A 112,108-nucleotide genomic window follows, 5' to 3' on the forward strand; every position below is an offset into this window, starting at 1 on the left:
CTGCAGGGCGAAGTCCAGGGCGATCTCCAGGCCCTCCTTCCGGGCCCGGTCCACGAACGCGTCGAAGTCCTCCAGGGTGCCCAGCTGCGGGTGGACGCTGTCGTGGCCGCCCTCGGGGGAGCCGATCGCCCAGGGCACGCCGACGTCGTCCGGTGCGGGGTCCAGGGTGTTGTTGCGGCCCTTGCGGAAGGTGGTGCCGATGGGGTGGATCGGGGGCAGGTAGACGACGTCGAAGCCCATGGCGGCGATCGCGGGCAGCCGGCGGGCGGCGGTGCGGAAGGTGCCGTGCGGCTGCTCAGCGGTACCCTCCGAGCGCGGGAAGAACTCGTACCAGGAGCCGTACAGGGCCCGCTCCCGCTCCACCAGCAGCTCAAGCGGCTGTGAGACGGTGACGAACTCCCGCAGCGGATACCGGGCCAGCACCGCGTCCACCTCCGGCGTCAACGCCGCCGCGAGGCGTGTCATGACCGGCAGCGAGTCGTCCTCCATGACCTCGACGGCGGCGAGCACCGTCTCGCGCTCCGGTCCCTCGGGAACGCCGGCCGCCGCCCGGGTGTGGAGGTCGGTGCCCTCCTCCAGCACCAGCCCGGTGTCGATGCCGGCCGGGACCTTGATGTGAGCGGTGTGGCGCCAGGTGGTGACCGGGTCGCTCCAGGCCTCCACGTGGTAGGTCCAGCGCCCGGTCGTCCCCGGTGCGACCTCGGCCCCCCAGCGGTCGGTGCCGGGGGCCAGCTCGCGCATCGGGGTCCAGGGGCCCGGGCGGCCCTCCGGATCCGTCAGGACGACGTTGGCGGCCACCGCGTCGTGGCCTTCTCGGAACACCGTGGCGGTGACCTGGAAGGACTCGCCCACGACCGCCTTGGCCGGGCGTCGGCCGCACTCCACGGCCGGGCGGACGTCCCGCACCGGGATACGGCCGATGACCGGGGTCGAGCTCATCGGTGTCACCTCCACCCTGCTCGAGGCCGGGCTCGCGCCCGGCCGGGGATGCGGACTGTGCCGGGAGGGGCTACCTCCCGGCGCGGGAACGTTTCTTCGCCGTCTTCGCCGTCTTCGCCGTCTTCGCCGTCTTCGGCAGGCGCCGTCGGGCGACGACGCTCACGCGCGGGCGGCTCCTCTGCTCGCGCAGGTAGGTGACGAGCGGGGTGCGCAGATAGCGCTCCGCCGCGTCCGCCGCCTCCCGCGCGCAGCGCTTGCCCATGAGCACGCACAGCGTGTAGCCGGAGTCCTCGAAGGTGGCCCGCAGGGTGCGGTCGTCCGGCGACGCGAGCATCGCGCGTTCCCACGCCCGGTAACGCCGCAGATGCCGGGCGACTTCGGCTTTGGCGGGTAGCAGCATGGCGCCGTTCACCTTTCGGAAACGCTCGACGGCACGTCTCCCCACGGTCGGGGCGGTGGCCGCGCACGCAGGGACACGGTCCCGTCACGGCGCTCGATCGAGACTTTCACTCATGGTGCACGTTCAACGACACTCCGTCCTGTTGGATCTTCAACCAGCCCTCCGACCTGCTCGGGAGCTGCTCGTGTTGCACGAATGGCGTAGTGCGCTCAGTGTGGATCTGACTCAGAGGCAACACGTGCTCACGCTCCGCGATCGGGGCCACGCCCGCAGGGGGCGGCAGGGGAGCGCGAGCCGCGCCGGTGAGGAGCCAACGACGATGAAGACCGCAGTGCCCTGCTACTACCACCTCGACGTGGAAGTCAGCCCGGAACGGGTCGGACAGGTCAGGCGCATTCTGGCCGCGCACCTCCGGTTCTGGGACCTGGAGGACCTCGTCGAACCCGTCTGCGGCGGCGCCGAGATGCTGCTCAAGGCCATCGACCAGCACGCCACCGACAAGTACACGTCCATCGAGATGTGGTGGAACGGCCAGCACCTCATCACCGCCGTCGGGGGCAACGACCACAACCTGCGTCCCGACCTGGACCTGCGCGGCTGCCTGACCCGCATCGCGGCCATGAGCGACGGCTGGGGCTGCTGCGCCTCCGACACCGGCAGCAAGATCATCTGGTTCTCGCGGCGGGCCCGCACCGGTCAGCGTGAACCGCTGGTCCCGAAGGCGCCCTCGCCCAACCTGCGGGAGGGCCTGCAGACGCCCCGCGAGGTGCCCGTCACCGCAGTCGCCTCCCCGGCGAGCGGGGTGCAGGCCGTGCTGGAGGCGGTCCGGTGACCCGGCGCCGGCCACGCCGGAAAGGGGTACCCGTGTGGAGCGGTTACCCCTATCCGCTGGGCGCCGCGTACGACGGGGAAGGCACCAACTTCGCGCTGTTCAGCGAGGTCGCCGAAGGTGTCGACCTCGTCCTCGTGGACGACGACGGCAGGCATCGCGATGTCCGGCTGACCGAGGCCGACGGCTTCGTGTGGCACGGATATCTGCCCGGCATCGGACCGGGCCGGCGCTATGGCTACCGGGTGCACGGCCCCTGGCACCCGGCAGCCGGTCAGCGGTGCAACCCGAAGAAACTGCTGCTGGACCCCTACGCCAGAGCCGTGGACGGGCAGATCGACAACCATCCCTCGCTCTACGAGCGAGCGCCGGGCGGCCCGGATCCGGCCGACAGCGCCGGGCACACGATGCTCGGCGTGGTCACCGACCCGGCCTTCGACTGGGGCGACGACCGCCCGCCCCGGCGGCCGTACGCGGACTCCGTGATCTACGAGGCACACGTACGCGGACTGACCCGTAAGCATCCCGACGTCCCGACCGAACTGCGCGGCACCTATGCCGGTTTGGCCCACCCGGCGGTCATCGAGCACCTGACCTCGCTGGGCGTGACCGCCATCGAGCTCATGCCGGTGCACCAGTTCGTGCAGGACGGTGTGCTGCAGAGCCGCGGCCTCACCAACTACTGGGGCTACAACACCATCGGGTTCTTCGCCCCGCACAACGCCTACGCCGCCCACGGCACCCGGGGGCAGCAGGTGACCGAGTTCAAGTCGATGGTCAAAGCGCTGCACGCGGCCGGGCTCGAAGTGATCCTCGACGTGGTGTACAACCACACCGCCGAGGGCAACGAGAAGGGTCCGACACTGTCCTTCCGGGGAATCGACAACGCCTCGTACTACCGCCTCGTCGACGGCGACTGGGGGCACTACTACGACACCACCGGCACCGGCAACAGCCTGCTGATGCGGCACCCCTACGTGCTGCAGCTGATCATGGACTCGCTGCGGTACTGGGTGACCGAGATGCACGTCGACGGCTTCCGCTTCGACCTTGCGGCCACGCTGGCCCGGCAGTTCCACGAGGTGGACCGGCTGTCGGCGTTCTTCGACCTGATCCAGCAGGATCCGGTGATCAGCCGGGTGAAGCTCATCGCCGAGCCGTGGGACGTCGGCGAGGGCGGATACCAGGTGGGCAACTTCCCGCCGCTGTGGTCGGAATGGAACGGCCTGTACCGGGACGCCGTACGCGACTTCTGGCGCGGCGAGGACCACACGCTCGGCGAGTTCGCCTCGCGGCTGACCGGCTCGCCGGACCTGTACGCCCACCACCGGCGCCGGCCGCGCGCCAGCGTCAACTTCGTCACCGCGCACGACGGATTCACGCTGCGCGACCTCGTCTCGTACAACGACAAGCACAACGAGGCCAACGGCGAGGGCAACCGGGACGGCGAGAGCGCCAACCGTTCCTGGAACTGCGGGGCGGAGGGCGAGACCGACGATCCGGCGGTCCTGCGGCTGCGGGGCCGTCAGCAGCGCAACTTCCTGGCCACGCTGCTGCTCTCGCAGGGCATCCCGATGCTCTGCCACGGCGACGAACTCGGCCGTACCCAGCGCGGCAACAACAACGCCTACTGCCAGGACAACGACGTCTCCTGGGTCGACTGGCGGGCGACCGACGCCCAGCGCGCCCTGACGGACTTCACCCGCCACCTCATCGGCCTGCGCGCCGCGCACCCCGTACTGCGCCGCCGCCGCTTCTTCCAGGGGCAGACGGCGACCCGCGACAACCAGCCGCTGCCCGACCTGGTCTGGCTGCTGCCGGACGGTCGCGAGATGACCGAGAAGGACTGGCAGCGCTCCGACGCGCACTCGGTGACGGCCTTCCTCAACGGCGACGCCATCGCCGAACCCGACCCGCAGGGCAGACCCGTCGTGGACGACTCCTTCCTGCTGCTGCTCAACGGTTACTGGGAACCGGTCGACTTCCACCTGCCCGGCGCCGCCTACGGTGAGCGCTGGACGACGCTCGTCGACACCGCCGAACCGGAGGGTTCGCCGGACGAGACGGAGCACAAGCACGGCGGGACGCTCCGGGTGGAGGCGCGCAGTCTCGTGCTGCTGTCACGGCCGCCGAGGACCGATCGCTGACCGGGAGCGGGTCGGCGATGGGACCGTCCCCCGAAGGGCGCCCTGCCGCAGCCGGAGCGACCGGCAGAGGCCGGCTCAGGCGTCGCAGCACGACGGCAGAGGCCGGCTCAGACGTCGCAGCACGACCGGCGCGACCGGCTCAGGCCTCGCGGCGCGAGGTGACCGTGAACTGGGCGCCGTCGGGGTCGCGGAGCACAGCCTCGTCGGCGCCCTCCCGCAGCACGCTGCCACCGTGCATCTCCGCGGCCCGGGCGCAGGCGGCCACGTCGGCCACCCGGAAGTGGACCTGCCAGTGCGGCCGGATCGTGGGATCGGGGGCCGCCTCCAGCGCTCCCGACTCGATGCGGGCCACGATCTCCCCGTGGCTGCGCAGCACGACCTCGTTGGCCTCGTAGCGGACCTCGCAGCAGCCGGGGCGCTCCGAGGCCCAGTCCAGCACCTCGCCGTAGAAGATCGCGGCGTCGAACGCGTCGCGGGTGTGCAGCCGGATGAAGGCCGGCGCGGCCTTGCGCCAGGTCTCCCAGTCGGTGAAGAGGTCGCCCTCCCAGATGCCGAAGGTCGCGCCGTCCCGGTCGGCCAGCAGGGCGGCCCGCCCGGGTGGGAAGGAGATCGGGCCGACCGCGGCCGTCCCCCCGCGTTCCTGCGCCCGGGACACGGCCTCGTCGGCGCTCGGCACGGCGAAGTACGGCGTCCAGGCGACCGCCATCTGCCACATGGAGGCCACCGCGGCGATCCCCGCGACGGGCGATCCGTCGGCCAGCGCGATCCGGAAGCGGTCGCCCAGCTTGGCCGAGCGCCACTGCCAGCCCAGCAGGGCCGTGTAGAACTCCTCCGTGGCCTCCAGATCGCGACTGGTCAGGCTCACCCAGCAGGGAGCGCCGCACACCGAGTGGGTGGAGACGACGTCCGTGGCAGGGCCGGAGAATGTCGTGTCGTCGTTCATGGCACGTCCTGGTCTCGTAGACTGGTGGCCACCGGTCTACGACCAGTGTCCAACCAGAACCCCGCAGGGCGCCTGCCGAGTGCCCGTCGAGCGTCGGTGAAACGGGGGGCGGGCCCCGGTCGTCGTCGGCACTGGTAAAGGCGCGTTCCAGTGACGAGGATGGATCCGTGGGACGAACACCGGGCGATCCCAGTGACGAGGCCGACCGGCTACTGGAGCTCCAGGCGGAGATCGAGCAGCTGAAGGAGGCTGTGACCTCGCACGCCGTCGTGGACCAGGCGATCGGCATGGTGGTCGCGCTCGGCCGGGTCACCCCGGACCTGGGCTGGCTGATATTGAAGGACGTCTCCCAGCACACGAACATCAAGCTGCGCAACGTTGCGGAGCTGGTCGTGATCTGGGGCCGTACCGGAGAAATGCCCGGGGAAATCCGGACGGAGCTGCAGGACGCGCTCGAGCGCTACGGCCCGACGCAGATTCCGGGGGCGCCGCCGGAGTGAGCCCTCTCCGGCGGCGCCGGCACCGGCCCGCGGGGTCGGACGGGCGGGCGCCGTTGCGGGGCTCAGCCGGTCTCGGCGAGCAGCTCCTCGCTCTCGGCGAGCAGCTCCTCGCGCAGTTGCGCGAAGCAGCCACTGAGCAACCGCGAGACGTGCATCTGCGAGATGCCGAGCTGCTGTGCGATCCGGCTTTGCGTCATGCCCCGGAAGAAGCGCAGGTACAGGATGGTGCGTTCGCGCTCGGGAAGTGCCTCCAGACAGGGCCTGACCGCCACCCGGTCCACCACGAGGTCGTAGTGCGGGTCGGTCTCGCCGAGCCCGTCGCCGAGCGCGTAGCCCTCGGTGCCCGGTACCTCGGCCTCCAGCGACAGCGCGGCGAAGCAGTCCAGGGCCTCCATCCCGGTGCGCACCTCGCCCACGCTCAGATGGGCGTACTCGGCGATCTCGGCGACCGTCGGGGCCCGCCCCGACGTGGTCTGCGCCAGCTCCTTGGCGGCGCGCCGGACGCGGTTGCGCAGGTCCTGGACCCGGCGGGGTACGTGCAGCGTCCACATGTGGTCGCGGAAGTGCCGCTTGATCTCCCCGGTGACCGTCGGCACGGCGTACGCCTCGAAGGCGTAGCCGCGGGCGGGGTCGTAGTGGTCGACGGCCTTGACCAGGCCGAGAGCCGCCACCTGGTACAGGTCCTCCAGCGCCTCGCCGCGGCCGCGGAAGCGGACGGCGATCCGTTCGGCCATGGGCAGCCACACCTGGACCAGTTCGTCCCTGAGTGCCTTGCGTTCGGGGCCGTCGGGCAGTCGCGCGAGTCGCTCGAACGCCACTGCCGTGTCGGGGGCGTCGTCGTGCGGATGGGCCTTCGTTCTGCCGGTGGTACGCATAGGATGCGCCTCCCTCAGCAGGTGCTCGATGGACGGACCTGGGAGGCGCGCGGCTCGGACCAAGCGGAGGAACGGCGGGGCCCGGCGCGCCGGCTCCCACGGACGTGCCTCCTGTCCGAAGCACTGGGATTTCCTATTACCTAATTAATCGAGTTCCAAGCGATTCCGCAAATTGTGTGACGGTGAGCGACCCGGTGATTTCGAATTGTCGACCGCTTGCGCCGAATGGCACCGAAAGACTGCGCATTTCAATTACCGCAAGAATGGTCGTTCAGTGCCTCCGTGGCTCTGCGCCTCCGCGTCTCTGCGTCTCTGCGGCTCCGTGCTGCCGTGCCTCCGCGCCCTCCCGGTCCGGTGCCGTCGGCTCCGCCCCGCACCGTCCTCGTACCTTGACCCGGCCTTGGGTGGATTGCCTCTGCTGCAGAAGTAATCTCTTGCCCGTGGACTCGGAGACCTTTCCCGAGGAACTGGCCGACGCGCTCGTCGGGGTCCAGCGACTGATCCGGCGCCGGCTCCGCGCCGGGCTGACCGTGCCGCGGCTGCGCGGTGCCGAAGTCGAACTGCTGCGCCTGGTCGAGACCCGCCCCGGCATCGGTGTCTCGGAGGCCGCCAAGGAACTGCATCTGGCGGGCAACTCCGTGTCGACGCTGGTCAACCAACTCGTCCGGGACGGCTACCTGCTGCGCGAGACGGACCCGGCCGACCGGCGGGCCGCCCGGCTGCTGCTGACCAGGGCGGCCGAGACCCGGATGCGCGACTGGCACGAACGGCGCACCGCGCTCGTACGCGGCCAGCTGGACCGGCTCGACGAGGCGGACCGGCAGGCGCTGTGCGCGGCGATCCCGGCCCTGCTCCGACTCGCCGACAACCTGCACGAGGAGGCCGACCGACCATGACGCGGGACACCGCCGCCCCGAAACCGGCCGACACCGCCGCCCGACCGGCCGACGCCGTCGCCTGCACCAGGCTCGCCTACGCCTTCGGCGCGACCAACGCCGTCGACGGCCTGGACCTGTCCGTACGGCCGGGCGAGGTGTTCGGGCTGCTCGGCCCCAACGGCGCCGGGAAGACCACGGCCATCCGCTGCATCACGACCCTCCTGCCGGTCCCGCCCGGCCGGGTGCACGTCTTCGGCCACGACGCCGCCGACGACCGCATGGCGGTTCGCCGCCTGCTGGGCTACGTGCCCCAGCAACTGTCCGCCGACGCCTCCCTCACCGGCCGGGAGAACGTCGCTCTGTTCGCCCGCGTCTTCGACGTCCCCCGCCGCGAGCGCGCCGCACGGGTCGCCCAGGCCCTGGCGGCGGTCGACCTCACGGACGCCGCCGACCGGCTGGCGAAAACCTACTCGGGCGGTATGGTCCGCCGTCTCGAACTCGCCCAGGCCCTGGTCAGCGCGCCACGCCTGCTGATCCTCGACGAACCGACGATCGGCCTGGACCCGATCGCCCGCACCGGCGTGTGGCGGCACATCAACGCCGTCCGCGCCGCCACCGGCATGACCGTGCTGGTGACCACGCACTACATGGACGAGGCCGACCAGTACTGCGACCGGGTCGGCCTGATGCACCGCGGCCGCATCCGGGCCCTGGGCACCCCCGCGGAGCTCCGGGCGGGACTCGGTGAGCGGCGTCGTACCGAGGGGGAGTCCACGGACGCGCCGCCCACGCTGGAGGACGTCTTCCGTGACGTGGCCGGCAGCGGCCTCGACGACAGTTCAGGAGATTTCCGCGATGTCCGAAGCACCCGCCGCACCGCCAACCGTGTCGGCTGAGCCGGCTCACGAGACGGGCATCGGCCTCCTGGTGCAGCCGCCGCGGCCCCGCGCGGGCTGGCGGCTGCTGCCCGCCCGGATCGCCGCCATGTGCGCCGTCGAACTGCAGAAGCTGCGCCACGACCGCACCGAGCTGTACACCCGGGCGGTGCAGCCCGCCCTGTGGCTGCTGATCTTCGGTCAGACCTTCACCCGGATCCGCGCGATACCCACCGGTGGCATCCCCTACATCGACTACATGGCGCCCGGCATCATCGCCCAGTCCGCGATGTTCATCGCCATCTTCTACGGCATCCAGATCATCTGGGAGCGGGATGCCGGGGTCCTCGACAAGCTGCTGGTCACGCCGACCCCGCGCTCGGCCCTCATCACCGGCAAGGCGTTCGCGGCCGGTGTGAAGTCGCTGATCCAGGCGGTCGTCGTGATCGTCATCGCCGCCGTCCTGGGCGTGGCGCTGACCTGGAACCCACTGCGGCTGCTCGCCGTGGCCGCGGCCGTGATCCTCGGCTCGGCGTTCTTCTCCTGCCTGTCGATGAGCATCGCCGGCATCGTCCTCAGCCGCGACCGGCTGATGGGCATCGGGCAGGCGATCACGATGCCGCTGTTCTTCGGCTCCAACGCCCTGTACCCGGTGGCCGTGATGCCCGGCTGGCTCCAGGCCGTCAGCAGGGCCAACCCGCTGAGCTACCAGGTCGACGCGCTGCGCGGGCTGCTGCTCGGCACGCACGCGCACCTGGCCGCCGACTTCGGGGTGCTGGTCGTGGCCGCCGCCCTCGGCGTCACGGCGGCCTCGGCCCTGCTGGGGCGACTGGCGCGCTGACGGAGTCCCGGCCCGCTGCCGGAACCGGCCGACCGGTTCGTGGCGGGCGTCCCCGGACGTGATGTGCGGCACGCCGGCGGCAAGGGCGGTGACGGCCCGGCGGCCGATTCCTGCTGCGCACGGCTTGATCAGCGATCAAAGAAGGGGAATTCCCTGGCCACGGCCCATTCCGCTCATTTGACAGTGTGCAGAGGCCACAGATAGGAAGCACATCTTGGAAGTCGAGAGGTGCATTGTGTACGAGCCGAACGTGGTCGGGGACTGGCAGGAGTACGACGAGCATGCCGGTCTGCGGGTCCGCGTCCACCGTCTGGAGGCGGCCGAGCCGCCGCGCGGACGTGACGACGCCGCCGAGGGGCTGACGTACTTCCGGGTCCGTGTCACAGTCGAGAACCGCGGCGGCCGGCACTTCGGCATCCATCTCGAGGACGGTCAGATCGACGTGCGGATCGGGCCCGACGGGGAGAGCGCGTTCGTCGACTGGCGCAACTCGCAGTTCATCGAGGGCTACGACGTCTACCCGCTGCGCCGGGCCACCGCGGTCCTGTACGCGGCCGCCCCCGAGGCCTCCCTGTCCCAGGTGGACGTCCAGGTCCAGCTCCGGGTGGACGACGAGTGGACCGACCGCCGGCTGTGGACGGGCGGCATCGGCGTGCACGAGGAGTCCGTGGCGGCGGGCACCCACTGCCCCGGCGGGCCGGGCGGACTGGCGCACCAGGTGAGCAACTTCCTGCGCGACCAGGCCGAGCCCGGCGCCACCGGCTGACGTCCGTCGGCGACCGGCGACCGCGACCGCCCTCCCGCCTCAGTGCGGGATGCCGTCGATGATCTCTCGGGCGCCCTGACGCAGCAGGGCCACGGCGACCGAGGTGCCGAGCGTGGCCTCGTCCAGGCGGCCCGCCCATTCGTGGGCGTTCAGCCGGGTCTTGCCGTCGGGGGTGAACACACAGGCCCGCAGGGACAGTTCCCCGCCGCGGTCGGCCTGCGCGTAGCCGGCGATCGGGCTGTTGCAGTGCCCCTGCAGTACGTGCAGGAACATCCGCTCGGCGGTGGCCGCGCGATAGGTGTCCCGGTCCGCGAGCCCGCCGACGGCGTCGATGAGCGCGGTGTCGCCCTCCCGGCACTGCAGGACCAGGATCCCGGCACCGATCGGCGGCATCATCGTCTCGGGGGACAGCACCTCACTGACCACGTCCTGTCGTCCGATGCGCTCCAGCCCGGCCGCGGCCAGCAGCAGGGCGTCCGCCTCACCGGCCGCGAGCTTCTCCAGCCGCCGGTTGGCGTTGCCGCGCATCGGCACGCACTCCAGGTGCGGGTGGGTGGCCGCCAACTGGGCGATCCGGCGCACCGAGGACGTGCCGATCCGGGTTCCCGCCGGCAGTTCGTCGAGCGTCAGGCCACCGGGGTGGACCAGGGCGTCACGGATGTCGTCCCGCTTCAGGAACGCGGCGAACGTCGTACCCGCCGGCAGCGGCCGGTCGGCGGGTACGTCCTTCAGACAGTGCACCGCCAGGTCCGCCTCGCCCGCCAGCAGCGCGGCGTCGACCTCCTTGGTGAAGGCTCCCTTGCCCTCGACCTTCGACAGGTCGCCCAGCCACTTGTCGCCGGTGGTCTTCACCGGCACCACCTCGGTACGCACACCGGGGTACAGGGCGGCCAACTGGGCGCGGACACGCTCCACTTGGGCGAGCGCCATGGGCGAGTCGCGGGAGACGACGCGGATCAGTTCGGGGACGGACATGCGGGACACGATAGACCGTCGGCACGGCACTCGGACGCCGTACGCCCACACATGCCCGGCAGGCCGCGCGGGAGTTCGAACGGCGGGCCGGCCGGGGCGGTGGCCCCGGGTGCTGCCCAACGGCCGGTCTCCGACCGGCGTCACCCGCCCGTGTCGTCCGGCAGGTCGGCCGCCGCGTCCTCGGGTGCGAGGTCCGGGCGCAGCCGCAGCCAGGACGGCTGACGGAGCATTCCGGCCCGGGTGCGGACGCTGTAGCGGACCTCGCCGACCAGCCGGGGCAGCACCCAGTGCGCCCCGGGCGCGGACGGTACGGGGTCGAAGGGACACACGTCGGTGGCCAGGGCACCGAGCAGCGCGGCCAGTTCGCGCCGTTCGGCCTCGCTCCAGCCGGTGCCCACACTTCCCACGTAGCGCAGCCGCCCACCCCCGCGCTGGCCGACCAGCACCGCGCCCGGCAGACCCGTCAGCCGCCCCTTGCCCGGCAGCCAGCCGCCCACGACGACGTCCTCGCTGCGCATGTTGCGGATCTTGATCCAGGCCCGGGAGCGCACGCCCGGCTCGTACACCGAGTCGAGTCGCTTGCAGACCAGGCCCTCCAGACCGTGCTCCCGGGTGGCGGCCAGGGCCTGGGCGCCGTGGCCGACGACGGCCGCCGGTGTCGACCAGTACGGCCCCGCCGGACCCAGTGCCTCCAGCCGCTCCCGGCGCCGGGCGTAGGGGAGTGTCAGCAGGGAGCGGCCGCCCAGGTGCATGACGTCGAACAGCACGAGGTGGACGGGGATTTGAGCCGCCCGGCGCGCTGCCCGTGCCGGGGCGTGGGCCAGGCCCATCCGGCTCTGCAGCAGCTGGAAGCTCGCCCGGCCCTCCTCGTCCAGGGCCAGGACCTCCCCGTCCAGGATCGCGGGCACGGCGCCCAGGGCATGGCCGAGGGGCCGCAGTTCGGGATACGCCGCGGTGATGTCCTCGCCGGAGCGGGCGCGCAGCACCAGGCTGCCGTCGCCCTCCAGATAGACCACCGCGCGCTGGCCGTCCTGCTTGGTCTCGTACGCCCAGCGCGCGTCCTGCGCGGCGGGCGGCAGGGTGCCCGACGTGGCGAGCATGGGAGGGATCAACGGCAAGGTCACGCCTGAGTTGTCGACGCACCGGGCAGGCCGCCAAGCCGCCCTCCGGGGACTTTCGCCTGAACGGGCTCCCGGGTCGCGCACGCCTGTCGAGGCCCGTCCGACGGGGGCACGGAGCCGGGCCGGCGGGCGATGACGACGACGGCCCGCAACCGCCCGCTCCGGAAACGCGGAGCCCCTCTTCGCCTGCGTCTTACTGTCCGGTAATAACTGTCCGGTAATATCGCGCGGCAGGTCACCAGAGGAGGAACCGTGCCCCGGTCCGAACGCTCGCCCCTGCTGCTCGCCGGCCTGCTGGCCACGGTGGGTGCCGCCCACTTCGCCACCCCCCGGCAGTTCGACGCGATCGTGCCGCGCGCCCTGCCGGGCAGCGCCCGCAAGTGGACCTACGCCAGCGGAGCCGCCGAACTCGCACTGGCCGCCGGTCTGGCGCTGCCCCGGACCCGACGGACGGCCGCGCTGGCCACGGCCGCCTTCTTCGTCGGCGTCTTCCCGGCCAACGTGAAGATGGCCGTCGACTGGCGGCACCGGCCGGCCCCGCAGAAGGCGGCCGCCCTCGGGCGACTGCCCCTCCAGGTGCCCCTCGTGCTGTGGGCCCGCGGTGTCGCCAGGGGTGCGGAGACCAGGTCGTGACGGGGACCGTGAAAGTCGGCGACCGGGTCGGGGACTTCGCGCTGCCCGACGAGACGGGCACGACCCGGACGCTGTCCGGACTGCTCGAGGAGGGGCCGGTGGTGCTGTTCTTCTACCCCGCGGCCCTGACCGCCGGCTGCACCGCCGAGGCCTGCCACTTCCGTGACCTGGCAGCCGAGTTCGCCGCCGTGGGCGCGCGGCCCGTCGGGATCAGCGGTGACTCGGTGGACCGCCAGCAGGAGTTCGCGGGGCGGCACGGGCTCGGGATGCCGTTGCTGTCCGACGCCGACGGCACGGTGCGCGAGCGCTTCGGCGTGCGGCGCGGCCTCTCACTGGCGCCCACCAAGCGGGTCACCATCGTCATCGGCCAGGACCGCACGGTGCTGGAGGTCGTCCACAGCGAACTGCGCATGAACACCCACGCCGACCGGGCACTGGCGGCCCTGCGCGCCCGACGGGACTGACCGTCGTCGTGGTCGCCGTCATGGCACCGCCGGGATCATTGCCACGACGCGCGGCGAGAGCGGTCGAAGCGGCCTCGCCCGGCGGCGGCCGGCTCAGCGGCCCGCGGATCCGGAGGGGCGCTCCCGCACCACCTCCCGCGGGCTCTTGGCGTCCCGCAGCCCCGGGAAGCGCGGATGGCGCAGCATGCCGTCGCGGGTCCACTCGGTGAAGGCCACCTGTGCGACCGGCTCCGGCCGAACCCAGCGGGCGCGCGCCTCGCGCACGGGGCCGTCGAACGGCCGCTCGGGCACACGCAGGGCGTCCAGGCGCTCGCGCGGACTCAGCAACGTACGCCGGTCGAAGCCGGTGCCGACCTTGCCCGCGTACCGCAGCCGGCCGTCCGCGTAGTACCCCAGGAGCAGCGCGTCGAGCCCCACCCGGCTGCCGGCCGGTTCGGTGAAGGCACCGACGACGAACTCCTGACCCTGCTCGCACTTGAGCTTGAGCCAGTCGCCGGACCGCCCCGGCCGGTAGGAGCTGTCGGCGCGCTTGGCGATCAGGCCCTCCCCACCGTGAGCACGGGAGGCGGCCAGCAGATCGGCGCCGCCCTCGTTGCGGTGCGGGGTCAGCCGGAGCGGTGACCGGTAGGTGAGCGCGCGCCGCAGCAGGGACTTGCGGGTGCGCAGCGGCAGCCGGGTGGTGTCGGTGCCCTCCACCCGCAGCAGGTCGAAGAGGTAGTACGTCACCGCCACCCCGCTGGCCTCGATGTCGCGTCGGCGGGTCAGACCCATGCGCCGGTGGAGCCGGGCGAAGTCCGTGCGGCCGCCGGAGAAGGCCACCACCTCGCCGTCGACGGTGAAGTCCGCGCACTCCTGCTCGGTGAGCGCCGCGACGGTCTCCGGCCAGGTGGCGTCCAGGTGCTGCCCGGTGCGCGACAGCAGCCGCACCCGGCCGCCCTCGCGGACCGCCAGCACCCGGACCCCGTCCAGTTTCCGCTCGAAGATCCATCCACCGGCGAAGTCCCGCCGGTCACTGAGCGTGGCGAGCATCGGCCGGGCCGCCAGGTCCGCGCCCGGCGGCGCCGTGCGCAGCAGCCGGCGCCGCTCGGCCGGGACGCCGGCGAACAGGCCCGCCACGTCCGCCGAGTCCGCCACGCCGCTCACTCCTCGCCGCCCTCCGCGGCGACCTGGGCGAGGGTGCGGCCGGTGCGGACCGAACGGGCCCGGCGGGGATCGGGCGTGCCGTGCCCGTTCGCCCGTCCGCCGCCCTTCTTCACCAGCAGCCAGGCCTCCTCCTCGCCGTCGCCCCGGCCGCCGCGGAAGCGGGTGAGCGCGTACTCCCCGTGCAGCTTCGAGCCGTGCAGCCGGAAGGTGGCGTGCCCTCGCTCCAGCGACTCGGCGAAGTCGACGGGCCGCCCCCTGCGGTCGTGGCTCAGCGGCTCGTAGGTGCCGTGGTCCCAGACGATCACCGTGCCGCCGCCGTACTCGCCCTCGGGGATCACGCCCTCGAAGTCCTCGTACTCCAGCGGATGGTCCTCCGTGGGTACGGCGAGCCGCTTGTCGTGCGGGTCGCCGGAGGGACCCTTCGGGATCGACCAGGACTTCAGCACGTCGCCGACCTGCAGCCGGAAGTCGAAGTGCATCCTGCGCGCGTCGTGGATCTGCACCACGAAGCGGTGCTCGCGACCGGCGGCCGCCTGCTGCCCCGACGGCTCACGGGTCCGCGCGAAGTCACGCTTGCCGCGGTACTCGCCCAGCCGCTCCTCGCCCACCTCGGCTCCCTTCCGCACGACCGACCCGTGGGCACCGAGTACCCCTCGCCGACCCGGTCCAACGCCGGTCCCGCCGGTCGGAACTCCTCTTCGCGGCCCGGTGCCCTGTCGCCGCCCGGCGCGAAGACTGTCACGATCTCCGTGGAGCGGTACGACGACCACCGGAGCGCGCATGACGACGGACACGGGTGCGGCGGGGACCGAGCGGATCGCCGGTGTCGAGGTGACGCCGGTCGCGGGGCACCTCGGAGCGGAGATCACCGGTGTCGACCTGGCCGGTGACCTCGACGACGCCCAGGTCAGGGCGATCCGCGCGGCGGTGCTGCGCTGGAAGGTGGTGTTCTTCCGCGGGCAGCGGCTGGACCACGCGCGGCACGTGGCGTTCGCGCGGCGGTTCGGCGAGCCCGTCGTGCTCCGGCGCCGCGGCGGCGCCTCGCCCGCGGACGTTCCCGAGGTGGAGACGACCGCCGACCGGCTGGAGCTGGGCGGACGGTTCGGCATGGACCACGACGAGTGGCTGCGGCGCCGCCGGCACTCGCTGCTGCGCGGCTGGCACTGCGACCACGGTGCCCGCATCGACCCGCCCGCCGCGACGATCCTGCGCGCCGAGAGTGTCCCGCCCTACGGCGGTGACACGACCTGGTCCAACCTGGCGGCCGCCTACGCCGGCCTGTCCGCGCCGGTGCGTGCCTTCCTCGACGGCCTGCGCGCCGAGCACCGGCTCGGGGTCGGCTACCAGCCCCGGGCCGGCGACGACGCGTATGTGCGGCATCTGCTGGACCATCAGACAGCCACCGTGCACCCGCTGGTGCGGGTCCACCCGGAGACGGGGGAGCGGGTGCTGTTCGTCAACGGCTACTACGTCGAGCAGATCGAGGGACTGTCCCGGGCCGAGAGCGCGGCCATCCTCCAGATGCTCCTGGAGCAGGCGGTCAGGCCCGAGTACACCGTCCGGTTCCGCTGGGAGCCGGGCAGCGTGGCCTTCTGGGACAACCGGGCCACCATCCACCTCGCACCGAGTGACAACGCCCATCTCGGCTTCCCGCGGATCATGCACCGGGTGATGCTCGCGGGCGACGTGCCGGTCGGTGTGGCGGGCAGGCCGTCGGAGCCGCTGGTGGGGAGTGAGCCCGGCCGCTGGTGACGCCGCCGGCCGCTGGTGAGGCCGCCGGCCGCTGGTGCGCCGCGGGACGCTGCTGTGCCGTCGGCGCCGTTGTACCGTCGGCCGCCCGGTCAGACCAGGGGGATGGTCACCTCGTCCTCGACCGGCGGGTCGACTTCCTGGGCGCGGTTGCCGGTCGCCGCGAAGCAGCGCAGCCGGATCGCCTCCGGGGTGACGTCCAGGCGCAGGAAGGACTTGAAGAACGGCGGGCTGTAGGTGGCCGAGCCCGGGGAGAACAACTGCGTGTAGATCTTGCGCACCGGCAGACGGAGGCGGGAGGGGCGGTCGGGGCGCCGGCCGGCGCCCAGCAGACTCGCCACCAGGCGGACGCGCCGGGTGAGCCGGACGGGCGAGCCCGGGGCGCGGGTGGGCGGCACGCCGAGCCGCTCGGCGACGACGGCCGTCGCCTCGGCCTCGGTGAGCGTGAAGAAGCGGCGCAGCCGCAGCCGACGGCCGTACAGCCGGCTGTAGAAGGCCAGCGAGTCCCCGCGCAGCGGATAGCAGCGGAAGTCCGACTCCGTGACGTTCGCGACCGACACCCGCGGGATGGTGTGGGTGGCGTGCATGAACGCGCCGCCGCCACCCGAGACGACGTACTGCAGGGTGCGGCCGTCCACGTTCACCGGGTAGCGCTGGTAGTTGTGGATGTCGCCGCCTATCGCCGCCACATAGCGGTGGGCCGGGTCGCGGACGATGTCGTCGACGGTGCCGCCGCCCTCGATGGCGCAGGGATGGTGCTCGCCGTCCACGTAGAGGGGCGAGCCGGTGATGAGGATCTTCGGGCGGGGTCCCTGAGACACCTCGCGCAGCCAGGCACCCTGCTCGGCGTCGATGGTCCCGAGCAGGCCCGTGTCGATACCTATGATCCGCACGGGACCGGTGTCGATGGCCCAGTACGGCCCGGGCTGGACGGCCCGCTGGGCCGGGGCCGACCGCAAGCTCCGCGCCTGGGCGAGGCGTTGCTCGTCGGCCGGGCGAGGCCGGTGCCACAGCAGCGCCCGCCACCAGGCGCGGCTCAGCGCGTGGGGCGCCGGCTCGGGCGGCAGGGGCGGGGCGTCGCCGCAGAAGACCCGCATGAAGCCGCCGAGGTCCTCGTACCAGTCATGGTTGCCGGGGACCGCGTAGATCGGCGCCGGGTAGTCCCGGTACGGCTGGAAGAACTTGGTGCCGTAGTCGTCGGTGCTGCCCACCGGGTAGATCACATCGCTGGCGATCACGGCGAACGAGGTGCCCTGAGCGACCTTCAGGAAGCCAGGGACCACCGCGTACTGCGGGTCGTCGCCCTCACCGGTGTCCCCGACGACCATGAAGGAGAAGCGGTCCGGGTCCGCGCGCCGGATCACCTTGTCGGCGGGGGCACCGGCGGCAACCCGCTCGGCCACCCAGCGGCTGCGGGTACGGCCGGTGGGGTCCCCGAACCAGGACGCGACGACACCGTTGCGCGCCGCCCACAGTGTTCTGGGGTTCAGCCAGGACAGCTTCTCCACCTTGCCGGGCATGAGCTGCCGGTATGTGCCGCGCTCGGCGGCTGCCCATCCGGCGCCTTCGACGGTATCGCGTGAGGACTCAGACACGCGGTGCACCGTAACAACGACGCCCTCGCACGGTCCGAGGGGGTCCCCCCGAGATCAACTCCCGTACGCGAACGCGTGGTCCGGGCGCGCGGACGGAGTTGCGGGGGCGGCGCGCACCCGTCGCGATGGTGGGGGAGGCCGACACATCGGCCGCCGCGCGGCGCGACGGCCTTGCGGGGCGGCCGCCCCCCGGCTCGGTGGCCTTGCGGGTCGAGCGCCCGCCCGGCTCGGTGGGTTCGCTGGTCGACCGCCTCCGGCTCGGCTGTTGCGGGTCCGCCGCCCGCCCGGCCCGACGTCCTCGCAGGCCGAGGGTCCCCGGGCCGAGCGCCCCCGGCTCGGCCGCGTCGCCGCCGCCGTGCCGCGTCGGCCTCACCGAGGTCCGCTTCGATGAACTCCCCCCTCTCGCCCCTGCGGTCGCGGACCGCGACGACCGCCGGCTCTCCGCGGGCCCCGGCCCGCGACCCGTACGTGCGCGTGCCGCATCCCGGCGGGCCCCCCGGTTCGGCTCAGCTGAAGGGGTCGAGGGTGAGGTAGGCCTGCCGGGGGTCGGAGTCGTGCACCAGGGACTCCTGGTTGCCGACGTCGTCGAAGGGGAACGTGTACGCCTTCCCGTCGGCCATCTGTGCGTGGATGATCCGCGCGTAGTGGTTGGTCACCGCGTCACGGTAGAAGTTCGCGGTCGTGGGGTCCGGCTGGTCGGGGTTCGCCAGGAGCGTCGAGCGGTTGAAGCCCGCGCACAGGGTGCGGGAGATCGGGCCGCGCACCGCGTCGTTGGGCGCGTCCAGCAGCTTGTGGCAGCCGAAGACGCTGTCGGCGTCCGGCTTCTGGAAGCTGGTGACCACCGTGCCGGAGCCGTTGGTGAAGTTCATGACGCCGCCCGAGACACGGCCGTAGTACTTCGTGTTCGGCTGGTCGGCGAACGGGGTGACGGTGAGCGTCGTCGAGGCGTACTTCTGCCAGACCCGGCTGACGTAGTCGTCCAGCACGCCGCTCGGCAGGCCCCCGGTCTCCAGGCCGTGCCCGGGCGAGAGCGCTCGCAGCACGGTGCCGTCGGCCCGCGACTGGATCAGGCCGGCCCATCCTCCCGGCTGCGTGCGCAGCGCGTTGAACACGCCGTTGTAGCCACCCGGTCGGAGGTGGCCGGTGCTGGTCGTGCTCCCGTCGGAGCGCTGGACGCCGACCGCGTAGGGCGCGGAGAACATGTCGACCTGGGTGCTGTTGAGCCACAGCCCGGAGTCGTTCAGCGTGTACTCGGACCAGTTGAAGAGGATGTTCCGGTTGGGGTCGCTCGGGTTCTGCACGGCCGGCTGCACCAACCCGCCCGTGGTCAGCTTGAACACGAGCTTCTCGCCGTACGAGAAGTAGATCCGGCCGGAGAACCTGGGGATGCGGATGGTCGCCGACTGCCCGGCGGCCGGCCCCGGGATCGACGCGTCGGGCGCGGGCGTGGGCGGGTTGCCGCCGGCCGGCCACGGGTGGAAGGTGCCGCTCACGTCCGCCCAGCCCTGCTGACCGGTGGTCAGGGACGTGCCGAGGTCGTAGATGTAGAGCCGGTCGTCGCGGCCGGAGTTGTTGGTGATCTTCAGCGGAAGGGTCGCGGGCACCGCGGCCTCGGCAGCGGACGTGACCTCGCCGGCGGACGTGGCCTCGGCGGGGGCCGGTGTGCCCAGCCCGAGCAGTCCGGCGACGAGGGCGGCCGCCCCGGTCGTCGCCAGAGTCCGGAGTCTTGCGAACACGCTCCACCTCCGTGGGGGTTGAGGCACGGAATTGGTCCGTACCTGAAGTGAGAGCGCTCTCAGAGTCGCGCCGGGGCGCGTGCATGTCAATCACTGCGGCAGCGGCGCATGCGGGCGTCCGCGGCGCCGGGACGGCCGCGAACGCCCCTGCGGGTTCAGAGGTTCCGGCGCAGCAGATCGAGCAGCGCTGCCCAGTGCCGTTCGTCGGCCTCCCGGTCGTAGGCGTCGGTGTCGGCCTGGGTGTAACCGTGGCGCGCGCCCGCGTAGACCTCGCACCGATGGCGCACGCCCGCCGCGGTCAGCGTCTCCTCCAGCAGCTTGGCCTGCTCCGGGCGCATCGAGGAATCCCCGTCCGCATGCCCGAAGTACAGCTCGGCGGTGACGTGTTCGGCGACCAGATGAGGGCTGTCCGGCGCGTCGACAGCCAGCCATCCGCCGTGGAATCCCGCCGCGGCCGCGACCCGGTCGGGATGGGCACCCGCGGTCAGCAGGGACAGGCGGGCCCCCATGCAGTAGCCGGTCAGGGCGACCGGGCCTTCGGCGACCAGGGGATGGTCGGCCAGCCAGTGCAGATAGGCGCCGGCGTCCCGCCGCACCAGTTCGGGCGTCAGGGACTGGATGAGCGGTGAGATCGAGTCGAAGAGCCGGGGACGCACGGACAGGTCGATGAACTCGGGCAGGTCCACCACCGGCGCCCGCCCGTGACGGTAGAACACGTTGGGCACGAGCACCGTGTAGCCGGCCGCGGCCAGCCGGTCGGCCATCGACCTCAGATGGGGCCGCAGCCCGAAGCCGTCCTGGTAGAGCAGTACGGCCGGCCGGGGGCGTTCGTCGCCGGGATGGACCAGATGGGCGTCGGCAATGCCGTCCTCGGTCGGGATCTCGACGGCCTGTCCCTGTACGGCGGTCATGCGCGGCTGCCTCTCTGCGTGGTCGCCGAGGGGTCATTCACCGGCGATGAGGGGCCCGTGCTCAGGCGGAGCCGAGAGCCCGGGGAGAGCGGATCACGGTCATGGTGGCACGCGACCCCCGAAGTCCGGAGCCCGTCCGGCCGGGCGCGTCACTCGAACCGCGAGGTGTCGCCCGCCCCACGCCGCACGATCTCCGCCTCGCCGCCGGAGAAGTCGATGACCGTGGTCGGCTCGGTGCCGCAGTCGCCGGAGTCGACCACCGCGTCCAGCGCGTGGTCGAGCCGGTCCTTGATCTCCCAGCCCTGGGTCATCGGCTCCTCCTCGTCGGGCAGCAGCAGCGTGCTGGACAGCAACGGCTCGCCGAGCTCGGAGAGCAGGGCCTGGGCGACCCTGTGGTCGGGGATGCGCACCCCGACGGTCTTCTTCTTCGGGTGCAGCATTTTGCGCGGCACCTCCCGCGTCGCCGGGAGGATGAAGGTGTAACTGCCGGGCGTGGAGGCCTTGATGGCGCGGAACACGTCGTTGTCCAGCCGGACGAACTGGCCCAGCTGCGCAAAGTCCTGGCACACCAGCGTGAAATGGTGCCGGTCGTCGAGGCGGCGGATCGCCCGGATCCGCTCGATGCCGTCCCGGCTGCCCAGTCGGCAGCCCAGGGCGTAGCAGGAGTCGGTCGGATACGCGATCAGCGCCCCCTCGCGCACGCTGTCGGCGACCTGGCCGATGGCCCGCGGCTGGGGGTTGTCGGGGTGCACGTCGAAGTACTTTGCCACCCGCCGAGCTTATGCCGTCCCTGTGCGGTTGCCACGCAGGGCGGGCCCCGCACGACGCACCGCGCCGCCCCGAGCCCGCCATCGCCCTGCCCGCACGCCTCGTCGGGCACCCCTCATCCGGCACCCCTCATCCCGCGCGCCCTGCGACATCGGGGACGTGTTTCGCGGCATCCCGTGGGCGTACCGCGCGCAGACCGGGGAAGCAGAACCGTGTACCGCTCGGGGACTGTCCCCCCGGCCCCGGGCGCGTGGCTTCGCCGGCGGTCACCTCCCCCCGTGAACCGCCGGCGAAGCCGCCTTCTTCCACTGCTTCAGCCGCGCGCGCCGCCCCCGCCCCCCCGCACGGAGCGCCCGGCCGCGGGGACCCCCGCGCCGCCCCCTGGTGGCGTCCGCTCGAATATCCGAGGTCAAGGGTACGGACGAGATGAGGGCCGACATGGCCGGCCGGGAGGACGGAGCCGTCACGGCACGGGGGCGGAGCAGCACCGCGCGACATGGGCCGAGGAACTGCTCGACCACCTGCGGCCCACCGCGCGGGACGTGGGCAAGGTCGTGGCCTGACTCGCCGACGCCGGGACGGGACGGCCTGCCCACATGGTGGCGGGGGACCTCCGGCCGCCCGCCCTCGGCACCGAGTGAACACGGGCATTCCGGACGCACTTGTGCACGGGTGAGCCCTCCCGATGCCCGAAAGGGCATCGGCGCGGTACCCAACCGGTCGGGGCGGCACGTAGGTTCGACCCGCCGCGGCAGCCCGCGGCCGCCCGGGGAGGCGGGACCGGAACGGGGGACCGGTCGCGCCTCCGCCCGGCGGGCCTGCCGCCCGTCACGGCACCGCCCTCCCGGCGCCGCAGCCCCAGCCCCGTGAGGCGCACCGGCGCGTCGTGGCTGTGAGCGGCACCACGGCACGGCGGTTCGCGTGAGCAACGCCACCGCACGGCCGACTCCGAGACGCGGGGCGGCAGTTGGAGCGTACGGAAGTCACCGGGGCCCGTCGGGTCCCTCGCCCGGCCCGAGGCGTCTGTGATGATGGGCAGTCGCTGTGCCCGACCACGTCTCACCGTCGAGCCGCCCCCGGCGGCACAGCACGGTAAGTCGTCCGGTCTCTTACGCAAAGCGTCCTTCCGTGCCCTCACTCATCCCCGCTCCCTCGCCCCGGCCCGCGACCGCTCCCCGCCGGGTGATCCTGCCCCCGCCCCGACGCCTCGGCGGCTCCGCACCACCGCGCGAGGACCGTTCCCCATGGCGGGCGCTGCGCCACCGCGGCATGCGCTGGTGGTCGGCGGCGAACCTGGTGTCCAACGCGGGCACCTGGATGCAGCTGACCGCCCAGAACCTGCTGGTGCTCCACCTGACCGGGTCCGCCGCGGCCACCGGCCTGTCGCTGTCCGCACAGGCCGCCCCCGGGCTGCTGCTGGGGCTGGCCGGCGGTGCCGCGGTCGACGCGTGGCCGCGGCGGCTCACCGCCACGGTGAGCCAGGCCCTCCTCGCCCTGGTCGGCTTCGTCACCGCGGGCCTGGTCGTCACCGACCGGCTGACGGTGCCGGTCCTCATGGTCCTCGCGGCCGTCACCGGGCTGGTCGCCACGGTCGACGGGCCCGCCTGTGCCCTGCTCGGCAACGATCTGGTGCCGCGCCAGGACGTGCCCTCGTCGATCGCACTCGGCTCGGTGGTGAGCGGGGCCGGACGCGTGGGCGGAACCGCCCTGGCCGGCATCGTGGTGAGCTGGTGGGGCCCGGCGGCGGCGTACGCCGCGAACGGTCTGTCGTTCCTCGCCGTCGCCGCGGTGATCCCGTTCCTGCGGCCACACCCGGCGGCCGCGCGGGAACCGCGGGCCGCCGCGCCCCGGCCGCGGACGGCCGCTCCGGCACGGCGGGGCACCGGAGCCCGTGACGGCCTGGGCTTCTTCCTCAGCCGCCCGAGGCTCGTCGCCCTGGCCGGCATCACCGCGATCAGCAGTGTCTTCGGCCGCAACTACGGTCTCACGCTCGCGGTGCTGGTCACCGGACCGCTGGCCGCCGGAGCGGGTGCCTTCGGCACGGTGTCCACCGTCCTGGCCGTGGGCGGCGTGGCCGGCGCGGTGCTGGCCGGACGCCTGCGCACACCCTCGGTACGGCTCGTCGGCGCCCTGGCCACGGCCGGCGCGCTGCTGCAGATCGGCGCCGGACTCTCCCCGAGCCTGTGGATCCTGCTGCTGCTCGTGGCGCCCATGGCGGTGGTGGAGTCGGTCTCCGACACCGCCGGCACGACGGTCCTGCAGACGGACCCGCCGCCGCACATGCGTGGCCGCGTCCTTGGCGTGTGGCGCAGCGCCGGCACGGCCTGGAGCCTGGTCGGGCCCCCGCTGCTGGGTCTGCTCATGCAGACGGCGGGAGCCCGGGGCGCCCTGGTCATCGGCGGCGTGCTCGTCGCCGGCGCCATCGGCGGCGGCACCCTGCTGCGAGACCGCCGTACGCACCGGATGCGGGCGCGCGCGCAGACGGCGGACACGCGGACGACGGCGACGCCGACGGCGGCCGGACGGACGGCGGCGGGACAGTCGTACGGCCGTCCCTTCGCGCCCGTGGTGCTTCCCGGCCGCCGCACCGGCGATCGGGCGCAGGACACGATCCGCGAGACGGTGCCGCTCGGGCGCCGCGCCGCCGTCCGCCTGCGTGGCAGGGTCGGCGAGGCCGTGCTGCCCGGCCGGCGCGCTGCGGCTCGCGCCCACAGCGGGGTCACCGGGGCCCTGCGGCCCGCCCGGCGAGCCGTCTGTGCGGCGGCGCCCGGACACCGCACCGCGCCGCACGACGAGCCCTGTATCGGCTGCGCACCGGCAGGCTGACCGGAGCCGGCCCACCCAGCCGTACCGGTCGGTTCCAACCCGGCGCCAATCCGGAGCTCTACTCGCGGGGCGGCGCCGTCAGCACGGAGAGTGTGCCGTTGGCCCGACGGAGCGCCGTCTCAAGGGCCGGCGGCTGGTGCAGGGCGCCACTGCCGTCGGGCGGGATCAGCCATTCCAGGAACCGGGCGGGCCGGTACGGCGGGGGTACGGCGACCCATGACCCCTTGCTCGCATGACGCACTCCGGACCCGACCCACTGGCCGCCCGGGTCCGGCGGCAGGAGGAAGCCGACCCGGTGGGCGGCCGTGTCCACGAGCGTCGGCCCCGGCGTGCGGAGGTCGCAGCGCCAGAGGACGTCCAGGGTCAGCAGCCCCAACTGATCGGGCACGCTGAGTACGTCCCAGTAGCGGCCGGCCTCCAGCAGTGCGATGCCGCTTCCCTGATCCCACGCCCGTTTGCACGCCCGGGGATTCGGCGCGGCCGCGGCCAGCCACTCCACGCCGTCCGTCCACATCGCACTGGTCATTTCCGCTCCGTATGTCGTCCGTATGTCGTCCGTCGGCTCGTCGACGGGGGCAGGCAGGAACCAGCCGGGCCGACCGTCGGCGGCACACCGACCGGGCATATGCATGCTGGTGGACACCTCCGTGCTCCGGAAGGGGTGGTGCGGCCTGGCGCTTTTGTCCCGGACGTTCGAGTCCCGGCGCCCCGTTCGGGGACCCTCACGCGGGAGGCAGCACGACCTCGACGGCTTCGGCCGGAGTGGCCACCCGGATCGGTCCGTGACCCGCGGCGGTGGCGGACGGGGCGTCCGGGAGCGCCCAACCGTCCAGCAGCGCGACGGTCTTGCCCGCCCGCAGTGCCAGCGCCACCTCGCTGAGCGTGCCCCAGCCGCCCCCGACCGCGATCAGCGCGTCGCAGGTGTTCACCAGGATCCCGTTGCGCAGCTCGCCCAGCCCCGTCGCGACCGCGACGCTCAGGTGGCGGTTCCCGGCGCCCCGGTCGCGGCCCGGGAGCAGACCGACCACCATGCCGTCGGCGTCCCTGGCGCCCTGCGCGCACGCCTCCATGACCCCGCCGAGGCCCCCGCACACCACGACGGCTCCCCGCCGGGCGAGCAGCCCGCCCACCTGCCGGGCCAGCTCCGCCTCCCGAGCGGACGCCTGTCCGGGGCCGGCCACGGCGATGCAGGGACGCATACGCCCCATGGAACGGCGCAGGGCGAGCTCCCGACAAGGGAAGCGCCGGTTTCGCGAAGAAGCCGGGACGGACCATGGACGCATGAATCTGTCGTGACAACCGCTGATTCTGAAGTCAAACCTTGTCTCGAGAGCAGTTTTCCTCCTACGCTCCTGCTAATCCGTCGTCGTCGATCACCGGGACAGCCCATGGACCGCACCCGTCTGCAGCACCTGCTCGTCCGGGAGACCGCCGAGGCCGAGCGGCGCAACCCGCGCTCGAAGGCCGCCTACGACCGCGCCGAGCACCTCTTCGGCCGGGTGCCGATGACCTGGATGAACAAGACCGCCGGTGCCTTTCCCCGCTACCTGGCCTCCGCCCGGGGCGCCCGGATCACCGACGTCGACGGGCACGAGTACATCGACTTCTGCCTGGGTGACACCGGCGCGATGGCGGGGCACTCGCCCACGGCCGTGTCCGAAGCGGTCAGCCGCCGGTACACCGAGCTCGGCGGCGCGACCGCGATGCTGCCCACGGAGGACGCCGAGTGGGTCGGCGCCGAGCTCACCCGGCGCTTCGGCCTCGCCCGCTGGAGCTTCTCGCTCACCGCGACGGACGCCAACCGCTGGGCGATACGGCTCGCCCGCGCCGTCACCGGCCGCCCCAAGATCCTGGTGAACAGCTACTGCTATCACGGCAGCGTCGACGAGTCACTCATCGTGACCGGCCCGGACGGCCACGGCACAGCCCGCCCCGGCAACGTCGGAGCCCCCTGCGACGTCACCGTGACCAGCCGGGTCGCGGAGTTCAACGACCTGGCGCAACTGGAGCGGGAGCTCTCCCACGGCGATGTGGCCGCCGTGCTCATGGAGCCGGCGCTGACCAACATCGGCATCGTGCTGCCCGACCCCCGCTACCTGGCCGGCGTCCGCGCCCTGACCAGGCAGTACGGTGCACTCCTGATCAACGACGAGACGCACACCTTCTCGGCCGGCCCGGGCGGCTGCACCGCGGCCTGGGACCTGGAGCCGGACCTGCTCACCATCGGCAAGGCGATCGGCGGAGGCATCCCGGCCGGTGCCTACGGCCTGTCCGCGGCACTGGCGGACCGGCTCCTGGACCGGGAGGACCTGGATCTGGTGGACATGGGCGGAGTCGGCGGCACCCTCGCGGGCAACGTCCTGTCGGTCGCCGCGATGCGCGCCACGCTGGAACACGTACTCACCGACGAGGCGTTCGCCCGGATGGCCAAGCTGTCCGAACGCTTCGAGGCCGGAGTGCGCGCCGGCATCGACGCCCACGAGCTGCCGTGGTCGGTCAGCCGCCTCGGCGCCCGCACCGAATACCGCTTCGTGTCCCCGGCCCCGCGCACCGGCACCGAGTCCGCGGCGGCAGCGGATGCCGAGCTGGAGGACTTCCTCCACCTCTACCTGGCCAACCGGGGCATCCTCCTCACCCCCTTCCACAACATGGCCCTGATGTGCCCCGACACGACCGAGGCCGATGTCGACGCGCACACCGAGGTCTTCAACACCGCCCTGGCGGAACTGACCGGCTGACCGGTGCCGTTGGACCGACGAGCCGGCAATGACCGGCAACAACCGGCAACGACCGGCAACGACCGGCAACGACCGGCAACGACCGGCAACGACCGGCAACAAGGAGAACGACGCACGTGGACGAGATCGACCGGGCCATCCTGCGCGAACTGCAGACCGACGGGCGTATCGCGTACGCGGACCTCGGCCCCAGGGTCGGACTGTCCGCCTCCGCGGCCCGGCAACGGCTCCAGCGGCTGCTGGACTCCAGGGCCGTCCAGGTGGTGGGGGTGACCGACCCGATGGCCATGGGCGGGCAGGCGATGGCACTGCTCGGCATCGCCGTGGACGGCGATCCGCGGGCGGTCGCCGACGAACTGGCCGGGCGCGCCGAAGTGGTCTACTCGGTCCTCACCTCCGGCGGCTTCGACCTGTTCGCCGAGGTGGTCACGCCGGGGCCGAGGGACCTGCTGGACTTCGTCAACGACGTGGTCCGCCCGATCGAGGGCGTCCGGCAGGTGCAGTCGTTCCCGTACTTCGGCATCCACACGCACCGCTTCCTGTGGGACGTGGGCTGACCCACGGCGCGCGCACCGCGAACGCCGCGTGCGACCGGGACCGCCGCGTGCGCCGGGCGCGCCGTCGACCGCGTCGGCGGTCATGAGACTGCCGTAGGTCCCCCTCGGTCACCGTCCGGACCGCCCGGTGTGAGCACGAGCATGGTGACGTCGTCGCGCACGGTGCCGCAGTGCTCGAGGAGATCGATCAGCACATGCTCGGCGAGGGCCGACGGGTCGACGTCGCTGAGCTGCGGCAGCCGGTCCAGCAGGGGGTAGAACGCGCCCTGCGCGTTGCGCGCCTCGGTGACGCCGTCCGAGGCGAGGAACAGCACGTCGCCGGGCTGCAGCAGCACGGTGTGCCCGTCCTGCACCGGGGCGCCCCCGGGCAGGCCGAGCCCGAGCGGCGTCCACGGCGCGACCTCGATCTCGCTGGCCTTCCCGTCCCGCAGCAGCACGGGAGGCGGGTGTCCGCAGATCACCACCCGCGCCACCCGCGCATCGCGGGAGAACTCCAGGAGTACGGCGGTCGCGAACAGCTCCGCGTGCCGCACCTCCTGCGAGTCCACCACCAGGCGGCGATCGAGGGCCGCCGCGACCGCCGACAGGTCCCGCCGGTCCAGTACCGCCTCGCGGAAGGTCCCCAGCAACGAGGCGACGGTGGACACCGCGGCCAGGCCGTGGCCCTGCACATCCCCCATGATCGCCCGCACGCCGTGCGGACCCCGGCGAACGTCGAAGAAGTCCCCGCCGACCAGCGTCCCGCGCTGCGCGGCCCGGTACAGGCCCGCGCAGCGCAGCGGGCCGACCTGCTCGGGGAGCGGCGGCACCACGGCCCGCTGCGCGGCCGCGGCCACCGTGCGCTCCAGGTCCAGCTGCGCGTCGCGGCGGCTGCGCACGTAGGACACGAACACGCTCAGTACGGCGACGAAGGACACGGTGAGCAGGTCGGTGTTGCCGGGATGGTTCAGCCGGAAGGCCGGCACGTTCAGCATCGTGATCACGACGACGCCGAGTCCCGCGGTCGCCAGCGGTCCGTACGAAAGCACGGCCAGCGGCGGGATGGCGCCCAGCAGGAACCCGATGTCGAGCGGATCCGGGCTGATCAGCGTGGCCACGCACACCGCCAGCACCAGTAGGAGCGGCAGCACCCGTATCCAGCGGGGCGGCGGGGCGCCCCGCAGCCAGCCCCGCCGGTCGGGGTCCCGGTGCGAAACCGGGGCTGCCTCTTTTCGCACACCACCACGCTGCTACGGCGGACCGTGTCCCGCACGCCGAGCACCCACGGCCACAACGGCGTGAGCGTGAGCCGGATCCGTGGGCGCCGCGGGGTCGAGCGATTGCATCCGGCGCCGACCACCGCGGCGACCGGACCGGTCTCCTCGGCAGGTGGCCGGGAAGCCGTCGACCGCGCCCTTGCCTGTTTCGCCGACGCGGCCTCGCTCAGCCGGCCTCGCTGGCCGGCGTCGCCGGACAGCAGGTCATCGGCCGCCGCGCGGATCTCGGTGATCCACAGACGGAACGCGGCGTCGCACGGGTGCGGCCGCCCGGTGCGGGTGGCGCCGGACGACTTCGTCCTCCCGGGCGGCGTCGACCACGGCGGGCCCCTGGGGGCACGGTCGGCGCAAGCGGATTGTCGAGCAGCGGACGACACCGCTGCCGCGCGGCGCGCACCGCCAGGCCGGCCCGGACGTGCCGGTCGTCACCGAGCGTGTGACAGGACCCGGGTGCTTGGGCAGCCCGCCATCGAAGGGCGCGCCGGACGGCTCAGGCGGCCCGGCGCGGCTCTTCCGCGGTGCCTTCGCCCGTCTCGGCCACGACCGGGACCTTCTCGATGCCGGTGCTTCGGCGGCCGCCGGCGATGAGGCGCAGGTGCCTGCGGTGCCTCACGTGACGGCGGCGCGGCGGGGCGGGATCGAGCACGCGATCCTCAATCCGGTCCATGACCAGCAGCAGGATGGACAGGAGGGGCAGCAACAGAACAGCGACAAAGACCACGACGTCCCCTTTGGCCGGAACAGAATGCGAGTGCTCCGAACGACCCCGTTAATGAGTTCGAACGGGTGAAGAATCGGTGACGATCGCGGTGAAGACGTGGTGACTGTGGCGGGGCTCCGGGGCCGTCGGCGGGCAGCCGTCCCTGGCCGAACTGCCTGTTGTTCATGGACTGGTTCGGGCGGACGAGAGTTCCCTACGATGTACTCTCTGTCATGCCAGCCCAGTTGGCGCGGTCGAGTCGGCGAATTCCGGGGGATCGATGCGCATGGAGAACAAGCTGTCCACGAAGATAGACGAAAATGTGCCGACGGCCGCGCGGATGTACGACTACTACCTGGGTGGCAGGGACAACTACGCGGCCGACCGGGCGGCGTGCGAGGAGCTCGACAAGGTCGTCCCGAGCACCCGGCGACTGGCACTGAACAACCGGCGCTTCCTGCAGCGGGCCGTGCGTACGCTCGCGCAGGAGTACGGCATCCGGCAGTTCCTGGACCACGGTTCGGGGCTGCCCACCCAGGACAACGTCCACCAGGTCGCCCAGCGCATCGACCCCAAGACGCACGTGGTCTACGTCGACAACGACCCCATGGTGCTGGTGCACGGCCGGGCGCTGCTGCAGCAGGACGAGCGCACCGCCGTCATCCACGCCGACATGCGGCAGAGCGACGAGATCTTCTCGCACCCGGAGACCCAGCGCCTGATCGACTTCTCGCAGCCGGTGGCCGTACTGTTCAACTCGGTCTTCCACTGCATCCCGGACAGCGACACCGACGGCCCCCTCGCGGTGGTCCGCCGCGTCCGGGAACGTCTCGCGCCGGGCAGCTTCATGCTCATGTGCCAACTGGTCAGCGAGGATCCCGAGGTGCGTGACTTCGTCACCGACTTCATGGACCGGGCCACGCAGGGCCACTGGGGCCGGGTGCGTCAGGAGAAGGACGTCGCCGACTGGTTCGAGGACCTGGAGACTCTCGAGCCGGGTCTTGTGGAGGTGTCCACCTGGCGACCGGACTCGGAGGTGGCTCCCCGTCAACTCACCCACGAATGGGTCGAGTTCGGCGGTGTGGGCCGGATCCGCTAGCCGATCGGCGGGCACCGGCCCCGCCGATCCGGCGGACGGAACACGCCACGGTGCGTCAGGGCGTGGAGTACCGGTCCTCGATCGTCTTGCGCAGCAGCGCCAGGGACTCCAGGGGCGTCAGGGCCTCGTCGGCCAGCCTGTCCAGGGCGACTCGGTACTCCTCCGTCTCGTCCCGGTCCTCCAGGAAGTTGGCGCTCCTGATGTGCTCCAGGTAGACGACGTCGGGAAGGTCGAGCCCGCCGAAACGGAGATAGGTGATCGGGATGCCGGGCGCGGAGGCGTTCGTGACGTCGAGCGGGATGATCTGCACGGTCACGTTGGGGCGCTGGGCCATCTCGACGAGGTGTTCGAGCTGCCCGCGCATGACCTCACGGCTGCCCAGGACCCGCAGCAGGACCGACTCGTCGACGACCGCCCACAGTTGCGGGGCGTCGGAACGCAGCAGCAACTGCGCCCGGCGCATGCGCAGTTCCACACGCCGCTGTACCTCGCCGGCGGACGCCGTGGGCAGTCCGCGTTCCACCACTGCCCGGGTGTAGGCGGCGGTCTGCAGCAGACCGGGAACGTACTGGATCTCGAACGTGCGGATCGCGGCGGCTGCCTCCTGCAGGCCGACCAGCCGGTCGAACCACTCCGGCATCAACCGCTTGTCGTAGCGCTGCCACCATCCGGGCTCACCCGCGCGGCGCAGCAACTTCAGCAGGACCGAGGACTCGTAGTCGTCGGTGCCGTACAACTTGAGCAGTGCGTGGACGTCGCCCTCCGCCGGAGGCCGACGGCCCTTGCCCGACTCCATGCGCGACAGCTTCGCGGCACTGAACCCGAGTTCGCGTGCCGCCTGTTCCTGGGACAGACCCGCGTCCTCGCGGAACCCCGCCAGCTGAACTCCGACGAGCATCTTCAGCAGGGTCGGGGCGGGCTCGGACCGATCCAGATAGGGTTCGAGACGGGAGAGACGATGCGGCTCGGCGGACATCCTGACTCCCAGTGGACCGGCAGACTTGGGGCCTTACACTATCGCACCGCTCCGCTGCGGAGCGCATCCGTTCGTACAAGTCGGCGAGTTGCTTCCGTTTCCGGTGCGGGCGAGCGTTCACAGCAGATGGTCGAACTCGCCGTCCTTCGCGCCCGCCACGAACGCGGCCACCTCCGCCGGGGTGTACACCAGGGCGGGGCCGTCGGGGTCACGGGAGTTGCGCAGCGCTATGGCGCCGTCGACCAGAGTGGCGACCTCCACGCAGTTGCCCTCGGCGTTGCTGTGCCGGCTCTTGATCCAGCGGGCGTCCAACGAGCTGGCCCGCACTCCGTTCTGCACTGGTGGCACCACGTTCCCCTTGCCCTTGACGTTCCGTCGTGCGCTGTGCGCGGTGATCTCGGGGGCCGGACCGCTTCGCTTCGGACCGTGCCCCGCGCTGCGCACTTTCACAAGAAATTTCGCGTGCAATTGCACACGAGCGCTGTCTGCGTGGATAATAGCCGTGGCGTCAACCCCTTGGCTGGCGTCGTTCGGTGACGTCGCATCAGGGAGATGCCCGTGCCCTCACCTGCGAGCCGAGTACTCGGATCGTCGAGCGCGACCGCGTCCGTGGCGGGCGACTCCGCCCGGCCCGACGAGGTGGCGCGAGGAGTACGAGCGGCCATCCCGAGAGCGATGTCCTGGGGGGAGTCGAACGGCGTCCCGGCCGCACTCGCATCCGCCGCGCTGCGGATCGAGTGCGGCCCCGAGGGGTTCGCGCGGGCCCGGGCCTTCACGCGTGCCACGCTGTGCCGTTGGTCGCTCGACCACTGCGGTGACGACGCCGTCGTGGTCGTCACCGAGCTCGCCGCGAATGCCGCGACGCACGCGGTGCCGTGTGCCGCGGCACTCGCGGCGAGCGACACGGACGTGTGGCTCGCACTCACCCTGGACACCGCTCATGTGACGCTCGCCGTCACCGATCCCTGCGACAGCCCACCCGCCCCCGCGCCCGCCGCCGGTCCCCACCTGGCGGAGAGCGGCCGGGGCCTGGGCATCGTCGAAGCTCTGGCGGACGTATGGGGCTGGTCCCCGAGGCCGCCGGCGGGCAAGACGGTGTGGGCGAGGCTGTCGACCCGCCCTCCCCGCTGATCCCCCCCATCGACCGCCGCGGAAAGGTCCGACGCCATGCGCACCGCACCGACGGAGCAGCCGAGTATCCAGTGCACCGACCAGGAGACGCCCTCGACCGGCGTGGCCGGGAGCACGCCGCTCTCGGCGCTGGGGCAGGTGCCCTGGCGCGACATCAGGGATTCCACCGGCCCCGCGACGGCCGTCCCCCTGCTGCTCCATCGCGTGGCGAGCGGTGACGCCGAGACCGCCGGTGCGGCGCTGGAGGACCTGCGGCAGCGGATCTGCCAGTACGGCTTCGTGGTGGAGCAGGCGACCGCGGCCACGGTGCCGTTCCTGTGGGAGCTCGCTCAGCTGCCCCGCGTGACGTGTCGGCCGCAGATCATTCGGTTGCTCAGGAACATCGCCGACGCCCGGCAGTGGGAGAGCGTGGCCGCCGTCTACCCGAAGCTCCTCAATCACCGTGAGAACCCCGTGGTGTGGGAACGACGGGCGCGGCAGGCGGTACGTGCCCGGCGCGGCGCGCTGAGGACCCTGCTGACCGACCAGGACAGGGAGGTCGCGGTGTCCGCGTCGGAACTGGCCGACGTCCTCGCCGTCTGAGTCCCGCAGCGCGCGGACGGCGAGCGCCGTCCGTTCCCGCGGCGCCGCCCCGCGGGCTGTGCGCCCTGGGGCGACGGTGCGGTCATTTCGTCGCCGGGCCCTTGGCACTCCTCGCGATCACCGGCCCTGCAGCGCCGGTCCCGGCTGCCCCGACGGCCGCGAGGGTGCCAGTGCCTGGCGGATTTCGCAGGTCACGCCGGTGCCGAGCGGTCGTACGCACAGGCACTCGGGCGACGGCCGGCATCCGGGTGCATGCTGCCCGGTCCCATGGACGCCGTGTCCTCCCCTGCTCGGATACGTGCTGCTTACCCCAATTTTTGGCTCATCGCCCGAAAAGCACCTATATTGCGGATACCTCTGCCGGGTCGTGCGGCGCCCCCTGCCGCAGACGGGAGCTGCCCGGATATGTGCGGGCCGAGTATTCAGCGGAGGACCCGGTGAGCGTTACTCGACGGACCGAGCGCGGCGGCAGGCTCCGCGGTGCGGTGATCCACGCGTGCGATGCGGTCGGGATCCGGCCATGAACTGGCGGGACCGTGGCGCCTGCCGTTCCGAGGATCCCGAGCTGTTCTTCCCACTGGGGGAGCACGGCCCGTCGTCGCGTCAGATAGAACAGGCCCGCGCGGTGTGCCACCGGTGCCCCGTGTTGCCCGAGTGCAGGGCGTGGGCCCTGCGCCACGGCGAGTACGACGGCGTCTGGGGAGGCATGACCGCGGGGGAGCGCCGTGCCGTCGTGCGGCGGCGAGCCGAGGACCGCGGTCGGTGAGAACCGGCGGGCCCCTGTTGTCGAGCAGTGGCTGACCCACCAGAAATCGACTGAATTTGGTCAATCGTGTGCCACGAGGCGCCCACCATGCATGGCACGGCGTGCCTGGGGCATACGGAGCAAAAATCGAGAGAGGGGCGCTCCGTGCTGGTTCCGGACCCGAAGGTCGTCAGGACGTTGCTGACTCGGTACGCATCACTGAAGATCGCGCAGGCTGAGAGGGAGCGGGCCGAGACGGCTCGGGAGCTGGACGACGTCAGTTACACCTTGTGCGTGATGATGGGGACCACCAGCGTCAACGACGCGATCGCGCGGGCGGACGCCCTGCTCGTGGCCCCCGGGCCGACGGCGGACGTCGCGAAGGACCCGGACGGGGACAACGGCCTGTCGCTGGCCGTGTGACCCCGTCGCGACGCGGGTGGGCAGCGTCCGTGGCACGGCGTGCCGAGCCGACGACGGTCGTCGGTCACGAACCGGCCACGGACGTCCCCGAGCGGATCAAGGAGCGGATCCGCGGACCAGCCGGTCGCCTCCTGGACCGGCAGGTCAACGAGCCACGGTGCGACCGCCGTTGAGTCGCTCGGGCTCCGCGGGTGCGGGGCGGGCCAGCCAGTGGGCGATGGCACGAGCGATCGGCTGGCCGGTCTCCACCTCGACGAAGCCGAACTGACCCGACTGGTTGCACTCCAGGAACCACCAGGTTCCGTCGGCGTCCTCGGCGAAGTCGAAGGCACCGTAGGCCAGTTCGGCCTCCTGGACGTAGGTGAGCACCGCTGCGGCGACTCGGGGCGGGACCTCGGCCGGACGCCACGGCGTGGGCGACGAGGCGAAGCGGACGTCCACCTCGTCGGGATCCGCGTCCGCCGCAGTCTCCTTGCGGGCGGCCAGCAGCGTGTCGCCGACGACCGTCAGGCGGATGTCGGCGCGCTTGGCGATCCGGCGTTGCAGCAGAGTCGGGCCGTAGGCGACGGCGCCGAAGTCGGTGTCCGGCGCCACCCGGCTGGTCGGCACCGCCCGGGGCGGCTCCTGCGGGTGCGCTCCCGAGACCGGCTTGACCACGAGGTCCGGGAAGCGCTCGGCGAACGCGCGGGCGGCCTGCGGAAACGTCGTGATGAGGGTGGCCGGCACCGGTAGCCCGCTGCGCTGGGCCAGCCGCAGCTGCCAGGGTTTGTGACGTGCCCGCTGGGCCGCTTCGGGATGATTCATCCAGCGTGCCGCGGAGCCGCGCAGCATGCCGTAGAGCGCCTGCGAGGACTCCTCGGTGAGCCAGGCCGAGGGCTGGGCCGCGCGGGCCGCCGGCACGCCGGGTCTGCGGACCCAGACGGACCGCAGGCCGCTCACGCTCACGAGCCGGCCCCCGGCCGACAGATGGCCGCGGAAGGCGCCGTGCACGTACTCTCCCGAGAGCGCGACGCCCGCGGTCAGATCGGCCGGATCGAGGCGGACCACCGGAACTCCGGAGGCGTTCAGGTGCACCACCACCATGTCCGCCGTCACGTCCTCCTCGCCGGTGAGAATCAGTACCGTCATTTCGTTGCCGGCCGTGTTCAGTCGTCGAAGTGCGTCTTGGAGCCCGCCGTGGAGGTCGTGGTGCCCAGTTCCCTCAGCAGGGCGTGGTCGGATGCGGCGATCCGCCCGTCGAGGAGCACGTTCAACTGCAGTCCGGAGTCGTAGGCGTACGGAGTGGCTGCCTCCCATTCCACTGCCGGACGCGCGTAGTTGAGCGCAAACGGTTGCATCGTCTCTCCCCTATCGGTGCAGCCGCGATCAAGCGTTGGTCATGCTTGCGGAGTCGCTTGTCCCGCTGACTTTGCTTCGGTTTCCCGAGACTTATACGAATCGAACGAGTGATTGGTTTCCTTACGGAGCGTAATCATTGGCCCGATGGTGTCCGCGACGCCCCAAACGTCCCGGTCGCTCGGTGAGGGAGGGCATGCGATCGCCGACGGCACTGTGCAGCGTGCGCAGGGCGAGGAGCAGGACACCTATGTCGTCCAGGTATACGGGGTCGGGCAGCAGGTCGACGGGCAGCAAGAAGTAGAGGACCGCGCCCCAGAACACCCAGCGCGGCCCGGTCGGAAGACCGGCGCGGCGCAGCTCCCGCCGGGCCCGGACCAGCCGCACCAGCACGGCCACGGCCACGGCGAGAACGCCCGCGAGGACCGCGGCGACGAGGAGAAGCAGTGTGGTGAAGTCCACAGTGCGTTCCGCCCCTCTTTTTCCGTCTTGTTCGGTCTTTTCCGGTGCTGCGGGACGGCACCGTCTGCGGCGGACGCAGCCACCGTGGGTCGGATTCCCGCTCGTCGCCCGTCCATGGCCCTCCGGCGGTGGGGCGGCCCGCGACGGTGCGCCGTCCGGACCACGGCAGGGCGATGTCACCCCAGCGCCTCACCCGAGTGGCGCGGCGCCGGAGGGGGCTTTAGTAATGGTCAGGGTAGATCGCGTGTCGCGCTTCGGATGCGCAGGAGCGGCCGCACCCCTCCCCTGGAGTCAAGGATGACCACCCGCTCTTCACCTCAGTCGAACCAGTCCGTCATCGCCTTCACCGACGAAGTCCACTGCGCGGAAGCACCGTCGGGGCTCGCGGGCGGAGGCGAGTCGGAGTGCGCGGACGGCGACCCGGTGCAACGCCTGGCGCGGGCCGCCGTCCGCGCCCGGCCTCTGGAGGAGGTCGTCCGGCTCGTCACCCTCCTGGAGGAGTCGCCCGAGCATGCGGATGCCGTCGTCCATGTGCTGCGAGCGGTCGGAAGGACGCGTCCGGTGGAGGACGTGGCGCGTCTGGTGGCCGCACTGACCCGGCCACCGCGCCCGGCCGACAGCGCCGACGTCACCATCCGCGCGGCGGTCGAGAGCCGCTGCGTCGAGGACGTGACGCGGCTGGTCGCGCTGCTGCACCGGGCGCCGCTGCAAGCGCACTGCGGCGTGGAGGCGGTCCGGGTGGCCGCCACCGGCCGGCCCGTCGAGGAACTCGTCGATCTGATCGGGCGGTTGGCCCGGGAGCGCGACGCCGGGCGATACGCGGCGGGATGCGAACCCATAGCCGCCGCGGTCGTGACGCGGAACGCGGACGCCGGTCTCCCGGACGACTCCGGAGCCGTCCCGGCCTCCGCAGGTGACGAGTTGCCGGGACACAGTGAAGAAACGTCGGCCACAGGCAGGGACGAGCGACCCGCGCGGACCGTCTTCTGGCCCAGCTGGCTGGCCGCGGCTGCCCTCGTGGTGTGCGGGGCGGCCTATTTCCCGCTGCGGCGGGACGGCGCCCCGCTCCTCGTCTACGGGCTCACCCTCGCCGCGTCCGGGCTGTGCGGGGTGCTGGCCCTCGTGCTGGCCCTGCGGGCCGGCGTGGCGGCGCTGGTCGCGGGGGCGGGGCTGACGGCGGTGCTGGCGGGGGCCGGGTTCATGGAAGTCAGGTTCGCCTCGGCCGAGTTGTCGCGGGCCGTGGCCATCACGGTGGCGCCACCGGGGAGCGCCGGCCTCACCGCGGTGTGCGCCTCCCTGGCCTCGCTGGCCGCTCTGGCGCTGTTGCTGATGGTGCAGATCTCGGAGCGGCATCCCCCGCCCCGGGCGACGGAGTGACCACTGCCGGCCGCGCGGCACCAAGTGCCGCGCGGCCGCTTTGCGTCGAGTGCCGCGCGGGTACCCGGCGGCAGCCCGGCGTCGAGTGTCGTACACATGCCCGGTGGCGAGCGGCAGCCCGAGGTCGGGGGCGAGCCGCGTATCCGGGCAGGGGCATCGGACACGTGCGGACGCCGGGGGCGCGGGCGGGGGCGGGGCGGCAGGGGCCGGGGCCCCGCACCGGGTCGGCGGCGCGCGCCCCGTCAGCCCGGAGCGTGTCGATCGGTGGAATCCGCGGGCCGGGTGGGGACACCGCCGGGGGAGGCGGCACCGGTCGGAGAGGCGGCACCGGTCGGGGCGGGGCCGGTGGGGGAGGCAGCGCCGGCGGGGTCACCGGTCGGGGCGGGACCGTCGGGAGAGGCCCCGTCGGTCTTCGGGTTCGCGGTGGTCGCGGGGCGCAGGGACAGGGCGGTGTCCTTGAGCCGCTCGAGTCCGCGGGCCAGCTGCTGGAAGGGCGACCCGGCCGACGCGCGGGTCTCCTTCTTCGCCGGCAGCAGACCCGCGGCCTCGGACTCCCGGTACGCGGCGAGGGCCTCGTGCGCCTGCTCGGCGGCCTCCCGGTACAGGTCCCGGGACCTGGTCATGGCCTCCAGTGCCTCCGCGTACCTGGTCACCAGCTCCCGCGCCTGCGCGAGCTCCTCCTCGACGGTCGTCAGGTGCCACTGCTCCCGCAGCGCGGTGAGCGCCTCGAGCGCACCGTCCGGCAGCGGCCTCGGCAGCGCGGCGAACCGCGTCACCGCGTCGATGAGTTCCGCCGGCTCCGTGCCGTCCAGGAAGACGCTGCGCACGGAGAACTCCCGCGCCTCGTAGTCCTGCGGTGCCGGGCCGCCGGGCAGGACGACGGCGCCGCCACGGGGCACCTCGGCGCCGAACTCCTCCAGCACCCAGTTGACGGCCCTGAGCCGGTGCGGCGCGGCACGGTGCTCCACGACCCGATCGCGCAGGCCCGGCGGGAGCAGCCGGACCAATGCCGGACGGCCGTGCTCGTCGGGGGTCATGGCCTCGTGGACGACGACGTGGATGGTCCAGCTGTCCCTTGCCGCATGTCGCAGGACGCGCCGGAGCGCCTTGTCGTCGTCCGGGAGCGGGGTGACGTCTGCGAGGCGCAGCCCCGGGGCGGCCTCGTGGTCCCAGCCGGTGCTGGCCTGACGCGGCCAGAACATGGCCACGGGGGAGGGCCACCGAGGGTCCCAGGGCCGCTCCGCCTCCGCCACCAGGACCCAATCCCGCCCCTGGGCGGAGTCACGGTGCGGTGCGAGCGCCAGCCGGGCCCGCACCGTCACGCCCGGCGGCACCTGCCAGCGGGCCTCGAAGACCCGTTCCGCGGACGCCTCGCCGTCGTCCGGTTGCAGACGGTCCTGAAGGACGCCGTCCTCCAGGAGCTTGTCCAAGTGGCGCCGTACGGCGTCCTCGGCGGTCGGTCCGGTGTGGCGGCCCCGGGCCGCCCACACCGTGTGCGGGATCACGGGACGGGGTGAGGAGGAGTTCGACATGAGCCAATCTGCGAGCAGGGGCCGACGTGCGCGTTCCAGTATCGCCAAGCCGGATCACGACCGACCGGGCGGGGGCCCTGTCGCAGGTGAACCCGCGTGTCCTCGTCGGTCCTGGCCGGTTCAGCCGGGCTGTGCGGACCGGCCGGCCCCGACCAGTTGGCCGGTGATGTCCGCGGTGTCCGCCGCGGGCGGCGGCGTGACGTCGACACGCGTCCCGAAGTCCTTGAACTTCAGCACCGTCGTACTCGTCACCTGCGCGTTCTGCTTCCCCGGCGTCCGTTGCCCCAGCGGGTGGAGGGTCAGGCGCACGCGCTCCTGCCGCAGACGGCCCCGGCCGTCCAGCCACAGATCCACCGGTGGCGACGACGTGCCCAGTTCGTGCCTCAGTTCCTCCGACTGCGCGGAGTTGCCCCCCGCCAGGGCCGACACCGGCACGGCCACCCGGTAGTGCGTGGTGCTCGTGCCGTCGACGGTGCCGGTGCCGACGCGGGTCACGTCGCGGGCGCGCACCCCCTTGAGACAGCGGAGCGGCCCGATGGAGTCGCTCACCTGCGACTGCCCGGCGGAGCCCGACCTGGTGAGCCGGGCCAGGTCGATCTTCATCCATGTCTTGCCACCCGGCAGGTCCGCCCGTTGCGGGCCCGAGGGCTTCTGGTACGCGACGCCGTCGACGACGCGCTGCTCGATCCGCGCGCCCCGCGAGGTCAGGGTCATCCGGCTGGCGCCGTCCTTCAGGGCCACCACGCCACTGCCGTGCGCGGCGACCTGCTGCCCCTCGGTGACCGCCGTGCCGACGACGGTCAGCTTCGCGGTGCCGGCGGCCACGGTCCGCCGGTAGGCGTCCTGGACGGCCTGCGCCTGCGACGTGGCGCCCTGCCCGGCAGCTGCGTCCCCGGCCGCGGACCCGGAGCCCTCGGAACCGCCGCAGCCGGCTGACCCGCTGATCAGTACCAGCGTGGCCACAGCACTTCCGATGTGCGCTCGCGACACGATGCACTCCTCCCAAGTCGGGCGGCTCTCCGTTTGGTTGACCCGCCCCGGTTTCCCCACCCGGCCCGTGTCACGCACGAAGAGGGCGGCAGGACGACCGGGTTCGGCCGCCGACCGATACCGCCCTCGGCCGGTGGCACCACTTGGCCGCGGGTGCGCTCGGCGCGCGCGGGCTCAGCAGCCCTCCTCCATGCGCCGCTGGTCCTCCTCGTCCCAGGCGCGGGTGTCGCGCGGCTCCACATAGGGCTCGCCGTCCGCCGGGTGCCCTCCGTCGATCACACGCTGACGCGCCATCTCCGCGTCGAACTCCAGGCCGAGCAGAATGGCCAGATTGGTGACCCACAGCCAGACGAGGAAGACGATGACGCCGGCCAGCGTGCCGTAGGTCTTGTTGTACGAGCCGAAGTTGCCCACGTAGAAGGCGAAGCCCGCCGACGCCACCAGCCAGATGAGCAGGGCGACCAGGCTGCCCGGCGTGACCCACTTGAAACCGCGGATCTTCGCGTTGGGAGTGGCCCAGTACAGCATCGCGATCATGATGGTGACCAGGAGGACCAGGACCGGCCACTTCGCGATGGACCATGCGGTCAGCGCCGCGTGACCCATGCCGAGCGCGGTCCCGGCCTGCCGGGCCAGGCTGCCGGTGAAGACGACGATCAGGGCGCTGGCGACGGCGAGCACCATGAGGGTCAGGGTCAGTGCGACCCGCAGCGGCAGCACCTTCCACAGCGGGCGCCCTTCGGGCACGTCGTACACCGCGTTGGCGGCGCGGATGAACGCGGCGACATATCCGGAGGCGGACCACACCGCGCCCAGCAGCCCCACCACCGCCAGTACGGAGCCCAGTCCCGCGCTGCTCTGCAGTTGTTCCACCGCCCGGGAGATGATGTCCCGCGCGGAACCCGGCGTGAGTTTCCGCAGGTTGTCGAGCACCTGCTGGGTGGCCGACTGTCCGGCGACCCCGAGCAGGGAGACCAGCACGAGCAGCGCAGGGAACAGTGACAGCACGCCGTAGTAGGTCAGGGCGGCGGCGCGGTCACTGAGTTCGTCGGCCTGGAACTCCGCGACGACCCGGCGGAGCACCGCGAGCCAGGAGCGGCCCGGCAGCTCGGTGGGCGAGTCCGGAGCATCGCGGTCGGACGCCTCGCCGGGCCCGAACGCACCGGGCTGGAACTTCTCCGACCCGGACTCCTCGTGCCCGGCCCGACGCCCACGGCCCTGTTCGCTCCCGTGTTCGCGCCCGGTGTCCTCGTCGTGCGTGCGGGTGTCCTTGCCACTGGTGTGTTCCCGATGTCCGGGAAGGTGCAGACCGTCCATGGATTTCGGATGTCCCCGACGGCCGTGATCACGCCCGCCGCCGCGCACACGGGGCGCATGGCGCGCGCCCGGCCTCGCCCCCGCACACCCGTGTCGGCCGGCGGGCCCGGGCTTCGACAATGGGGCGCGGACGGGGCCCGCCCACCATCCGCATCGGGGTGGGTCCCGTCTAGGCTCCGCTGGCCCTCAGCATGTCCTCACGTTCGACGATCTTCACGCGTGCCCGGCCCTGTGGTTCGCCCAGCCGCCTTTCCGCGGCGTCCAGGCGGTACCAGCCCTCCCAGGTGGTGAAGCGGATGTTCCGCTCGGTGAGGAAGGCGTCGACGGCCTCCGGCGCGGGGGAGACGGGCGTGTGCAGCCGCCCGCTCGCGTGGTCGTCCAGCAGATTGGCGACCGTCTCGTTGGCGTCGCCCTTGGTGTGGCCGATGAGGCCCACGGGACCACGCCGGATCCAGCCGGTGACGTACGTGGACTGCACGTGCTCGCCGCTCTCGCCGACGATCCGGCCTCCCTGGTCCGGAACCGTGCCGGTGTCGATGTCCCAGGGCAGCTTGGGCAGCTTGTCGGACAGGTAACCCACCGCGCGGTACACCGCCGTGACGTCCCAGTCCTTGAAGGTGCCGGTGCCCTTGACATTGCCGGTGCCGTCGAGGGCGGTGCGCTCGGTGCGCAGGCCGACGACCCTGCCGTCCTCGCCGAGTATCTCGGCCGGGGACTCGAAGAAGTGCAGGAACAGCCTGTGCGGCCGGTCGCCGATGTCGCGGATGGCCCAGTTCTCCAGCGTCTTGGCGACCATGTCGGCCTGCTTGTTCGCGCGCCGGGTCGCGATCGAGCCCTCGTCGTAGTCGATGTCCTCGGGGTCGACGACGACCTCGATGGTGGGGGAGTGGTCCAGCTCGCGCAGTTCCATCGGGCTGAACTTCGCCTGCGCCGGGCCGCGGCGGCCGAACACGTGGATCTCCAGCGCCCTGTTGGCCTTCAGGCCCTCGTACACGTTCGGCGGGATCTCGGTCGGCAGCAGCTCGTCGGCCGTCTTGGCCAGGATGCGCGCCACGTCGAGGGCGACGTTGCCGACACCGAGGACGGCGACCTTCTCGGCCTCCAGCGGCCAGGTGCGCGGCACGTCCGGGTGCCCGTCGTACCAGGACACGAAGTCGGCGGCGCCGTAGGAGCCGTCGAGGCCGATGCCGGGTATGGACAGGTCGCGGTCTGCCGTGGCGCCGGTGGAGAAGATCACGGCGTCGTAGAAGGCGCGCAGGTCGTCCAGGCCGATGTCGGTCGGATAGTCGACGTTGCCGAAGAGGCGGACCTGCGGCTTGTCCAGCACCTGGTGGAGAGCCGTGACGATGCCCTTGATGCGGGGGTGGTCGGGGGCGACGCCGTAGCGGATCAGGCCGAACGGGGCCGGCATCCGCTCGAAGAGGTCGATGGACACGCCCGGGTCGGCGGCCACGTCGGACTTGAGCAGGGCGTCGGCGGCGTAGATCCCGGCGGGGCCGGCTCCGACGATGGCTACCCGCAGGGGGCGGGACATGATCAGGTTTCCCTTCGAGCGGTGACAGGCGACTCGTCGGCAACCCTAAACTAAGGCAAACCTAAGTGGTACGCGGGTCCCGTCTATGGGCCCATAAGCCAGGTTTATGAGACGGGTCCGGGTGAGAGGACGGACCGGATCGGGTCGGGCATGGTGGACATGTGATCGTGTTGGCCGCGTGCTTCGCCGTCCTGGGAGCCGCCAGCAACGCCACGGGTACGGCCTTCCAGCGGAAGGCGGCCTCGACCGTCTCGCGCGGTGGCGGGCTGCGGCTGCTGCTCGCCCTGGCGCGCCGTCCGGCCTGGCTGATCGGCATCGGCGGGGTGATGGGCGCCGCCCTGTTCCAGGCGATGGCCCTGGTGAACGGGCCCATGGCGCTGGTGCAACCGCTGTTCATCCTGGAACTGCCGTTCGCCCTGCTCATCGCCGCCCCGCTGATGCACCGCCGGCTGCCGCCCGCCGGCTGGTGGGCCGTGGGGGGCGTCGTCGCCGGGCTGGTGCTGATCCTGGTGTCGGCCGCGCCCTCCGGCTCCACCAACCAGGCGGCCATGGTGCGCTGGATCCCGGCCCTCGCGCTGTGCCTCGGCCTCATGACGCTCGCGGTGTTCCTCGCCCGCCCGGGACGCCCGCCCCTGTTCAGGGCCGCGATGCTGGGCGGGGCCGCCGCCATCGGCAACGCCCTCACCGCCGCGCTGCTGAAGTCCGCCACCGACACGCTCGCGGACACCGGCTTCGGGGCCTTCCTGCGCACCTGGCAGACGTACGGGTTCGCGCTCGTCGGGGTCGCCGCGCTGCTGCTGCTCGAAAACTCACTCCAGGCCGGTTCGTTGGCGGCCTCCCAGCCCGCGCTGACCATCGGAGACGCCACGGTCAGCCTGCTGCTGGGCGTCACGCTGTTCAGCGAGGAGGTCCGCACCGGCTGGTGGGTGGTGCCCGAGGCGCTGGGAGCCGGGCTCATTCTGTGGGGGGTGCTGCGGCTGACCCACGTCGTCCCGCACATCCAGCAGACCCTGGTGGGCGACGTGCGGCCCGATCAGTGAACACCGGCCGGGCAGAGCCGTACGGTCATACCCTTCGCACCACGGGGTACCGGCTGCCCCATGACTCCTGAGGTGCTTACCCCCGCGTCGCACGCACGGGGCGCGGACCAGCTGCGGCGGCTGCACGGCGCGTACGCGGCCGGCACGGCCCTGTGGACCGTCTCCCTCTTCGTGGCCCTCCTGGGTCACGAAGGCGACGTCCGGCAGGTCGTCCTCCTGCTCGCCCTCCTGGCGGCCTTCGCCCTGCTGTGGCTGTGGTCGACCTGGCTGCTGTGGAGGGGCGGTGACCCGGGCGGGCCCCGGCCGCGACGCTGAGGGCCGCCCCGGACTCCGCCCTCACCCGGGGAAGCGGCCGGCGGAACGCAGGGCCCAGCGGCGCTCGGCGTACGCCAGGTCGTCCCGCCACAGCCGTCCCGCGGCCAGCCGGATCAGCGGCCGCAGCAGCGGCGCCGCCCGCCGCGCCACGGCGAAACCCGGCCGGTCGGAGGCGGCCACGACGGCCTCCACGACCGCGGTGCGCGGCCGGCCCAGTCCGTCCGGGCCGAGCGGGGTGGCATGGGTCTCGACCACGGATCCACGTCCCTCGCCCTCGGTGATGTGCATGACCACGGTGCGCGGCTCGGGAGCGGTGAACACCGCCCGCACCGGAACGACCAGACGCCCGGCCACCTTGAAGGAGACGTCCACGACGAAGCCCCCGCCGCCCCCGTCCGCGCGACCCGGCACCCCGGCGACCGTCAGGTCCACGAAGGAGTACGGGTGGAACCACGCACCGTGCCACGGGTCCAGCCGGTTGGCGACCACGTCCTCGGGCTCACAGACACCGACGCCGACATGGACCGCGTCCAGCGCGGCCGAGGCGACCGGCCGGACCGGAACCACCGGAGCGGGGGTCGGTGCTTCGCCCCCGATGTCGTCCAGCCGCACCCACACCAGTACGCCGTCGTCGTGCACCGGCAGCGGCTCCCAGCCGGCGAACGGCGTGCCGTCCAGGGCGAGTCCGTGCCAGTGGCACACGAGCCTGCCGCACCGGACCCGGCTCTCCGCGAGGGGCGCGCCCAGGTGCGGGCAGACACCGGGCCCGGCCACCATCCGTCCCCGGCCGTCGCGCCAGACGACGACCTCCCGTCCGCCGACCGTGCGGGCCAGGGGACGGTCACCGCGCACGTCCCGAGTGGCCCCGACCACGTACCAGTTGCCCGACGGCCGTGCCTGAGCCCGTTTCAGCGCCTCGGAGATGACGGCGGGCCGGGCCTCGCGCCAGGTGGGGTGCTGCCGTTCCCAGGCAACGGGGTGCCTGCGCAACCGCAGCGGGAGGCGGCCCCGCCGCGCGGGCGGCTCGGATGTCACGCGACCTCCTGATGTGCCGGTGCGGGCGGGGACCCCGCCGAGGGTGGGGACGAGGACCGTGCGGGCGACGCCGTCGGCCGTGCCGCCCCGCGCCGGGCCCGGCGGCGCGCACCCAGGCGGGCCGCGGTCACCCGGACGAGGCCGTCCACGGCGACCGCGGCGCGGCGCCTGCGCGGTACCACCGCACGCCGGTGCACGACGTCGTGGCCGGAGCCGGCGATGACGTCGAGGATGCCGGAGTACAGCACGAAGGCGGTGCGGATGCAGGGCCGGGACACCGGGTCGAGCATGGCGATGCCCGGCGCCGCCTCGCGGTAGACCCCGCGGGTGAGATCCTCGAAGGCCCGCAGCGCCTGGGTGATGCGCCGGTCCGGCCGGCCGCGGTCCCGGCTCCAGCGCAGCAGTTCCCGGTCGACGCCGTGCGCCCGCAGCAGGTCGGCGGGCAGGTACACACGGTCCCGGTCGAGGTCCTCGCCCACGTCCCGCAGGAAGTTGGTGAGCTGGAAGGCCACGCCGAGCGCGGCCGCGTGCGGTGCGGCCTCCTCGCGGGGCACCACCGTCCCGAGGACCGGCAGCATCTGCAGTCCGATGACCGCCGCCGAGCCGTGCATGTACGCCCGCAGGTCGGCGTAGGTGGCGTAGCCGGTGACCTCCAGGTCGCTGCGCATGGCGGTCATGAAATCGCCGAAGTGACGGTGGTCGATCGCGTAGCGGCGCGCGGTGTCCGCCAGGGCCCGGACCGTCGGCTCGGCACTGCGGCCCGCGCGCAGACCCGCCGCGAGGTCTTCCTGGAGGCGGGCAAGGGCCCCGGCGCGCCGATCGGCGCTCTGCGTGGGATCCAGGGAGTCGACGATGTCGTCCGCCCAGCGCGCGAAGCCGTACAGGGCGTGCACCGCCGGGCGGCGCTCGACGGTCAGCAGACGGGTGGCGAGGAAGTACGTCTTGCCGTGCCGGGCGTTCAGGCGCCGGCAATGGGCGTAGGCCCGGCGCAGCGAGGGATCGGTGATGCCCGCCGCGTCGAGCTCCCGGTCGGTCATGACGCCGCTCCCTCCGCCACCGAGGGGGCGGCCCTGCGGGGCCGCCGGGGGCGGACCGTGCCGCCGGTGATACGGGCCGCGGCCAGCTTCCCGGACAGCAGGACGGTCGGCACCCCGACGCCGGGGGTGGTTCCGCAGCCGGCCAGAACGGCGTTCTCGGTGCCGCGCACGAGATTGCGCGGCCGGAAGGGACCCGTCTGCGTGAAGGTGTGGGCGGCCGAGAAGGGGGTGCCCGCGGCAAGACCCCGGGCGTGCCAGTCGGCCGGGGTGACCAGGCACTGCTGCTCGATCGCGGCTCCCATGCCGGTCAGTCCCCGCTGCTCCAGCACCCGCAGCAGCGCGTCCCGGTAGCGCGGGGCGAGATCGCCCCAGTCGGCGGCGGAGGGACCGATGTCCGTGTTGGGACAGGGCGCAAGGACGTAGTGCAGATGGCGTCCTGGGGGAGCGAGGCCCGGGTCGGTGGCGGTGGGGCGGGTGATCAGCAGGGACGGGTCGCTCATGAGCTCGCCGGTCCGGGTGAGTTCGTGGAACGTGCGCCGCCAGGCCCGGCCGAACGACAGGGTGTGGTGGGCCAGTTCGGGCCACGTGCGGTCGCAACCCGCGTGCAGGACCACGGCGGAGGGCGCGTGGGTGATCCGCACCGGCCGGCGCGGGGCGCGGCCCAGCAGCCGGTAGGCCACGGGGAGGTCCGGCGTGAGGACGACGGCGTCGCACGGGGTGCGGCCGTCGGCCGCCACGACCGCGGTGACGCGGTCACCGGCCCGTTCGAGCCGGGTGACCTCCTGCCCGAACCGCAGGTCCGCCCCCGCTCCCGCGGCGGCGTCCGCCATCGCCCGCGGCAGGGCGTGCATGCCGCCGCGCGGGAAGTACACCCCGGCGACCGTGTCCATGTAGGCGATCACCGCGTAGGCGGCGAGCGCACGGTCCGGCGCGACCCCCGCGTACAGGGCCTGGAAGGAGAAGACGCGGCGCAGCCGCTCGTCGTGCAGGTACCGGGCGATACGGGCGTCCAGGCGTCCGAAGCCGCCCAGCGCGGCCAGCCGGGCCAGGTCCGGGGTCAGCAGCGCGAGGGGCGAGTCGAAGTTGGCGTCGATGAAACGGCGCATCTGGGCCCGGTGGAGCCGTTCGAGCCAGTGGCGCAGCCGCCGGTAGCCCGCCGCCTCGGCGGGGCCGGCGAAGCGCTCGATCTCCGCCTCCATCGCCTCGGCCGCGGTGTGCACGTCGAGGACGCTGCCGTCGGCGAAGCGGGCCCGGTACGCCGGGTGCAGCGGCACCAGGTCGACGCGGTCACGGATGCACTCACCGACCGCGGCGAAGGCCTCGTCGGCGATGTCGGGCATGGTCAGCACGGTCGGCCCGGTGTCCATCGAGTAGCCGCCGCGGACCAGCCGCCCCGCGCGCCCCCCGGGCCGGGCGCCCCGTTCGACCACGGTGACCCGGCGCCCGGCGCCGAGCAGGTGCAGCGCGGCGGAGAGACCGGCGAGACCGGCGCCCACGACCACCACATGGTCGCTGCGGCCCGGAAGCGTCCGGCTCATCGGCCGGTCACCCGCGACCCACCGGAGAGCCGCACACCCGGGCCCGAGCCGTCGTCACCCGGCGGGGCGCCGCGGCCCGTTCCCGGCACAGTCCCCGGCGCGCACACGGGGTCTCGAAGGCGGCGTGCGGCCCGCGGTTCGAGTGCGGCTGAGGCCAGGTGCCTCAGCCCCTGCGCGGCCGGCCGGCCGAACTTCGCCCCCACCGTGTCCGCCGCACCGGTGGCGGGCAGCGGACACCCCGGCCCGCCCGCCACGTCGCCGTCGACGGCGCGCAACACCCGCGTGCCGGTGTCCGGCACCACCGCACGGCGCTGCTCGCCCGCCCCCTCCGCGTCGCTCCGGCGCACGGGCGGGGCCGCGGGGAGCCCGACGGCACGGTGCGGCCCCGGCGACGGTTCCCCCGCCAGGTGGTCCTTCGCCTGCGTGGAGCGCATGTCGGGTTCCTCTCGCCTGATCGAAGCCGGATTCCCCAGTCATTCCGCGCCGGTGGGCGAGGCGGATGCGCCGAAAGGGCGTCAGGGACGAGGCCTGCGGCATCCGGGTGTACGGCGCGTCCTCCGGCTCCGCCTGAAACCGACCGGCCGGGGCACCCGACACGCCCGTGCGGGTTGCATCCGTCCCGGTACGCGAACCGGAATGCTTCCGGTGACGCCCGGGCCCGGGCGGTGCGGTGCGGAGGGAGGCCGGCAGTCGTGCTCGACGCGGACGTCGCCATCGTCGGTGCGGGAGCCGCAGGACTGTCCCTGGCCCACCGGCTGGCCCACCGGCCCTCCGGAGCACGCCGTCTGTCGGTCGTTCTCCTGGCGGCGCCGCCCGGCCCACTGCGTCCGCCGAGCCGTACGTGGTGCTACTGGGAGGCCGGCTCCGGTCCGTACGACGCGGCGCTCACGAGGTCCTGGCGGCGCCTGCGCATCCACTCACGGCAGGGGCGCGGCATCGAGGACGACATCACACCGCTGCGCTACAAGATGCTGAGGTCGGACGACTTCGAGTCGCTCGTCGACCGCGCGGTGGCCGCAAGCCCGGACACGACGCGGATCCAGGCCGCCGTGGAGAGCGTGGAGCAGGTCGCCGACGGCGCCGTGGTGCGGGCCCGCTCAGCCGACGGCAGTCCACTCTGCGTGCGGGCGCGCTGGGTGTTCGACTCCCGCCCCCTGAACAGCCTCCCGGCGGCTCGTACCACCCTGCTGCAGCACTTCCACGGCTGGTTCGTGCGTCACGAACGGCCGGTCTTCGACCCGGAAGCCGTGGAACTGATGGACTTCCGCACCCCGCAGCCGCCGCACGGGCTGTCGTTCGGTTACGTGCTGCCCACCGGCCGCCGTCAGGCACTGGTCGAGTACACCGAGTTCTCGCGGGCCGTCCTGTCGCGGGAGCGCTACGAGGCCGCGTTGCGGCACTACACCACCGACGTGCTCGGCCTGCGCGGTCTGACGGTCACCGGGACGGAGTCGGGGGTGATCGCGATGACGGACGCCCCGTTCGCCCGGCAGGCCGGGCCGTCGATCTTCCGGATCGGCGCCGCCGCGGGCGCCACCCGCCCGTCCACCGGCTACACTTTCGCGGCCGTGCAGCGGCAGACCCGGGCCGTGGCGGCCGCTCTTCGCGCGGGACGCCGTCCGCTGCCACCGCCCGCGCACCCGGCCCGCTTCCGTGCCATGGACGCCGTCCTGCTGCATGCCCTGGACAGCGGCCGCGTCGACGGCGCCGCCTTCTTCACCCAGTTGTTCGCCCGCGTTCCGGCCCAGCGGCTGCTGCGCTTCCTGGACGGCGGGACCCGCCCGTACGAGGACCTCTCCATCGGTCTGCGCACCCCCGTCCTCCCCATGCTGCGCGCCGCGCTCGAACTGCCCCGCCTGCCCCGCCGCCCCTTCCCGGACCCATGACGGCGGTTCGTCACCCCCGCCCGGCTTCCGCACGCCGGGTCCGACCGGCTTCCGCTCGAGGAGACCGCATGACCGTGTTGCGCGACCACGCCCTGGCCGCCGCCTTCGACCACGCCGCACGCAGTTACGACACGCTGGTGGCGGCCAACCCCGGCTATCACGCGCACCTGCGGCGCTCGGTCCGTCGCCTGGGACTGCCGCACGGGGGGAGCGGCCTGAAGGTCCTGGACCTCGGGTGCGGCACGGGCGCCTCGACCGCCGCCCTTGCCGCCGTGCTGCCCGGCGCCGAGATCACCGCGGTGGACGCGTCCGCGGGGATGCTGGAGCGGGCCGCCGCCAAGCCGTGGCCGCGGGGCGTCACATTCGTGCACGCCCCGGTGGAGCACCTCGCCGAGGCCGGGGTGAGCGGCCCGTACGACGCGGTCTTCGCCGCCTATCTCCTGCGCAACGCCGCCGACCCGGACCGCGTGCTCGCCACGGCTCGCGATCTCCTGGCGCCGTACGGCCGGCTGGCGGTGCACGAGTACACGCTCAGCGGCCGGGCCGTGGACCGCGCGGTGTGGACGGCGGTGTGCGGCGGCCTGGTGCTGCCGGTGGCGACGCTGCTCGGCGACGGCCCGCTCTACCGCCATCTGTGGCGCAGCGTCGTCGACTTCGACACCGCGGAGCGGCTCGCGGCCCGGGTCGCCGCGGCGGGGTTCGCCCCGGTGCGGGTGCTGCCGCTGCCGGGCTGGCAGACCGGCATCACCCACACGGTCGTCGCCCGACGGGCGGACCGCGGTGCCGGGGGTACCCGATGACCGGCGGCCGGCCGGAGGGCGCCGCCCGCCGCGGCCGCGACCGCCGCGCCCGCGTCCTGCCACCGGTTCCGGGGGCACCACGGATCAGCGGGGCCCACCGGCCTGGCGCCGCCGTGATCGGCGGCGGCATCGCCGGACTGGCGGCCGCCACCGCCCTGGCGGAACGCGGAGTCGACGTCACCCTCTACGAGCGCGAACCGGCACTCGGCGGACGCGTGGCGGGATGGCCGGACCTCCTGCGCGACGGCACGCCCGTGACGATGAGCCGGGGCTTCCACGCCTTCTTCCGCCAGTACTACAACCTGCGCGGACTGCTGCGCCGCACCGATCCGCGCCTGACCCGCCTGACCGGTCTGCCGGACTACCCCCTGTGGCACAACGCCGGAACGCGGGACGGCTTCCGGCACGTTCCGCGGACCCCGCCCTGGAGCGCCGTCGGCTTCGTGACCCTCAGCCCCTCCTTCGGGGTCCGCGATCTGGCGCGGATGCGCCCGTCAGCAGCACTGCCGCTGCTCGACGTGCGAGTCCCCGAGGTGTACGCGCGTCTGGACCACGTCAGCGCCTCCGACTACCTGGACTCGGTCCGCTTTCCCCCGGCGGCGCGCCACCTCGCGTTCGAGGTGTTCTCCCGCAGCTTCTTCGCCGACCCGGCCCGGCTGTCGGCCGCCGAGATGGCGCTGATGTTCCACATCTACTTCCTCGGATCCGCCGAGGGACTGCTGTTCGACGTTCCGGACGAACCCTTCCCGACCGCCCTGTGGGAGCCGCTGGCCGCCTACCTGCGCGGGCACGGTGCCCGCCTGCGCACCGCCACGCCCGTCGAGAGCGTCGCACCGGGTCGCGGCGGCGGGTTCACCGTCGCCGCGCGGGACGGCTCGGGGCACCACGACGCGGTGGTGCTGGCCCTGGACGTCGCGGGACTGCGGAGCCTCGTGGAGCGCTCCCCGCGGCTCGGTGACGCTCAGTGGCGCGAACGGATCCAACGCCTGCGCACCGCACCGCCGTTCCTGGTGTCGCGCCTGTGGCTGGACCGTCGCGTGGCGCGCGACAGGCCCGGATTCCTCGGTACGAGCGGGTACGGCACCCTCGACAACGTCAGCGTGCTCGACCGCTGGGAGGGCGAGGCGTCCCGCTGGGCCGCACGCACGGGCGGATCGGTGGTGGAACTGCACGCGTACGCGCTGCCCGAGGACGCGGCCCGGGACGTGGAGCAGAAGCGCCTTCTGGGGCAGTTGCACCGCGTCTACCCCGAGACCCGGGCGGCCCGGATCGTGGACGAACGGCACGAGTGGCGGGCCGACTGTCCCCTGTTCCCGGTGGGCGGATACGGCGACCGCCCCGCCGTGCGCACCTGCGACCCGGGTCTCGTGCTGGCCGGTGACCTGGTGCGCACGGATCTGCCGGTGGCGCTGATGGAGCGGGCGGCCACCAGTGGCTTCCTGGCGGCCAACGTGTTGCTGGAGCGCTGGGGCGTGCGCGGTCAGACCCTGTGGACCGTGCCCGGCCAGGGCCGCAACCGGACGCTGCGCGCACTGGCCCGGTGGGGCCGCCCCGCGGGGGAACGAACCTCTCCCGGCTCGGGCGCTGCGCCCTGAGCGCACCGCGTGAGCTCGGCGTCCGGAACACCGGAGTCCGACGGCACACGGTCAGGGCCCGCGGCCTTCAGAGCGCCGGTCCGTCGAAAGGACGGGTCCCGCAGCACATGCGGTACCGGTCGAGGGACCGTCCGAGCTCCTCCTGCTCGCCCGGCGGCAGTGTGCCGCCCTGGGCGAACGCCAGGATGTGCTCGGCCAGGATCCGCAGCTTGGTGTTGGTCCGCTGCGAGACGTCCCGCAGCACGCGCCACGCCTCCTCCGGGGCGACCCGGCCCAGCACCACCACGGCACCGATCGCCTGGTCGATGACGGCGTGGGAGGTGAGGGCGCGCTGGAGATGCCGGTTCTCCTCCTCAAGATGCTCGTGCTCGATCGCCAGGTCGGTGGCGGACAGCAGACGCAGCGGATCGCGCTTGGATATGACGAAGAACGCCATGGACTCCCCTCGGTGCGCGGACGGCCTCACGGGACGGCTTCCCCCGTGCCCGGGACCGCACACGCCCCGGCAAGGGCGCGCCCAGCGGTCCCGGTCGGCGGGGTCTCGGTCGGCATCGGCCTCGGACATCTCCTCCTCCCTCGGCCATGCCGCCGCTTCGGTGAGGTGGTCGTAGGTGTTGGTGACGTCGAGCATGCGGCCCAGGAATCCGGGCCGGTTGTCCAGGTGCGGGGTGACGCGGGCCGCTCCGGTGCGTCTGCGGATCACAAGCAGTGCGGCCAGACCCATGGAGTCCAGCCACGTCAGCTGGGCGAAGTCCAGGCGCAGCTCCTGGCGGGGTGCGCCGGTCGCCCCGGGACGCGTCAGCTGCCGGGAGACGGTGTCGACCAGGTCCTCGCTGGTGTCGTGCTCGAGGTCCCCGGTCACCCGGACGGTGAGGACGGTGGGTGCGGTCTCGACGACGATGACCTGGAACGGCCCGGGTTGCAGGGCGGCCATGCGCGGCCCCTGGAACCGGGAGAGGACACGGACGACCGGTGGCGGGCGAGGGCGCCGGCGCCCGCCTCCAGCAGCGACGAGGACCGGGGGAAGTCGCGCAACTGCCCGCCGAGGGCGTCCAGCCCCGCCATGAGGGAGTGAGCGGGCACGCCCCGGGCCGTGAGGATGTCCGCGGTCCAGGTGAGGAAGGTCCCGAACAGCTCGGCGTCGTCGACGTACAGCGCGGTGGCCAGGAAGTCGACGATGTGGGCGACGTCCTCCGCGGTCCGCTCCCGTTGGGCGTCGTCGTACACCGCCATGTCGGGGAACCGCCGCTCCAGGTCCACCAGGGTCTGCTTGACCAGTTGGGGGCGGGACCGGAGGACCAACGTGTACTCCTGGTCGGCCAGGTGGGGCAGGTCGTCGACGGCCTGCCGCGCGGCCCAGGGATCCGGGCGGGGCGGTGCGCCCTGCAGAACGGCCGCCGCACCGCGGGCGTCGGCCGCCCAGCCGTCGGCGCCGAGCAGCCGGGCGTGGCGGCCGTCGGGTCCGAAGGCGGCGCCGCCCGCCAGGACGGGAATGCCGACGGCCCGGCAGGCGGTGATGGCCGCGTGCGCGGTGGGCAGGCGGGTGGGCAGCGAGGAGGAGAGCAGGACCGCGTCCGGATTGGTCCGGTGCAGATCGGCGATCAGGTGCGGGGTCGGTGTCTGTGCTCCCAGGTAGTCCACCTGCCAGCCGCGCAGCCGCAGTACCTCGGCGACGAGCCGCGCGGGCAGCGCGTGCCACTCGCCGTCGACGCAGGCGACCGTCACCCGCCCGCCGGCCCGGGTGCGACGGTCGCGGTCGTGGCCGACCAGCGCGGCGACGGCGCGTTCGTTGATCGCCGTGGCGGCGTGCTCCTGCGCGACGGTGATCCGGTTCGCGGCCCATTCGGTGCCCACCCGCCGCTGCACGCCGCCGATCACCTCGAGCAGCAGGGCTTCCTCGTCCAGCCCGGCGGCGCGGCCCGCCCGCACCACGTCCACCGCCGCGTACTCGTCGCCGTCGATCACTGCCGCCCACAGGCGCTCTACCGTGGAGCCCGGTGGGTGCCCGTCCTCCGGCTGGGCCCCTGGGGGTTTCGTTCGGATCACCTCGAATCAGGCCGCGGATCATGGTGGGGTGCATCGCAAGGCGGAGCATGACCCGCGTACTGGGCGTACTCGGGTGATGCGACAACGCGGCGAGGTGCCGTGCCGGGCGCCGCGGGCCCGGTGTGATCCGAACGACACCCCCTGGGTGCCGGTGGGGCTGCGGTCATTGCTTCCTCCTGTGCCGTGGCTCCGTCCCGTCCACGGAGCCGTGACCGTTGACGACGCACCGCGGGTCCGACTTCGGCGCGCTGATGGCGACGGCCGCCATGTCGTCGTGCCGGCCCGAGCCGAGCCACTCGGCGGCCAGCATCTGCACCCGCTCCACGACCGCTTCGGCCGGCAGACCGCCGCACTCCGACAGCGCCTGGGTGAGCCGTAGTTCGCCGAAGAGTTCGCCGCCGAGCGGCCCGCCGCGCGCCTCGGTGATGCCGTCCGTGTACAGCAGGCAGGTCTCGCCGGGAGCGAGAACCGTCTCGGCCGTCCGGGCCCGCACGCTGGGCATCGCTCCGACCAGCCTGCCGCGGGTGGGTGCCTCCTCGACCCTGCCGTTCCTGCGCAGCAGGAGGGGCGGCGGGTGGCCGGCGCTGGTCAGCCGCAGGTGCACGCGCCCGGCGCGGCGCCGGGCGGAGGCCAGCACGAGGGTGGCGAACCGGGTGTGGTGCGAGGTCAGCAGCGCGCTGTTGAGCAGGTCCAGCATCTGCTGGTGGTCACCGGCCAGCGGCAGCAGCGCCTGCAGTGTGTTGCGGATCTTGCCGGTGAGGACGGCGGCCTCCAGACCCTTGCCCGCCACGTCCCCGAGGACGACCAGGGACTCCTGCGAGGGGTCCGCGCCCGGGTGGACGTCGTAGAAGTCACCGCCGACGCGTTCGGTGTCCTTGGAGGGGCGGTAGCTGCCCGCGTACTCGACACCGTGCACCTGTGTCAGCGTCGGCGGCAGTAATTCCCGCATCAACGTCGCCGTGATGTCGGCCTGTTCGGCGTATATGCGCGCCGTGGACAGGGCGGCTCCGGCCCGGGCGGCGAACAGCCGGGCGAAGACCTCCTCGCCTTCGCTGAACGCGCGTTCGGTGCCGGCGCGCAGCAGGATGAGAGCACCGGCCGGGACGCCGTGCCCCGGCAGCGGGGTGACGATGACCGATCCCGGCGGACCGGCGAAGCCGTCGGGAACCACCCAGGCGGGGATGTCGTCCGGGTTGATCCATCGCGTCGGCACCGGCGGGAAGCCCTTGAGCGCCTCGGCCAGGCCGGGTACCGCCGTCGTGTCGATCGCACGGACGTCCTGGACGACGGGACAACCCGCCTGCGCGAGGGTGAACGGGTGACGGTGACCCTGCGCGGGGGCGACCACGACGGCGGCGTCCGCCATGTGGTCCGCCGCCATGCGGGCGGTCAGCTCCATGCAGCGCGACACGTTGAGCGACGACAGCAGCCTGCTCGACACCTCGGCCAGGATGCCGGTGCGTTCCTGTTCGCTGCGCAGGGCCTCCTCGGCCACCCGCCGGTCGGTGTCGTCGACGAGCCACCACACCACGTCCCCGTCGTCGCTCGGCGTGGGGTGCGCGTCGAAGACGCGGCCCGCGATGGGTCCCGACCGCTCGCCCGGGGCCGGCTCGCCCGATCCCTGCGCCAGCCGGCGGTGGGCCTCCGCCAACCAGGAGGGGACCGCGTCGCGCAGCCAGTCGCCGGTCGCCACTTCGGGCAGCAGCGTCCTCGCGACGTCGTTGAGGTCGATGACGCCCCCGCTCCGGTCGACGACCAGCACGGGATACGGCGCACCGCTCCACGCGGTGCCGACGCTCGAACCCGCACCGCGCGGACCGACGGGTGAACTGGATGAAGAAGCCACGAGCGGGGGAACGCGGACCGCGTGCCCCACCACCTCTCTGCCTCGAATCTCTCTGCCTGGAAAAGGTTGCCTGATGGCAACCGTCTCGCACCTGGCGGGGCAATGCAAGGCATGGGCAAGGCGGTTGTCGGAGCGTCACCGGCTCCGGGATGCGTCACGTGTTCGACCCTTCCCTCGTACGCGGAAAGCCGGGTCCCGTCGCCGCCGGAACCGTCAACGTGGAACGTGATGAACGATGGTGACGGCCGCAGGCCCGTGTCTCAGGCGTGTTCCGTCCAGGTCGGTTCCGCGAGGGACGGCCGAGAGGTGGTGATCACACTCAGTGGCGAATTCGACGTCGAGTCGGAACTCGACGTCGAGCTGATCCTCGAAGTGGCGTCGTCCGCCGAGAGCGTCGAAGTCCACCTGGCGGACGTGACGTTCGCCGACTCCACGCTGCTCAACCTGCTGCTGCGGATGGCGGACCGGTTCGAGGTGCGGCTGGTCGGCCCGCTGCAGCGTCAACCGGCCCGCCTCATGGAGCTGACCGGTGTCCTGGAGCGGTTCGCCGTGCGCGGCCGCGGGGAGGAGAGACCGAGATGAGGGCGGAGAGCGTCGGCCGGCGACTACCGGCCAACGGCGGCCCGACGGCGGACCCGAGCAGATGCTTCGCCTGCCGCCGGGACCGGTGGGGCGGTTCGTGGCTCGCCACCTTCGGCGAGTGCCCCGGGCTGCTGCTCGTGGACAGCCACGGCCTGTCCATCGGATCCGCTCGGCGGGCAGCGGCCCAGTACGCCTCGGTGTGCTGCCCGCCGATCGATCCGGCGGACGTCGAACTCCTGGTCTCCGAGCTGTGCACCAACGCCCACCGGCATGCCACGGGATGGTGGCGGCTGCGTGTGCACGCCCATCGCGACCGGCTCGTCCTGGACGTGGACGACTCGTGCGCGGCCACTCCACGCCGCAAGGAGCCCGACACGGTGCACGGCTCGGGCGGCCTGGGCATGCTGCTCGTCGACCAACTCGCCAGTGACTACCTGGTCCTCCGCCACCCGGCGGGCAAGACGGTACGCGTGGTCCTGGCCTTCTGAACGAACCGCCGACGCCTCCCCCCCGCTCCCGTGTCGGCGACGGGTGCACATCCTCTCGGGGACTCCGACGAACCGGGGCCGGACGCCGCCCACCTCCCCAGGACGACGACGTCCGGCCCACCTGTGTCGTGCAGCGTCCGTGTTCCCGCGATCGACGGAGACATTCCTGCCCGTGGCCGGGGCCACCGCTCGTGCCCTCGGACGACGGGCGCGCCCCTGGGGCACCGCCCGGCCCGGTCAGGAAGCGCTCTCCGGTCCGCCGGCGCGCCCGGCGAGATCCACCGGCCCCGGCGTGCTGTCTTCGGCCCCCACTCGCAGGCGGGCGCCCTGACGCAGCAGCTCCTGCTGTACGAGGCCGTACGGAATCTCCCGGGGAACGCGCCCCAGGCGGGTCGCCAGCGCGGCGCAGACGCCCGCCGCCTGGCCGGTGGCCATCGCGATGGGCATGACGCGATAGGACGAGTGCGCCACGTGCGAACCGGAGATGCAGCGACCGGCGACGAGCAGACGGTCGGTCTCCAGGGGCAGCAGACAGCGCAGCGGGATGTCGTAGAAACGGCCGCGCGGGACGCGCTTGATGACGGTACCGCTGCCCTCCGGGTTGTGGATGTCGATGGGGTAGGCGCCGTGCGCGACGACGTCCGGGAAGGTGCGGGCGTCCAGGATGTCGATGCCGGTCAGACGGTAGTCGCCCATGACGCGGCGGGTCTCCCGCACCCCGATCTGGGTGCCGCTCTGCACCGTGTACGCCTCCTCGAACCCGGGGACGCGGGAGCGCAGGAAGCGGTCGATCTGCTCCAGCTGGTGACGGGCCGTCCACTCGGCGCGGCTGAGGTCCCACACGTCGATGCCCAGCGCGCCGGTGATCCGGGTGCTGTTGACGGCGACCTCGCGCGGGTGCGGGGTGCCGAAGAACAGGATGTCCTCCCGCGGCAGCTGCAGCTCACCCGACTCGGTGGCCTCCCGTACCAGGTCCCACAGCCCGTGCACGCCGCGCCACTGGTCGGGATGCGCCCGGACGTACTCGCCGAACCGCGCCCGGTCGAAGTCGGCCACCCGGAACATCAGCGTCATGGGCTGCACCCGGCCGTCCTCCGGCCGGCCCACCTCGAACGGAGCCCCGCAGGCGGCGGCCACGTCGCCGTCGCCGGTGCCGTCCACGACGACGCCCGCGTCGATCACCACCGGACCGGACTTGGTCTCGAAGACCACCCGCCAGCCGTCGTCGAGGGGCAGCGCGGTCGAGGCGAACGAGTGGAACAGCAGGTTCACGCCTGCCTCGTCCAGCAGGTCCAGCAGAACGAGCTTGAAGATCTCCGGGTCGAACGGGACCGTGTAGCCCGTCGCGAGGGACGGCGGGATGACGCCCCCGCGCGCCTTGAGCCGATCCAGCAGGCGCCACAGGAAGCCGGCGACCACGGGCTCGCCCTCGCCGTGGTCGGTGGGCAGCAGCCGGTCCCCCTTGCCGTCCGTGCCGAACACGGCCTGTTTGTGCTCGTTGTGGAACGACATCAGGGGCATCACCAGCGCCACGGTCGCGTTGCCCCCGAGAAAGGCGTACCGCTCCACCAGGACGACCTCGGCACCGGCGTCGGCCGCGGCGTACGCGGCCGCCGTTCCCGCGGGGCCGCCCCCCACCACCAGGACGTCCGTGCGGCCGCCGTGCCGTGCCGGGCGGGCGGGGAGCGTGACGGTGCGCGGCTCCTGCGGGCGTTGCAGTATCGGCATCACGCCTCCCGTCCCGCGCTGTGGCTGTGCACCGCCGTGTCCTCGGCCTCCTGATTCAGCAGGTGCAGGCCGGGTGACGCGGAGAGGGCCGCGTCGCGGATCCCGGCCGCGTCGCCGGTCTCGGCCTGGTCGGACCCGTGGCCCGTACCGTCCATCTCGTCGAGCAGGGCCCCGCACCGTGCGCAGGTCTCCGCGGCGAGTTCCCGCAGGGTGCGGACCCGGGTGTTGAGGTCGACCCGGCGCTGCGGGAACTCGTCCCACAACCGGTCCACCTCGGCCAGCAGCAGCCCGACCTGCTCACGGGCCACGCCCACCAGCGCCGGAGCACCCAGTCGGCGCGCGAAGTCGAAGACCTTCCCGGCGTACGGCAGGGGCAGTACGGGCAGGCCGGAGACGGCCGCGAAGATGAGGAAGTGCAGGCGCATGCCGACCACCAGGTCCAGGTGGCTCATCAGGCCCAGCACCTGGCCGGGCGTGTAGGCGCTGTGCAGGATCCGGCCCCGGTCCGGCGCGGACATCCGGGACAGGACGGCGTGGGCGTGACGGACGTCGTGGCGTTCCATCGGCATGAACACCACATGAGAGTCCAGCCGGCGCACCAGGAAGTCCGCGACATCCGCGAGCAGCGCGTGGTAGTCGCCCTCGTCGAGTTTCTCCGCCGCCCGGCCCGGCTCCCGGACCGACATGCCCACCAGCCGGGCGTCGGCCGGCACGCCCTCCTGCCGCATCATGTCCGCGGTGAAGGGCTCCGGCGGCAGCAGCAGCGCCGGGTCCGCGGTCACGACGAGGTCGCGTTCGAGCCCGACCTCCTCCAGGACCAGCCGGGACTCCTCGTCGCGCACCACCACCTCGTCCATGGCGGACAACACGCTGCGCACGGCGGCCCGGTCGTCGGGCTCGTGCAGCGGGCCCGCACCGATGGCGTAGGCGAACGTACGGACGCCCCGGGCCTGGGCCGCGCCCACCAGTTTCAGGTACCGGCGCGCCTCGCCGTCGTAGAGGATGCCCCCGCCGCCGAGCACGAGCAGATCCAGGCCGGACAGGACGTCGATGACCTGTTTCTGCGGTACGCCCTCCCATTCCACCACCTCGTCCGCCATCGGCTGGTGCGCACGCGTGTGCTCCGCGCCGCGGCTGAGGACGACCAGACGGGCCCGTGGCCGATGGGTCCGCAGGCAGCTCAGGACGCACTGCAGGATGGCTTCGTCGCCGATGTTGAAGCCGCCGTACGAGCCCAGCAGGCCGATGCGCAGTCCTCGCGAGCGGGGCGAGCGATGCGGTGAGGTGGTCATCCGGAACTCCCGTTCCGTGGAGCAGGGCGTGGCTGCCAAGACAGTTCTGGGGAGCTGTGGGGTGCGCTGCGGCGGCACGGGCGCCCGGGGCGCCGCACGCTGTCGCGTACTCGGGGCCGAGTTGCCTTCACCTCACGAGGAAAACACCTCCGCCGCCGTCCGGCAGCCGCTGCCTGTCCGGACGGGGGCCGGATTCCCGGGAACCGCGGCCCGTACGGGTTTGATCCCTCCGATCGCGTCAACGGGCACTGTATGGCCCAGTCGATACGAGAGACAGAACGCAAGTACGCGGCGCCTGCGGCCGACGACACCTCCTGGTTGCCGGACCTGACCGGGGTGGACCCGGTCGCGTCCGTCGCCGACCGGGGAGTCCAGGACCTGGACGCCGTCTATTACGACACCGACGACCTGCGTCTGACCCGCTCCGCCGCGACCCTGCGGCGCAGGACGGGTGGTACGGACGCGGGCTGGCACCTCAAACTGCCCCTGCCCGGAGACAGCCGGGAGGAGATCCAGGCCCCGCCGTCCGACGCGATGCCGGACGAGCTGCGGGACCTGACCCTGTCCCGGACTCGTGGGGCGACTTTGCGGCCGGTGGTGCGGATCCGCTCCACCCGCTCGCTGCGTCACCTCCTCGACCCCGAGGGCGGCCTCCTGGCCGAGCTGAGCCTGGACACGGTGCAAGCCGACTCCCTGCTCGACGACAGCAACCACGCCCAGTGGACGGAGCTGGAGGTCGAACTCGCCGAGGGCGCCGATCCCGCACTCCTGGACGACATCGACGAGATGCTGCGCGAGAACGGCGTCGATCGGGCGCACAGCCCGTCCAAAATGGCCCGCGCCCTGGCGGAGGCGACCCCCTTCACGGACCACGCCCCGGACGTCCGCGCCCAACGCGCGCCGCGCTCGGCCGGCGACCACCTGACGGCTCACCTGAGCCGGCTGGTGCGCGCCCTGACCGAGCTGGACCCGGCGGTACGACGCGGCAGGCCCGACGCGGTGCACAGGATGCGCACCACGCTGCGCCGCCTGCGCGGCTGTCTGCGCTCCTACCGCTCCGTTCTGGACCGGGAGGTCACCGATCCCCTCCGCGCGGAACTGAAGTGGCTCGGCGGCGAGCTGGGCGCCGAGCGCGACCACGAGGTGCTGCAGGAGCGGCTGACCAAGGGAGTGCGGGAACTGCCCGGCGAACTCGTCCTCGGCCCCGTGACCGCGCGGCTGCAGGCATGGGACGTGGCGCACCGGGCCGAGGCCCGTCGACGCACCCTCGACGCGCTGGCCTCGCCGCGGTACCTGGCCCTGCTGGACGCACTGAACCGGCTGGTCGAGGACCCGCCGCTGCGGGCGAAGGCCTCCCGCAGGCCCAGGAAGGTGATGAGCAAGGCACTCCTGAAGGAGCACGACCGGCTGCGGCGGCGCATGGACCGCGCGCTGGGCATGCCGCCCGGGCCCGAGCGCGACGCCGCGATCCATGAAGCCCGCAAGGCCGCGAAGCGGGTCCGCTACGCCGCCGAGGCGGCCCGCGCGGCTCTGGGCAAGTCCGCGCGGCGCCTCGGCAAACGCGTCAAGGCCGTGCAGAGGGTGAGCGGTGACCATCACGACGCCGTCGTCGCCCAGGACGCGCTGCGCGCCCTGGCGGTCGCAGCGCACGCGGCGGGCGAGCCGGGCTTCACCTGGGGCCTGCTGCACGGCCAGGAGAGGGCCGCGGCGCGCGAACGGGAGCGGCAGCTACCGGCGGCGTGGCAGCGCGCCGGTGATTCCCGGCTGCTCAGGGCAGTGCGTCACTGACCGCCCCCGCCCGATCGGGGGCGCTGCGGCGGGTGCGGGAGGGACGAACTCGCCGGGTGCCCCGGCGGTTGCGGGGTGGACGGGGCTGCCGGGTGCCCCGGTGAGGCGCCGTTCGAGGTTCTGCCGTGAGACGCGGCACCCTGGTGCTTGGGGGCGTCCGCGGCCGGTCCGAGCGACGGCGGGAAGCGGGAGGAGCCTTGATGGAACTCGACGCACGGTCGGGTGCGTCCGCCGGGGACCGGGCGGACGCACCCGACCCGAGGCGGTGGAAGGCACTGTGGGTCACCCTGGTGACCGGGTTCATGAGCCTGCTCGACGTGACGATCGTGGCCGTGGCCCTGCCCTCCGTGCAGCGGAACCTGCACGCCTCACCGGCGTCCGTGCAGTGGATCGTCTCCGGCTACGCGCTGGCCTTCGCCCTCGTCCTGGTGCCGGCCGGCCGGCTCGGTGACGCGATCGGCAGACGCCGCATCTTCCTGGGCGCCCTGGCCGCCTTCGTGGTCTGCAGCGCATCGGCGGGCGCCGCACCGACCATCACGCTGCTCGTCGTCGCCCGGCTGGCGCAGGGCGTCGCCGCGGGCTGCCTCGCGCCCCAGAACTCGGCGCTGATCCAGCAGATGTTCCACGGGGCCGAACGGGGCCGCGCCTTCGGGCTGTTCGGCGCCACGGTCGGTATCTCCAGTGCGGTCGGCCCGGTCACCGGCGGCCTCATCCTGGCGCTGGCGCACGGCTCGGAGGGCTGGCGTTGGATCTTCTACGTCAACGTGCCGGTCGGTGTGCTCGCGTTCCTGCTCGGCACACGGCTGCTGCCGAGGACGGCGCCCGGCCGCCGGGAACGGCTCGACCTGCCCGGGGTGGCACTGCTGGGGGCCGGGGTGCTGTCCCTGATGCTGCCGCTGGTGTTCGCCGAGTCCGGCGGGCTGGGGAGCCTGTGGTGGTTCTTCGCCGTCGGTCTGGCACTGCTGGCCGCCTTTGCACGCTGGGAGCGGCGCGTCGCGGAGCGCGAGGGACAGCCGCTGCTGAATCCCCGGTTGGTCACCAGGACGCGCGGTTACGCTCCCGGCGCCGCACTGGCCGCCCTGTACTTCGTGGGCTTCAGCGGAGTGTGGCTCGTGTTCGCCCTGTTCTTCCAGAACGGGCTCGGGTACACGCCGCTGCAGTCCGGTCTCGCCGTGACGCCGTTCGCGATCGGTTCGGCCGCGGCCGCGGTGGTGGCGGGGCGGCTGGTGGAACGGCTGGGGCGGTTGCTGACCGTCTTCGGGCTCGTCACGGTTGTGCTGGGCATGGGCGTCACGGCGCTGATCCTGCGGTCCGCCCCGCCGGACACGGTGGCCTGGCTCGTCGCGCCCGCCCTGTTCGCCGGGGGCGTGGGCAGCGGCTGCGTCGTCTCGCCGAACTTCACGATGACGCTCCGGGACGTGCCCGTGCGCATGGCGGGGGCCGCGGGCGGCGCCCTGCAGACGGGGCAGCGGCTCGGCGCCGCGGTGGGCACGGCGGCGCTGCCGGGGCTGTTCTACCTGGTGCTCGGGGCGACGCACGGTCAGTACCGCACGGCCGTGTCCGTCGCGGTCGCCTTCGGCGTCGTGGCCATGCTGAGTGCCCTGCTGATCGCGGTCCTCGACTGGCGGCGCGATCGGCGCACCGGTCCTCGCGGACGCGCGCCGGAGGTGCGCCGCCGCACGCGCGTCGGCCGGCGCTGATCCCGGCCGTTCGCCCCCTGCCCCCCGCGGCCCGCAGCCTCAGCCCGTGTCCGCGTTCGCCGGTCGCCGGTCGTCATTCATCATGCGTCATGCGTCATGCGTCATTGTCACGCCACCGGCCCCCGACGGGCCGGGTCTCGAACAGCGTGGCCGCGGCGGCGTTCCCGCCCAGGTCGTTGTCGGCCGCCTGCCCGCCCGTCCAACTGCCGTCCGGGGTGATCCGCAGGCCGTGGGTCTGCGTCTTGGGCCGCTGGTCGTCCCCGATCCGGTTGCCGTGCATCTGCGGCCGCGTCACGGCGGCGGCGACGGCGAGTCCGGCCCGTACGTCCGCAGCGGCGGGCAGCCGGTAGGCGGTGCCCGCCGCGGGAACACCGTCCGCCCACGCGGTGTCCGCGCCGGGCCGCAGGGGCGCCAGGGAGAGTTCGGTCGCGGTGTTGAAGGTGACCAGCGCCGTCTGCGCTCCCACGCGTACCTGTTTCCCGCGATGCCCGTCGGGAGGCCAGTCGGCCCCCTCGTCGGTCAGGGACAGCCGGGCGACGCGTACCCCTTCGCCGCCTCCTTCCGCCGCCCCGGCGGTCCGGCGGCCGTTGTTGCGGATCCGGTTGCCCAGAACCGCGCTGTCCCGCACGGCGGCGTCGATGCGGACGCCGTCCAGGGCGTTGTCGCGGATGTCGTTGGACTCCAGCACGATGTCCGCGGCCGGCTCCTGGTCCCCGCCTGCGAGATTGTGCTCCCAGTAGCCGTACCGGCCGTTGTTGCTGATGCGGTTGCCCCGCAACGCGTAGGGACCGGGCGTGTTGCCCAGCGCGATTCCGTCCCGGACATTGCCGTCGATCACACAGCCGGTGACGATGCCGCCCCGTCCGCCGACGCTCGCGGTGCCCTGCGACGACACGTCGAACCCGGCCTCGTGGTTGCCGACCATGGTCGAGGAGGTGACCAGCAGGCCGTCGGCGCCCCAGTCGGAGATGCCGAAGCGGTTGTCCTCGGCGTGGCAGGCGGTGATCCGAATGCCGCGCGGCGGCGGCCAGTTGTCCCGCTGCAACTCCACGAAGATGCCGTTGGTGCCGTTGCCGATCGCGGTGCAGGCCGTCACCGTCAGACGTTCGGCCATGCCCCAGCCGCCGATCCCGATCCCGATGCCCGCGCCTCCCATCTCCTCACCGTTGTCCTGCCGGCCGCACCGCTCGGCCAGCACGCCGTCGACGACCGTGTCCTGCAGGAAGTCGCAGCCGAAGCCGGTGGCCGCGGTGTCGTGGATGTACAGGTCGGTGAAGAGCCCGCGCCACACGTACTGCAGGCCGAGCCCCTTGGCCAGTGGGTCGTACTCCTCGGTCGTCACTCCGGAACCGTCGATCTCGAAGTGGGCGAAGGTGAGGTCCGCGAGATGGTTGTCCCGGCCCGCCCGGTGCTGGGCGGCGGTGAACCACGCCAGCGGTACGGGCGTCGTCCGGGCGCCGGGGTTGTCCAGCACGAAGCAGGTGGCGCCCCGTCCGGCACCGATCAGGGAGACACCGCTGCGCCACAGCGTCGCCCGGTCGCGCATCAGGTACCGCCCTGCGGGCATGTGCACGATCCGCGGGCGCCCGTCCGCCGCACGGGCCGCACCCATGGCGTCCACCAGCCGCTGGAACGCCGGCTGGTCGTTGGTGACGCCGTCACCGGCCAGGCCGTGCTCGCGGGCGTCGACGGTCGACGGCAGGGCCATGGGGACGCTCCTTTCCGTGCCCCTCGCCGCCGGGTACCCAGGAGCGGTCCTCGGCAAGGGTGGCCGTGGAGCGAGGTTTGCCCGCCGTGAACCCGGTCACCCGGCAGGGGACACCGAAGTCAATCGCGACTTGGAGTGAGTGACAGTGGCTGGTGACCAAAAGGGCAAGGCCAAGAAGGAACAGATCAAGGGCAAGGCCAAAGAGACCGTCGGCCGCGCGGTGGGCAACGAGAAGATGACCGCCGAAGGGCAGGCCGAGAAGTCCAAGGGCGACGCCCGCCAGGCGAAGGAGAAGGCGAAGGACACCTTCAAGCCCTGAACGCGCCCTGGCGAAAAGAGCAGCAGAATTTCCTCAGCGGGATCCCCGTTCGTCGAGCGGGGATCCCGCTGACGGCCGTCCGGCCCCGACAGGGCGCTCGGGGAGTGCCGGTTCGCCGGTGACCCGGCGGCGGCCGCGCAGCGCCGAGGCGACCGCGGACACCAGGGCCATCCCGGCCGCGACGCCGAACACGACGGTGAGGCCGTCGTGGAAGGGCCCGGAGACGAGCTGCGGGAAGAACGTGTGCCCGGTCAGGAGGTGGCGCTGCGCGGCCGTCGGATGCGCGAGCGTGCCGTCGGCGCCGAGCAGGTGCTCGACGGGGTTGTTGCCGAGGAAGGTGGCGAACAACGTGCTGACCGGCGGCAGCGAGGCGGCCTGCTCGGCCGTGCCGGCCGGGACGCCGTGGGCCCGCAGCCCGTCGGCCAGTGCCGACGGCAACGAGGAGGCGAGCCCCGAGACCATCAGCGAGAAGAACACGCCGATGGACAGGGCGGTGCCCGAGTTCTGGAAGGTGGAGCGCATCCCCGACGCCACGCCCCGGTACTCCGGCGGCACGCTGCCCATGATCGACGACGTGTTGGGCGCCGAGAACATGCCCTGGCCGAACCCGTTGAGCAGCAGCAGCGCCGCGAACGGCCCGTAGTCGAAGGCGACGGGCAGGGTGAGCAGGCCCAGGAAGGAGGCCGCCACCAGGAGCAGACCGGTCGTGGCGAACAGGCGCGCGCCGAAACGGTCGGACAGATAGCCGGAAGCGGGACCGGCGAGCAGGAACCCCACCGTCAGTGGGAGCATGAAGATCCCGGCCCACAGCGGAGTGTCCGCGAAGTCGTAGCCGCGCAGGGGCAGCCAGATGCCCTGCAGCCAGATGATGAGCATGAACTGCAGTCCGCCGCGGGCGATCGCGGTCAGCAGGGCGGCCACGTTGCCCGCGGCGAACGCCCGCACCCGGAACAGCCCCAGCCGGAACATCGGCTCGGCCACCCGCGTCTCGACGACGCAGAACACCAGCAGCAGCAAGAGGCCGGCGGCCAGACCGGCGAGCACCCACGGATTGCCCCAGCCGGTGGCGTCTCGCCCGTAGGGCTGGATGCCGTAGGTGATCGCGGCCAGCAGGAGTCCGGCCCCGGTCGCGAAGGTGACGTTGCCCAGCCAGTCGACGCGGCCACGCCGTCCCGTCCGCGTCTCGCGCAGGCTCAGCCAGGACCAGATCGTCCCGGTCACGCTGACCGGGACACTCACCCAGAACACGGCGCGCCAGTCGACGGCCGCGAGCAGACCGCCCGCGAGCAGACCGAGGAACTGACCGGCCAGCGCGGTGATCTGGTTGACACCGAGGGCCATCCCGCGCTGGCGGGCGGGGAAGGCGTCGGTGAGGATGGCGGCCGAGTTGGCGGTCAGCATGGCGCCGCCGAAGGCCTGCACCATCCGCCACAGAATCAGCCACAGGGCACCGGCGCCGGCCCGGAACGGGTCGAGGGACAGGGCGACCGACGCGCCGGCGAAGACCAGGAACCCCAGGTTGTAGATCCGTACGCGGCCGAACATGTCCCCGAGCCGGCCGAGGACCACGACGAGCACGGCCGAGACCAGCAGATAGCCGAGGATCATCCACAGCAGGTAGCCGATGTTGCCGGGCGCGAGCGGGTCGAGGCCGATGCCGCGGAAGATGGCGGGCAGCGAGATGATCACGATGGAGGCGTCCATGGTGGCGATCAGGACGCCGAGCGTGGTGTTCGACAGAGCGACCCATTTGTATCCGGGGCCCGCGGCGGCGGGGGTACGCGGCCTCACAGCCGTTCCGCCAGCCGGTCGAGGAGGGGGAGCGCCGCGGCGAGCGTACGCCGATCCCGCGGGGTGAACTCGTCGAGGACGTCGGCGAGGCGGCTCACCGACTCCGAGCGCCGTGCCGCCAGCATGTCCCGCCCGTCGTCGGTGATCGTCACGACGGCACGCCGTCCGTCGGCCGCGTGCGGGGTGCGCAGGACCAGCCGGCGCTGTTCGAGCCCGGCGAGCGTGGCGGCCATCGCCTGCGGCCTGACCCGTTCCAGCTCGGCGAGCGACCCCGGTGAGTCCGGACCGTCGGCGGCCAGCCGGGCCAGCACCGACATACCCGAGAGCGATACGTCACCCACCGCGTGCGCCTGGCGCAGCCGCCGCGTCATGCGGGCGACAGCGAGGCGCAGCGCGGCGGCGAGCCGCGCCGCGTCCTCCGGAGAGCCGGACCCCTCGCCGGGCACTACGTCTTCGACGTCCACAGGTACTAACAATAGGTTTATCAGCCTGGACTGTTAAGTCGGGTGCTCGGTGATTTCCTGGCCCGGCGCGGCCTGTGTCACCGCTCAGCGCTCGCGGAAGGTCTCCGCGGCCTGAGCCATGCGCAGGTCCTCGATCGTGCGCAGCTGTCCTCGGGCCCGTTCCAGCAGGTGGTCGAGTTGGTGCGCATCGAGGCGGTCATCGTGGTCGGCGCGCTGGCGCAGTATCTGCCAGGCGCAGGCCTTGCCCTCCACGCCGATGTGGAGCAGCTCCAGCTCGAGGACGGTGCTCAGTGGAGACCGCCGCACCAGGCTGCCGTTGCTCTTCAGCCGCCCCGCGCGTTCGCCGAGCCGGCCGGCGTACACCTTGTAGCGCCGGATCGGGACGTCGAGCCGGTGCATGATCCCCACCAGGGCCCTGCGGTCCTCGGCGATCTCGGCGGCGACGGGGGCCATCGTCTGGCCGACCTTGGATCCCCGGCAGGCCGTGGCGAGGTGGTGGGCCCGTTCCGTGCCCGCGGTGGCGCCCGCCAGATGGTCGTTGAGATAGATCCCGAGCAGGTCGTGACCGGCCTGCGCGGTCATTCCCGGCAACAGGGTTCCGGAGCGTGCATGAGTGTTCATCGGGTGTCCTTGTCTTCCGTCAGGCGGACAGCTTGGCCTTGATCCCGCCCGCCGCGGCGGCCGGTCGCGCGGTCGCTCGGACCGAGCGGCGCACCAGACGCGCCTCGCGCTGCAGATCCCGTGCCGTGTGCCGCCCGCGCCACAGCAACGACGGCGCGCCCCCGGTGTCGTCCGCGGTGATCAGCAGTCCACCGAGCATGGAGAGGTTCTTGAGGAAGTGGATGCGCTGCTGAGTACGGTCGGACGATTCCTCCGCCTCCCAGAAACGGTGGCCGGCCAGGGTGGTCGGCACGAGCGTGGCGGCCAGGGCCAGCGCGGACAGCCGGGGCAGTCGTCCCAGGCCCAGGAGGGTCCCCGCCACGACCTGCACGCCGCCGCTCAGCCGTACGACCTGTTCGGTGCGGTCCGGCAGAGCCGCCACGCGCTGCGTGATCGGTCGTACGACGGGCTCGGCCAGCGGGACGACGTCCTGGGGGCGGCGGACGGAATTCATGCCGCCGGCGACGAACATGGAGGCGAGCAGGGGACGGCCGACCACGCGCAGCAGACTCATGGCCTCTCCAGATGTGTGGGGTGTGTGCGGCGATCACCGGGTTCCCGGGCGGGGCCAATGCAATCGGGACCGGGCAAGGCACCCCGGCGCCGGCCGGGACCGGCACGGCACAGGGAGCCGGTGCTGTCACGCGCGCGGCGCCCGTGTCCACGGCGCGGGGCGACCCGCGCGACGTCGCCCGGCGGGTCGCCGACTTCTGGTCGGCGACTTCTACGGCGTGCACATCGACTCGGTCCGGGACAACGCGGAAGATCACGATCTGAATCCGGCCGGCCGTCCCGTCCGGAGTCCGGGGCCCGTCCCGTCCGCGGGCCGCGCTCAGGGCATGTCGGCGGCCGGGCGGGGCACCCGGGACCCGTGGCAAGAACACGGCGCTACGCGGTGGCGGCCTCCGGCCGCTGGTGGGACGAGGACGACGGCCGCGGGCTGCCCGGCGGGGAGGTGCACGCCTGGGAACAGGGCACGAACCAGACGGTGTGCGGCCTGTCCCTGCACGGGTCCCAGTTGCGCCGGTTCGCGGGCGTGGGCTGGACCGACGTCCTGCCGGAGTCGGGCGGCGCGGCCGACGCCGTGCGCCGGGTCTGACCCCGCTGCGCCTCCGTCGCGGGACGGTGTGACCCCGAGGCCCGGCGGAACTGGCGGCGCGTCCACCCACGGCCCTGAGCGCGTTCCCGGACGCGGTGCGGGGCCGAACGGACCCGAGGCGACGGAGGTCGGCCGTGGTGTCGAGGGACGCCGAGCACCGGGTCGGACTGCCGATGCTCAGCACACGCTGGCTGCGGCAGACCTTCGTCCACTGGGCCTACGAGCCCGAGGTCGTGCAGCGCCTCGTGCCACCGGGTGTCGAGGTCGACACGTACGAGGGCGCGGCCTGGGTGGGCTTCACCCCCTTCGTCATGGCGGCCGTCCGGCCCGGTGGTCTGCCGCCCACCCGGTGGTCGTTCCCGGAGACCAACCTGCGCACCTACGTCCGCCTCCCGGACGGCCGTGACGGCCTGTGGTTCCTGTCCCTGGAGGTCACCGCGCCCGTACTGCTGGGGGCGCGCACGTTCGGGGCGCCGTACCACCTGGCCTCCCTGGCGGTGCGGGCCGAGGGGGACACCGTGCGGTACGCGGGCGCACGCCGCGGCGGCCAGCCCGCGTACCGGCTCGCGGTGCGGCCGGGCGCGCCGGTCGCGCCCGGCCCGCTGGACGTGTGGCTGACCTCCCGCTGGCGGGCGTTCACCCGGGCCGGTCCGACGCTGTGGCAGATCCGTGTCCAGCACGAGCCGTGGTCACTGCGCAGCGCCGGGGTCACCGGCCTGGAACAGACACTGACCGCGGCCGTCGGACTGCCCCCGCCCCCGGACCCCGCCGTCGTGCACTACTCGCCCGGCGTCCACGCGGTGCGCATCGCCTTCCCGCGCCCCGTCGCGGCCGCCGGCCGGGGAACCTTCCGCCGCCGCGGGGGATGAGAGTTCCGGCCGGCGCCAACGCCGGTGACTGCACGGGAAGCCCTGCACCGGGCAACCGGAGGGGTCTTCTTCCCGGTACCGCGGCGTTCGGCGGTGTGCCGGGGGTCGCTGCGGGAACCCGGCGAGCGGTCCACCGGTAGGACCACCATCATCGAGGAGCAAGGAGCCCGGCCATGGGACACGGCGGAGACGTCATCCAGGAACTGACCACCGACCACCGCGAGGTGGAGGAGATCTTCGCGCAGATCGAGGCTCTTCCGACGGGGGACAAGCGGCGCAAGGACCTGGCCGAGCAGGCCACCATCGAGCTCGTCCGCCACTCCGTGGCCGAGGAGATGTACCTGTACCCGGCGGTGCGGCACCATCTGCCGGACGGGGACTCGATCGCCGACCGGGAGATCGAGGACCACTCCGAGGCCGAGCGGACGATGAAGGAACTGGAGGACTGCAGTGCCGGCGAAGCGCGGTTCGACCAGCTCATCGGCCGGCTGATGCGGGAGATCCGCGAGCACGTCACGGACGAGGAACAGAACCTCTTCCCGCAGCTGCGGCAGGCCGCCGGCGCCGACGCTCTGGAAGACCTCGGCGAGAAGGTGCGCAGGGCGAAGAAGGTGGCACCGACCCGGCCGCACCCGGCCGCTCCGGACACCCCGCCGGCGAACAAGCTGCTGGCGCCGGGCGCCGGACTGGTCGACCGGATCCGCGACGCCGTGTCCGGCCGCGGCAAGACCCACTGAGGCCCGGCTCGGACTCGTAGCGCCGTCGCGTCCCCCGGCTCGCCGGACCGTGGTCGTCGCACGGTCCCGCCGGTCCGAACGTCGTCTGCCGCCTTTGAGTTGCTCACGGTCGGTGCTCACGGTCGGTGCTCACGGTAGGTGCTCACGGTCGGTGCTCACGGTAGGTGAGCGGTCGTAGTGCGGCCGGTGACCGCCGCCGCTACCGTCGTCGAGGGTGCGCCCGAAGCCCGTACGAGGGCGGAGGCCACCCGAGGAGGCGACGTGAGCCCACACGAGCCACAGCGGCAGACCGCGATGGGGGAAGCCCCCCGGGTGGCGCGCAGGCGATTCCTCGGCCTGTGCGCCGGGGCGGGCGCGGGCACCGCGGCCGCCTGCGAGCACCCGGCCGGGAGCCGGCCGACGCCCCGCCCCGCCGACGGCCACCGGGCCGAGGCCGAGCGGGACCGGCCGGGGACCCGTGACTGGCGGATCGGCTCCGCGGGGCCGCCGGAGGCGGTCACCGGCTACGCCGACCGGGTGAGCGTGACGCCGGGGGAGGAGTGCGGCCTGCACGTGTCGACCACGGCGTCGTCCTTCCGGGTCTCCGCCTTCCGCGTCGGCTGGTACGGCGGGACGCTCGCGCGGCTCGTGTGGCGCTCCGGACCGGTCCGGGGGCGCGCCCGGCCGGCCGCCCGGCCCGGGTCCGCCACCAGGACCGTCCGCGCCGACTGGCCGCGTACGCTCACCGTCTCCACGGACGGCTGGCCCGAGGGCGCCTACCTCATACGCCTCGACGCCGACAACGGCCACCAGCGGTACGTCCCACTGATCGTGCGCTCGACGCACGGGACGGGCCGGACCGTCCTCATGCACGCCCCCGCCACCTGGCAGGCGTACAACCGCTGGGGCGGCTACAGCCTCTACGCCGGAGCCTCCGGCGCGTACGGGGACCGCTCCCTGGCCGTCAGCTTCGACCGGCCCTACGACGGGAACGGCGCCGAGAAGTTCCTGGTGTACGAGTGGGCGGCCGTGGTGCTGGCCGAACGCCTCGGCATACCGCTGGCGTACACCACCGGAGCCGACGTGCACCACGACCCCGGTGTGCTGCGCGGCGCCGCCTCCGCCGTCTCCCTCGGGCACGACGAGTACTGGACACCCGAACAGCGCCGCCACGTCGCCGAGGCCCGCGACGCCGGCACCAACATCGCCTTCCTCGGCGCGAACGCCTGCTTCCGGCGGGTCCGTCTGGAGGACGGCGGGGCGGGCGCGCCGCGTACGGTCGTCTGCTACAAGTCGTCCTACCGGACCGACCCCTGCTACCCGTCCCGCCCTGCGTTGGTCACCACCGACTTCCGGCAGGACCCGGCCGCCGATCCGGAGTCGTCGCTGACCGGAGTGCTGTACGAGGGCTACCCGGTGGACGCGCCGTACGTCGTGCACGCGGCGGACCACTGGCTCCACGAGGGGACCGGCGTCCGTCCCGGCGAGAGCTTCGACCACCTCGTCGGGGTGGAGTACGACCGGGTGACCCCCGGCGCGACCCTTCCCGAACCACTGGAGATCACCGCGCACTCGCCGCTGGTGTGCGACGGCAGGCGCAGCCACAGCGACTCGGCCTGCTACACCGTCCCCAGCGGTGCGGGTGTCTTCGCCACCGGCACCATGCGCTGGGTGGAGGCGCTGATGGCCGGCACGGCGGAGCGGGGCCGCGACCACGGCATGGACGCCCGCACCCGGGACTTCGTCACCCGCACCACGGAGAACCTGCTGTGTGCCTTTGCCGAGGGCCCGGTAGCCCGGCACCGTCCGGAGCCACGCCCCAACACGGGCGAGCTGTACCGGACGGCCGGTGGATGAGCCGCCGCAGGCTCTCCAGGACGAGTTCGCCGGTGGCCGTCAGGCGGTGAGGGCCTGTTCGAGGGTGGGGTAGCAGGGGATGAGCGTGTCGACGCCGACGAGTTGCAGCACCCGCAGGACGGCGTCCTGCGGTGCGGCGAGCCGCAGCCGGGCGCCGCTCGCCTGCGCGGCCTGATGCGCGGTGATGAGGGCGTTGATGCCGCTGGAGTCCATGAACGTCACCTCGCCGCAGTCGATCACCGTGTTCGGCGCGGTCTCCAGACACGACAGCAGTGCCTGCCGCAGGTGTGCGCTGCCGTCGAGGTCGGCCTCGCCCGCCAGGGTCACGACACAGGTGCCGTCGTCGGCCGTGGTACGGGTGATCAGCAGCCGCTCGGGCACCGCCGCTCCCTCGGTCTCCGCCACTCTTTCCTCGCTTCTCGTCAATATCTGGCCATGGCTGCTGGGCTCGATGGCCATGATGTTAGGGGTTTGTGAAGCCCCCGTGGGCCGCTTGCCGAGCACGGACGCCCGGGGCGGGGGTGTACGCGGGTGGACGCGGGCGGGAATGTGAAGGCGGCCCGTGGAGAAGGATCTTCCGGCCAGGGAACGAGGGGGCGTGTCCTGGCGCGCCCGAGCCCGCATCGCCGCACGCTCACCGCGGCCGGCGGTGGTGCCGGGCGGAGGCGTGCGGTGGTGCCGGGCGGAGGCGTGCGGTGGTGCCGGGCGGAGGCGTGCGGTGGTGCCGGGCGGAGGCGTGCGGTGGTGCCGGGCGGAGGCGTGCCGGGGCGGCCGCTCGTCGTCGCCCCGGCGCAGGGTCCGGCCCGTGTCCGCGGTGCCGCCCCGGCGTCAGCGGGTCGCTACTCGCCGATCACGGCAACCGGTGCTGGGATGGTGGTGGCAGAAAGGGACGGTGGTGGCTGGCGAGCAGGGGTCCGGGCCCGGCGGGGACGCCGCGGACCGCTTCGCAATCGCTGAACGGGCGGTCGCCGCGATCGGCACGACCCTCGACGCGCGCCGGACCGCGGCCGAACTGGCCGCATTCCTGGTCGACGAGGTCTGCGACTCCGCGACCGTGGACCTCTACGGCCCGCACGAGGGGCGCCGGGCAGCCGCCCCCACGCTGCATCCCGTGGCCTCGGCCGGCCGCCCCGACCTCCTGGAGACCCTGGAGAAGATCCCACGCGAGGACGTCTCGGTCCGGGCCCTGGACTCCGGCCGTCCCATCACCGGATCGTTCACCCGGGGCAACGGCACCAGTCTGATCACCCTCTCGGTGCCCCTGGTGGCCTGGAACCGGGCCTACGGAGTCGTCCTCGCCCTGCGGGCCGGCGGGCAGTTCACCGACGACGAGACGGCGGCGGTCCACTACGCGGCGCGCCTGGCCGCCACGCACCTGCGGCACGCGCAGGAGCACCGGGAGGTCAGCGCGCGGGTGTGGTCGCTGCAGCAGGCGTTGCTGTCCGACCCGGGGCGCCCGCACCCCAACCTCGACCTGGCGACCCGCTACCTGCCCGCCGGCAGCGGTGTGCTGGTGGGCGGCGACTGGTCCGAGACCGTGCGGCTGCACTTCGGCCGCACGCTCCTGGTCATCGGCGACGTCATGGGGCACGGCCTGGACGCGGCGGTCGACATGAACGCCTACCGCTCGATGCTGCGTTACGTCGCCTCCACCGACCTGCCGCCCCACCGCATCCTGCGCCGGGTGGACGACGCGATGTCGGAGGAGAGCGGCCGCCGCCCGGCGACGTGCCTGCTGGCCGTGGTGGACCCGGCGCGCGGCACGGTCTCCTTCTCCAGCGCGGGACACCTGCCGCCGGCGATCTTCCACCGCGACGGCACCGCCGACGTGATCTCGCTGCCGGTCGGGCCCCCGCTCGGCACCGGACTCGGCGCCTACGAGCTGTCGAGTCTGCCCCTCGACACCGGCGACACGCTGGTCCTGTTCACCGACGGCCTGGTCGAGCGGCGCGACGAGGACATCGACACCTCGCTCGCCCGGCTGGCCGCGTTGCGGGTGCGGCCCGACCAGGGGGTCTCCCGGATGCTGGACGAGATTCTGGGCCGCCTCGGTGCCGAGCAGGCGGACGACGACGTCGCCGCGATCGCGGCCCGCCTGCGCCACCGGTCCTGACGAACGCCGGTTGCGGCGGCGGCCGTTCGGGACGGGCGCTCACCCCTGGCCGGTGCGGCCCCTACCCGGACGGGTACCCCGGGTACGGCGTGGGTACGGAGTGCCCGCACGCCCCGGGGCGGCCGGGGACGGGCGCGGTCGTCCGGCCCCAGCAACTCAGGACAGCGCCATCATCACCGCGGCGACCACGGTGAGCGCCGCCACGGGCACTATGACCAGGCGTGCGCGCTCCACCCAGGCCGGCAGGCCTGCGCCCACGGGCCGGGAACGATCGTTTCGGCGCCCGGTGTCCGGCTCGGCGAGGGCCCTGCCGGGGCCGAGCAGCGAGCGGCACCAGGGACAGTCGGCGTCCTCCCAGGCTTCCATGCCGCGCTCAACGACGGGCAGCGGCCCCGGCAACGCACCCGGCACCCATCGTGATTCCGCCGTCACCGGGCTGTGAGCAAGCGGTGCCCGTTCGTCTCCAGCGGGGAGGCGGCCGGCCGGAGCCGCTCCGTCGGTGCCGGGGGCCCGTACACCCGCGGCGGCGGCCGGCGCTCCCCGGCCTCCGTCGGCCCGCGTCACAGGCCCGGGATGCCGCGCGGGACGGGAACCGCGGGGACGGTCTCGGTACCCGGGCACCAGAGGTTCCAGGCCGTCCCGTCGGCTCGGGAGGGCTCACCAGGTGTGACGGGCTCCGGCCGGGCGAGGGCAGAGGGCGCGGGCGCGGCGACGTCCGCGCGGGATGCCCTCTGGACGCGGGAACGTTCCGGAGCCACAGGCATCAGGGGCTGCTGCTCCGCCGTCCCGCGTGCGTGGACGGGGGGCTGGTTCCAGGGCCCGCCGGCCGGTTCCGTGTGGAACGGGCCCGCGGGCCGGCGGCCGGGCGAACGCGGCACGACCCGAGAAGTACTGTCCATGCCGGAGCAACGGCGTTCACGGGCCGCGCGTACGCCCCCGCCCCGGCTGCTCACCGCATCAGGTGAGTGCGCCCCCCGAACGGGTGTCTTCCGCTCATGCGACAAGCAGTTGGGCGGGCAAGCGGCTCGGCGGGTAAGCGGCCCGGTGGGGCGGCGGCTGCATGGCTCGGTGGCTTCCTGGCGCGGCGGCCGGCCGCTCACTCCTCGGTGGGCAGCCAGGCGCCGTGCAGGCCGAGCGGGACACGTACGGGAATGCGCACTCGGGCGATCGGACCCTGCGCCGGGTCCTCGGCGGCGAAGACCAGCAGACAACTGCTGCCGTTCCTGCGGTCGGTCGCGAAGGTCATCCAGTAGCCCTGCCGGTCGTCGGCACTGCCGGGGCGCGGCGCGAAGGACGGCTCGCCGACCGCCAGGTCCCCGCCGTGCCAGGTCCTGGACGGTGTCCCCGGCTCGCGGGTGTCGTACCAGCGCAGCGCGTCGTACTCGCCCGGCAGCAGCCCCGGCGTGCGTCCGCTGTCCGCGGCGACCGCGACCTGGCGGTGCCGGCGCCCGATCGCCCGGTCGTCGATCCGCGGGAACTCGATGCCGGCGTCGTCCAGGGCGCTGCGGCGCATGCGCCCGGTGGCCGGATCGATCACGGCCCGCATCAGGCGGCTGCGGTTGCGCTCGCCCCCGGTGTCCCCGCCGAGCGACAGGCGGGACCACTCCACGTATTCGAGGACGACGGACCCGTCGCGATCGGTGTCGTGGGCGTTGACCGTGTGCCAGAGCCAGAAGGCCTCGTCCTCGGCCCACCGCACCGGTGAGCCGTCCCGCGGGATCAGGGCCACCCGCGTGCCGGCCTCCGGCCGCCAGTCGATCAGTGAACCGCCGCTGAGGGCCGCGGAGAGGTCGAAGAACACCGGCCCGAGCACCAGCACCACGTACCGGCCGGTGAGCGCCATGTCGTGGATCATCATCGGCTCGTCGACCCCGTCCACGGGGGTGGGACCCCGGGGCACGGTGCCGTCCGGTGCGATCAGGGACCAGGTCAGGTACGGCGGTTCGAGGGCGTAGCAGAACACCGCCATCTCCCCGGTGACGGGGTCGATCTTGGGGTGGGCGGTGATGCCCGCGGGCAGTGCGCCGCCGAAGGTCTCCTTGCCCACCGTCTCCAGTTCGGCGGTCACGCGGAACGGGCAGTCCGACTCGGCCAGCGCCATCAGCCGCCCGGCGTGCCGGATTACGTTGATGTCCGGCAGGTTCTTGAAGGTGTGGGCCAGCTCGGGGCCCACCTCGTCCGGCCCCGGCGTGATCATCGACGTGATGCCGCCCCACAGCGCCCGGCCCGCTTTCTCCTCCGCGAGGAGGGCGGGGGTGCGGACGAATCGGTTGCGGTAGCGGGCCGTTCCCTGCTCGAACCAGACGCGGTGCAGCATGCCGTCACCGTCGACCGGGAACAGGTACGAGCCGATCGGTGTGAACCGCGGATTGGGGCCGTTGCGCAGGTAGACCCCGTCCAGGTCGTCCGGAAGGCGCCCGTCGACCTCCAGGCGGACCTCGTCCACCTCCTCGGTCACCGGGGTGAACGGCCCCGACAGATGGGCCACCCGCAGGGGATCGAAGGACCGTGCGGCGGGAACGGTCATGGCTGCCTCCCAAAGGACACCATCCAGCCTCGCGGGCCCCTTTCCGGCCCGCAACGGGGTCGTCGGCCAGTTGCGGGGAGTCGTCGCAGGACTGGCGGCGTGCCGGAATGGGCCGCAAGAACGCGTAGCGCCGGTGACGGACGGGCGGGGCGGCGGCGCCCTGTGGAAGACTCGCCCTGTGATCATCGAACGTGCGTACGCCCACAGTGCCGACTTCGACGAGGAGGAGTGGCCGTGGTCCGTGCCCTGCGTCCGCACGCTTCTCGCGGACGGGCTGAAGTTCACGGCGCCGGTCACCTTTCTGGTCGGTGAGAACGGCTCGGGCAAGTCGACTCTGGTCGAAGCCCTGGCGGAGGGGTTCGGACTCGACTCCTGGGGCGGCTCGCACGACTGGCGTTACGCCAGTCACCGGCCCAAGTCGGAGCTCGGCGAACGGATCCGGTTCGATGCGGCGCCGCGTGGCCGCCGCATGGTGGGCAGCTGGTCGGCCCGCAAGGGGTTCTTCCTGCGGGCCGAGACGGCGTTGCACGCACTGGACCGGGAGCGGCTCGCGCCCCAGGTCGTCAGCCACGGCGAGGGCTTTCTGGCCGCGTTCCGCAGCAAGTTCCTGCACCCGGGGCTGTATGTGATGGACGAGCCGGAGGCCGCGCTGTCCTTCGCCTCCTGCCTCGAACTGCTCGGACACCTGGACCAGTTGGTGAAGAAGGGCGGCCAGGTCATCTGCGCCACCCACTCGCCCGTGCTGACCGCGCTGCCGGGCGCGGACATCGTCGAGGTGGGCGAACACGGCATGCGTCGGGTGACATGGCCCGAACTCGACCTCGTCGACCACTGGCGCCGCTATCTGGCCGACCCGCAGGCGTACCTGCGGCACATCCTCGACTGACTGCCTGGGTGCCAGGCTCCGATCCGAGGACCCCGCTCCCCGGCCCTCGTCCGGGCCCCGCTTTCCGGGCCTGCCCGAGCCCTGTCTCCCCGCGGGCCGGCCCCGCGGAGCGGCCCGCACCAGCGGGGCCCGCACGAGGGCCGGGTGGGGCGCAGCCGTCACGCGGGCCGTACGGCGCCCTGAATGGCCTGGGGGCCGGCGAAGAAGATCGACTCCTCACGTATGGACGCCCCCGGACTCGGGGCGTGGACCATCATGCCGTTGCCGGAATAGAGGCCGACGTGCCCCGCGTCACCGTAGAAGAAGATCAGGTCCCCGGCCCGCAGCTCGGCGAGGGAGATCGCGGTGCCCGAGGCGGACTGCTCGTACGCGGTGCGCGGGAGGGCGACGCCGGCCGTTCGCCAGGCGGCCTGGGTGAGGCTGGAGCAGTCGTAGGAGTCCGGTCCTGTGGCGCCCCACACGCACGGCCTGCCGATCTGCGCCCGCGCGAAGTCGAGCGCCTTCGCCGCCTTCCTCTCGTAGGCCGAGCCCATCGGTTCGCCGACGGGGACCGCCTCCGCGACGGGCGGGGCAGCCGGGGCGGCGAACGACGGTGTGGTGACGGCCTGTTCCGGGGCGGGGGCGATGTCGGCACCCAGGGCCGTGCCGCCCACGTCGACCGGCAGTGCCGGGACGAACTCCGCCGACTGCTGGAGCACTTGTTCCGGTCCCGGGTAAGGGCTCGGCCAGGACTCCTCGGAGGTGGGCCAGGGTGCGGTCGCCGGAGCGGCCGCAGCCGGGACGGGCGCCGCCTGGACGGGCGGCGCGCTGTGCTGGGCGGCGTGCCGGGCCAGCAACTCGCGTGCCTGGGCCACCTTCCGCTGGAGCCGCTCCTTGGAGGACCACCACGCCGGCTGCCGGGGCCGGGCGACCGTGGCCGGCAGGGCCCTGACGGTTTCCAGCTGCGTCTCCGGAGGGGTGGGCAGCGGCACCGACATGGTGCGGGCGGGCAGTTCCGCCGGTGCTCCGGCGGTCGTTTCCGCCGGAGTTGCGATGACGGTCGGTTCCATCGGGGTTACGGCGGGCAGTTCCGGCAGCGCGCGGGCGGGCAACTCCGCCACGGGACCGGCCGTGAGCGCGGCGCCGGGCCCCCCGGTGAGCTCCGGCCGGGCTCCGGTCGTCACCGCGGCATCGGGGCCGGCGGTCAGCTCCAGCAGTGCGGGGAGGTTCGCTTCCCGTCCGAGGCCGGCCGGACCGTCGATCGCGCCTCTTGCCGACGCCGCAGGACGGGAGTTGGCCGGTTTCGGCATGCGATCCGCGGGCAGGGCCGCCGGGACGCTGGGCCCGAACTGCGCGCGTGCCCCGTCGAACCACTGTTTGGCGATACTGTCCAGAAGCGGGTCGGCGTCCCGGGAAGCCCTGCCGGGCGAGGAGTTGGCGCGCGGGCGCCCCGCCCTGCTCATCGCCCGGGTCGCGTTGTAGTTCCCGGTGGAGGTCTCGGCCTGGTCGTAGAGGCTGCTGATTCGCTGCTGAACCTCAGCGCGGCTGGGTCCTCTGTCGTCCGCGGCGGTCGCAACGGCGGGGGTGCGGGTGCCGGGGAGGCTGGTGCCTCCCGGGCGCGAAGGTCGTTCCGGCGCCAAGGAAGACGTACTCCTTCCGTACACCGCCTACCGGGTTAGCTGTCGGGTTCGGGCGGACGGATCCGGAAGGTGTGCCCTACGACCGTTGCCCTGGTGGGCCGTTGGCCGATTCACCCCAATGTCGGTGGGTCCCCGGCTCCGGCTGCCCGTAGGGGCGCACCGGACTCGGCGGAGGTCGCACGATCCGGCGGGTTCGCCGGAGTCGATCGTGCGGCCTGGACGTCAACTTAGCGAACGTGTGTGCCTGGTGTGAAGATTGAAGCGCGAAATGTCCGATACGTATTCGTGACCTTCTTGTACCGGGCCCTTCACGAGGGCGATGTGCCTGCGTCTGCCGGCACGTGCGCGGGGTGGAGCGTCGTCGTCACCGGCCGGGCCGTGGTGGTGTCCCACCCGGGCGAGCACGAGCGGTCGGCGCGGGTCGGCCCGCCCCCTGGGTGCCGTCACCCGAAGAGGTCTTCGTGCGCATCCATCCGGAGCCGGCCACCGGGCGTGAGCTCGTCGGCGGGCGCACGCTGTACGGGTGGACCCGGTGCTGTGAGCCGCGGCCGCGCACGGGCGGCTCGGCCCGGGGGTGTGTCCCGAACGGCCCTGTCGGGTACCCGCCGGGGCGACGGAGGGTGGGTGTCGTGCACGGCACGCAACCCCAGCCGACCGCTGCACCGAACCGGAAGGATGCCCGATGTCCGTCGACACGCAGCAGGCGCCCACCGGACTCACGGACGAGGAACTCGCCACCCTGGACGCCCACTGGCGCGCCGCGAACTATCTCTCCGTGGGTCAGATCTATCTCATGGCCAACCCCCTGCTGACCGAACCGCTGCGCCCTGAGCACGTCAAACCGCGCCTGCTGGGCCACTGGGGCACATCACCCGGCCTGAACCTGGTCCACACCCACCTGAACCGTGTCGTCAAAGCCCGCGACCTGGACGCCCTGTGCGTCTGGGGCCCCGGGCACGGGGGGCCGGCCGTCCTGGCGAACTCCTGGCTGGAGGGGTCGTACACCGAGACCTACCCGGACATCACGCGGGACGCGGCCGGCATGGGCCGGCTCTTCAGGCAGTTCTCCTTTCCCGGCGGGGTGCCCAGCCACGTGGCTCCCGAGACCCCGGGTTCGATCCACGAGGGCGGCGAGCTCGGCTACTCGCTCTCGCACGCCTACGGCGCCGCCCTCGACAACCCGGACCTGCTCGTCGCCTGTGTGATCGGTGACGGCGAGGCGGAGACCGGCCCGCTCGCCGCCTCCTGGCACTCGAACAAGTTCCTCGACCCGGTCCACGACGGCGCGGTCCTGCCGATCCTGCACCTCAACGGCTACAAGATCGCCAACCCGACCGTGCCGGCCCGCCTGCCGGAGGCCGAACTCGACGACCTCCTGAGGGGTTACGGCCACGAGCCGATCCACGTCACGGGCGACGACCCGGCGGCCGTCCACCGCGCGATGGCGCACGCCATGGACACCGCACTGGACCGGATCGCCGCGTTCCAGCGCGCCGCGCGCGGGGGGAGCGGCGGCGACCGGCCCCGCTGGCCGGTGATCGTGCTGCGCACCCCGAAGGGCTGGACCGGGCCGGCCGAGGTCGACGGTCTGCCGGTGGAGGGCACCTGGCGCGCCCACCAGGTCCCGCTGGCCGCCGTCCGGGACAACCCGGAGCACCTGCGGCAGTTGGAACAGTGGATGCGCTCCTACCGGCCCGAGGAGCTGTTCGACGACAACGGCGCCCCGCGCCCCGCCGTACTGGCCTGCATCCCCCCGGGCGTGCGCCGACTGGGCGCCAACCCACACGCCAACGGCGGACTCCTGCTGCGCGAACTGCCCCTGCCGCCCCTGGAGCGCTACGCGGTGGACGTCGACAAGCCCGGCGCGACCCTGCACGAACCGACCCGCGTCCTCGGCGACATGCTCCAGGACGTCATGCGGGCCACCGCCGACCGCCGCGACTTCCGTCTCCTCGGCCCCGACGAGACCGCGTCCAACCGCCTCCAGGCCGTCTACGCGGTCAGCGGCAAGGCGTGGCAGGCGGGCACCCTCCCGGTGGACGAACACCTCGACCGGCACGGCCGGGTGATGGAGATCCTCTCCGAACACACCTGCCAGGGCTGGCTGGAGGGCTATCTCCTGACCGGCCGGCACGGGCTGTTCTCCTGCTACGAGGCCTTCGCCCACATCGTCGACTCGATGGTCAACCAGCACATCAAGTGGCTGCGCACCACCCGCCGCCTGCCCTGGCGTGCCCCCATCGCCTCGCTCAACTACCTGCTGACCTCGCACGTGTGGCGCCAGGACCACAACGGCTTCTCCCATCAGGACCCCGGCTTCGTCGACCACGTGATGAACAAGAGCCCGGAGGCGGTGCGGGTCTATCTACCGCCGGATGCGAACACCCTGCTGTCGGTGGCCGACCATGTGCTGCGCAGCCGCGACTACGTCAACGTGGTGGTCGCGGGCAAGCAGCCCTGCTTCGACTGGCTGTCGATGGAGGAGGCCAAGGTCCACTGCGCCCGCGGCGCGGGTATCTGGGGGTGGGCCGGTACCGAGGACGGCTCCCGCGAACCGGACGTGGTGCTGGCCTGCGCGGGCGACGTGCCGACCCAGGAGGTGCTGGCGGCAGCCCAGTTGCTGCGCCGGCACCTGCCCGAGCTCGCCGTGCGGGTGGTGAACGTCGTCGACATCGCACGTCTCATGCCGAGCGAGGAACACCCGCACGGCATGAGCGACTTCGAGTACGACGGGCTGTTCACCACGGACAAGCCGGTGATCTTCGCCTACCACGGCTACCCGTGGCTGATCCACCGCCTGGCCTACCGGCGCACCGGACACAAGAACCTGCACGTGCGCGGCTACAAGGAGATCGGCACCACGACCACGCCGTTCGACATGGTGGTCCGCAACGACCTGGACCGCTACCGCCTGGTCATGGACGTCGTCGACCGCGTCCCGGGCCTGTCCGTGCGGGCCGCGGCCGTGCGTCAGCGCATGGAGGACGCCCGGCAGCGCCACCACGACTGGATCCGGGAGCACGGCACCGACCTGCCCGAGGTCGCCGACTGGGTCTGGGACGGCTGACTCCCGGGGCACGACGGAGCTCGGGACGTGGTGCCATTAGGGCCGTCCGGCCCTGTGCCGGGGGCGTACGGCCTCGGGACCGGCCCGGGGAACCGAGAGACGATCGTTTCGGAAGAGCACGCGACGCGCGGTCGGCCGTACCCCTTTCCGGCACGGACCGTCCGCCGCACACCGGGCAGACGGACCGGGTGTGCCGGAAGAGAGGACGGCCGACGTGGGAACCGGCACCCGCATGATCGAGCTGGGCCGCGAAGAGGCGCTGAAGCTGCTGGCGAGCGTGCCCCTGGGCCGGGTCGGCTTCACGCAGCAGGCCCTGCCGGCGATCCGGCCCGTCAACCATCTCGTGCTCGACGGCGCCGTCGTGCTCCGCACCCACACGGGTTCCGCCCTGCTCACCCGCTCCCGGAGCTCGGAGGTGGTGGCGTACGAGGCCGACGAGATCGACCCGGACACGCACACCGGATGGAGCGTCGTGGTGACCGGCGTCGCCACCGCGGTGACCGACCCCGAGGACCTGGCGCGCTGCCGGGCGCTGCTGGTCCCCTGGGTCGACGCCGAGATGGCGCACGTGGTGCGGATCGTGCCGGAGCTGGTCACCGGCTACCGCCTGGAGGCGGCGCCGGTCTGACCGGCCGCCCGGCGGCCCGGACCGGTCCGGCACCCCGGACGGGATCGTCCGGGACGTGGTCGGTGTGCCCGCGCGGAAACTGGGCCGAACGGCCCTGGCCTCCTGGTCCCGGGGCAGGGAAGGATCCCAGTGACAACACGAGACCGCACAAGGAGCAATCGATGGTGGACCGCGAGCAGGCCGGTGACGACACCCCGATCCGGGTCTTCCTCCTCGACGACCACGAGGTGGTTCGGCGTGGGGTGCACGACCTGCTGGACGACGAACCGGACATCACGGTGGTCGGCGAGGCTGCCACCGCGGAGCAGGCCCTGGTCCGCGTCCCCGCCCTGCGCCCGGACGTGGCGGTCCTCGACGTCCGCCTGCCGGACGGCGACGGCGTGACCGTCTGCCGCGAACTGCGCTCCGCTCTGCCGGGACTGGCCTGCCTGATGCTGACCTCGTTCGACGACGAGGAGGCACTGCTCGACTCGATCATGGCGGGTGCCTCCGGCTATGTCCTGAAGCAGATCCGAGGCTCGGACCTGGTCTCGGCCGTGCGCACCGTGGCTCGCGGCCAGTCACTGCTGGACCCGAGCGCCACCACCAAGCTCATGGCCCGGCTCAGGGGCGGGCAGAGACAGGAGGAGGAGCCGAACGCCCTGCCCGGCCTGACCGACCGGGAGCGGGAGATCCTGGCCCTGATCGGCGAGGGCCTGACCAACCGCCAGATCGGCCAGCGGCTGTACCTCGCCGAGAAGACGGTGAAGAACCACATCTCCCGCCTGCTCGCCAAGCTGGGAGTGGAGCGCCGCATCCAGGCCGCCGTGATCGCCACCCAGGCCAAGGACCGTCTGCGGACCGAAGGGCACTGACCCTGCGCAGGCGCCCGGAGCGGCTGCCGGGGCCGAGGGAGCCGGCCGCAGCGCCCAGTGGCCGTCCTGCTGCCTGCGGCTGCGCTGTTTGCGCGTCGCTCCCGTGCCCACCCGCTAACCTGGCATGTGAGTACGGCTTTCGGCACTTCGTAGGGGCATGGAGGATCAGCGGTGGCAAGCGCCGGGGAGGCTCAGGAGGCCCGCCTCCGGTTGCCCCATCTCAGGCTGGACGAGCTGCTGGAGGAGCTGCAGGCCCGCCTCGATGCGGCCCGCGGCACCCGGGACCGGGTGCACAGCCTCCTGGAGGCTGTGCTCTCCGTGGGGCGGGAGCTGCACCTGGAACAGGTGCTGTTCAGCATCGTGGAGGCCGCGGCGACACTGGTCGACGCCGAGTACGCGGCCCTCGGCGTGATCGGTCCGGACGGCAAGCGTCTCTCGGCCTTCCACACGGTCGGCGTGGGCGAGGATCAGATCGCCCGCATCGGCTCCTTCCCGGAGGGCCACGGCATTCTGGGCGAGCTGATCCGCCACCCCGAGCCGTTGCGGCTGGCGAAGCTGTCCGAGCACCCTTCCTCGTACGGGTTCCCGGCCCACCACCCGCCGATGAACACGTTCCTCGGCGTCCCCATCCGGGTGCGGGACCAGGTCTTCGGCAACCTCTATCTGACCGAGAAACGCGGTGGGCTGGAGTTCGACGAGGAGGACGAGTCCGTCCTGTCGACCCTGGCGGTGGCCGCCGGTGTGGCGATCGACAACGCCCGGCTGTACGAGGAGTCCCGGCTGCGCGAGCGCCGGCTGGAGGCCAACGCGGAGATCACCCACACCCTGATGTCCGGCGGCGAGCAGAGCGAGGTCCTCGGGCTGATCGCCGAGCGCGCCCGGGAGATCGCCGGGGCGGCGCTCGCCGCGGTCGCGATACCGATGGAGGGCACCGACACGCTCACCGTCGAGCTGGCCATCGGCCGGGAGGCCGACGCGCACCGCGGCCTGGTGCTGCCCGTGGAGGGCACGCTCACCGGGAAGGCCTTCGCCGCCGGCACACCTGTGATCAGCCCGGATGTCACACATGACCAGCGGATCTGGGCCGGGCCCCCGCGGTTCGTCGGCCTCGGCCCGGCCGTGGCCGTCCCCATCGGCACGGGAGACCGTGTCCGGGGCGTCGTGCTGCTGGTCCGGGAGGCGGGCGCCGGCGAGTTCTCCGGCAAGGAGACGGAGCCGCTGAGGGGCTTCGCCGCCCAGGCCGCCGTCGCCATGGAACTGGCGGAGCGCCGCCAGGACGCGGAACAGATCGCCCTGCTGGAGGACCGCGACCGGATCGCCCGGGACCTGCACGACCTTGCCATTCAGCGGCTGTTCGCCACCGGCATGACGCTGCAGAGCGCGGGGCGCTTCATCGAGCACACGCAGGCGAAGGAGCGTGTTCTGCGGGCCGTGGACGACCTGGACGAGACCATCAAGATCATCAGGTCGACGATCTTCGGTCTGCGCACACGCGGCGACGCGTCCCCGGGGCTGAGGACCCGCGCCGTGCGGGTCGTCGGCGAGGCCACGCCGGTGCTGGGCTTCGCGCCCAGTGTGCGGATGGAGGGGCTGCTCGACACCCATGTGTCCAAGGAGACCGCCGACCACATCGTCGCCGTCCTGTCCGAGTCCCTGACCAACATCGCCCGGCACGCGAACGCGGACCACGCCGAGGTGGCCCTGGAGACCGATGGCAGGGAGGTCCGTCTCACGGTCACCGACAACGGCGTCGGCATTCCGCCCGAGGGGCGCCGCAGCGGCCTCCTCAACATGGCGGAGCGGGCCCGGAAGCTGGGCGGGGACATGAAGCTCGCCACCCCGGAGGGCGGGGGGACCCGGCTGGTGTGGCACGCGCCGGTGAACGCGCCGCAGGCCTCGCCCGGGCAGTGACCGCGGACGCCGGGCATCCGGCCGCCTCCTGGTGGCGTACCGCCCGGTGACTACTGATCGCGTCCGCGTGGAACCGTGATGACCGGACATCGCGCGTGGTGCAGCACCCCCTGGCTGACGGAGCCCAGCAGCATGCCGCCGAAGCCGCCGCGCCCGTGCGTGCCCACGACCAGTCCGAGGGAGTCCTCGGCGGCCTCGGTGAGAACCTGCACCGGGTGCCCTCGTACGACCTCGCGGTGCAGCTCGACCTCCGGGTGGGCGGCGCTGCGCCCGGCCACCGTCTCCGACAGCAGCCGGCGGCACTCCTCGACAGCCCTACGTTCGTCGAAGATGTCGAGCACCGGAGGATGCCAGGCGTACAGCGCCCGTACCATCGCGCCACGCAGTGCGGCCTCCTCGAAGGCGAAGTCGACGGCGGCGGCCGACAGGGGGCTGCCGTCGACGCCGACCACGAAGTACGGCGGTCGCCGGGTGACCTGCTCCGGCGCGGGCAACACCACCACCGGGCAGGAGACATGGGCAACGAGCGGCACGGCGACCGCCGCGGAGGTGAACAGCTCGCGCGCGGCGCTCAGGTGCCAGGACCCCACCACGACCATCGAGGCCTGCCGGGCCTGCTCACGCAGCACCCAGACCGGGTCCCCCTCGGCCAGCAGTCCGGACGCCTCCACCTGCGGGTGCCGGGACTCGACGAAGGAGACCGCTTCCTTCAGCGTGTGATCGCCGGCCGTGTGCAGGTCGTCGTTCCAGTCCTCCCAGGAGGGATGGCCGCCCTGCGGCCGGTACCCGGGTGTCGGCACGCCCTGCGCGTGGACCAGCAGCAGGGGCAGGTGACGCCGGTCCGCCTCGTCGGCGGCCCAGGCGAGCGCCGTGCGCCGGTCCGGATCCGGATCGACACCGACCACGATCGGCCCGCGGTCATCGGTGTGCGCCATCAACGCCTCCCGGAGTCGAGTTCGTGGCCGCCGATGCCGGCCGCCACGTCCGCGGAACTGCGGATCGGGTGCGGTGCCGGCGCCGTCAGAAGGCTTCCGGAGCCCTTGCGGCCCGCGTCCCGGCGACTGACCCCCGCCTTCCGTGCCTCCCGTGCCCGGACCCCCTCGGCGCCCGGGGATCCGGGTCGGGGACCTGCGGGTCCGTGTCTCCATGGTGGTCTGCGGCCCGGAGTCCGTGCTTGGGTCCTTCGGCCCTTTCACACGGCCGGCCCCGACGCGGTCCCTGCCCGGCGGGGCGCACCGGACGTGCCTGGAGCACCGGCGAGGGATCCCGGAGCCGTTCGGCCTCCGCTCGGCCTCCGCGCGGTCCGGCGGGGCAGCTCCGCGCATGTGGCGTCAGGTCGCCGTACGCCCCCACTGCGGCCCGACCTTCTGCCACTCGGCGTCCCAGGCGCGCCCACGACGCCAGTCGAGGCCGGCCCGGACGGCGCAGAAGCCGCCGGCCGCGGCCCCGGCCACGGCGAGGGAGGCCATCACGCCCGTGGCCGCCGCCTGTGCCTCTGCCTGGTTCGGCGTCGGCGGCCGGTTCGTGATCCGGTGGTGCCCATCGGCCCAGACGACGACCCGGTCACCCGGCTTCAGCTTGGCGTCGACCAGGGTCCGGTCGGTGTGAGCGGTGCCGTCCGGCGACTTCCAGCGGACCGTTGCGAGGACCCGGTCGTCCGCCGTCGTGCTGCCACCGCGTCCCGCGTCGCCGACCAGGGCGGCGGTGACCGGATGCCGCTCCGCGCGTTGCTGGTCGAGGCTCTCCGTGGCGGCCTGTGCGCTCACCACCCCGGCGAGGGGGCCGCCCACCAGCACGACGGCCCAGGCGGCCAGGAGAACCCAGCCCTCGACCAGGTCTTCGCGGCGGCGGAGCGGATTGCGCCGCCAGCGCCACAGCGACCGCCGGGTGCGTGTCCTCGCCCGCATGGTGCTCACCTCCGGCTGCCCCCTCGCAACCTCGTTCCGCAACCGGCTGCGCGGCGGCCCCTTCACCGGCGGCCGGAACTCCCGACCGTGTCATCGGAGCGGTGGATGATGTCCGTGCCGATGCAGACCACACCGTCGACACCACGGCACAGGCGCTCGGTCCGCCACACCCAGCGTGGCAGCCGCGGACCCCCGACGGCTTGGGACCATCGCGCAGAACAGCGCGCCGTTCGTCCCCACCGGGCGGGACCTTGGGCCCTTGGGGGCAGGGGGCGGCCACGAGCGATGCTGGGGGAGCGGACCCACTGAGGGAAGGCACGGCCATGCACGCACAGCCAGGCGACTTCCTGGTCGTCGAAAGCCCCGTCACCGGCATCACCCGCCGCAACGGCGAGATCGTCGGCCTTCACCACGAGGACGGAACGCCTCCGTACGACGTGCGCTGGTCGGACACCGGCGAGATCACGCTCGTGTTCCCCGGGCCGGACGCGCACGTTCGGCACCTGCACCCGGACGAGGCCGCGGCAGGCGCGCCCATCCGCTCGGGGCCCGCCGCAGCCGGCCGGGCGAGGGCCGGGAGCTCCGCGGCCCGGCCGGGAGACGTCGGGCGACGCCTGGCCCGCGCCCGTCAGCGGCAGGGGATCAGCCTCGAGGAGGCGGCTCGCCGCGCGCGCATGTCCCCCCAGTACCTGGCCTACCTCGAGGAACGGCCCTCCGATCCGGGCGTGGCGACCCTTCTGCGCCTGGCCGACGCGCTGGGCACCACGCTGGTCGAGCTCCAGGGCGGACACCAGGATCTGCCCTACGGACAGGGACAGGCGCTGCTCCACCCCCGCCTGCAGGACCTCGGCCAGGAGGAGTGCCGGGCGCTGCTGTCCACCCACGGGGTGGGCCACGTCGCACTGACCACTGCCGAGGGCCCCGCCGTCTTCCCCGTCAACTACGAGATGGTCGACGACACCTTCCTCTTCCGTACCTCACCCGAGGCGGCGCCCGCCGCGGCCGCCGGTGCCGAAGTCGCCTTCGAGGTCGACCACATCGACGACGCCACGAGCCAGGGCTGGAGCGTGCTCGCCGTCGGGCGGGCCGAGGCCGTGACGGATCCGGCGACGGTACGGCGGCTCGACGAGCGAGCCCACTCCGATCCCTGGGTGGGGGGATCGCGCACGCTGTGGGTGAGGGTCCACCCGGCCCGGCTGACCGGGCGCCGTATCACGTCGGCCGATCACTGACCCAGGCGGTGAGTGGGACCAGCCCCTGACCGCCGCTCCCGACCGCAGTCGGATCAGTGGTGCTGCTCGTGATCGTGGCGCACCACGACGACGGGGCAGGCCGAGTGCTGGGCCAGGCGCTGGCTGACCGAACCCAGCATCGCCCGGGCGAAGCCGCCGCGGCCGCGGCTGCCCACGACGACCAGTTCGGCACCCTGCGAGGCCCGGATCAGCACCTCCGACGGGTCACCCTCGACGAGGCGCTCCTGCAGCCCCGCCGGATGCTCGCCCGGGAAGACGTTGCGCAGCTCGTCCGCGAAGCGCTCCCGTGCCTGCTCCAGATCGAAATCGGGGTCGATCGCCGGTCCGCTCCAGCCGATGGCCGACGGCGTGTCCCAGGCGTGGATCGCCTCCACGACACCGCCCACGAGCCGTGCGTACCGTGCCGCCCAGCGCAGCGCCGCATACGACGACGGCGAACCGTCCACACCCACGACCACCCGCGGTTGCGCTTCAGAGGGTTGCATGGCCACCTCACTCAGCAGTCGCTGTCACTACGTCCACGCTGCCCGGCCCCGCGCCAGCGTGCCAGCCGGAGCATGCCGCCGGTGGCCGATCAGCGGCCGGACCCGGCCGGGACCGGGTGAGTCCGCGGGCGCGGCCCCGCGACCGCTCGGCCCTCACAGCGTGAGGGTGAACCACGTCGTCTTGCCTTCGTCCGTTGGCCGTACGCCCCAGCCGGCGGCGAGGGTGCGGACCAGGAACAGGCCGCGGCCGGACTCCTCGTCCTCGGCCGCCAGGCGCGGCTGGGGGAGGTGCGGATTGTAGTCGCTGACCTCCACGGTGACGTCGGTGGCGGTACGGCACACGCGCAGGCCGATGGGCCCCTCGGCGTGCTGGACGGCGTTGGTGAGGGTCTCGGAGAGCAGCAGGAGGGCGTCGTCCGCCAGCGCGCCGCACTGCCAGGAGGCCAGGGCCCGGCCGAGGAAGGCACGTCCCTCCCGCACCGAGGAGGCGGTGGCGGGCAGGTCGGTGGTGAGGGCGGCCAGGGGCGCGGCCGGGAGCTGGGCCAGCAGGAGGGTCACGTCGTCGTTGTGGCTCTCGGTGTCGGGCAGCAGCGTGCCGAGCACATGGTCGGCCGCCTCCTCCAGGTCGGTGGACCCGGTGAAGAACGAGTCGAGAACGGTGGTGAGTTCGGCGAGCCGCCCTTCGATGTCACTGCCGGGCGTCTCGATCAGACCGTCGGTGTACAGAACGAGTGTGGCGCCGGGCGGGATGCCCGTGCACGACTGCTCGTAGAGGACGTCGCCCACCCCGAGGGGGGCGTTGACCGGTGTGGGGAGCGTGCAAACGCCGTCGCACGGGCCGACGACGAGGGTCGGCAGATGTCCGGCGGAGCAGACGGTCACCGTGCCGGCGTCCGGCGCGATGATCAGGTAGCAGCAGGTGACCAGCTGGTCGGGGACGTCCAGGTCGGCGACCACCGTGTCCAGGGCCTGCATCAACTGGCGTGGCTGCATGCCCGTCTTGGCGAGTGCGTGGGCGGCCGAGCGCAACTGGCCCATCACGGCGGCGGCCTCCAGCCCGCGGCCCATCACGTCACCGATGAGGACGCCGACCCGGCCGGCGCCCAGCGGGATGAGGTCGAACCAGTCGCCGCCGACGCCGGCGCCCTGGGTGGCGGGCCGGTAACGGCTGGCGGTGGACAGGCCGGGCAGAGCCGGCGGCGTTCCCATGAGGCTGCGCTGCAGGGTGAGCGCGATGTGGCGCTGCTGTTCCAGCAGGGCGGTGAGCTCGGCCTCCGCGCGCTTGCGGTCGCTGATGTCCCGCACGATCGCGCACGCCCCGACCACCCGGCCGCGGGCGTCCCGGGTCGGCCACAGGGTGACGTCGACGTCCAGGAACGCCCCGTCCTTGGTGACCCGCAGCGTCTCGAAGTGTTCGACCTTCTCACCGTGCCGAAGCCGCTTCAGCAGTGCGCTGATGTCGTCCTGTAGTTCGACCGGGGCGAGCAGGGACACGTGCCTGCCGATGGCCTCCTCGGCCGCGTAGCCGTACAGACGCGCGGCGGCGGCGTTCCAGTAGGTGATGTATCCGTCGAGTGTCTTGGCGAGAATGGCGTCCTGGGACGACTCGACGAGCGCGGCCAGTTCGTTGATGCGCTCCTCTGCGGCCTTGCGGTCGCTGACGTCCCGGACGGCCGCGGACACGAGCAGGCCGTCCGCCGTCTCCATGGGGCTGAGACTGATCTCGACGGGGAACTCGGTGCCGTTCTTGCGCAGCCCGTGCAGTTCGAGCCCGGCGCCCATGGGGCGGACCTGCCGGTTGGTGGCGTACCCGTCGCGGTGCCGGGTGTGGTGGGCGCGGAACCGGTTCGGCACGAGCAACTCGACCGGGCGGCCGAGCAGTTCCTCGCGCCGGTAGCCGAACAGGGCCTCGGTCTGCGCGTTGACCAGCCTGATGGTGCCGGTGTCGTCGACGATGACCATGGCGTCCGGTGCCGCCTCCAGCAGTCCGCGGAAGCGTTCCTCTGCGGCGGACGGCCCGCTTTCGCGGAAAGGTGTCCCGCACCGGCATGCTTCGACGGCCGCGGGGTTCGCGGACCGTGTCGGTTCCTCTACAAAAGCGCCCATGCCCGCCGTCCCGCCCGCCTGTCGAGATGATTCCGGCCATCTCAGCGCACGCGGAGGGTTCCCGTACCGACATGTTGCCTACTGTCCGTGCCGTGGCCGAAGCCTTACGCATTCGGTACGGGCCTCGACCGGCCACGGACATCTCTGGTCCCGCTCGGGGCCATCGCTCCGCGCGGTGGGGTTCGTCGGGCCGGCGACGAGGGAGGAGACGGTTCGCGCGGAGCCTCACTCGTCCTCGCGGAGCCTCACTCGTCCTCAGCGAGTACGTCCCGGGCCGTGCGACGCGGTGGCCAGGGAGCTTCCGGGCCGTAGCCCAGGCGGACCACCATCTGGACGTGACCGTGCTGGTCGGCGTCCGGTGAAGCGAGCCGCCGCCGCAGATCCGGCCACTCCAGCGCCTGGTGCAGCAGCGAGGACCGTACGCCATGGGCCGCGGCCACGAGCAGCACGCACTCCAGGGCCTGGCCGGCGCGCAACCAGTCGGTCCGCCGGTCGTGGGCGGTGGACAGCAGGGCGATCGTCGGTCGCCTCTCGTGGGGGCGGGCGGCCAGGACGGCCGGATGCCGGTGGGCGCCGAAGTCCCGCATCGGCAGCGGGTCCGGGAAGTCCGGCGGCCCCAGTGCTGCCGGGGGGACACCCGGCGCCGCGCGGGGCGGGCCCTGCACCCGGTGACGGCTCTCGGCCGCTCGGTCGGCGTCCGACGCGTTCCGGTGCTCCGCCTCCCAGGTGATCCGCAGAATGCGATCGGTCTCCGGCGGCGTGGACAGCCGCATACGGCCCCCTTCGGCCAGGGCCGCTTCGGCGAGGTCGTTGAGCACGGTCGCCGGAAGGGGACGCCCGGAGAACGGGAACCGGCTGCTGTGCCGACGCCACACGGCCTCGTACAGGCCGGCCGGCGAAGAGGGCCGGGCACAGCCGGCGAGCCGCACGGTGGCCAGGACGTCGGGCCGGTCGGGGCACGGAAGCAGCCGGGTGACCGGCTCCCAGCCGAAGTGGGCCGCCGCCACCCGCAGATTGAACACCGCGCAGCCCACGGACACATGGATGGCACGGCAGCCGGGGTCCAGGAGCCGCAGTGTGCGCTCGGGCCCGGCGCGGATCACCACGGTGCCGGTGTCCGGATCGAGCCGGAAGCGCCAGGGCTGGGTGTTGTGGACGGAGGGCGCGGCCACGGCCGCGGCGATCAGGCTCTCCAGCGTCGGGGCGTCGAGAACGGCAGGGCACATCGGAACTCCTCTCCGCCCCGGACCGGTGATCGGCGGGTTGCTCGGTGACCTGTCCCAGACTGGCACCGCGGGATCCCGCGGACGAGGGACCAAACGGCCCCTCATTCGGGTCGTTCACGCCCTGCCGCACCACTCGCCTGTCGGCCGGTGTGGGGCCGGCGCGGGCGTGAGGTCACAGGGACGCGGAGTGGTCGGGGACGTAGGTCTGCAGATCGCGCGGCGGGCGCTCGTAACCGGTGGGCCCCGGCCGCTGCGGCAGCTCCAGGACGGGCGGAGACACCTCGCGGTACGGCACGGTGCTCAGCAGGTGGGCGATCATGTTCAGCCGGGCGCGGCGCTTGTCGTCACTCTCCACGACGTACCAGGGCGCCTCCAGGATGTCGGTGTGCACCAGCATCTCGTCCTTGGCCCGCGAGTACGCCTCCCAGCGGCTGATCGACTCCAGATCCATCGCTGACAGCTTCCAGCGCCGCAGCGGGTCCTCCAGCCGGCGCCGGAAGCGGTCCTGCTGCACCTCGTCGTTCACGGAGAACCAGTACTTGCGCAGCAGGATCCCGTCCTCCACCAGCATCCGTTCGAAGATCGGGCACTGGCGCAGGAACAACTGATGTTCCTCCTTGGAGCAGAAGCCCATGACGTGCTCGACCCCTGCGCGGTTGTACCAGGACCGGTCGAACAGCACGATCTCGCCGGCGGCCGGCAGGTGTTCGACGTAGCGCTGGAAGTACCACTGGGTGCGCTCGCGCTCCGTCGGCTTGGGCAGCGCCGCGATGCGGGCGATGCGCGGGTTCAGGTGCTCGGTCACCCGCTTGATGGTGCCGCCCTTGCCGGCCGCGTCACGTCCCTCGAAGACGACGACCAGGCGGGCGCCCTCCGCCCGCACCCACTCCTGCAGCTTCACCAACTCCGTCTGCAGACGCAGCAGTTCCTTCTCGTACGTCTTGCGCGGCAACGTCGCCGCCTTTTCGTCGGCCATGCCGCCTCCACCCGGTGATGCCCGTCGCGCCCGCGTCAACCAGTCCATGGTCAACCAGTCCATGGTCGAACACCAGGACGTCACCGTAGTGGCCGGACGGGAAACGCCGCACCCGGGCGAGGGCAGGGTGTCGAGGACGTCCGGACCACGGTCACGCGGTCCCCAACGGAGCCGCTCTCGGGTCCTGCTGCGCGAGGTGGGCGGTGAACCAGTCCCGGGCCAGCTGCGCCACGGTCTCCAGCGCCCCGGGCTCGGTGAAGAGGTGGGTGGCGCCCGGGACGACGGCGATGCTGTGCTCGCAGCGCATCCAGTCGGCGGCGAGCCGGTTGAGGCTGAGCACCCGCGTGTCGAGACGGCCGACGATGAAGAGCGTCGGCGCGCGCACCCGGGCCAGTGCCGCCGGGCCGGCCAGGTCGGGACGGCCGCCCCGGGAGACCACGGCGCGTACGTCGTCCTCCGCCGCGGCCTGCAGGGCGGCACCGGCGCCCGTCTGTGCGCCGAAGTAGCTCACCGGCAGGTCGATCTCCCGGCGCAGCCAGCGGGACGCGGCGCGCAGCCGCCTGGCCAGCAGCAGGATGTCGAAGACGTTGTGCCGGTTGCGCTCCTCCTCATCGGTGAGCAGGTCGAGCACCAGCGTGCCCAGGCCGGCCCGCTGGAGTGTGGCGGCCACGTGCTGGTGGGATGGGCTGTACCGGCTGCCGCAACCGCCGTGGGCGGACACCACCACGGCCCGGGCCGCCGCGGGGAGCGTGAGCCGGGCGGGCAGCCGCACGGGGCCGGCAGGCACCTCCATCTCCCGGTCGGACGAGGCCTGCTCCGGCGAGGCCTGTCCGGACGAGGCCTGCTCCGGCGAAGCCGGTTGCCGCGAGGCCTGCTGGTGCGGGCCCTCATCATGTGGGCCCTCATCATGCGGGCCCTCCTCGTGCGGGCCCCGCTCATACGAGGCCGGTGCACGCGGAGCCCGGCCCGGCGAGTGCTCGTCCGGGGCGGCCGGCGACGGAGGGGGCGAGGCGCACAGCCCTGCCTCGGCCAGCAGGGTCATCACGTCCGCGTCACTGGTCGGGGAGAAGTCCTGGTACCAGGCCCCGATGGAACCGAGGTGGCGCAGCGCCTGCAGACACACGACCTGGTCCGCCACCGTCCGCAACTGCGGGACCGTCCGTTCCGGCCCGACCGGGACCGCGAGCACGACACGGGCCGCACCGCGCGTGCGGGCCACCCGGCAGGCGGCCTCGGCCGCGGCACCCGTTGCCATCCCGTCGTCCACGACCACGGCGGTCCGCCCGGCGAGGGGCACGACCGCGCGGCGGGCGCGGCAGCGGCGTACCCGCCGTTCCAGCTCGGCCCGCTCGGCCCGCTCGACCGTCTCCTGCTCGGCGGCGCTCAGCTCGCTCTCCCGGAGCACGTCCTGGTTGAGGACCCGGACACCGTGCTCGCCCAGGGCACCGAACCCGAGTTCCGGCTGCCACGGCACCCCCAGCTTGCGCACACCGATCACGTCCAGCGGCGTACCCAGGCACCGGGCCACCTCGAACGCCACCGGGACTCCGCCCCGGGGCACCCCCAGCACCACGGCATCCGTGCCGCGCAGGTGGTCAAGCCGCCGGGCCAGGCGACGGCCGGCGTCCGCGCGGTTCTCGAAGCGCATCGCGCCACCTCCTCGTGCGTGTTCCCGCGGTGCGGCGGCAGACCGCCGCACCGCCAGTGCAGCGCGTCCGGACGGGGCGGGCAGGGGCGAGCGGCCCCTGGGCGGGGGCCGGACGGCCTGGCACCGGCCACCGGGTCCCGGTGCTCCCGTGGTGCTCTCAGGCCGGCCGACCCCGCCCCGTCGGGACCGCGGGACGCTGCCGGGGCGCCGACCCGACAAGCCGTGCCCCGTCCAGGTCCGGGTGCACCTCGAAGACCCCGGCCAGTCCGGTGAGCTGCAGGAGCCTGCGGAACGAGGCGCTGTCGCTGACCAGACGCAGCCGGCCGTCACCGGCCGCCACCCGGTTGCGTGCCCGGCACAGCAGACCCAGTCCGGCGCAGTCGATGAAGGACACCGGGCGCAGATCCAGCACCAGGTCCGGACGCGGCCCCGCGGTCAGCGCGTCGACGCGCGCGGTGAGGGACAGCTGGGTGACCAGATCGACCTGACCGCGCAGGATCACGACGGTCGTGCCGCCGATGGTGCGTTCCACGTGGTGCGTCTCGGACGCACTGTGGCATTCGGACATGGAACGAGGAAAACCCGGCCGGTGTGCCTCCCGGAAGGGCCGGTCGGCCCCTTGTGATCCGGCCCGGGGCCCGATGGCGGGGACACGGCTCGTTCGCGGGGACGATTTCCGGCCGGCCGCCCGATGGGGCCGACCGGCCCAAGCGGATGTGCCGCATCCCGGACAAGCTGGACCTGCGGGCGTTCCCGCCACCGCGCTGTGCCGGGTTCACCGCGATGGGGTCGGGCGTGCCGGCCGGCCGTGGTCGGCCGGGCGCCGAGGCCGACCGCCGAGTACGAGGGCGAGGAGCGACATGAAGGGCTACGTCTTCCACGGTCCCGGACAGTCCGCCTGGGAGGAGGTCCCCGACCCGGCCCTCAAGGAGACCACCGACGCGATCGTACGCGTCGACGCCGTCACCATCTGCGGCACGGACCTGCACATCCTCAAGGGCGACGTGCCCGAGGTCCGCCCCGGTACGGTGCTGGGGCACGAGGCCGTCGGCGACGTCGTCGAGATCGGCGACGACGTACGCACCGTGCAGCCCGGCGACCGGGTGCTGGTGTCCTGCATCACCGCCTGCGGGCGGTGCCGCTTCTGCCGCGAGGCCGTGTACGGCCAGTGCCGCGGCGGCGGGGGCTGGATCCTCGGCCACCTCGTCGACGGCACCCAGGCAGAGTACGTCCGCGTGCCCTTCGCCGACCCCTCCGTGCACCCGCTGCCCGCGGCAGTGGACGACGAGGACGCCGTGCTGCTGGCCGACATCTTCCCCACCGCCTACGAGGTGGGTGTGCTCAACGGGCGAGTACGCCCGGGAGACACCGTCGCCGTGGTGGGGGCCGGGCCCATCGGACTGGCGGCTGTCGCCACGGCCCGGCTCTTCGCGCCCGAGCGCATCGTCGTGGTGGACCTGGCCGCTGCCCGTCTCGAGGCGGCAAGGAAACTCGGCGCCGAGGCCGTGGCCGATGCGCGCGAAGCCCCCGAGCAACTCGTCGCCGACCTGACGGGAGGACTCGGCGCCGACGTGGTGATCGAGGCCGTGGGCGTGCCCGAGAGCTTCGAGCTGTGCACCCGCATGGTGCGGCCCGGCGGGCACCTGGCCAACATCGGTGTGCACGGCAAACCCGCGCTCCTGCACCTCGAAGACCTCTGGATCAAGAACGTGACCATCACCACGGGCCTGGTGGACACCCACTCCACCCCCACGCTGCTGCGGATGGCTGCCGCGGGCCGCCTGCCCACCAGGCAGCTGGTCACCCACATCTTCCCGCTCGAACGCATGGAGGAGGCGTACGACGTCTTCGGCCGCGCCGCGGACACCGGAGCGCTCAAGGTCGTTCTCGGCGGACCGCAGCGTGAGGTCGTCGCCGTGAGCGCGACCTGACGGGAGACGGCGGTCCCGCCCCGTCACCCGTGGGCGCCGGGCGGGGCCGACTGCGTCGGCCGTCCCCGGCGCGTCCGCATCACCTGGTGTCACCTCGTGGAGGGACGCGCGGAGAGGGGAGCCCTGCTCACCACCTCATCACTTGACCCCGCTGCCGTAAGGGGCGTACAGGTCGAGCAGCCGGATGCGGGCGGCCTGCAGCCGGTGGGCGACCACCCGGCCGACCCAGACGGCGATCGCCCGGCCGAACTCCGCGTCCTCGGCGCACATGGCGCGTACCACGTCCGCGTCGAACTCGTGGGCCCGCACCGGGCTCAGGGCCTCGGCTCCCAGCTGCCACACGTACGGCGGGAAGTGCCAGGAGCAGCCGACCAGTTCACCGTGTCCGAGCGACTCGATGACCGCGGCGCGCCGGCCTGGGACGTGCAGGTCGAGAGCGACCGTGCCGGTGCGGACGATCCAGAACCGGTCGGCGCGCCGGCCTTCCTCGAACAGGCGGGCGCCCATGTCGAAGGAGACCTCGCGGGAGACCTGCATCAGCCGCTCGCGGTGCTCGGCCGGGAGGGCCGCGGCCATGGTGGTGGAGGTCATTGTTCCGGGTCCTTTCGTTCCTGCGGCCCGTAACCGGCCGGTGAGTTCGTCCGGCGGCGCCGCGGCTTCCTCGGTGCTGCCGATACCGGCCGGGCACAACATGAGGGACCGTCTGCGGCCCACGGGGCCGGCGCCGCCGGCCGATCCGAACTGCCCGTGCCGGCCGAAGAGTTCGGTGGGCAGCCGTTGGCGGCGGGCCGGGGCCCGGACCGGGCGGCCGTGCGACGGGGAGAGGCCGGGGCCGGTGCGGGAGTCCCGGCCGGCCGTCCTGGGGCTCCCGCTGCCGTTCAGGACGGCGGTCCTGGGGCTCTGTGCCATCGTCCCCCTCCGGATGCCGTGGGGCTGGTGGATCCAGCCTCCGCCCTCTCGGAGCGGCACGCCACGGGCCGCTCGGGCCCGAGCCCGGGCCCTTCGGCCCCAGTGGCGAGTGGGGACCGGCCCGGGCGGCCGCGCCTCGACGGGTGGGCCGGCACCGCTCGACGCGGCTCGGCATGAATGGACGGGAAGGACCACCCGCTTCTCGCGGATCCTGATTGCGCGGTGCGCGACATGCGGCCGGAGCCGCCGCTTCTCCGCGTCTTCCTCGGTCCTTCCCGTCACCCATCAGGACACCACTTCGACCGCGCTGACGCCAGGGTCGAACTCTTCCCCTCTTCCGGTCTTCCGGTCTTCCGGTCTTCCGGTCTTCCGGGACGGAACGGCGCCCCCGCGGAGAGGTGATCGGTTCGCGCGCATCACGGTCGTCGGTGAGCCTCCTCGCACGCCGCGGGGCATGGGCCGAACGTCCCTGGAAGGGGCCGAACCGCCTCTGGGAAAGGCGGATGGCGGCTGCGACGGTGGAACTGGGATGGCTGCCGCATGACGCGGCGATCCGGCGAAAGGCGGTGGACACGATGGAGCTGCCCGTGGTCGTGGGTGTCGACGGCTCGGATTCGAGCCTGACGGCGGTCGACTGGGCCGTCGACGAAGCCGCCCGGCACCGGATGCCCGTACGGCTGGTGTACGCCTCCCTCTGGGAACGTTACGAGGGCGCCGTACCCACGGGGAGCCTGGCGCGGCCCTCCGAACAGGTGATGGCGGAACACATCGTCGCGTCCGCCGCGGAGCGGGCCCACAAACGCAACCCGGACGTCAAGGTGTCCACCGACATCATCCCCGAGGACGCGGCGTCCGCCCTGCTGCGTGAGGGCAACAACGCCTCCTTCCTGGTGACCGGATCGCGCGGCCGCGGCGAGCTGAAGGGGCTGCTGCTGGGCTCGGTCGGCCTGGCCGTGGCGGCTCGGGCGCACTGCCCCGTGATCGTGGTCCGCGGTGACAAGGCCGGCCTGGCGGGCACGCACGAGCGCATCCTGCTCGGCGTGGGGGACCCCGAGTCGGCCGGTGAGGCCGTACGGTTCGCCTTCCGCGAGGCGCAGGCACGCGGCTGCGTCCTCGATGTCGTACACGCCTGGCGCCGCCCCTCGCCGGAGGCGTCCGACGACGGCACACCGGACGCGGAACCGGCGCCCGGGCACGAGGACGAAGCCTCCGCCCTGCTCGACCGGCTGCTCGCCGAGGCCACGGCCGACCACCCGGCGGTCCGGGTGCGCCGCGCGGTGGTCGAGGGGCCGGCCCGCAAGATCCTCGTGGACCGCTCGGCCGCCGCCGATCTCGTGGTCATCGGGTCGCGGCGCAGGGTGGGGCACTTCGGCCTCCAGCTCGGCCGGGCGAGCCACACCCTGCTGCACCACGCGCAGTGTCCGGTGGCGGTCGTGCCGCAACAGGTGTGACGGCTCGGGGGAGCGGCAGTGCCGGACGGAACCTGGGAGTACCACGGCTACGCCCCCGCCGAAGAGCGGCTCCGGGAGTCGCTGTGCACCCTCGGCAACGGCTACTTCGCCACCCGCGGGGCCCTGCCGGAGTGCACCGCGGACGAGGTGCACTACCCGGGCACCTACGTGGCCGGGTGCTACGACCGGCTCACCTCGCGCGTCGCCGGCCGCCGTGTCGAGAACGAGGACGTCGTCAACCTCCCCAACTGGCTGCCCCTGCGTTTCCGGCCACCCGGGGGCGCCTGGCTCTCACCGGACACGGCGACGGTGCTCGACCACCATCAGGTGCTGGACCTGCACTCGGGCCTGCTCGAACGCCGAACCCGGTTCGCGCTCGGTGAGGGGCGGGCGCTGACCGTGCGCCAGCAGCGCCTGGTCCACATGGCCGACGCCCATCTGGCGGCACTGCGCACCGAGTTCACCGCCGAAGGGTTCGCCGGGGAGCTCGATGTGGAGGCGGCCCTCGACGGCGGTGTCGCCAACGCCGGCGTGCGCCGCTACGAGGGCCTGGACGGCCGTCACCTCACCCATGTGCACACCGGCACCGTGGCGCCCGACACGGTGTGGCTGCGCTGCCAGACCCGCACGTCCGGCATACGGATAGGCATGACCGCCCGCCTCACGGGCGACGGACAGGCCGTGACCCGGCACGAACACCCCCGCGCGATCCAGGAGTTGCGGCTGCGCCTGGAGCCCGGCCGGACGGCCACCGTGCTGAAGACCGTCGCCCTGCACACCTCGCGGGACCCCGCGATCAGCGACCCCCTGCGCGCCGCGATCGACCGGGTCGGGGCCGCCGCCGGGTACGGCGAACTGCTGCGGACGCACCTGACGGCCTGGAACCAGCTGTGGCGCCGGGCCGACATCGACGTCCCCGGAGAGCCGGGCCGCATCCTGCGCCTGCACCTTTTCCACGTGCTGCAGACCCTCTCTCCGCACACCGCCGACCTCGACGCCGGCGTGCCCGCCCGGGGACTGCACGGTGAGGCCTACCGCGGCCACGTCTTCTGGGACGAACTGTTCGTCCTGCCGTATCTGAACCTGCACTTCCCCGAGGTCTCCCGGGCTCTGCTCCGCTACCGCCACCGCCGCCTGGAACAGGCCTGCGCGGCGGCGCGCGCGGTCGGGCGGCGCGGTGCCCTGTACCCGTGGCAGAGCGGCAGCGACGGACGGGAGGAGACCCAGCGGCTGCACCTCAATCCCCGGTCCGGGCGCTGGCTGCCGGACAACTCGCGGCTCCAGCGCCACGTCGGCTCGGCGGTCGCCTACAACGTGTGGCAGTACTGCGAGGCGAGCGGCGACGCCGAGTTCCTGCACACCAAGGGTGCCGAGATGCTGCTGCACATCGCCCGCTTCTGGGCGGACTCGGCCACCTGGGACGAGCACCTGGGACGTCACCGCATCCTGGGCGTGATGGGCCCCGACGAGTACCACGACGCCTATCCCGGCGCGACGAGGCCAGGCCTCGACGACAACGCCTACACCAACGTCACGGCGGCCTGGGTGCTCGCCCGCGCCCTGGAGACACTGCGGACCCTTCCCGAGCCGCGTCGGCGCGAACTCGCCGAGCGCACCGGTCTGGACGGCACGGAGCTCGAACGGTGGCAGAACGTCTCCCGCAGCCTGTACGTCCCCTTCCACGACGGCGTCATCAGCCAGTTCGAGGGGTACGGCGACCTCGCCGAACTGGACTGGTACGACTACCGCAAACGCTACGACGACATCCGCCGCCTGGACCGGATCCTCGAGGCGGAGGGTGACAGCGTCAACCGCTACAAGGCGTCCAAGCAGGCCGACGTGCTGATGCTCGGCTACCTGTTCTCCCCGTCCGAACTCCGGGCCCTCCTGGCACGGTTGGGTCACCGCCTCGACGAGGACACCTGGGCCCGCACCGTCGACTACTACCTGGACCGCACCAGCCACGGCTCGACTCTCAGCGGACTGGTCCACGGCTGGGTCCTGGCCCGTGCCCGGCGCGCCGAGGCCTGGGTGTTCTGCCAGGAGGCCCTGCGCAGCGACATCGCCGATCTGCAGGGCGGCACCACCGGCGAGGGCATCCACCTGGGTGCCATGGCCGGCACCCTCGATCTCGTCCAGCGCGGCCTGACCGGGCTCGAGACCCGCGCGGGCGCGCTGTGGCTCGACCCCGTGCCGCTGCCGGCACTGTCGTCGTACGGCTTCGCCATCCGCTACCGGGGGCACTGGGGCGTGCAACTGCGGCTGGAGCACGGCCGGATGGAGATCGCGGTGCCGTCGTCGGACCGGTCCCCGATCGATGTGCGGCTGCCCGGCCGCGCGGTCTGCGTCCAGCCGGGGGAGACGTGCGGCCTGGTGCTGCGGGAGTGACCGTCACCCCGGCTCCCGCAGCGCGGGCCGGCGCCCGACCCCGGCGTCGTCACACCTCCAACGGGCCGGCCAGCTCCACGATGTCGTCGGCGGCCACGTCGTGCAGCCGTATGGCGAGGTCCTCCAAGGCCCGGCTCGCCGCGAGCTCGTCACCGATCTCCGGAACGGGCCGGTCGACCGGGTTGCGCCGGGCCACGCCCCGGCCGGTGACGGTGGAGGTGTCCCGCGTGCTGAGCACGGCACGTGCGTGGGTGTCGTCGCCCTCCTCGGTGATGAAGATCTGCACGGTCCACTGCTTGGCTTCCATCGTGATCACTTCCGTACGAAGGGCCCCCGCTCCTCCCACACTGCGCGCGCAGCCGCCGCCGTGCCAGAGCCGAACGGCCCCCGGTGAACACGGCCGAAGCGCGCCCGCCCCGGCCTGGGGCCGAAGGACCCGGGCGAGGTCGGTGCGGCCCATGCGCGGACCCGCCGCCGGCGGGAGACTCGAGGGAGAGGGCAGGTCACGCATCGGGACCGGGAGGCACGTCATGCTTCGCAACGTCGTGGCGGGAATCGACGGATCCCCGGAAGGTCTCGCGGCCGCACACTGGGCGGCCCAGGAGGCCCTGCGCCGGGGAACCGGGCTGAGTCTCGTGCACGCCTGGCGCAGCCAGCCACGCCCGGCGCCCGGCGTCCCTCTGGGCAGCCCGGACCATGAGCGGGCCGAGCACCTCCTGCGCACGGCGGTGGACAGCGTCCGCGCCCCGCACCCGGCGCTGGGGGTCGCCGGCCGCCTGATGCACGACTCCGCGGCTTCCGCACTGCTCTCGGCGGCCGAGGACGCGGAGCTGCTGGTGCTCGGGTCGCGCGGCCTCGGCAGCGTGGCCGGCTTCGTGACGGGTTCGGTGTCCCAGCGGGTCGTGGGCCGCTCCTCGCGCCCGGTCGTACTGGTCAGGGCGGGGCAGTGCGCCGCCGACGAGCATCTGCCGGCCGCGGACGGTGTCGCCCCGGAGGAGATCCCCGAGACCCCCTACCGCGCGGTCGTCCTCGGTCTGGACGTCCGGCACCCCTCCGACGAACTGATCCAGTTCGCCTTCGAGGCCGCCCGGCGGCGCGACACCGGCCTGCGCGTCGTCCACGCCTTCACGGTCCGGCCCTCGACGGTCTCCGCCGCCGTCCCGACCGACCCCTCTCCCGGGCCGGAAGTGTTCGACGCCGGGAAACGCACCGTCGTCTCGGCTCTGCGACCCTGGTCGGAGAAGTACCCCGAGGTGCCCGTGACCGAGTACGTCGTCGAAGGACGTCCCGCCGCGGAACTGGTGGCGGCCGCGGCGGGCGCCGGGCTCGTCGTGGTGGGGCGGCGCACCACCGGCGGCCTGACCGTTGCCCACATCGGCCCGGTCACCCACGCGGTCCTGCACCACGTCGGCTGCCCGGTCGCCGTCGTCCCGCCCGCCTGAGTCACCGTCGTGCCGCACGCCCGAGCCACCGCCGGCCGGCGTGCCGGGCAGCGACACCCGCGGCGCACCGGATCGCCCGGACGCCCCCCGCCCACCGGCCCCGACCGACCGCCCCGCCGTACTGCGCCTGACCGCCTGACCGCCTGACCGCCTGGCCGCCTGGTCGCTGGAGGGCCCGCCCTCCAGACGACCGACCGCGTACCCGACCGCCACACCGACCTACGCACCCCCTAGGACCGGCCCCATGCGCATCGTCATCTCCCTCGGCGGCAATGCCCTGCTCCTGAGGGGGGACCGCCCGGACGCGGACGTCCAGCGGGCGAACGTCGTCCGGGTGGCCACCGCCCTCGCTCCTCTGGCCCACGAACACGACCTCGTGGTCACCCACGGCAACGGGCCACAGATCACGCTGCTCGCCGAGGAGAGCACGGCCGACCCCGAGCTCTCCGCCCCGTACCCGCTGGATCTGCTCACGGCCCAGACCCAGGGCATGATCGGCTCGCTGCTGACCCGCGCCCTGCGGGACGCGTTGCCCGGACGGCGGATCGTCACCCTGGTCACGCACACGCTCGTCCGGGCCGACGACCCGGGGCTCGCCCGGCCCACCACACCCCTCGGCCCGTCCTACCCGCGCGCATTGGCGGAGGCGTTCGCCCGCCGACGCGGCTGGCACATCGCTCCGGACGGTCACGGCGGCTGGCGCCGCGTCGTCCCCGCGCCGAATCCCGAGCGGATCGTGGAGACCGACACCGTCCACGAGTTGCTGGGCGGCGGCTCCCTGGTGGTCTGCGCGGGCGGCGGAGGGGTGCCCGTGACCACGGACGGCAACGCGATCTGCACCGAAGCCGTCGTCGACAAGGATCTGGCAGCCGCCCGCCTCGCCGCGGACCTCAAGGCCGAGTTCCTGCTCATCCTCACCGACGTCCCGAACGTCTACGCCCACTACGGCACCCCGGATCAACGGCCCGTCCTCGACACCACGCCGTCCCGGCTGCGCGCCGGCCGCTACCCCGACGACACGATGGGCCCGAAGGCCGAAGCGGCCGCCCGTTTCGTGGCGGGCACCGGTGCACCGGCCGCCATCGGCGCCCTCGACGCGGCCTATGCGATCGTCCAGGGCCGGTCGGGCACACTGGTCCGCCCCGACCTGGCCGCCGGATGACGGAGGGACGAGCCGGGCGGCCGAACGCCTGCGCCGGTTCACGCGGCCACGGCGGGCCGCACGACGGGCCGCTCGACGGGCCGACGGTCCCGGCGGGGCGTGCCGCATCGACCGGGGGACACCGTGGCACCCTGGCAGCATGTGCGGTCGTTACGTCTCCACCCGCCGTCCCGAGGACCTGGTCCAGCACTTCCGCGCCACCGAGTGGCGCCCCGAGGAGACTCTGGCGCCGAGCTGGAACGTCGCGCCGACCGACGAGGTGTGGGCCGTGCTGGAGCGCACCCCGCGCGAGGAGCGCGACGGGGACGGCACCTCGGTGCGCAGGGAGTTGAGACCGCTGCGCTGGGGACTGGTGCCGTCGTGGGCGAAGGACGTGAAGATCGGCGCCCGGATGATCAACGCGCGGATGGAAACCGTGCACGAGAAGCCGGCCTTCCGCCGCGCGTTCGTCAAGCGTCGCTGTCTGCTGCCCGCGGACGGCTTCTACGAGTGGCAGCAGATCACGTCCGGTGACACGGCAAGGCCCCGCAAGCAGCCCTACTTCATCCACCCCGAGGACGGTCAGGTGATGGCACTGGCCGGGCTGTACGAGTACTGGCGCAACCCGGAGGTCGCGCGCGACGACGACCCCGCCGCCTGGCTGACGACCTGCACCATCATCACCACGGAGGCGACCGACGCGGCCGGCCGTGTCCATCCGCGCATGCCGCTCGCCCTCACCACCGACCACTACGACGCCTGGCTGGACCCCCGCAATCAGCACCCCGGCGAGCTGCGGGAGCTGCTCGGTACACCGGGGGACGGGCATCTCGGCGCCCGGCCCGTCTCCTCGGCCGTCAACGACGTCCGCAACAACGGGCCCGAGCTCCTGGAGGCGGCCGCGCCGTAGCCCGGCGCGGCGAATCACGTGGTCGCAGGCTCCGCAAGGCGTTGCAGCAGGCCGAGCAGCGTCACCCGGTCGGTGTCGGACAAGGGGGAGAAGCAGGAGGCGAGCACCTCGTCGGCGACCCGGCGGCCGGTGGCCAGGACCCGTTCGCCCGCCGGGGTGAGGTGGTGCTCGATGCGCCGGCCGTGTCCTTTTCGTCGCTCGACCAGGCCCTGGTTCGTCAGACGGCCGACCAGCGCGCCGAAGGCCTGTTCGGTCTGGAACGTCGCGCCGGCCAGCTCGCGGGCCGACGCCCCGGGCGAGCGGCTGATCGCGCGCAGGGCGTCCCACTGGGCGAGGGTCGTACCGACGGCGGACAGCGCGCTGTCGAGCGCCCGGTGCTGTCGGTACTGGGCGAGCTTGACCGCCCTTCCCAGAGCTTGCAGGTCAGGATGCATGAACTGAGTCTACGCCATGACTAAGCTGGCTTATATAAACATGTTTAGTTATGCTGTGCGCATGCTCACGAATCACACGGCGGACGTGTACGCCGACCTGTCCCTCACCCTGTCCGAAGCCGGAACAGGCAGGCCCGTCCTGGTACTTCACGGTGGCGGGGGCCCGGCCACGGTCGCCGGACTCGCCCAGCACCTCTCCCGGACCGCGCACACCCTCACGCCCGTGCTCCCCGGCTGGGACGGCACCCACCGTCCCGACTGGCTCACCGGTGTCGACGACCTCGCCCTCGCCCATCTGCACCTCCTGCACGACCGCGGCCTGGAGGACGTCCTGGTCGTCGGTTCCTCCCTCGGCGGCTGGATCGCCGCCGAGATGGCCGCGCGGGACACGGCGGGCCTCATCACCGGGCTCGTGCTGATCGACGCGGTCGGCGTGCACGTCCCGTCGGAGCCCATCACCGACGTCTTCGCGCTCGACGCCCGGGGGCTCGCCGAGCACTCCTGGCACGACCCGGACCGCCACTACGTCGACCCCGCGGACGTCCCTCCCGGCCAACTCGCGCTCCGGCAGGGCAACATGGCCACCATGCGCATCCTCGCCGCCGACCCCTACATGCACGATCCCAAGCTGCTGCGTCGACTGGCGCGGGTCCGGGTGCCCGCGCTGCTGCTCTGGGGGCAGAGCGACCGCGTCGTCACTCCGGCCTACGGGGCGGCGTACGCCCGTGCCTTCGCGGACGGCAGGTTGGAGGTCGTTCCCGAGGCGGGCCATCTGCCGCACATCGAACAGCCCGAGGCGACGTTCGCGCTGATCGACGCCCACCTGCGGAGGACGAGCACCGCTCCCGTGCGGTGACCGACCCGCCCGCGCGCGGCGTCCGTTCTGCCCTTACCGTGCTCTTGACGTGACCGGTGGTCAGGAACGGGCAGGAGGTGTCGCAAGCGGTGGCCGATGCGGGCGGTCGGACAGCCGGGCGGGGCCGGGGGCGCCGGCCCGGCGGCGCGGTGCTCGGCAGCCGCCCGGCGCACACCGTGCGGTTCCCGCCGCGCGCCCCGCGGGCTTCGACGGGCCCGGCGGGCCCGGTGGGCCTCGAAGGCCCGGAAGGCTCCCCGGCGGAGCGTACGGTGCCGTGGCTGCGCGTGGCCGCCGCATACGCCTGGCGTCTCATCCTCGTCGGCATCGGCGTCTACGGCGTGTTCACCGTGCTGGGCCGCTTCCAGCTCATCACCGTGGCCCTGTTCCTGGCGCTCGTCGTCACCTCCGTCCTGCGTCCCGTCGCCGACCTGCTGAACAGTCAGTTCCCCAGGCCGCTGAGTGTCGCCGTCGCGCTCGTCGGCAGCCTGCTGCTCCTGTTCGCGCTGCTCGCCCTGGTGGGCAACGCGGTGGCGGGCGAGTCGGCGAAGCTGGCGGGCGAGTTCCGGGGCGGCATCCACCGGATCGAGGTGTGGCTCCAGCACCCGCCCTTCCGGCTCAGTCCCGGCAGGCTCTCCAATCTGCAACGCCAGGTCACGGACTACCTCGCCGCCCACCGGTCGAGCCTGCTCAGCAGTGCCGTCAGCGGTCTGGGCCGACTCGTCGAACTGATCACCGGAGGCGCACTCGCCCTCTTCTCCTCCGTCTTCTTCATCCACTCCGGCGAGCGGCTGTGGGCCTGGGTGCGCGACCAACTGCTGCCCAGTGGGGCCCGCCGGGCGTGGGACAAGGCGGGACGCGCGGCCTGGCGGACGTTCGCCGGGTACACGCGCGGCATCATCATCGTGGCCGCCACCAACGCCGTACTCGTCGGCATCGCCCTGCTGGTGCTGCGCGTACCGCTCGCGCTGCCGCTGGCGCTGCTGGAGTTCTTTGCCACGTTCGTGCCGCTGGTGGGCTCACCGGTCGCGCTCGCCGTGGCCACCGTGGTCGCCCTCGCGGGCCGCGGCCCGCTCACGGCCGCCGCCGTCCTGGTCCTCATCGTCGTCATCGGCCAGATCGAAGGACACGTCCTGCACCCCTTGGTGATGAGCTGGGCGGTCCGCCTCCATCCGCTCGTGGTGGCGATCTCCGTGCTCGCCGGCAGCATCGTCGGGGGCGTGATCGGCGCCATCGTCGCCGTCCCGTTCATCTCCGTCGTCTGGGCGGTGCTGCGCGCCCTGCGGACGGTCCCGCCGTAGCGCAGCCCGGTGGCGGTGTGCTGCCGCTTTTCGGCCGCCGCAGAGGGGGCACGCGTCCGGGGTACGACCCCCCGAGCGCAGGATGGTGCCGTGATGACCGAGTACGAACGTTCACGCACGATGCCCGCACAGCCCGAGCACGTCTTCGACCAGGCCGCCAACCTCGACCAGCTCGACGCCTGGCTGCCGGACGCCCTCCATGTGCACGTCGAGGACCCGCCCGCCGCCACGGTGCACGAGGACCACACCGGCCAGGACACCTCCGCCCTGCTGCGCGCCGAGCGTGACCAGATGCGGATCGAATGGGGCACCCGGGAGCAGGGCAGCTACGCCGGATGGCTCCAGGTCGCCGGGATCGGTGGCGGCGCCAGCGAGGTGACCGTCCACCTGTCGTTCTTCGACACGGGCCACGACCCGGGCGAGCGGGCCGTGTGCGACGCCCTGGACAGCAGCCTGCGGCGGCTGGAGGAGCAGGTGCGGCTGCGCGTCGACCACGCGGGCGGCTGAGCGCACCGCGCCGCGCCGTGCCGTCGAGGACGGACGAGACGTACCGCCGGCCAAGGCTCCAACGGGCGCTTTTCAACCCTTCGGCGCTGTTTTTGCTCTCCGTCACGGATACCCCACCAGTGACTCCACGGCCATGGTCGCGAACACGGCTCCCCAGACGGTGGTCACCATCACGTTGACGTGTGTGAAGACGGGCGAGTCCCAGACATCGGCCGGGCCCGACTCCCGGGCGTACTGCGCGGTGAAGGGGTCTCCGAGCCCCCGGCCGGGACGAGCCACGAGGCTTCCGGTGAGCCGTCAGCACTCTTGGAAGTCAGGGGGGCTTGGGCGGGACGTGCCGGGGTGTGCGGTCCCGCTGAGGGGGCCGCACACCGAGCTTGCAAGGGGTTCGGGTCGAATCAGTGGCCGCCACCGTGGCCGCCGCCACCACCGCCGCCACCGTGGTCACCGCCACCGTGGTCACCGCCACCGTGGTCGCCGCCACCGTGGTCACCACCGCCGTGGTCGCCGCCACCGTGGTCACCACCGCCGTGGTCGCCGTTGCCACCATGGTCACCGTGATCGCCATGATCGCCATGGTCACCGTGATCGCCGTGGTCGCCGTGGTCACCGCAGTCGTTCCACCAGTCGGTGAAATCGCCGTCGCAGCCACGACTGAAGGAGTGGTCGGAGTCGTGAACCGGTGCGCCCGCCGCCGCGGTACCCGCCGCGCCGACCGCCGCGCCGCCGGCCAGAAGAACGCCCGCCGCGGAAACCGCGAAGAGGCGCTTCGCGCGCTGTGCTCGCATGGATATACCTTTCCTTCCATCGTCTCGCGCGATGTGCAGGGCGCGAGATTGATGGCCGCGGCCGCCAACAGGCTCCAGGCCGCGGTCGTAAGGGCTGCCGCAATTATGAGAAGCACGTCTGCGCCTTCGGCACCCTCGTGTCGCCCGCGTAAGCTTCCGCGGGCGTGCGCTGCGGTCACAGCCCCTGAGTGGATCCGCCGGTCGGTGCGTGCCCCGTGTTGCGGCTCTCAGTGATAGACGCTAGTCGCCGCTCGGCGGGTCGGCATCTTGAGAGCGCAACTAATTTCGGCACCCGCGCCGAGGGCCGAATCCCCGCGTCGGAGCACGGTTCCCGCCGCCCCGCCCCGCCTGAGAAGCCGCCAGGGCGGCCGGGTTCCCGCCCCCGCTTCCTCGACGCCCTCAGGGACGCGGCGCCCGGCGGGGTACTCGGATGCACCACCGACAGGAAGGCGGGCAACGACATGCGGATCGATCTGAAGGGCCGCACGGCACTCGTCACCGGTTCGACCCAGGGCATCGGCGCGGCGATCGCCACCGGGCTCGCCGGCGCGGGGGCCCGGGTGGGCATCAACGGACGTGACTCCGCGCGGGTGGAGGACAGCGCCGCCCGGTTGCGCGAGGTCCTGCCCGACGCCGACCTGGTGCCGGTGGCCGCCGACGTGACCACCGAGGAGGGTGCGCGCCGGGCGGTGGACGCCCTGGGCCAGGTGGACATCCTCGTCAACAACCTCGGCATCTTCGGCACCGCCGATCCGCTGGAGATCGCGGACGACGAGTGGCGGCGCTACTTCGAGGTGAACGTCCTGGCAGCGATACGGCTGACCCGCCTGCTGCTGCCGGGCATGACCGGACGCGGCTGGGGGCGCGTCCAGTACATCGCCAGTGACTCGGCGGTCGTGATCCCCGCCGAGATGATCCACTACGGCATGTCGAAGACCGCGCTGCTGGCGGTGAGCCGGGGGTTCGCCAAACAGGCGGCCGGCACCGGCGTCACGGTCAACGCCGTCATCGCGGGCCCGACCCACACCGCGGGCGTGGAGGACTTCGTCTACGAACTCGTCGACCGGGACCTGGCCTGGGAGGAGGCCCAGCGCGTCTTCATGCGGCGGCACCGCCCGCAGTCCCTGCTGCAGCGGCTGATCGAGCCCGAGGAGATCGCCCACATGGTCGTCTACCTCAGCTCCGAGCAGGCATCGGCCACCACCGGGGGCGCCCTGCGCGTGGACGGCGGCTACGTCGACTCCATCCTGCCCTGACCGGTGGCGGCGCCCCCGTACAGGGCCACGGTCGTGGTGACCCGCACGACACACGGTGCGCGGGGAGTCGAGCCGAAACCGAATCGCACCGCGGGTTCCACCGCCGCGAGGGCGCCGAGGCCCACGCCGTCGTAGGAGGCGGTGACACGGCGGACCGGACGCAGATCCCGAGCCCCGTACCACTCGCGGCGGCCCGCGCCGGCACTTCCGCGGGTGCGCACCCCGCGCAGCAGGCGGGCCGGACCGTCCACCACCGCGATCCAGGCCGGAGTGACGGCGAGTCTGCGCGGCACGGCACGCAGCAGCAGCCCCAGCGGGCCGCGCCGGCCGGTCGTGAATCGCAGTTCCAGCGGACCCGCGGACACCGCCCAGGTGTCTCCCCGTACCTCCACACCGACCGGTACGATCCGCACCTCGTCGAAGGTGTACGTCCCGGCGACGAAGCCCGCCGTGCGCCGGTCCGGGGCGAGCAGCAGACGATGCCCGTCGCCGCGCTCCAGCATCACGTCGCTGAACGGGCCGAACGGGGAGTGCGCCCAGTGCCCCAGCACCAGGCGGGTGCCGGAGGACGTTCCGGCCCCGGCGATCCAGCCGTCGAAGACCATCCGCTCACGAGAGCGGGACCGTCCGTGCCGCCACACCCTGGCGCGACGGCTGACGTCCATCGCATCCCTCCCGACTCGTCCGCCGCTGCCCGTCCCCGGTCCCGGCGACGGAACGGGGT

Annotated in this window: 106 protein-coding genes, 3 pseudogenes and 1 riboswitch; of the genes and pseudogenes, 51 read left to right on the forward strand and 58 right to left on the reverse strand. The window is 73.0% G+C overall.

Features of this window, described 5'->3' with window-relative positions; all coding sequences use genetic code 11:
• Positions 1-939, reverse strand: a 939-nt coding sequence (locus AB0A61_RS18340) for a maltotransferase domain-containing protein (protein WP_361292841.1), incomplete at its 3' end; no start/stop codon positions are given.
• A gap of 70 nt (positions 940-1,009) precedes the next feature.
• On the reverse strand, positions 1,010-1,339 hold the full coding sequence (locus AB0A61_RS18345; protein WP_361292843.1) for a DUF5133 domain-containing protein: 330 nt from the start codon (positions 1,337-1,339) through the stop codon (positions 1,010-1,012).
• 319 nt (positions 1,340-1,658) lie between these two features.
• Here AB0A61_RS18345 and AB0A61_RS18350 point away from each other — a divergent pair, with 319 nt between their 5' ends.
• The gene (locus AB0A61_RS18350) at positions 1,659-2,171 is read left to right on the forward strand and encodes a pep a2 (protein WP_361292845.1); all 513 of its coding nucleotides are present in this window, start codon (positions 1,659-1,661) and stop codon (positions 2,169-2,171) included.
• 32 nt (positions 2,172-2,203) lie between these two features.
• Positions 2,204-4,315, forward strand: a complete 2,112-nt coding sequence (gene glgX / locus AB0A61_RS18355) for a glycogen debranching protein GlgX (RefSeq protein WP_361292847.1) — start codon at positions 2,204-2,206, stop codon at positions 4,313-4,315.
• A 139-nt stretch (positions 4,316-4,454) separates the two neighbouring features.
• On the opposite strand, the gene AB0A61_RS18360 is transcribed toward glgX, so the two are convergent.
• Positions 4,455-5,258 carry a VOC family protein gene (locus AB0A61_RS18360; protein WP_361292848.1) on the reverse strand — a complete coding sequence of 268 codons (804 nt, stop codon included), beginning with the start codon at positions 5,256-5,258 and terminating at the stop codon, positions 4,455-4,457.
• A 167-nt stretch (positions 5,259-5,425) separates the two neighbouring features.
• Here AB0A61_RS18360 and AB0A61_RS18365 point away from each other — a divergent pair, with 167 nt between their 5' ends.
• A complete protein-coding gene (locus AB0A61_RS18365; protein WP_361292850.1) occupies positions 5,426-5,758 on the forward strand; it encodes an ANTAR domain-containing protein in 333 nt (110 codons plus the stop codon).
• A 62-nt stretch (positions 5,759-5,820) separates the two neighbouring features.
• Here the strand turns inward: AB0A61_RS18365 and AB0A61_RS18370 are convergent, their stop codons facing one another.
• On the reverse strand, positions 5,821-6,633 hold the full coding sequence (locus AB0A61_RS18370) for a SigB/SigF/SigG family RNA polymerase sigma factor (protein WP_361292852.1): 813 nt from the start codon (positions 6,631-6,633) through the stop codon (positions 5,821-5,823).
• Positions 6,634-7,073: 440 nt separating this feature from the next.
• On the opposite strand from AB0A61_RS18370, the gene AB0A61_RS18375 reads away from it, so the two are divergent.
• From AB0A61_RS18375 to AB0A61_RS18390, 4 genes are all read left to right on the forward strand, one after another.
• The gene (locus AB0A61_RS18375; protein ID WP_361292854.1) at positions 7,074-7,529 is read left to right on the forward strand and encodes a MarR family transcriptional regulator; all 456 of its coding nucleotides are present in this window, start codon (positions 7,074-7,076) and stop codon (positions 7,527-7,529) included.
• Entirely contained in the window at positions 7,526-8,407 is an 882-nt protein-coding gene (locus tag AB0A61_RS18380; protein WP_361292856.1) for an ATP-binding cassette domain-containing protein, read from the forward strand. Before AB0A61_RS18375 ends, AB0A61_RS18380 begins: the two co-directional genes overlap by 4 nt.
• Positions 8,367-9,227 (forward strand): ABC transporter permease, encoded by an 861-nt coding sequence (locus tag AB0A61_RS18385; protein WP_361292858.1) that lies wholly within the window; start codon positions 8,367-8,369, stop codon positions 9,225-9,227. The genes AB0A61_RS18380 and AB0A61_RS18385 overlap by 41 nt, the downstream gene beginning before the upstream one ends.
• Before the next feature lie 235 nt (positions 9,228-9,462).
• On the forward strand, positions 9,463-9,993 hold the full coding sequence (locus AB0A61_RS18390; RefSeq protein ID WP_361293250.1) for a hypothetical protein: 531 nt from the start codon (positions 9,463-9,465) through the stop codon (positions 9,991-9,993).
• 39 nt (positions 9,994-10,032) lie between these two features.
• Here AB0A61_RS18390 and hemC read toward each other — a convergent pair whose 3' ends face one another.
• Together hemC and ligD (AB0A61_RS18400) are read right to left on the reverse strand one after the other, a co-directional pair.
• Positions 10,033-10,968, reverse strand: coding sequence for a hydroxymethylbilane synthase (gene hemC, locus AB0A61_RS18395; protein ID WP_361292860.1), 936 nt, complete (start codon positions 10,966-10,968; stop codon positions 10,033-10,035).
• Positions 10,969-11,108: 140 nt separating this feature from the next.
• Positions 11,109-12,092, reverse strand: coding sequence for a non-homologous end-joining DNA ligase (ligD, locus tag AB0A61_RS18400; RefSeq protein WP_361292862.1), 984 nt, complete (start codon positions 12,090-12,092; stop codon positions 11,109-11,111).
• Positions 12,093-12,341: 249 nt separating this feature from the next.
• Between ligD (AB0A61_RS18400) and AB0A61_RS18405 the strand changes: the two genes are divergently transcribed.
• Both AB0A61_RS18405 and AB0A61_RS18410 read left to right on the forward strand, forming a co-directional pair.
• On the forward strand, positions 12,342-12,722 hold the full coding sequence (locus AB0A61_RS18405; RefSeq protein ID WP_361292864.1) for a hypothetical protein: 381 nt from the start codon (positions 12,342-12,344) through the stop codon (positions 12,720-12,722).
• Positions 12,719-13,186 (forward strand): peroxiredoxin, encoded by a 468-nt coding sequence (locus AB0A61_RS18410; RefSeq protein WP_361292866.1) that lies wholly within the window; start codon positions 12,719-12,721, stop codon positions 13,184-13,186. The genes AB0A61_RS18405 and AB0A61_RS18410 overlap by 4 nt, the downstream gene beginning before the upstream one ends.
• Before the next feature lie 93 nt (positions 13,187-13,279).
• On the opposite strand, the gene ligD (AB0A61_RS18415) is transcribed toward AB0A61_RS18410, so the two are convergent.
• The gene (gene ligD / locus AB0A61_RS18415; protein WP_361293252.1) at positions 13,280-14,302 is read right to left on the reverse strand and encodes a non-homologous end-joining DNA ligase; all 1,023 of its coding nucleotides are present in this window, start codon (positions 14,300-14,302) and stop codon (positions 13,280-13,282) included.
• 23 nt (positions 14,303-14,325) lie between these two features.
• Positions 14,326-14,937, reverse strand: coding sequence for a DNA polymerase ligase N-terminal domain-containing protein (locus tag AB0A61_RS18420; protein ID WP_361293254.1), 612 nt, complete (start codon positions 14,935-14,937; stop codon positions 14,326-14,328).
• Between the two features lie 172 nt (positions 14,938-15,109).
• Between AB0A61_RS18420 and AB0A61_RS18425 the strand changes: the two genes are divergently transcribed.
• Positions 15,110-16,081, forward strand: a complete 972-nt coding sequence (locus AB0A61_RS18425) for a TauD/TfdA family dioxygenase (RefSeq protein ID WP_361292868.1) — start codon at positions 15,110-15,112, stop codon at positions 16,079-16,081.
• 89 nt (positions 16,082-16,170) lie between these two features.
• On the opposite strand, the gene AB0A61_RS18430 is transcribed toward AB0A61_RS18425, so the two are convergent.
• The 4 genes from AB0A61_RS18430 to AB0A61_RS18445 form a co-directional block, all read right to left on the reverse strand.
• The gene (locus tag AB0A61_RS18430) at positions 16,171-17,673 is read right to left on the reverse strand and encodes a metallophosphoesterase (RefSeq protein WP_361292870.1); all 1,503 of its coding nucleotides are present in this window, start codon (positions 17,671-17,673) and stop codon (positions 16,171-16,173) included.
• A 506-nt stretch (positions 17,674-18,179) separates the two neighbouring features.
• The gene (locus tag AB0A61_RS18435) at positions 18,180-19,343 is read right to left on the reverse strand and encodes a glycoside hydrolase family 64 protein (RefSeq protein WP_361293256.1); all 1,164 of its coding nucleotides are present in this window, start codon (positions 19,341-19,343) and stop codon (positions 18,180-18,182) included.
• A gap of 221 nt (positions 19,344-19,564) precedes the next feature.
• Positions 19,565-20,320, reverse strand: a complete 756-nt coding sequence (locus AB0A61_RS18440) for a dienelactone hydrolase family protein (protein ID WP_361292872.1) — start codon at positions 20,318-20,320, stop codon at positions 19,565-19,567.
• Between the two features lie 149 nt (positions 20,321-20,469).
• Positions 20,470-21,090 carry an L-threonylcarbamoyladenylate synthase gene (locus AB0A61_RS18445; RefSeq protein WP_361292874.1) on the reverse strand — a complete coding sequence of 207 codons (621 nt, stop codon included), beginning with the start codon at positions 21,088-21,090 and terminating at the stop codon, positions 20,470-20,472.
• Between the two features lie 1,180 nt (positions 21,091-22,270).
• Between AB0A61_RS18445 and AB0A61_RS18450 the strand changes: the two genes are divergently transcribed.
• Entirely contained in the window at positions 22,271-23,914 is a 1,644-nt protein-coding gene (locus tag AB0A61_RS18450; RefSeq protein WP_361293258.1) for an MFS transporter, read from the forward strand.
• Positions 23,915-23,972: 58 nt separating this feature from the next.
• On the opposite strand, the gene AB0A61_RS18455 is transcribed toward AB0A61_RS18450, so the two are convergent.
• Positions 23,973-24,440 carry a hypothetical protein gene (locus AB0A61_RS18455; protein WP_361292876.1) on the reverse strand — a complete coding sequence of 156 codons (468 nt, stop codon included), beginning with the start codon at positions 24,438-24,440 and terminating at the stop codon, positions 23,973-23,975.
• A gap of 196 nt (positions 24,441-24,636) precedes the next feature.
• The gene (locus AB0A61_RS18460; protein ID WP_361292878.1) at positions 24,637-25,113 is read right to left on the reverse strand and encodes a TIGR00725 family protein; all 477 of its coding nucleotides are present in this window, start codon (positions 25,111-25,113) and stop codon (positions 24,637-24,639) included.
• 189 nt (positions 25,114-25,302) lie between these two features.
• Here AB0A61_RS18460 and AB0A61_RS18465 point away from each other — a divergent pair, with 189 nt between their 5' ends.
• Both AB0A61_RS18465 and AB0A61_RS18470 read left to right on the forward strand, forming a co-directional pair.
• Positions 25,303-26,652, forward strand: a complete 1,350-nt coding sequence (locus AB0A61_RS18465; protein ID WP_361292880.1) for a transaminase — start codon at positions 25,303-25,305, stop codon at positions 26,650-26,652.
• Positions 26,653-26,768: 116 nt separating this feature from the next.
• Entirely contained in the window at positions 26,769-27,209 is a 441-nt protein-coding gene (locus AB0A61_RS18470; protein ID WP_361292881.1) for an Lrp/AsnC family transcriptional regulator, read from the forward strand.
• Between the two features lie 80 nt (positions 27,210-27,289).
• Here AB0A61_RS18470 and AB0A61_RS18475 read toward each other — a convergent pair whose 3' ends face one another.
• From AB0A61_RS18475 to AB0A61_RS18485, 3 genes and pseudogenes are all read right to left on the reverse strand, one after another.
• Positions 27,290-28,426 carry a PP2C family protein-serine/threonine phosphatase gene (locus AB0A61_RS18475; RefSeq protein WP_361292883.1) on the reverse strand — a complete coding sequence of 379 codons (1,137 nt, stop codon included), beginning with the start codon at positions 28,424-28,426 and terminating at the stop codon, positions 27,290-27,292.
• A 227-nt stretch (positions 28,427-28,653) separates the two neighbouring features.
• Positions 28,654-28,749 (reverse strand): annotated as a pseudogene (locus AB0A61_RS18480) (gfo/Idh/MocA family oxidoreductase); the annotation flags it as partial.
• A 206-nt stretch (positions 28,750-28,955) separates the two neighbouring features.
• Complete coding sequence (locus AB0A61_RS18485; protein WP_361292885.1) at positions 28,956-29,186, reverse strand: hypothetical protein; 231 nt, start codon at positions 29,184-29,186, stop codon at positions 28,956-28,958.
• A gap of 259 nt (positions 29,187-29,445) precedes the next feature.
• Between AB0A61_RS18485 and AB0A61_RS18490 the strand changes: the two genes are divergently transcribed.
• A complete protein-coding gene (locus tag AB0A61_RS18490; RefSeq protein ID WP_361292887.1) occupies positions 29,446-30,264 on the forward strand; it encodes an SAM-dependent methyltransferase in 819 nt (272 codons plus the stop codon).
• 55 nt (positions 30,265-30,319) lie between these two features.
• Here AB0A61_RS18490 and AB0A61_RS18495 read toward each other — a convergent pair whose 3' ends face one another.
• On the reverse strand, positions 30,320-31,240 hold the full coding sequence (locus tag AB0A61_RS18495; protein ID WP_361292889.1) for a helix-turn-helix transcriptional regulator: 921 nt from the start codon (positions 31,238-31,240) through the stop codon (positions 30,320-30,322).
• Between the two features lie 117 nt (positions 31,241-31,357).
• The gene (locus tag AB0A61_RS18500) at positions 31,358-31,588 is read right to left on the reverse strand and encodes a DUF397 domain-containing protein (protein WP_361292891.1); all 231 of its coding nucleotides are present in this window, start codon (positions 31,586-31,588) and stop codon (positions 31,358-31,360) included.
• A 210-nt stretch (positions 31,589-31,798) separates the two neighbouring features.
• Here AB0A61_RS18500 and AB0A61_RS18505 point away from each other — a divergent pair, with 210 nt between their 5' ends.
• The 4 genes from AB0A61_RS18505 (at position 31,799) to AB0A61_RS18520 (ending at position 34,121) form a co-directional block, all read left to right on the forward strand.
• A complete protein-coding gene (locus AB0A61_RS18505) occupies positions 31,799-32,371 on the forward strand; it encodes an ATP-binding protein (RefSeq protein WP_361292893.1) in 573 nt (190 codons plus the stop codon).
• A gap of 36 nt (positions 32,372-32,407) precedes the next feature.
• Positions 32,408-32,953: a hypothetical protein gene (locus AB0A61_RS18510; protein ID WP_361292895.1), complete on the forward strand. Its 546-nt coding sequence runs from the start codon at positions 32,408-32,410 to the stop codon at positions 32,951-32,953.
• Positions 32,954-33,473: 520 nt separating this feature from the next.
• A complete protein-coding gene (locus AB0A61_RS18515; RefSeq protein WP_361292897.1) occupies positions 33,474-33,719 on the forward strand; it encodes a WhiB family transcriptional regulator in 246 nt (81 codons plus the stop codon).
• A 144-nt stretch (positions 33,720-33,863) separates the two neighbouring features.
• On the forward strand, positions 33,864-34,121 hold the full coding sequence (locus tag AB0A61_RS18520) for a DUF5133 domain-containing protein (RefSeq protein WP_361292899.1): 258 nt from the start codon (positions 33,864-33,866) through the stop codon (positions 34,119-34,121).
• 144 nt (positions 34,122-34,265) lie between these two features.
• Here AB0A61_RS18520 and tgmB read toward each other — a convergent pair whose 3' ends face one another.
• The 3 genes from tgmB to AB0A61_RS18535 form a co-directional block, all read right to left on the reverse strand.
• Positions 34,266-35,249 (reverse strand): ATP-grasp ribosomal peptide maturase, encoded by a 984-nt coding sequence (gene tgmB / locus AB0A61_RS18525; protein ID WP_361292901.1) that lies wholly within the window; start codon positions 35,247-35,249, stop codon positions 34,266-34,268.
• 17 nt (positions 35,250-35,266) lie between these two features.
• Positions 35,267-35,458: a putative ATP-grasp-modified RiPP gene (tgmA, locus tag AB0A61_RS18530; RefSeq protein ID WP_361292903.1), complete on the reverse strand. Its 192-nt coding sequence runs from the start codon at positions 35,456-35,458 to the stop codon at positions 35,267-35,269.
• 121 nt (positions 35,459-35,579) lie between these two features.
• Positions 35,580-35,918, reverse strand: coding sequence for a YkvA family protein (locus AB0A61_RS18535; protein WP_361292905.1), 339 nt, complete (start codon positions 35,916-35,918; stop codon positions 35,580-35,582).
• Between the two features lie 297 nt (positions 35,919-36,215).
• Here AB0A61_RS18535 and AB0A61_RS18540 point away from each other — a divergent pair, with 297 nt between their 5' ends.
• Positions 36,216-37,295 (forward strand): hypothetical protein, encoded by a 1,080-nt coding sequence (locus tag AB0A61_RS18540; protein WP_361292907.1) that lies wholly within the window; start codon positions 36,216-36,218, stop codon positions 37,293-37,295.
• Between the two features lie 242 nt (positions 37,296-37,537).
• Here the strand turns inward: AB0A61_RS18540 and AB0A61_RS18545 are convergent, their stop codons facing one another.
• The 4 genes from AB0A61_RS18545 to AB0A61_RS18560 all read right to left on the reverse strand — a co-directional run bounded on the left by AB0A61_RS18545 (position 37,538) and on the right by AB0A61_RS18560 (position 42,668).
• The gene (locus AB0A61_RS18545; protein WP_361292909.1) at positions 37,538-38,827 is read right to left on the reverse strand and encodes a hypothetical protein; all 1,290 of its coding nucleotides are present in this window, start codon (positions 38,825-38,827) and stop codon (positions 37,538-37,540) included.
• A 120-nt stretch (positions 38,828-38,947) separates the two neighbouring features.
• A complete protein-coding gene (locus AB0A61_RS18550) occupies positions 38,948-39,817 on the reverse strand; it encodes a hypothetical protein (protein ID WP_361292911.1) in 870 nt (289 codons plus the stop codon).
• Positions 39,818-39,991: 174 nt separating this feature from the next.
• Complete coding sequence (locus AB0A61_RS18555) at positions 39,992-41,134, reverse strand: YihY/virulence factor BrkB family protein (protein WP_361292913.1); 1,143 nt, start codon at positions 41,132-41,134, stop codon at positions 39,992-39,994.
• A 169-nt stretch (positions 41,135-41,303) separates the two neighbouring features.
• Entirely contained in the window at positions 41,304-42,668 is a 1,365-nt protein-coding gene (locus tag AB0A61_RS18560) for an FAD-dependent oxidoreductase (RefSeq protein WP_361292915.1), read from the reverse strand.
• 161 nt (positions 42,669-42,829) lie between these two features.
• Between AB0A61_RS18560 and AB0A61_RS18565 the strand changes: the two genes are divergently transcribed.
• Positions 42,830-43,708 (forward strand): DMT family transporter, encoded by an 879-nt coding sequence (locus AB0A61_RS18565; protein ID WP_361292917.1) that lies wholly within the window; start codon positions 42,830-42,832, stop codon positions 43,706-43,708.
• A 60-nt stretch (positions 43,709-43,768) separates the two neighbouring features.
• Positions 43,769-44,023: a hypothetical protein gene (locus AB0A61_RS18570; RefSeq protein WP_361292919.1), complete on the forward strand. Its 255-nt coding sequence runs from the start codon at positions 43,769-43,771 to the stop codon at positions 44,021-44,023.
• Between the two features lie 21 nt (positions 44,024-44,044).
• Here AB0A61_RS18570 and AB0A61_RS18575 read toward each other — a convergent pair whose 3' ends face one another.
• From AB0A61_RS18575 to AB0A61_RS18590, 4 genes are read right to left on the reverse strand one after another with little or no spacing between them, the layout of a single operon-like run.
• Positions 44,045-45,058 carry a DUF5914 domain-containing protein gene (locus tag AB0A61_RS18575; protein WP_361292921.1) on the reverse strand — a complete coding sequence of 338 codons (1,014 nt, stop codon included), beginning with the start codon at positions 45,056-45,058 and terminating at the stop codon, positions 44,045-44,047.
• Positions 45,055-46,095 (reverse strand): phytoene/squalene synthase family protein, encoded by a 1,041-nt coding sequence (locus AB0A61_RS18580; protein WP_361292923.1) that lies wholly within the window; start codon positions 46,093-46,095, stop codon positions 45,055-45,057. The genes AB0A61_RS18575 and AB0A61_RS18580 overlap by 4 nt, the downstream gene beginning before the upstream one ends.
• On the reverse strand, positions 46,092-47,633 hold the full coding sequence (crtI, locus tag AB0A61_RS18585; RefSeq protein ID WP_361292925.1) for a phytoene desaturase family protein: 1,542 nt from the start codon (positions 47,631-47,633) through the stop codon (positions 46,092-46,094). The genes AB0A61_RS18580 and crtI overlap by 4 nt, the downstream gene beginning before the upstream one ends.
• Positions 47,630-48,067, reverse strand: coding sequence for a hypothetical protein (locus tag AB0A61_RS18590; protein ID WP_361292927.1), 438 nt, complete (start codon positions 48,065-48,067; stop codon positions 47,630-47,632). Before AB0A61_RS18590 ends, crtI begins: the two co-directional genes overlap by 4 nt.
• Before the next feature lie 258 nt (positions 48,068-48,325).
• Between AB0A61_RS18590 and AB0A61_RS18595 the strand changes: the two genes are divergently transcribed.
• The 3 genes from AB0A61_RS18595 (at position 48,326) to AB0A61_RS18605 (ending at position 51,914) form a co-directional block, all read left to right on the forward strand.
• On the forward strand, positions 48,326-49,519 hold the full coding sequence (locus AB0A61_RS18595) for a lycopene cyclase family protein (RefSeq protein WP_361292929.1): 1,194 nt from the start codon (positions 48,326-48,328) through the stop codon (positions 49,517-49,519).
• 68 nt (positions 49,520-49,587) lie between these two features.
• A complete protein-coding gene (locus AB0A61_RS18600) occupies positions 49,588-50,319 on the forward strand; it encodes a methyltransferase domain-containing protein (protein WP_361292931.1) in 732 nt (243 codons plus the stop codon).
• The gene (locus AB0A61_RS18605; protein ID WP_361292933.1) at positions 50,316-51,914 is read left to right on the forward strand and encodes an FAD-dependent oxidoreductase; all 1,599 of its coding nucleotides are present in this window, start codon (positions 50,316-50,318) and stop codon (positions 51,912-51,914) included. The genes AB0A61_RS18600 and AB0A61_RS18605 overlap by 4 nt, the downstream gene beginning before the upstream one ends.
• Before the next feature lie 67 nt (positions 51,915-51,981).
• On the opposite strand, the gene AB0A61_RS18610 is transcribed toward AB0A61_RS18605, so the two are convergent.
• From AB0A61_RS18610 to AB0A61_RS18620, 3 genes are all read right to left on the reverse strand, one after another.
• A complete protein-coding gene (locus AB0A61_RS18610) occupies positions 51,982-52,848 on the reverse strand; it encodes an ANTAR domain-containing protein (RefSeq protein WP_361292935.1) in 867 nt (288 codons plus the stop codon).
• Positions 52,773-53,891, reverse strand: a complete 1,119-nt coding sequence (locus AB0A61_RS18615) for a cobalamin-dependent protein (RefSeq protein ID WP_361293260.1) — start codon at positions 53,889-53,891, stop codon at positions 52,773-52,775. The genes AB0A61_RS18610 and AB0A61_RS18615 overlap by 76 nt, the downstream gene beginning before the upstream one ends.
• 232 nt (positions 53,892-54,123) lie before the next feature.
• Complete coding sequence (locus AB0A61_RS18620; protein WP_361292937.1) at positions 54,124-55,722, reverse strand: GAF domain-containing SpoIIE family protein phosphatase; 1,599 nt, start codon at positions 55,720-55,722, stop codon at positions 54,124-54,126.
• A gap of 390 nt (positions 55,723-56,112) precedes the next feature.
• Between AB0A61_RS18620 and AB0A61_RS18625 the strand changes: the two genes are divergently transcribed.
• Positions 56,113-56,388 (forward strand): STAS domain-containing protein, encoded by a 276-nt coding sequence (locus tag AB0A61_RS18625; RefSeq protein ID WP_361292939.1) that lies wholly within the window; start codon positions 56,113-56,115, stop codon positions 56,386-56,388.
• A complete protein-coding gene (locus tag AB0A61_RS18630) occupies positions 56,385-56,876 on the forward strand; it encodes an ATP-binding protein (protein ID WP_361292940.1) in 492 nt (163 codons plus the stop codon). Before AB0A61_RS18625 ends, AB0A61_RS18630 begins: the two co-directional genes overlap by 4 nt.
• Before the next feature lie 237 nt (positions 56,877-57,113).
• Here the strand turns inward: AB0A61_RS18630 and AB0A61_RS18635 are convergent, their stop codons facing one another.
• A complete protein-coding gene (locus AB0A61_RS18635; RefSeq protein WP_361292942.1) occupies positions 57,114-58,604 on the reverse strand; it encodes an FAD-dependent oxidoreductase in 1,491 nt (496 codons plus the stop codon).
• A complete protein-coding gene (locus AB0A61_RS18640; RefSeq protein ID WP_361292943.1) occupies positions 58,604-59,896 on the reverse strand; it encodes a polysaccharide pyruvyl transferase family protein in 1,293 nt (430 codons plus the stop codon). Before AB0A61_RS18640 ends, AB0A61_RS18635 begins: the two co-directional genes overlap by 1 nt.
• 252 nt (positions 59,897-60,148) lie before the next feature.
• On the opposite strand from AB0A61_RS18640, the gene AB0A61_RS18645 reads away from it, so the two are divergent.
• Both AB0A61_RS18645 and AB0A61_RS18650 read left to right on the forward strand, forming a co-directional pair.
• A complete protein-coding gene (locus AB0A61_RS18645; protein WP_361292945.1) occupies positions 60,149-61,684 on the forward strand; it encodes a CYTH and CHAD domain-containing protein in 1,536 nt (511 codons plus the stop codon).
• A 200-nt stretch (positions 61,685-61,884) separates the two neighbouring features.
• The gene (locus AB0A61_RS18650; RefSeq protein WP_361292947.1) at positions 61,885-63,384 is read left to right on the forward strand and encodes an MFS transporter; all 1,500 of its coding nucleotides are present in this window, start codon (positions 61,885-61,887) and stop codon (positions 63,382-63,384) included.
• 94 nt (positions 63,385-63,478) lie between these two features.
• On the opposite strand, the gene AB0A61_RS18655 is transcribed toward AB0A61_RS18650, so the two are convergent.
• On the reverse strand, positions 63,479-65,092 hold the full coding sequence (locus tag AB0A61_RS18655) for a right-handed parallel beta-helix repeat-containing protein (RefSeq protein WP_361292949.1): 1,614 nt from the start codon (positions 65,090-65,092) through the stop codon (positions 63,479-63,481).
• Positions 65,093-65,237: 145 nt separating this feature from the next.
• Between AB0A61_RS18655 and AB0A61_RS18660 the strand changes: the two genes are divergently transcribed.
• Positions 65,238-65,411 carry a CsbD family protein gene (locus AB0A61_RS18660; RefSeq protein ID WP_361292951.1) on the forward strand — a complete coding sequence of 58 codons (174 nt, stop codon included), beginning with the start codon at positions 65,238-65,240 and terminating at the stop codon, positions 65,409-65,411.
• A 33-nt stretch (positions 65,412-65,444) separates the two neighbouring features.
• Here AB0A61_RS18660 and AB0A61_RS18665 read toward each other — a convergent pair whose 3' ends face one another.
• The 4 genes from AB0A61_RS18665 to AB0A61_RS18680 all read right to left on the reverse strand — a co-directional run bounded on the left by AB0A61_RS18665 (position 65,445) and on the right by AB0A61_RS18680 (position 68,840).
• Complete coding sequence (locus AB0A61_RS18665; RefSeq protein WP_361293262.1) at positions 65,445-67,115, reverse strand: MFS transporter; 1,671 nt, start codon at positions 67,113-67,115, stop codon at positions 65,445-65,447.
• 83 nt (positions 67,116-67,198) lie between these two features.
• Positions 67,199-67,666 (reverse strand): MarR family transcriptional regulator, encoded by a 468-nt coding sequence (locus tag AB0A61_RS18670; protein ID WP_361292953.1) that lies wholly within the window; start codon positions 67,664-67,666, stop codon positions 67,199-67,201.
• 84 nt (positions 67,667-67,750) lie between these two features.
• Positions 67,751-68,248 carry a hypothetical protein gene (locus tag AB0A61_RS18675; protein WP_361293264.1) on the reverse strand — a complete coding sequence of 166 codons (498 nt, stop codon included), beginning with the start codon at positions 68,246-68,248 and terminating at the stop codon, positions 67,751-67,753.
• A 58-nt stretch (positions 68,249-68,306) separates the two neighbouring features.
• On the reverse strand, positions 68,307-68,840 hold the full coding sequence (locus AB0A61_RS18680) for a DoxX family membrane protein (RefSeq protein ID WP_361292955.1): 534 nt from the start codon (positions 68,838-68,840) through the stop codon (positions 68,307-68,309).
• A 357-nt stretch (positions 68,841-69,197) separates the two neighbouring features.
• Between AB0A61_RS18680 and AB0A61_RS18685 the strand changes: the two are divergent.
• The 4 genes and pseudogenes from AB0A61_RS18685 to AB0A61_RS18700 all read left to right on the forward strand — a co-directional run bounded on the left by AB0A61_RS18685 (position 69,198) and on the right by AB0A61_RS18700 (position 72,867).
• Positions 69,198-69,503, forward strand: a pseudogene (locus AB0A61_RS18685) (hypothetical protein).
• Positions 69,504-69,559: 56 nt separating this feature from the next.
• Positions 69,560-70,294 carry a DUF2071 domain-containing protein gene (locus AB0A61_RS18690; RefSeq protein ID WP_361292956.1) on the forward strand — a complete coding sequence of 245 codons (735 nt, stop codon included), beginning with the start codon at positions 69,560-69,562 and terminating at the stop codon, positions 70,292-70,294.
• 173 nt (positions 70,295-70,467) lie between these two features.
• Complete coding sequence (locus AB0A61_RS18695) at positions 70,468-71,031, forward strand: hemerythrin domain-containing protein (RefSeq protein ID WP_361292957.1); 564 nt, start codon at positions 70,468-70,470, stop codon at positions 71,029-71,031.
• Positions 71,032-71,325: 294 nt separating this feature from the next.
• Positions 71,326-72,867, forward strand: coding sequence for a N,N-dimethylformamidase beta subunit family domain-containing protein (locus AB0A61_RS18700; RefSeq protein WP_361293266.1), 1,542 nt, complete (start codon positions 71,326-71,328; stop codon positions 72,865-72,867).
• A gap of 39 nt (positions 72,868-72,906) precedes the next feature.
• On the opposite strand, the gene AB0A61_RS18705 is transcribed toward AB0A61_RS18700, so the two are convergent.
• Complete coding sequence (locus AB0A61_RS18705) at positions 72,907-73,272, reverse strand: STAS domain-containing protein (protein ID WP_361293268.1); 366 nt, start codon at positions 73,270-73,272, stop codon at positions 72,907-72,909.
• A gap of 490 nt (positions 73,273-73,762) precedes the next feature.
• Here AB0A61_RS18705 and AB0A61_RS18710 point away from each other — a divergent pair, with 490 nt between their 5' ends.
• A complete protein-coding gene (locus AB0A61_RS18710) occupies positions 73,763-74,980 on the forward strand; it encodes a SpoIIE family protein phosphatase (protein WP_361292959.1) in 1,218 nt (405 codons plus the stop codon).
• Between the two features lie 156 nt (positions 74,981-75,136).
• On the opposite strand, the gene AB0A61_RS18715 is transcribed toward AB0A61_RS18710, so the two are convergent.
• Positions 75,137-75,346 (reverse strand): hypothetical protein, encoded by a 210-nt coding sequence (locus AB0A61_RS18715; RefSeq protein WP_361292961.1) that lies wholly within the window; start codon positions 75,344-75,346, stop codon positions 75,137-75,139.
• Positions 75,347-76,076: 730 nt separating this feature from the next.
• Positions 76,077-77,507: a carotenoid oxygenase family protein gene (locus AB0A61_RS18720; RefSeq protein ID WP_361292963.1), complete on the reverse strand. Its 1,431-nt coding sequence runs from the start codon at positions 77,505-77,507 to the stop codon at positions 76,077-76,079.
• Positions 77,508-77,685: 178 nt separating this feature from the next.
• Here AB0A61_RS18720 and AB0A61_RS18725 point away from each other — a divergent pair, with 178 nt between their 5' ends.
• Positions 77,686-78,393 (forward strand): AAA family ATPase, encoded by a 708-nt coding sequence (locus AB0A61_RS18725; RefSeq protein ID WP_361292965.1) that lies wholly within the window; start codon positions 77,686-77,688, stop codon positions 78,391-78,393.
• Between the two features lie 158 nt (positions 78,394-78,551).
• On the opposite strand, the gene AB0A61_RS18730 is transcribed toward AB0A61_RS18725, so the two are convergent.
• Entirely contained in the window at positions 78,552-80,012 is a 1,461-nt protein-coding gene (locus AB0A61_RS18730; RefSeq protein WP_361292967.1) for an NlpC/P60 family protein, read from the reverse strand.
• Between the two features lie 8 nt (positions 80,013-80,020).
• Positions 80,021-80,193: riboswitch (cyclic di-AMP (ydaO/yuaA leader) on the reverse strand.
• Positions 80,194-80,345: 152 nt separating this feature from the next.
• Here AB0A61_RS18730 and AB0A61_RS18735 point away from each other — a divergent pair.
• The 5 genes and pseudogenes from AB0A61_RS18735 to AB0A61_RS18755 form a co-directional block, all read left to right on the forward strand.
• Positions 80,346-80,536 (forward strand): annotated as a pseudogene (locus AB0A61_RS18735) (pyridoxamine 5'-phosphate oxidase family protein); the annotation flags it as partial.
• A 158-nt stretch (positions 80,537-80,694) separates the two neighbouring features.
• Positions 80,695-83,079 carry a phosphoketolase family protein gene (locus AB0A61_RS18740; protein ID WP_361292969.1) on the forward strand — a complete coding sequence of 795 codons (2,385 nt, stop codon included), beginning with the start codon at positions 80,695-80,697 and terminating at the stop codon, positions 83,077-83,079.
• A gap of 232 nt (positions 83,080-83,311) precedes the next feature.
• Positions 83,312-83,707 carry a pyridoxamine 5'-phosphate oxidase family protein gene (locus AB0A61_RS18745; protein ID WP_361293270.1) on the forward strand — a complete coding sequence of 132 codons (396 nt, stop codon included), beginning with the start codon at positions 83,312-83,314 and terminating at the stop codon, positions 83,705-83,707.
• 161 nt (positions 83,708-83,868) lie between these two features.
• On the forward strand, positions 83,869-84,561 hold the full coding sequence (locus AB0A61_RS18750; protein ID WP_361292971.1) for a response regulator transcription factor: 693 nt from the start codon (positions 83,869-83,871) through the stop codon (positions 84,559-84,561).
• A 171-nt stretch (positions 84,562-84,732) separates the two neighbouring features.
• On the forward strand, positions 84,733-86,472 hold the full coding sequence (locus tag AB0A61_RS18755; RefSeq protein WP_361292973.1) for a GAF domain-containing sensor histidine kinase: 1,740 nt from the start codon (positions 84,733-84,735) through the stop codon (positions 86,470-86,472).
• A gap of 50 nt (positions 86,473-86,522) precedes the next feature.
• Here the strand turns inward: AB0A61_RS18755 and AB0A61_RS18760 are convergent, their stop codons facing one another.
• Positions 86,523-87,407 carry a universal stress protein gene (locus AB0A61_RS18760; RefSeq protein ID WP_361292975.1) on the reverse strand — a complete coding sequence of 295 codons (885 nt, stop codon included), beginning with the start codon at positions 87,405-87,407 and terminating at the stop codon, positions 86,523-86,525.
• A gap of 396 nt (positions 87,408-87,803) precedes the next feature.
• On the reverse strand, positions 87,804-88,379 hold the full coding sequence (locus AB0A61_RS18765) for a hypothetical protein (protein WP_361292977.1): 576 nt from the start codon (positions 88,377-88,379) through the stop codon (positions 87,804-87,806).
• A 323-nt stretch (positions 88,380-88,702) separates the two neighbouring features.
• Here AB0A61_RS18765 and AB0A61_RS18770 point away from each other — a divergent pair, with 323 nt between their 5' ends.
• Positions 88,703-89,611 (forward strand): pyridoxamine 5'-phosphate oxidase family protein, encoded by a 909-nt coding sequence (locus AB0A61_RS18770; RefSeq protein WP_361292979.1) that lies wholly within the window; start codon positions 88,703-88,705, stop codon positions 89,609-89,611.
• 53 nt (positions 89,612-89,664) lie between these two features.
• On the opposite strand, the gene AB0A61_RS18775 is transcribed toward AB0A61_RS18770, so the two are convergent.
• The 6 genes from AB0A61_RS18775 to AB0A61_RS18800 form a co-directional block, all read right to left on the reverse strand.
• Positions 89,665-90,117: a universal stress protein gene (locus tag AB0A61_RS18775; protein ID WP_361292981.1), complete on the reverse strand. Its 453-nt coding sequence runs from the start codon at positions 90,115-90,117 to the stop codon at positions 89,665-89,667.
• A 153-nt stretch (positions 90,118-90,270) separates the two neighbouring features.
• Positions 90,271-92,223, reverse strand: a complete 1,953-nt coding sequence (locus tag AB0A61_RS18780) for a PAS domain S-box protein (protein ID WP_361292983.1) — start codon at positions 92,221-92,223, stop codon at positions 90,271-90,273.
• 245 nt (positions 92,224-92,468) lie between these two features.
• Positions 92,469-93,449, reverse strand: a complete 981-nt coding sequence (locus AB0A61_RS18785) for a nitroreductase family protein (protein ID WP_361292985.1) — start codon at positions 93,447-93,449, stop codon at positions 92,469-92,471.
• A gap of 172 nt (positions 93,450-93,621) precedes the next feature.
• Positions 93,622-94,425 (reverse strand): polyphosphate kinase 2, encoded by an 804-nt coding sequence (gene ppk2, locus AB0A61_RS18790; RefSeq protein ID WP_361292987.1) that lies wholly within the window; start codon positions 94,423-94,425, stop codon positions 93,622-93,624.
• A gap of 151 nt (positions 94,426-94,576) precedes the next feature.
• The gene (locus AB0A61_RS18795) at positions 94,577-96,073 is read right to left on the reverse strand and encodes a phosphoribosyltransferase family protein (RefSeq protein ID WP_361292989.1); all 1,497 of its coding nucleotides are present in this window, start codon (positions 96,071-96,073) and stop codon (positions 94,577-94,579) included.
• 157 nt (positions 96,074-96,230) lie between these two features.
• Positions 96,231-96,641: an STAS domain-containing protein gene (locus AB0A61_RS18800; RefSeq protein ID WP_361292990.1), complete on the reverse strand. Its 411-nt coding sequence runs from the start codon at positions 96,639-96,641 to the stop codon at positions 96,231-96,233.
• Positions 96,642-96,933: 292 nt separating this feature from the next.
• On the opposite strand from AB0A61_RS18800, the gene AB0A61_RS18805 reads away from it, so the two are divergent.
• Positions 96,934-98,004, forward strand: coding sequence for a zinc-dependent alcohol dehydrogenase family protein (locus AB0A61_RS18805; protein ID WP_361292991.1), 1,071 nt, complete (start codon positions 96,934-96,936; stop codon positions 98,002-98,004).
• A 138-nt stretch (positions 98,005-98,142) separates the two neighbouring features.
• On the opposite strand, the gene AB0A61_RS18810 is transcribed toward AB0A61_RS18805, so the two are convergent.
• Complete coding sequence (locus AB0A61_RS18810) at positions 98,143-98,595, reverse strand: cyclic nucleotide-binding domain-containing protein (RefSeq protein WP_361293271.1); 453 nt, start codon at positions 98,593-98,595, stop codon at positions 98,143-98,145.
• An 893-nt stretch (positions 98,596-99,488) separates the two neighbouring features.
• Between AB0A61_RS18810 and AB0A61_RS18815 the strand changes: the two genes are divergently transcribed.
• Positions 99,489-100,364: a universal stress protein gene (locus AB0A61_RS18815; protein ID WP_361293273.1), complete on the forward strand. Its 876-nt coding sequence runs from the start codon at positions 99,489-99,491 to the stop codon at positions 100,362-100,364.
• 18 nt (positions 100,365-100,382) lie between these two features.
• Positions 100,383-102,752: a glycosyl hydrolase family 65 protein gene (locus AB0A61_RS18820; protein WP_361292993.1), complete on the forward strand. Its 2,370-nt coding sequence runs from the start codon at positions 100,383-100,385 to the stop codon at positions 102,750-102,752.
• Positions 102,753-102,801: 49 nt separating this feature from the next.
• Here the strand turns inward: AB0A61_RS18820 and AB0A61_RS18825 are convergent, their stop codons facing one another.
• On the reverse strand, positions 102,802-103,059 hold the full coding sequence (locus AB0A61_RS18825) for a DUF1876 domain-containing protein (RefSeq protein ID WP_361293275.1): 258 nt from the start codon (positions 103,057-103,059) through the stop codon (positions 102,802-102,804).
• Positions 103,060-103,282: 223 nt separating this feature from the next.
• On the opposite strand from AB0A61_RS18825, the gene AB0A61_RS18830 reads away from it, so the two are divergent.
• The 3 genes from AB0A61_RS18830 to AB0A61_RS18840 all read left to right on the forward strand — a co-directional run bounded on the left by AB0A61_RS18830 (position 103,283) and on the right by AB0A61_RS18840 (position 106,245).
• Positions 103,283-104,194, forward strand: a complete 912-nt coding sequence (locus AB0A61_RS18830) for a universal stress protein (RefSeq protein ID WP_361292995.1) — start codon at positions 103,283-103,285, stop codon at positions 104,192-104,194.
• A gap of 244 nt (positions 104,195-104,438) precedes the next feature.
• Positions 104,439-105,356 carry a carbamate kinase gene (locus tag AB0A61_RS18835; RefSeq protein WP_361292997.1) on the forward strand — a complete coding sequence of 306 codons (918 nt, stop codon included), beginning with the start codon at positions 104,439-104,441 and terminating at the stop codon, positions 105,354-105,356.
• Positions 105,357-105,495: 139 nt separating this feature from the next.
• Complete coding sequence (locus AB0A61_RS18840; protein WP_361292999.1) at positions 105,496-106,245, forward strand: SOS response-associated peptidase; 750 nt, start codon at positions 105,496-105,498, stop codon at positions 106,243-106,245.
• 14 nt (positions 106,246-106,259) lie between these two features.
• Here the strand turns inward: AB0A61_RS18840 and AB0A61_RS18845 are convergent, their stop codons facing one another.
• Positions 106,260-106,679, reverse strand: a complete 420-nt coding sequence (locus AB0A61_RS18845) for a MarR family winged helix-turn-helix transcriptional regulator (RefSeq protein WP_361293001.1) — start codon at positions 106,677-106,679, stop codon at positions 106,260-106,262.
• Positions 106,680-106,740: 61 nt separating this feature from the next.
• On the opposite strand from AB0A61_RS18845, the gene AB0A61_RS18850 reads away from it, so the two are divergent.
• The 3 genes from AB0A61_RS18850 to AB0A61_RS18860 all read left to right on the forward strand — a co-directional run bounded on the left by AB0A61_RS18850 (position 106,741) and on the right by AB0A61_RS18860 (position 109,340).
• The gene (locus AB0A61_RS18850) at positions 106,741-107,535 is read left to right on the forward strand and encodes an alpha/beta hydrolase (RefSeq protein WP_361293003.1); all 795 of its coding nucleotides are present in this window, start codon (positions 106,741-106,743) and stop codon (positions 107,533-107,535) included.
• A gap of 89 nt (positions 107,536-107,624) precedes the next feature.
• Positions 107,625-108,833: an AI-2E family transporter gene (locus tag AB0A61_RS18855; RefSeq protein ID WP_361293005.1), complete on the forward strand. Its 1,209-nt coding sequence runs from the start codon at positions 107,625-107,627 to the stop codon at positions 108,831-108,833.
• 93 nt (positions 108,834-108,926) lie between these two features.
• Positions 108,927-109,340 carry an SRPBCC family protein gene (locus AB0A61_RS18860; RefSeq protein ID WP_361293007.1) on the forward strand — a complete coding sequence of 138 codons (414 nt, stop codon included), beginning with the start codon at positions 108,927-108,929 and terminating at the stop codon, positions 109,338-109,340.
• Between the two features lie 102 nt (positions 109,341-109,442).
• On the opposite strand, the gene AB0A61_RS18865 is transcribed toward AB0A61_RS18860, so the two are convergent.
• Both AB0A61_RS18865 and AB0A61_RS18870 read right to left on the reverse strand, forming a co-directional pair.
• Positions 109,443-109,619, reverse strand: a complete 177-nt coding sequence (locus tag AB0A61_RS18865; protein WP_361293009.1) for a hypothetical protein — start codon at positions 109,617-109,619, stop codon at positions 109,443-109,445.
• Between the two features lie 34 nt (positions 109,620-109,653).
• Positions 109,654-109,950 (reverse strand): hypothetical protein, encoded by a 297-nt coding sequence (locus AB0A61_RS18870; RefSeq protein ID WP_361293011.1) that lies wholly within the window; start codon positions 109,948-109,950, stop codon positions 109,654-109,656.
• Positions 109,951-110,589: 639 nt separating this feature from the next.
• On the opposite strand from AB0A61_RS18870, the gene AB0A61_RS18875 reads away from it, so the two are divergent.
• Entirely contained in the window at positions 110,590-111,384 is a 795-nt protein-coding gene (locus AB0A61_RS18875) for an SDR family oxidoreductase (RefSeq protein WP_361293013.1), read from the forward strand.
• Here AB0A61_RS18875 and AB0A61_RS18880 read toward each other — a convergent pair.
• Complete coding sequence (locus tag AB0A61_RS18880; protein WP_361293015.1) at positions 111,360-112,049, reverse strand: hypothetical protein; 690 nt, start codon at positions 112,047-112,049, stop codon at positions 111,360-111,362. The two genes, AB0A61_RS18875 and AB0A61_RS18880, sit on opposite strands and share 25 nt — an antisense overlap.
• Positions 112,050-112,108: the final 59 nt, after the last annotated feature.

The sequence above is a fragment of the Streptomyces sp. NPDC046197 genome, assembly GCF_040646295.1.
Lineage (GTDB): Bacteria > Actinomycetota > Actinomycetes > Streptomycetales > Streptomycetaceae > Streptomyces.

Excerpts from the sequence above, each read along its gene's own strand:
- ppk2 (WP_361292987.1), bottom strand. The coding sequence starts at position 94,425 with ATGGCCGACGAAAAGGCGGCGACGTTGCCGCGCAAGACGTACGAGAAG.
- AB0A61_RS18840 (WP_361292999.1), top strand. The coding sequence starts at position 105,496 with ATGTGCGGTCGTTACGTCTCCACCCGCCGTCCCGAGGACCTGGTCCAG.
- AB0A61_RS18345 (WP_361292843.1), bottom strand. The coding sequence starts at position 1,339 with ATGCTGCTACCCGCCAAAGCCGAAGTCGCCCGGCATCTGCGGCGTTAC.
- AB0A61_RS18460 (WP_361292878.1), bottom strand. The coding sequence starts at position 25,113 with ATGCGTCCCTGCATCGCCGTGGCCGGCCCCGGACAGGCGTCCGCTCGG.
- AB0A61_RS18835 (WP_361292997.1), top strand. The coding sequence starts at position 104,439 with ATGCGCATCGTCATCTCCCTCGGCGGCAATGCCCTGCTCCTGAGGGGG.
- AB0A61_RS18650 (WP_361292947.1), top strand. The coding sequence starts at position 61,885 with ATGGAACTCGACGCACGGTCGGGTGCGTCCGCCGGGGACCGGGCGGAC.
- AB0A61_RS18635 (WP_361292942.1), bottom strand. The coding sequence starts at position 58,604 with ATGCCGATACTGCAACGCCCGCAGGAGCCGCGCACCGTCACGCTCCCC.
- tgmA (WP_361292903.1), bottom strand. The coding sequence starts at position 35,458 with ATGCAACCGTTTGCGCTCAACTACGCGCGTCCGGCAGTGGAATGGGAG.
- AB0A61_RS18455 (WP_361292876.1), bottom strand. The coding sequence starts at position 24,440 with ATGACCAGTGCGATGTGGACGGACGGCGTGGAGTGGCTGGCCGCGGCC.
- AB0A61_RS18810 (WP_361293271.1), bottom strand. The coding sequence starts at position 98,595 with ATGACCTCCACCACCATGGCCGCGGCCCTCCCGGCCGAGCACCGCGAG.
- AB0A61_RS18875 (WP_361293013.1), top strand. The coding sequence starts at position 110,590 with ATGCGGATCGATCTGAAGGGCCGCACGGCACTCGTCACCGGTTCGACC.
- AB0A61_RS18760 (WP_361292975.1), bottom strand. The coding sequence starts at position 87,407 with ATGGCGCACACCGATGACCGCGGGCCGATCGTGGTCGGTGTCGATCCG.
- AB0A61_RS18850 (WP_361293003.1), top strand. The coding sequence starts at position 106,741 with ATGCTCACGAATCACACGGCGGACGTGTACGCCGACCTGTCCCTCACC.
- AB0A61_RS18605 (WP_361292933.1), top strand. The coding sequence starts at position 50,316 with ATGACCGGCGGCCGGCCGGAGGGCGCCGCCCGCCGCGGCCGCGACCGC.
- AB0A61_RS18845 (WP_361293001.1), bottom strand. The coding sequence starts at position 106,679 with ATGCATCCTGACCTGCAAGCTCTGGGAAGGGCGGTCAAGCTCGCCCAG.
- AB0A61_RS18700 (WP_361293266.1), top strand. The coding sequence starts at position 71,326 with ATGGGGGAAGCCCCCCGGGTGGCGCGCAGGCGATTCCTCGGCCTGTGC.
- AB0A61_RS18720 (WP_361292963.1), bottom strand. The coding sequence starts at position 77,507 with ATGACCGTTCCCGCCGCACGGTCCTTCGATCCCCTGCGGGTGGCCCAT.
- AB0A61_RS18765 (WP_361292977.1), bottom strand. The coding sequence starts at position 88,379 with ATGCGGGCGAGGACACGCACCCGGCGGTCGCTGTGGCGCTGGCGGCGC.
- AB0A61_RS18495 (WP_361292889.1), bottom strand. The coding sequence starts at position 31,240 with ATGTCCGCCGAGCCGCATCGTCTCTCCCGTCTCGAACCCTATCTGGAT.
- AB0A61_RS18570 (WP_361292919.1), top strand. The coding sequence starts at position 43,769 with ATGACTCCTGAGGTGCTTACCCCCGCGTCGCACGCACGGGGCGCGGAC.
- AB0A61_RS18515 (WP_361292897.1), top strand. The coding sequence starts at position 33,474 with ATGAACTGGCGGGACCGTGGCGCCTGCCGTTCCGAGGATCCCGAGCTG.
- AB0A61_RS18580 (WP_361292923.1), bottom strand. The coding sequence starts at position 46,095 with ATGACCGACCGGGAGCTCGACGCGGCGGGCATCACCGATCCCTCGCTG.
- AB0A61_RS18425 (WP_361292868.1), top strand. The coding sequence starts at position 15,110 with ATGACGACGGACACGGGTGCGGCGGGGACCGAGCGGATCGCCGGTGTC.
- AB0A61_RS18545 (WP_361292909.1), bottom strand. The coding sequence starts at position 38,827 with ATGTCGAACTCCTCCTCACCCCGTCCCGTGATCCCGCACACGGTGTGG.
- AB0A61_RS18860 (WP_361293007.1), top strand. The coding sequence starts at position 108,927 with ATGACCGAGTACGAACGTTCACGCACGATGCCCGCACAGCCCGAGCAC.
- AB0A61_RS18640 (WP_361292943.1), bottom strand. The coding sequence starts at position 59,896 with ATGACCACCTCACCGCATCGCTCGCCCCGCTCGCGAGGACTGCGCATC.
- AB0A61_RS18590 (WP_361292927.1), bottom strand. The coding sequence starts at position 48,067 with ATGCGCTCCACGCAGGCGAAGGACCACCTGGCGGGGGAACCGTCGCCG.
- AB0A61_RS18830 (WP_361292995.1), top strand. The coding sequence starts at position 103,283 with ATGCTTCGCAACGTCGTGGCGGGAATCGACGGATCCCCGGAAGGTCTC.
- tgmB (WP_361292901.1), bottom strand. The coding sequence starts at position 35,249 with ATGACGGTACTGATTCTCACCGGCGAGGAGGACGTGACGGCGGACATG.
- AB0A61_RS18385 (WP_361292858.1), top strand. The coding sequence starts at position 8,367 with ATGTCCGAAGCACCCGCCGCACCGCCAACCGTGTCGGCTGAGCCGGCT.
- AB0A61_RS18360 (WP_361292848.1), bottom strand. The coding sequence starts at position 5,258 with ATGAACGACGACACGACATTCTCCGGCCCTGCCACGGACGTCGTCTCC.
- AB0A61_RS18655 (WP_361292949.1), bottom strand. The coding sequence starts at position 65,092 with ATGGCCCTGCCGTCGACCGTCGACGCCCGCGAGCACGGCCTGGCCGGT.
- hemC (WP_361292860.1), bottom strand. The coding sequence starts at position 10,968 with ATGTCCGTCCCCGAACTGATCCGCGTCGTCTCCCGCGACTCGCCCATG.
- AB0A61_RS18600 (WP_361292931.1), top strand. The coding sequence starts at position 49,588 with ATGACCGTGTTGCGCGACCACGCCCTGGCCGCCGCCTTCGACCACGCC.
- AB0A61_RS18370 (WP_361292852.1), bottom strand. The coding sequence starts at position 6,633 with ATGCGTACCACCGGCAGAACGAAGGCCCATCCGCACGACGACGCCCCC.
- AB0A61_RS18770 (WP_361292979.1), top strand. The coding sequence starts at position 88,703 with ATGCACGCACAGCCAGGCGACTTCCTGGTCGTCGAAAGCCCCGTCACC.
- AB0A61_RS18675 (WP_361293264.1), bottom strand. The coding sequence starts at position 68,248 with ATGACCGCGCAGGCCGGTCACGACCTGCTCGGGATCTATCTCAACGAC.
- AB0A61_RS18350 (WP_361292845.1), top strand. The coding sequence starts at position 1,659 with ATGAAGACCGCAGTGCCCTGCTACTACCACCTCGACGTGGAAGTCAGC.
- AB0A61_RS18695 (WP_361292957.1), top strand. The coding sequence starts at position 70,468 with ATGGGACACGGCGGAGACGTCATCCAGGAACTGACCACCGACCACCGC.
- AB0A61_RS18795 (WP_361292989.1), bottom strand. The coding sequence starts at position 96,073 with ATGCGCTTCGAGAACCGCGCGGACGCCGGCCGTCGCCTGGCCCGGCGG.
- AB0A61_RS18825 (WP_361293275.1), bottom strand. The coding sequence starts at position 103,059 with ATGGAAGCCAAGCAGTGGACCGTGCAGATCTTCATCACCGAGGAGGGC.
- AB0A61_RS18540 (WP_361292907.1), top strand. The coding sequence starts at position 36,216 with ATGACCACCCGCTCTTCACCTCAGTCGAACCAGTCCGTCATCGCCTTC.
- AB0A61_RS18745 (WP_361293270.1), top strand. The coding sequence starts at position 83,312 with ATGATCGAGCTGGGCCGCGAAGAGGCGCTGAAGCTGCTGGCGAGCGTG.
- AB0A61_RS18740 (WP_361292969.1), top strand. The coding sequence starts at position 80,695 with ATGTCCGTCGACACGCAGCAGGCGCCCACCGGACTCACGGACGAGGAA.
- AB0A61_RS18490 (WP_361292887.1), top strand. The coding sequence starts at position 29,446 with ATGCGCATGGAGAACAAGCTGTCCACGAAGATAGACGAAAATGTGCCG.
- AB0A61_RS18805 (WP_361292991.1), top strand. The coding sequence starts at position 96,934 with ATGAAGGGCTACGTCTTCCACGGTCCCGGACAGTCCGCCTGGGAGGAG.
- AB0A61_RS18510 (WP_361292895.1), top strand. The coding sequence starts at position 32,408 with ATGCGCACCGCACCGACGGAGCAGCCGAGTATCCAGTGCACCGACCAG.
- AB0A61_RS18785 (WP_361292985.1), bottom strand. The coding sequence starts at position 93,449 with ATGTGCCCTGCCGTTCTCGACGCCCCGACGCTGGAGAGCCTGATCGCC.
- AB0A61_RS18815 (WP_361293273.1), top strand. The coding sequence starts at position 99,489 with ATGGAGCTGCCCGTGGTCGTGGGTGTCGACGGCTCGGATTCGAGCCTG.
- AB0A61_RS18880 (WP_361293015.1), bottom strand. The coding sequence starts at position 112,049 with ATGGACGTCAGCCGTCGCGCCAGGGTGTGGCGGCACGGACGGTCCCGC.
- AB0A61_RS18440 (WP_361292872.1), bottom strand. The coding sequence starts at position 20,320 with ATGACCGCCGTACAGGGACAGGCCGTCGAGATCCCGACCGAGGACGGC.
- AB0A61_RS18465 (WP_361292880.1), top strand. The coding sequence starts at position 25,303 with ATGGACCGCACCCGTCTGCAGCACCTGCTCGTCCGGGAGACCGCCGAG.
- AB0A61_RS18800 (WP_361292990.1), bottom strand. The coding sequence starts at position 96,641 with ATGTCCGAATGCCACAGTGCGTCCGAGACGCACCACGTGGAACGCACC.
- AB0A61_RS18610 (WP_361292935.1), bottom strand. The coding sequence starts at position 52,848 with ATGGCCGCCCTGCAACCCGGGCCGTTCCAGGTCATCGTCGTCGAGACC.
- AB0A61_RS18780 (WP_361292983.1), bottom strand. The coding sequence starts at position 92,223 with ATGGGCGCTTTTGTAGAGGAACCGACACGGTCCGCGAACCCCGCGGCC.
- crtI (WP_361292925.1), bottom strand. The coding sequence starts at position 47,633 with ATGAGCCGGACGCTTCCGGGCCGCAGCGACCATGTGGTGGTCGTGGGC.
- AB0A61_RS18750 (WP_361292971.1), top strand. The coding sequence starts at position 83,869 with ATGGTGGACCGCGAGCAGGCCGGTGACGACACCCCGATCCGGGTCTTC.
- AB0A61_RS18380 (WP_361292856.1), top strand. The coding sequence starts at position 7,526 with ATGACGCGGGACACCGCCGCCCCGAAACCGGCCGACACCGCCGCCCGA.
- AB0A61_RS18665 (WP_361293262.1), bottom strand. The coding sequence starts at position 67,115 with ATGGACGCCTCCATCGTGATCATCTCGCTGCCCGCCATCTTCCGCGGC.
- AB0A61_RS18715 (WP_361292961.1), bottom strand. The coding sequence starts at position 75,346 with ATGGAAGCCTGGGAGGACGCCGACTGTCCCTGGTGCCGCTCGCTGCTC.
- AB0A61_RS18630 (WP_361292940.1), top strand. The coding sequence starts at position 56,385 with ATGAGGGCGGAGAGCGTCGGCCGGCGACTACCGGCCAACGGCGGCCCG.
- AB0A61_RS18680 (WP_361292955.1), bottom strand. The coding sequence starts at position 68,840 with ATGAGTCTGCTGCGCGTGGTCGGCCGTCCCCTGCTCGCCTCCATGTTC.
- AB0A61_RS18555 (WP_361292913.1), bottom strand. The coding sequence starts at position 41,134 with ATGGACGGTCTGCACCTTCCCGGACATCGGGAACACACCAGTGGCAAG.
- AB0A61_RS18775 (WP_361292981.1), bottom strand. The coding sequence starts at position 90,117 with ATGCAACCCTCTGAAGCGCAACCGCGGGTGGTCGTGGGTGTGGACGGT.
- AB0A61_RS18560 (WP_361292915.1), bottom strand. The coding sequence starts at position 42,668 with ATGTCCCGCCCCCTGCGGGTAGCCATCGTCGGAGCCGGCCCCGCCGGG.
- AB0A61_RS18645 (WP_361292945.1), top strand. The coding sequence starts at position 60,149 with ATGGCCCAGTCGATACGAGAGACAGAACGCAAGTACGCGGCGCCTGCG.